Here is an 85,396-nt window from a genome sequence, read left to right as displayed (position 1 = left end):
GCTCGCCAGGTCCTTCATCTCGTTGGAGATGGTGGACAGCGTCTTTTCATCGGCATGGCGGATGATCGGCGTGATCAGGCCGCCGGGGATCGACACGGCGACGCCGACATCGGCGTGCTTGTGCTTGACCATGGCGCTGTCGGTCCACGAAGCGTTCGCATCCGGCACCGCCAAAAGCGCCACGGCAAAGGCCTTGATGACCATGTCGTTGACCGAGAGCTTGTAGGCCGGGGCTTCGCCCTTTTCGGTCTTCTTCATCGGCGCTGCCGCATTCAACTGCGTGCGCAGCGCCAAGAGCGCGTCGAGCTCGCAATCCAGCGTCAGATAGAAATGCGGGATGGTGGACTTCGCCTCGACCAGACGGCGCGCGATGGTCTTGCGCATATTGTCGTGCGGCACGAGCTCGTAGGAGCCTTCGGCGAACAGCCGCAGAACGTCCCCTTCCCCCTTGAGAGGAGGGTGGCCTGCCGAAGGCAGGTCGGGCGGGGTCGCTTCGGCCGGACCCGGCGCCAGATGGGCGGTGCCTTCTGAGACGACCCCCTCCGTCCGCGTCGCGGACACCTCCCCCTCAAGGGGGCGGGAAATCGCGGCTTCGATATCGGCCTTCGTTATACGGCCATATGGCCCGGAGCCTGATACAGCAGAAAGGTTCAAACCAGCCTCGCGTGCCAAACGGCGCGCGAGCGGCGTCGCGCGCGCTTTCCCCTCCCCCTTGAGGGGAGGGTGGCCGACCGCAGGCCGGTCGGGTGGGGTTGGCTCGACCGGGCTCGACGCCAAAGCGCTCGGCGTCGTGGCGGTGCCTTCTGAGGCGACCCGCTCTGTCGACTTCGTCGACATCTCCCCCTCAAGGGGGGAGATTGGCTCGTACACCTCGTCGTCGGCATAGATCCAGGCAACGGGCTCGCCGACGGGAATGTCGACGCGCTCCTTGCCGGTGACGTTGCGCAGCGTGCCGCTGGCAGGCGCATCGATCTCCATCGCCGCCTTATCGGTCTCGATCTCGAAGAGCACGTCGCCCTTCCTGACGTGCGCGCCTTCCTCGGCGAACCAGCGCGAGATCTGGCCGGTCGCCATGTCCATGTCGACCTTGGGAAGAATGACTTCGGTCGGCATCGCTCAGCGGACCCCTTTCACCAAGTCACGCGCTGCGGCGATGATATCGGGGACCTGCGGCACCGTCGCCTTTTCCAGAACCGGATTGTAGGGGATCGGCGTCTCGGCGCCGCCAAGGCGCACGATCGGCGAATCGAGATAGTCGAACGCCTCGCTTTCTGCGACCAGCGCGCTTACTTCCGCGCCGATGCCGAGCGTCTTCACCGCTTCGTAGACGCAGAGCAGGCGCGAAGTCTTCTTCACGCTGTCGATGACGCTCTGCCTGTCGAGCGGCCTGATCGTGCGCAGATCGACCACCTCTATGTCGATGCCCTCGCCTTCCAAAGTGGCCGCGGCGTCGAGCGCCTTCTGCACCATGATCGATGTCGCGACGATGGTGAGATCGCGGCCCTCGCGCCGGATCTCGGCCTTGCCGATCGGCACGGTATAGTGGCCCTCCGGCACATGGCCCTTCATCTTGTAGAGCAGCTTGTGCTCGAAGATCATGACCGGGTCCGGATCGGCGACCGCGGCAAGCAGCATGCCCTTGGCATCGTGCGGCGTCGCCGGCTGAATGACCTTGAGGCCAGGCACATGGCCGAGCCAGGCTTCGAGGCTCTGGCTGTGCTGCGCGGCCGCACCGGTGCCGGAGCCGGCCGGGAAACGCATCACCACCGGCACCGAGACCTCGCCGCCAAGCATGAAGCGCATCTTGGCGGCCTGGTTGACGATCTGCTCCATGCCGAGCGTGGCGAAATCCGAGAACTGGAATTCGAAGATCGGCCGCATGCCGGTAACGGCCGCACCCACCGCGACGCCCGCGCCGCCCAGTTCCGAAATCGGCGTGTCGATCACCCGGTCGGTGCCGTAGCGCTCGACCAGATCGCCGGTCACCTGGAAAGCGCCGCCATAGACGCCGATATCCTCGCCCATCAGGAAGACACGGTCGTCCATGTCCATGGCGATCGCCATGGCTTCCTGGATGGCCTGGGCGTAGCTCAGTTCACGCACGGCGGCATCCATCAAGCATGCTCCGTGTAAACATAGTCCTGAAGGGTCGCGATCTCCGGCGCCGGGCTCGCCTTGGCGAACTCGATGCCGTCGGCGATCTCACGGGTGACCGCGTCGCGGATCGCCTGGATGCCCTGATCGTCGATGAAGCCGAAATCGCTCAGCTCGGTCTCGAAGAGCGTGATCGGATCGCGGTTCGCCATCCAATCCTCGATCTCTTCCTTGCTGCGGTAGCGGTTGCGGTCGCTCTTGGAATGGCCGCGGTGGCGGTAGGTCTTCGATTCGATCAGCGTCGGCCCCTCGCCGGCCCGCGCCCGCTCGACCGCCTTGAAAGACGCCTCTGCCACCTCGGAGAAGATGTTGCCGTTGACGATGACGCCGGGCATCGAATAGGCGGCCGCGCGCTCGGCGATGTTCTTCACAGCGGTCGAGCGCGCCGTCGAGGTGGACATGCCATAGCCGTTGTTCTCGCACACGAAGATCACCGGCAGCTTCCAGATCGCCGCCATGTTCAGCGCCTCGTGAAAGGCGCCTTCATTGTTGGCGCCGTCGCCGAAGAAGGAGACCACGACCTTGCCGGTCTTCATCATCTTGGACGAGAGCGCCGCACCGACCGCAATCGGAATGCCGCCGGCAACGATGCCATTGGCGCCGAGATTGCCCTTGGCGACATCGGCGATATGCATGGAGCCGCCGCGGCCCTTGCAGTAGCCGGTGGTCTTGCCGAAGAACTCCGCGAACATGCGGCTGACTTCGGCGCCCTTGGCAATGCAATGGCCATGACCGCGATGCGTCGAGGTGATCTGGTCATCCTCGGCGAGCGGCAAGCAGATGCCCATGGCGCTCGCTTCCTGGCCGATCGACAAATGCATGGTGCCGTGGATGAGGCCGCGCGTGTAGCACTCTTCCGCGCCCTCTTCGAAGCGGCGGATGAGGTACATCTTGTGGAGCACCTCTCTGAGCTGCTCCGGCCTGTACTGGCGATAGACGAAAGGCAGGTTGGCGCGGCTATCCACGACGGCTTTGCTGGCTTCGGCCATGATCACGCCTCCACGGTACCGTAAACGAGCTTGTCCTGGCGGGCGCGCAATTCGGCGATCTTCGAGCCCGGCGCGGGCGCTGCATTGGCATAGGTGATGAGTTCGCCCTTCTTGATCGGTTGGGTGGCCGAGCCGCCCTGCAGCAGGCCGCAGGGGATGGCCCGCGCCGCATGGGCTTGCGGCGCCGTCATGATCCAGGCGCGATAGCAATACTCACCGATGGCATCGAGCTTGTCGCCGGGCTTCATATCCTTCTTGGCGACGGCGCAGACTTCGGCCACCGGCTTGGCCAGCGGCACCATGTCGGCCTTGCCGTAGAGCACGACGCGCGCGCAGGTGAGCGGCACTTCCAGCGAGGTCAGGTGAAAGGGGCGATGGAAGGTGAAGTACGGGCCCTTGCCCATCTTCAGGTCTTCCATGCGTTCGGAAATGCGCGGATGCGACATGTCGGCGACGACGAAGACGCCGGGCGCCACACCCTTGCCGATCGAATAGTCGACCACGCCGACCTTGGACAGCACGCCGCCGTCCTTCTGAGGCACCAGAACCTTCGACAATTCGCCGAGTGTCGCCGACGGGCCGTGCATGCCGGGCTTGTCGGGCACCAGCCCGGTCGCGTTGGCGATCGCCGCCATCTCGACCATGGTTTTCGAGCCGTCGACGAATTCGACCAGCATGCGCACATTCATGTGCCGGCGTTTCGCCTCCTCCTCATAGTCGGGAGGCGTGGCGTCGATGTTGAGCGGATTGTTCTTGCCCTTGCCGGCGGCGACGATCGGGTGGCCCATGGCGGACACGAACTCGATCAGCTCCATGCAGGAGGACGGCTCGTCGCCGGCGCCCAGCGAATAGGTGACGCCCAACCGGTCGGCTTCGGCCTTGAGGTAGGCGCCGATGGTCACGTCGGCCTCGACATTCATCATCACCAGATGCTTGCCGTGCTCCATAGCGCGCAGACCGATCTCGGCGCCGACGGCCGGAACGCCGGTCGCGTCGATGACGACGTCGATCAGGTCATTGCCGATGACTAGGCTGGAATCATTGGTGACGGCGATCTTGCCCGCCTCCATGGCGGACGTCATCGCCGCGGCATTCGAAACCTCGCGCGCATGGCCGGTTTCCTGGAAGGCGATATCGACGGCCTTGCTGGCCGCCGGCAGGTTGAGTTCGGAAATGGCGCCGATCTCGATGCCGGACATATGGGCGACGCGGGTAACGATGTCGGTTCCCATTTCACCGGAGCCGATCAGGCCGATGCGGATGGGCTTGCCGGACTTGGCGCGCTCCTCGAGGTCACGGGCAAGGCCCGTCAACGAAATATTGGAAGCCATGCCGCTTATTCCTCCCATATCGCATGCTGTTCAATTGCTTGACGGGTATTGAACATCTGTATTTCTGTCAAGACTAATGTCCAAATCTTTGACCATTTGTCGCCGCTTTTCGCGTTGGTCGAGGCGCAACGGCGAAAAGCGCGGGCGGCGGGCGCCTGCGCCAAACAAAATGGAAGCGAGCGCCCGCGACCGAATGCCGGTCAAAGCCGCGCGACGTCCTTTTCGCGAACCACGAAGAGATATCTAGGCGGCAATTGTTACTGGCAAACGTCAACCCATACGGCGCCGACCAGATCGGCCATGCGCTGCGGCGTGATGCGCACCGCGGCATTGGTGGCGCCGGCAGCAGGAACGACTTCGTCGAAGGGCTTGAGCGACAGATCGCAATAGATGGGCAGCGGCGCCGGCAGGCCGAACGGGCAGACGCCGCCTGGCGGATGGCTGGTCGCCGCCAGCACCTCCTCGCCACCAAGCATGCGAGGCTTGCCGCCCATCCTGTCCTTGAACTTGCGGTTGTCGAGCCTGGCGACGCCGCTGGTGACGACCAGCATGGTCTCGTCGCCGACACGCAGGCAGATCGTCTTGGCGATCTGCGCCGGCGTGACGCCATGGGCCTCGGCCGCCAGCGCCACCGTTGCCGAACTTGCTTCGGTGACGATGACTTCGATGTCGGGCGCATGCTCGGCGAAGAAGGCGCGAACCGATTCCAAGCTCATCGTTAACCCCTCGTCAGGTCTGTCGAACAGCAGCGATCGGCGAATCGCATGGCGCAGCCGTTATTGGCAAGAGCCAGCGCCTCTGCCTTGCAGGCACTAAAAAGCCCGCCGGGCAAAACCTCGGCGGGCTCGGATGGACGCTTTGGGCGTCTCTATTGCTGCGTGGGCCGATTCTCGGCGGCCGGCACCCTGATTAATTCCTCTTCCGGCATCTGCAATGCCGAGGCAATGCGCCGGAGCTTGGCGGGATCGGCGTCCTTGCCGTCCTCTATGTCGATGATCTCGCCCACGGCCAGGCCGCAGGTCAAAGAGAGTTCCTCGATCGTGTATCCCCTGGTTTCGCGAGCGGCTTTAAACGGATTGAGGCCGGACGCGGCAATGATGTCATTGGAAACAGCGTTTCGTACGGTGTTGGGCATGGCAACTCCTTGAGATGAAACAGGGTCTGATGAAATGTGGCGTTGCCTGAGATGGGCGGGAGAATGCTCGTTAACGAATGATTTGCCAAGAGCTTCGGCCGTCACGCCATCGTGAAGCGGCATTTTCCGGTCGGATATCGCAGGCCTCGCAGATGTAAGGTCGTACGGCGCTCAATCAAGTCCTTTTGAAGGTCCGCGGTCGGATTGGCATTTTCGACGTCTCGATTCGTTAGCTTGCCGTGGCGGCAGCCGAAAACGGCGCCGGGCATTTTCACGGAAGGATCGGATGCCATGGAAGTCGTGATCTTTCCGGCCGCGCCGAGGGGTACGGGAGAAGGCGACCGCGACTGGGATTTGCAGCCCGACAGCCGCATGACCAACGGCACCGTCGCCGACGTCACCGAGATCGAAAGCCGCACGGTCACGCTCACCTATGACAATGGCCAGAAGAGACAGAACGCGATCCCGCGGACGTACCCGATCGTGACATTCGCCACCGCCACGCCGGCGGATCTTGCGCCGGGTGTCGCGGTGTTCGTCAACGCCGAGCGCGACGGCGGCGGCAAGCTCGTCACAAATCGGGTCGTGGTCGGCAATCACGGCATCGCGCCACCCCTGGGTCGACCGGAAGAGCAAGATCAAGCTCGCTCGCTGATCGCAGCCTCCGGCATGGAAATGGCGGCGGCAACATGCCGCCGCCATTTCTATATCGAATCCGAGAAGATCAGCGCCGGCTGATGAGAAGGCCGGCAAGCAGCCCGACCACGACCAGCCCGACGGCGGCGGCCGTTGCCGGATGGTCGCGCGCGGTCCGCTCGAGCGCCCTGCCCCTGCGCCTTATCGCCGGCAGCGCCTCGTGCAGGCGATCGGCAAGCTGTGAGTAATAATCGGACGCCGCCTCGCGGCTATCTTCGTAGTAGGCGTCACCGCGCTTGGCCAAAACCTTCTTGAGATCGTTCAATTGTCGCGAGAGCGCCGCGACCTGCTTGTCGAGATCAAGGTCGGAGAGGGTCGAAAACGATGCCATGCTTGTTGTCCTTCTCTTCGAGAGAAGGCCTAACGCATGGACGCAGCGCCAGTTCCGGCGGTCGGACGGAGCTGCGGCAGATCGAACGATGACCGTTCAACGAACCTGGTCGAGCAGGCGTTTGCATTCCAGCAGGTCGAACAGCGCCTCCTGCAGCAAGGCACGGTTGTCGCGTGACAATTTCGAAGCGTCAGGTTGAACCGGACCTTCGTCGTCGCCCTTGCCGAGACCAAAGAAACGGCGGCTGGGCTTCACCTTGGGCTGGCCGACAAGCGCATCCTCGTCGCCGCGCGGCTGCGCGGCCGCCGTCAGCGGCACTTGCTCGGCCTGACGACGCTGGGCAATCGCCTCCACGGCTGCCATGTCGCCATTGCCGATGGCGACCAGAAAATGGTTGCCGTTCTCGCGCAACAGCTTCTGGACGCCTTTGATCGTATAGCCCTGATCGTAGAGCATATGCCGGATGCCCTTGATCAGCTCGACGTCCTGCGGCCGGTAGTAGCGGCGGCCGCCGCCGCGCTTCATCGGCTTGATCTGGGTGAAGCGCGTCTCCCAGAAACGCAGCACGTGCTGCGGCAGATCGAGATCTTCCGCGACTTCGCTGATGGTGCGGAAAGCGTCGGGGCTCTTGTCCATGGGCCAATCCTCCACACTGGACCGCGATCCGGTATGATGCCGAATCGTGCCTTATTTCAGCGATTTATGAAACGATATTCAAGCCCAGCGTCAAAACGGCCGGCGGTTTTCAACCGCATTCGCCAGCAAACTACTTGCCGCCCTTGCCCTTGCTGTTCTGGTGCGAGCGCAGGATCCGGCTCTTGAGCACGTTCGACGATTTGAACGTCATCACCCGGCGCGGCAGGATCGGCACTTCCTCGCCGGTCTTGGGATTGCGGCCGATGCGCTCGTTCTTGGAGCGGACATGGAAGGTGGCAAAGGACGACAGCTTGACCGTCTCACCCCGAACGATGGCTTCGCAGATTTCGTCCAGCACGGCCTCGACGAGCTCCGCCGATTCAGTTCGCGACAAGCCAACCTTCCGGTAAACGGCTTCAGCAAGGTCGGCACGCGTAAGTGTCTTTCCCCCCATGCGACCGTCCCATCTGTTCGCAAAAAATGTAAATCGATACAGGCAAAGGCTGAGCGTAAGTAATTGATCCGGCAAGGTCAAGAACCGAACCGGTGCGTTCGGCACTTACCAGCGGAGCAATACCGCGCCCCAGGTGAAACCTCCACCCATCGCCTCGAGAAGCACCAGGTCGCCCTTCTTGATGCGGCCGTCGGCGACGGCCACCGAGAGAGCGAGCGGCACGGAGGCAGCCGAGGTGTTACCGTGTAAATCGACGGTGACCACCACTTTCTGCTCGGCAATCCCGAGCTTCTTGGCGGAAGCGTCAATAATCCGTTTATTGGCCTGATGCGGCACGAACCAGTCGAGGTCTTGCGCACTTATGCCGGCCTCACCGAAGGTCGCCTCAATGACATCGGTGATCATGCCGACGGCATGCTTGAACACTTCACGGCCTTCCATCCTGAGATGGCCTACGGTTCCCGTCGTCGAAGGGCCGCCGTCGACGAAGAGCTTGTCCTTGTGCACGCCGTCGGAGCGCAGGCTCGCCGCCAGCACGCCGCGATCGGCGATCGCACCGGTTCCTTCTTCGGCTTCGAGAACCAGCGCTCCGGCGCCGTCGCCGAACAGCACACAGGTCGAGCGGTCGTTCCAGTCGAGGATGCGCGAGAAGGTTTCCGAACCGATCACCAGGACGCGTCTGGCCAACCCGCCACGGATATAAAGGTCGGCGGTGGCGACGGCATAGACGAAGCCCGAGCAAACGGCCTGCATGTCGAAGGCAAAGCCGTGATGCATGCCGAGCCGGTTCTGGATCTCGACCGCGGTCGCCGGAAAGGTATTGTTTGGCGTCGACGTCGCCAGAATGATGAGGTCGATATCGGCAGGCGTCATAGCGGCGCTGTCGAGCGCGGCGCGCGCGGCCGCCTCGCCCAGCGAGGCCGTCGTCTCTTCATCGGCCGCGACGTGGCGCTGGCGAATGCCGGTGCGCTGGACGATCCACTCGTCGGAGGTCTCGACCATGCCTTCGAAATCGGCATTCTTCATGATGCGGCGGGGCAGCGCGGCACCGTTGCCGCGCACGACTGATCTGATCAAAGCTCTTTCCTATTCCTCGGCGTCGGCGGCGACGCCGGATTTCCTGTTTGCTTGGGCAGTCGGGTTGCGCGCATGGAACAGATCGAGGTCGGCCTCGATCCGGTCAAGCAGATTGTTGCGCACCATGTCGTAGCCGAGCTCGATGGCCGCCGCGAAGCCATCCGAATCGGCGCCGCCATGGCTTTTCACCACAATGCCGTTCAACCCCAGGAAGACGCCGCCATTGGAGCGACCGACATCCATCTTCTCGCGCAGCCTGTCGAAAGCGCCCTTGGCGAAGACGTAGCCGATCTTGGCCATCAGCGTGCGGCTCATGGCGGCGCGCAGATAGCCGGCGATCTGCCTTGCGGTGCCTTCGGCGGTCTTGAGCGCGATGTTGCCGGCAAAGCCCTCCGTGACCACCACGTCGACCGTGCCCTTGCCGATATCGTCGCCTTCGACGAAGCCGCGATAATTCATCGAGGCCATGTTGGCCTCGCGCAGCATGCGGCCGGCCTCCTTGACCTCTTCCTGGCCCTTGATTTCCTCGACGCCGACATTGAGCAGGCCAACGCTCGGCCGCTCGACGCCGAACACCGAACGCGCCATGCCGGTGCCCAGAATGGCGAAATCGATAAGCTGGTGCGCGTCCGCGCCGATGGTGGCGCCGACATCGAGCACCACGCTTTCGCCGCGCGTCGTCGGCCAGAGCGCCGCGATCGCCGGACGGTCGATGGTGGCCATGGTGCGCAGGCAGAATTTCGACATCGCCATCAGCGCGCCGGTGTTGCCGGCCGAGATGCAGGCCTGCGCGCCGCCGTTCTTCACCGCCTCGACGGCCTTCCACATCGACGACTTCCAGCGGCCCTGGCGCAGCGCCTGGCTCGGCTTGTCGTCCATGCGCACGGCGATCTCGCAATGGACGAACTCGCTTACTTCGGCGAGTCTCGGGAACTTGGCGAGTTCGGGGCGCACCACGTCCTCGCGGCCATAGATGACGAAGCGGATATCAGGGCGGCGGATGGCGACCGTCATCAGCGCCGGGATGACCACGCTCGGTCCGTGATCGCCGCCCATGGCATCGATGGAAATCCTGATCACGTAGTGCTTTTCTCACGGTTTGCCTGGCTTGCGGGGGGCGCCTGCCAAGGTAAGGGGGCTCGCGAAGGTTCGGCGAAAATAGCGGTTTTGGGCTGCCGCACAACCAACTTTTCCAAAATCCGGACCACTCTCAGGATTTTCCAAGCAGCGAACGCAGCTTTTTGTGGAATTCGCTTTCCTCGGGCTGGTCGTCACCGGCAACGTCGAGGGAGGCTCCCGGCTTGCGCGGATAGGGGTCGATCGCCAGACCGAAAAACTGTTCGGCCAGCGCGCCGACGTCGATGGTGTCGCCGGAGAATGTCTCCGGACTGTCCGGTCCGTCGGCGTCGAGGATGATCTCGCCGCCGCCCTCGAAGCCCTCGCGCCCAAGCTTCGACTGCTCGGGCAGGAACAACGCTTCGACCGGCTCGTCGATGTGGGCGGTTACCGGCTCCAGGGTGACGATGCAGGCCTGCGTGATGTCGGCTTCGACGCGGCCGGTGACCCTGACGCCGTTGCGCTTCCAGGAGGCTACCAGCAGCTCGGCGCGATAGCTTTCGACCGAAAGCAAGTCATGTTCGGCGGCAAGCGCTTCGCGCTGGCGCTCATCGGCCTCGACCACGACCGGCAGGCCCTTTTGCGGCAGCCGCGCGACATTGGCGATAAAGGATACCAGGCTGCGTGATTCAGCGTCTTTCATCATCGCCTCCTCACGCCGCCCCGGCAGTCGGGAACGCGGCCGTGCCGGCGGCGATCGATTCGGCCGGCTGCGCGGCAAGCTTTTGCGTGGCCTGGCAAACATAGTCCGCCAGCAGCGCTGCCTGCGGCCAGGGGCCGGCGTCCGGCCTGACGTTGCGGGCGAGCGCCGCCGCGAGCGCCGCGCGGTCGTCTTGCTTGAGGGCATCGTCATAAGCGGCCGTGCGACCGTAAAACATCTTTGCCAGCTTCTTCATGCGTTTGGGCACGCCGACATCGCTGATGCCAAGCTCGCGCAGCGAATGCTCGACATCGAGAAAGAACTCGTCGATCAGCACTTGCGCGACCTCGGCCGCGGCACCCTGCTCGCCATGCAGCCGGTGCTGGACGAGGTACATGTGCAGCGACAGCATCTCGAAGCGGCCAAGCGGCGTATCCGGCACATTCCAGTCGGAATAAAGCACCGTTTGCCGCGCCGCCGCCACGATTTGTGCGTAGAGCGCGTCGGTGATAGCGCGGTTGGCGTTGCGTTCGCGGCCAAAAAGGCGCTGGAACATTGAGGGCGGTCTCCCGGGGACCTGTTGTTTGATTTGGCCTTGTTGCATCGGCATGCAAGCTGGTTTACCGGTTTTGCGGCCCAGCGCAAGTTGCGGGGATGTGATGGAGAATTGTTGTTGGGTGCGCTGAAATTCAAGTCGTTCTTTGCGCCCGCCCCGGTGGGCGTGGCTTCGCTGCTGATGGTGGTATCAGCGCTTTCCGCCTGCAATTCATCCAAGATGTTCGGTGATCTCCATCCAAGCGAGACACTGACAAAAGGCTACGTCATCGACCAGCAGGCGATCGATTCGGTGCCGGTCGGATCGAGCCGCGAACAGGTGCTTCTGGCGCTGGGCACGCCGTCGACGACGGCGACCTTCGACAACGAGGCCTTCTACTACATCTCGCAAACGCGCAAGCGCTATGTCGCCTTCGACAATCCTCACATCATCGACCAGCATGTGCTGGCGGTCTATTTCGGTGCCGACGGCCGCGTCACTCAGATCGCCAATTACGGCCTGAAGGACGGCAAGGTCTTCGACTTCATCTCGAGGACAACGCCGACCGGCGGCAAGGACCAGAACTTCCTCAGCCAGGTCATCAACGGCGCCAGCAAGCTGGCGCCCGGCATCCCGGGTGGCGGTGGCGGCACGCCCTGAGTTTGCTCACCCCTGCAGCCTGGATAGACAAGACCCGCCAATGGCGGGTCTTTTGCTGCCGGCCGAAGGCAAGTCGGCTGCGCTTGCTTATGCTCATCTGGCGACGTATGACGTCGCGGCGATTTCCGGGGGCTGGATATGAGCGAAAGCGATCGTATTGTACCACAAGGTTGGATGGCGACGGGCACGCCTGACCGCCAGACCGTGACACCCGACTGGCTTGCCGTCGATGCGCCGGCGATCGACGGCGTCACGTTCAAGGAAGTCCGACCTGTCGCGACTTCGACCGGTTATCTCACCGAAGTCTTTCGCGAGGAATGGGGTCTGGATGGGCTCCCCGTCGGGCAGGTCTTTCAGCGCACTCTCTATCCCGGCGGAGTGAGCGGATGGCATGCTCATGGCGTCACCAGCGACCGGCTTTTTTGCTCGGTAGGCAGCGTTCGGATTTCATTGTTCGACGGTCGCAAGGCCTCGCCGACGTTCGGCGCGGTCTGGCACAAGATTGTCGGAGCGGTCAGGCCCGCCATCATCATCATTCCGCCGGGCATCTGGCACGGCATCGTTTCCCTGGGGCCCGAGACGGCCTTGGTGCTCAATCTCGTCGACAAGGCCTACGCCTATGACGCACCCGATCACTGGCGGCTGCCCCTCGATACCGAACAGATCCCCTACAAGCTTGTGTAGCGTGGAGCGGGCTGGCCAGCGCGCGCCAACTGGACCGATCGAACCGCTGGTCTCGGTCGTCATAGCGACGCACAATCGTCCGGCGGTGCTGCATCAAGCCCTGAAGAGCCTCGTTGGTCAGACTCTGCAGGACTGGGAAGCCATAGTCATCGGCGACGCGTGCCGGTCAGACACCGCGACCACGGTCGCCGCTTTCGGCGACGCCCGCATCTCCTATATCGATCTTCCCGTGAACTTCGGCGAGCAGTCGGGGCCGAACAATATCGGCTTTGCCAGAGCCCGCGGCCGTTTCGTTGCCATATTGAACCATGACGACCTCTGGTTTCCCGACCATCTGACATCCATGAGCGGCTGGATCGACGCCACCGGTGCCGATGTGGTGATCGCCCGAGGTGCGGTCATCGAGTCGGCCGCGAGCAATGGTTCCAGACATATGATACTCGGGATGGGGCTGGACGGCTTCTATGACCCCGTCACCACAGTCGGATTCGGCTCTGCGCAAATGATCCGGCGGACGTCACTGCCAAGGCTTGGGCCATGGCGCCCGGCCAGCCGGTGCATCTGCGAAAGTTCCCAGGACTGGCTGTTCCGTGCCTGGCGCAAGGGCGCGGTGATCGCAACGATGCCACATCTGACCGTGCTCATGCTGCATTCGGGCAAGCGCGAAGGCAGCTATGCGCGAGATACGGCGCAGGAGCAGGAAGAACTGATGGACGCGATGTACGCGCCAGACGCGTTGCGCGCCAGGATTCTTGGCAACGCCGAGGAACCTACTCCCCTCAAGCGCTCCCGCTACCTCAAACGCAGGCTTCTGGCTGCCCTTGGCATATATCCGCGGGCCCGTACCTTCCGCCGCCAACATCGCCGCGGTGCGTTCATTGCCATGCTGCGCCAGAAACGCGGCTTGCCACCAATGCCCGAGCGAGAACCAGACGCCGATGAGTTGCTGGCCCGCTATCGCCATGGCACAGAAAAGCCAGAAGCCAGCTGAGTGCCCACCTAAGCGCGTCGCACTGAAACGGATACAGGCGACGCGCTTTAAGTCCTTGTTTTTATGCATGTCGTTGTCCCAGGACCGCGTACACTTCTGGGCGACATGCATTAGATACGGAACGCATCAAGGATGTCATGCTGACAAACAAAGCCCGCGGGATCGCTCCCGAGGGCCTTGTGCAGGAATGAATAGCCGCCGCAATTAGCCGTGCGCGAGCACGGCGAGCAGAAGCAGAGCGACGATGTTGGTGATCTTGATCGCCGGGTTGACGGCCGGGCCGGCGGTATCCTTGTAGGGATCGCCGACGGTGTCGCCGGTGACCGAGGCCTTGTGCGCCTCCGAGCCCTTCAGGTGCTTGACCCCGTCCTTGTCGGTAAAGCCGTCCTCGAACGACTTCTTGGCGTTGTCCCAGGCGCCGCCACCGGAAGTCATCGAGATGGCGACGAAGAGGCCGTTGACGATGACGCCGAGCAGCGAGGCGCCAAGCGCCGCGAAGGCCGAGGCCTTCGAGCCCGAGATCAGCAGCACGCCGAAGTAAACGACGAGCGGTGCAAGGACCGGCAGCAGCGACGGGATGATCATTTCCCGGATCGCCGCCCTGGTCAGGATGTCGACGGCGCGCGCATAGTTCGGCTTCGAGGTGCCGGCCATGATGCCCTTGTCCTCGCGGAACTGCTTGCGCACTTCCTCGACGATCGAGCCGGCTGCGCGACCGACGGCGGTCATCGCGATGCCGCCGAACAGATAGGGGATCAAGCCGCCGAAGATCAGGCCGGCTACGACATACGGGTTGGAGAGATCGAAGGAGATCTCGCCCATGCCCTGGAAGTAGGGGTATTTGTCGCCGTTGGCGGCAAAGAACCTGAGGTCGTTCGAGTAGGCGGCGAACAGCACCAGGGCGCCGAGACCGGCGGAGCCGATGGCATAGCCCTTGGTCACCGCCTTGGTGGTGTTGCCGACGGCGTCGAGCGCGTCGGTGGAGTGGCGCACTTCCTTGGGCAGGCCGGCCATTTCGGCAATGCCGCCGGCATTGTCGGTAACCGGGCCGAAGGCGTCGAGCGCCACGATCATGCCGGCAAGGCCGAGCATGGTGGTGACGGCGATCGCGGTGCCGAACAGGCCGCCGAGCTGGTAGGTGGCGATGATGCCGCCGACGATGACGATTGCCGGCAGCGCCGTCGATTCCAGCGATACCGCAAGGCCTTGGATGACGTTGGTGCCGTGGCCGGTGACGGATGCCTGGGCGATCGAATTCACCGGGCGCTTGTTGGTGCCGGTATAGTATTCGGTGATGACGACGATGAGCCCGGTCACGACGAGACCGATCAGGCCGCAGATGAACAGGTTCTTGCCGGTGATGGCGATGCCGGCGACGGTGCCGACCTCGCCCCAGCCGACGGTTGCCGAGGTAGCGATGGCGAGACCGACGATCGACAGCAGGCCGGTGACGATCAGGCCCTTGTAAAGCGCGCCCATGATCGAGCCGTTGGAGCCGAGCTTGACGAAGAAGGTGCCGACGATCGAGGTCAGGATGCAGGCGCCGCAGATGGCCAGCGGATAAAGCATGGCCGCGCCGAGAGCCGCAGTGCCACCGAAGAAGATGGCGGCAAGCACCATGGTGGCGACGACCGTCACCGCGTAGGTCTCGAACAGGTCGGCGGCCATGCCGGCGCAGTCGCCGACATTGTCACCGACATTGTCGGCGATGGTGGCCGGGTTGCGCGGATCGTCTTCCGGGATACCGGCTTCGACCTTGCCGACGAGGTCGCCGCCGACGTCGGCGCCTTTGGTGAAGATGCCGCCGCCGAGACGGGCGAAGATCGAGATCAGCGAGGCGCCGAAGCCGAGCGAAACCAGCGAGTCGATAACGACGCGGTCGTTCGGCTGCAGGCCCATCGGGCCGGTCAGGATGGCGTAGTAAATCGAGACGCCGAGCAGCGCCAGGCCCGCCACCAGCATGCCGGTGATGGCGCCCGACTTGAAGGCGATGTCGAGGCCGGCGGCAAGGCTGTTCGAAGCGGCCTGCGCGGTGCGCACATTGGCGCGCACCGAGACATGCATGCCGATGAAGCCGGCGGCGCCCGAGAGCACTGCGCCGATCAGGAAGCCGATAGCGGCGGTGATCGAAAGCAGCCACCAGGCAAGCAGGAGCACGACGATGCCGACGACCGCGATGGTCGTGTACTGGCGCGCCAGGTAGGCCTGGGCGCCTTCGCGGATGGCGGCGGAGATTTCCTGCATGCGCTGATTGCCCTGATCGGACGCAAGGACCGAACGTGTCGCCCAGATGGCGTACAGAACTGACAGCAAGCCGCAGGCGATGACGGCGGTAATGATGGTCATTGCCGGATTTTCCTCGATTGATGGCCCAAAAGAACCCCTCCCTGGGCCGTTGGAACGGGGATGATGCCGCGCGCGGAATCCACCCCTTGGTTGGGGTGTATGCGAAACAGGGCTTAGAACGTCAAGATATTGTTCGGTCTTTGCCCGGCTTTCGCCCAAAAGAAGAAGGCACTAACTGTTGTGCCAGCGCGGGCCTGATTTTAGATCGATTGAAATGAACGTGGCGTCAGACTGGTCCGGACCGGATATTAGCAAGGCAAGCAGCGCCGACGGATCGAGCGTTTTGCAGCCCAACGCCATGCATATCTTGTAGGTGGACAGGAGTTGATCAATGAAGTTCAAAGCTATCGTTCATGAAACGGAAGAAGGTGGCTTCTGGGCCGAGGTTCCAGCCATTCCGGGATGCGCGACTGAAGGAGAAACGCTGGACGAACTCTTGGCAAATCTGCGTGAGGCGATTGAAGGCTGCCTTTCCGTTGAGCTGCCCTCTTCGGTCACTTCAGTACCCGGCAGGGTGGTGGAAATCGCCGTTTGAAATCCATTTCAGGTAAAGATCTGTCGAGCGGCGAGGCTGGCAACTTCTGCGAATAGCGGGCAGCCATCATATTTATGGAAAACAAGGAAGCATTGTACGCCTCTCCATTCCGATATATGGCAACAAGCCGCTCAAAACAGGTCTCGTTCGCCATCTTCTGAAGATGGCGGATATCAGCGAAACTGATGCCTGAACATTTCTACTCCGCCCCCTGCCCCATCCGGCCTGCGGCGTAGCGCTCGATCGCCGACAGGCCGTCATAGATCAGCACCGCAAGCGCAGCGACGATCAGCCCGCCTTGCAGCACGAAGGCAAGATTGTTCGAGATAAGGCCGGCGATGATCACCTCGCCAAGCGTCTTGGCGGCAACCGTCGAGCCGATGGTTGCGGTGGCGAGGCTGATGACCACCGAGAGCCGGATGCCGCCGAGGATCACCGGGGCGCTCAGCGGCAGCTCGACCTTCATCAACCTTTGCCAACCGGTCATGCCGGCGCCGCGCGCCGCTTCCATCACGTTGCCCGGCAGCGTGGTGAGCGCGGTCAGCGCATTCTCGAAGATCGGCAAGAGCCCATAGAGGAAGAGCGCGATCAGCGTCGGCTTCTCGCCGAAACCGACAGCCGGCACCGCAAGTGCCAGCACGGCAACCGGCGGGAAGGTCTGGCCGATATTGACCAGGCTGCGCGACAGCGGCAGGAACTCGGCGCCGGCCGGCCTCGTGACCAGTATGGCCAGCGCCACCGCGACGACCGTCGCCGCGACCGTTGCGATCAGCACCGTTCGCAGATGCTGCAAGGTCAGCGTCAACAGGCTGCCCTGGTTGTAGATTGCCGGCGCGCCATTCTCGGTCAGTGGTTTCAGCAGCGGCTCGAACCAGCTGGGGCTGGTGATGAAGGCCACCAGCAGCACCAGGACAACTAGCCTCAGCAGCGCGGGCAGCCAGGCTTTCATTGCGGCCTCGCCGCGCGCTTCACCAGGCCTTCGACAGTGACGCGGCCGAGCGGCTTGCCGCCGGCGTCCTTCACCGGCAGTGCGGGGCGGCCCGACCACAAGAGCTCGGCCAGCGCGTCGCGCTGCGTGGCGTCGCCCGGCATCGCCTCGCCTTCGGCGCCGCCCGGCTCCACGGCATCGCGCACATGGCCAAGCGACAGCAGCCGGAACGGCCTCTCGCTGGCGCCGACCAGCGTCTCGACGAAGCCGCTCGCCGGTCTGGCCAGAATCTCGGCCGGCTTTGCGTATTGCACCAGCTTGCCGGCGTCCATGACCGCTATCTTGTCACCCATGTGCACCGCCTCTTCCATGTCGTGGGTGACAAGGATGATGGTGGTACCGAAGCGCTTCTGGATCGCCAGCAGGTCCTCCTGCGCCTTGGCGCGGATGATCGGGTCGAGCGCGCCGAAGGGCTCATCCATCAACAGCACATTGGGTTCGGCGGCAAGCGCGCGGGCTACGCCGACGCGCTGCTGCTGGCCGCCGGAAAGCTCGTGCGGATAACGCGGGCCATAGGCCTGGGGGTCGAGTTGGTAGAGCGTCATCAGCTCGTCGACCCGCGCCTTGATGCGATCGCTGTCCCAGCCGAGCAGCAGCGGCACGGTGGCGATGTTTTGCGCCACCGTGCGATGCGGAAACAGGCCGTGGCCCTGGATGGCGTAGCCGATGCTTCGGCGCAGCTGATAACCGGGCACAGAGCGGTTGTCGGCGCCGTCGAGCCTGATCGCGCCCGAGGTCGGCTCGACCAACCGGTTGATCATCCTGAGCAGCGTGGTCTTGCCGGATCCCGATGTGCCGACAATGGTGGCGATGGTGCGCGGCTCGATGACCATCGAGACATTGTCGACCACTGTGATCTCGTCATAGCGCTTGGTGATGCCTTCGATCTCGATCATGCCGTTTCAACCACCCTGCGCTTGGTGGCGGTCATCTCGATGACCGCGTCGAGGATGATGGCCGCCGCAAAGGCCAGCGCCACGGTGGGCAGCGCGCCGAGCAGCACGAGATCCATCGCCGTCTGGCCGACACCCTGGAAAACGAACACGCCGAAGCCGCCGCCGCCGATCAGCGCGGCGATGGTGGCAAGGCCGATATTCTGCACCAGCACGATGCGGATGCCGGTCAGGATCACCGGAAAGGCCAGCGGAAACTCGACATCGAACAGGCGCTGGCGATCGGTCATGCCCATGCCACGCGCGGCGTCGTTGGCGGCGCGCGGCACGCCGGCGAGGCCGACCACGGTGTTGGCCACCACCGGCAGCAGCGAATAGAGAAAAAGCGCGACAAAGGCCGGCGCGGTGCCGATGCCTCTTATGCCGATTGCGGCAGCGCCCGGCACGTGGACTGCGACCCAGCCGAGCGGCGCTATCAGCAGGCCGAAGAGCGCGATCGACGGAATGGTCTGGACGATGTTGAGTACATTGAGGACGCCCGCCCGCAGCTTCTCGACGCGATGGCAAAGGATGCCGAGCGGTATGCCGACAATCACCGCACCGGCCAGCGAGCCAAGCGCCAGCGTAACGTGCTTGGAAGCCTCAGCCCAGAAACTGTCGGCCCGGCCGGCGTACTCCTTGAGGATGGAAAGACTGTCCCAAAGTCCTGACACGAGCAGCGCGGCGATGGCGAGCGCAGCAAGCACCAGCACGCCGACACGCGCCCAGGGCGACAGGTTCAGCCGTGTCAGCACATCGGCCAGGAGCAATGCGAAGGCAAAGATCAGCAGCCAGAAACCGGATGCCGGAGCGACGCGGGCGAAGGTGTTGCCGGCCGGCGTCAGGAAACCGCCGGCGACGCCGATGAGCACCGACAGCGCGACCAGCGCAAAGATGCTGGCCGCCAGCCTGAGCCCAAGCGGCGTCCTAAGCAGGGCAACGATGGCGCCCACGATCACGATCGCCAGCATCAGCATGCCAAGCGTCGCCGGCAACGCATCGAGGATCGAGCGCGCCTGTCCCGGCACGATACGGTTGGCGCGGAACGTGGCAAAGGGTGCCGCCAAGGCGGCGTAGGCGACGATCGAGGCGATCACGACGCCTAGCTTGTCGAGGCGGGGGGTCATCGAAACCCCGCCAAATAGCCAAATGAAAGTCTTGCGACTTTGGCGATTGGCGAAAGCCTACGCGACATCCAATCTCCCCCCTTGCGGGGGAGATGTCCGGCAGGACAGAGGGGGGTGTGAAGGAACGCCAAGCTCCGAATTTGAGCCCGTTCAAAGGCCAACCTGTCGAAGGACCTGCATTTGATTGGTTGACAGGTCGGCGGGACAGCACCCCCCTCTGTCCTGCCGGACATCTCCCCCGCAAGGGGGGAGATCGGCAGCTCCCTCGGTCGCACCTGTCCCACTCGCGCCTGACTGCTACTTCAAGAACCCGTTCTTCTTCAAAAAGTCCTCCGCGACGCCCTTGGCAGGCTCGCCGCCCAGCTGGACACGGCCATTGAGCTCCTGCAGCGTGGCGAGATCGAGCTTGGCGAAGACCGGTTTCAGCAGCGCCTCGATTTCGGGATGCTGCTTCAGGACCTCTTCGCGGATGATTGGCGCGGGCTGGTAAACCGGCTGCACGCCCTTGTCGTCCCCGAGCACGACGAGTCCGGAGGGCTGGATGCCGCCATCGGTGCCATAGACCATGGCGGCGTTGGCGCCGTTGGTCTGGTTGGCGGCGGCGGCGATGGTCGCCGCGGTATCGCCGCCGGAGAGCGTGATGAGCTGGTCGGGCTTCAGCGTGAAGCCATAGGTTGTCTGGAAGGCCGGAAGCGCTGCCGCCGAATTGACGAACTCGGCGGAAGCCGCGAGCACCACCTTGCCGCCGCCCGCGACGTATTTGCCGAAGTCCGTGAGAGTGACGAGCTTGTTCTCGTCGGCCACTTCCTTGCGCAGCGCGATCGCCCAGGTGTTGTTGGCCGGCGACGGCGACAGCCAGACGATCTTGTTGGCGTCGTAGTCGAGCTTCTTGGCGGTTTCATAGGCCTTGGCTGCATCCTTCCAGACCGGATCGTCGGCCTTCTGGAAGAAGAAGGCGGCATTGCCGGTGTATTCGGGATAGATGTCGATCTCGCCGGCGCTGATCGCCTTGCGCACGACCGGCGTCGCGCCGAGCTGGATGCGGTCGGCGGTCTTGATGTTGCTGGCGTTGAGCACGAGCTGGATGATGTTGCCCAGCACGCCGCCTTCCGTGTCGATCTTCGAGGAGACGACCACCTGGGCACTGGCCGAAGCGGCGGTGATGCCGAGCGCGATCGCCGCCAAAGCAATCTTTCCGATTGAAAACATTGTGAAAATCCCTTGCTATGAACCGAGAATCCGGTGGTCGCATATGAGCACGGCTATAACTGCCAGTCGGGGTACACGGTTTCATAACTAGGGGAACACGCGCAATAATTTTGTTCAGCCGGGGCTAAGGCCCTGTTCCCCCGCCATAATATGACGCCGACCTAAGGCCGGCTGGCGGCCTGCCCTGTTCTGGGGAATATTAGGAACGGCGGGGTCGGCGGCCAACACGGGAGTATGTCATGGCCAAGCATAAAGTCGGCTACCTCATCGGCAGCCTTGCCAAGGGGTCCATCAACCGCAAGCTTGCGAAGGCCCTCGTAAAGCTGGCGCCGCCGGAACTTGAACTGACGGAAATCCCCTTCAAGGACCTGCCACTCTACAGCTACGACTATGACGCCAACTTTCCGCCGGTCGCGCTGGAGTTCAAGAAAGCCATCGCGTCCGTCCAGGCGGTGCTTTTCGTCACGCCGGAGTACAACCGCTCGATCCCCGGCGGCCTGAAGAATGCAATCGACTGGGCGAGCCGCCCTTACGGCAAGAACTCCTTTTCCCGCAAACCGTCCGCCGTCATCGGAACGTCGCCCGGCGCGATCGCGACCGCGGTCGCCCAGCAGAGCCTGCGCAGCGTCCTGAGCTTCTGCAACGCACCCCAGATGAACTCCCCCGAAGCCTACATTCAGTTTACCCCGGGATTGATCACCGACGATGGCGAGGTGACGGTGGAGTCCACCGAAACATTCCTGCGCAACTACATGGACGAGTTCCACATGTTCATCGCGCGGGTCCTGCAGGTGCTCCCGCCGGATGCATGACGCTGGCCGTTTCGGGCACGCTGTCCGAGCGGCCGGAAGAACTGGTCCGGCCGCTTCTTCAAAATTTCGGGGCACCCACCATTTTCAAAGTGCCGAGCGCGACAAAACAAAGCAGGACGACCGGGAAGACGATCCAGTTCAGCATGGTCCAGCCCCAGGCATTGTAGATCGCGCCGGACATCAGCGAGGCGAAGGCGACCGAGCCGAACAGGACGAAGTCGTGGAAGCCCTGGACCTTGCTCTTCTCGGAAGGTCGGTAGCTGGACGCGACCATGGCGGTAGCGCCGATGAAGCCGAAGTTCCAGCCGAGCCCGAGCAAGATCAGCGCCGTCCAGAACTGCCACAGCGCCAGGCCGGAAAGCGCCACGGCGGCGCAGCCGATCAGCAGGACGAGGCCGGCGGCGACGATGCGTTCGGCGCCGAAGCGATGGATCAGCGAACCGGTGAAGAAGCTCGGCCCGAACATGGCCATGACGTGCCAGGAAATGCCAAGCGTCGCATTGTCTTCCGACAGGCCACAGCCGACCATGGCGAGCGGCGCGCCGGTCATGACGAAGCTCATCAGCGCGTAGCTGCCGACGGTACAGAACAGCGCGGCGACGAAACGCGGCTGAGCGACGATTTCAGCTAGCGGCCGGGCGTCGCTTGCAATGCTTTCAGCAACGGCGCTCGTCCGGGAGGAAACACGCAGAAACGACAGAATGAGCGCGCCGGCGGCCGCCAGCGGCAGGATCGAGGCGAAGGATCCGGCAAACATCACCGGGGCCAGCAATTCACGTGTGTAGATGACGATCTGCGGCCCGAGGATGGCGGTGATGATGCCGCCGGCCAGCACGAAGGAGATGGCGCGGGCCTTGAACTCGGGCGGCGCATTGTCGGCGGCGGCGAAGCGGAACTGCTGGACGAAAGCGCCGCCGGCGCCGATGACGCAGAGGCCGAAGGCGAACAGCCAGAAGCTTGCCTGGAAAAGCGCAAGCGTCGCTATCAAGCCGCCGACCGCGGTGACGATGGTGCCGGTCATGAAGCCGCCGCGATGGCCGAGCCGGCGGATGATGGCGGCGGCCGGCAAGGCTCCGAGCGCCACGCCGAGATTGAAGCCGGTGACCGGTGCCGTCGCCAGCGACTTGTCCGGACCGAGCAGGTACTGACCGGCAAGCGCGCCCAGCGAAATGGCGATCGGAGCGGCCGACCCGACGATCGCCTGGGCGGCGGCAAGTAGCGCCGCGGTGCGACGCCCTTCCCTGCCGGTCTCGGCGACCGCGGCCGCTGCGGTCGTCACGAAGCGTCCTTGCCCCGACCCTCGCCACGAACCTGGCGCGAGACGCGATCAAGAACGGCGTTCACCAGCTTCGGCTCGTCTTCCTCGTAAAAGGCCTTTGCGATGTCGACATATTCGGAGACGATCACGGCGACCGGCACGTCCTCGCGCTTCATCAATTCATAGACGCCGGCGCGCAGGATGGCGCGCAGCGTCGAATCCAGCCGCGACAGCGGCCAATCCTCGGTCAGCTCCTGGCGGATGACGGGATCGATGGTCTTCTGGTTTTCGACGACGCCGGTCAGGATGGCGCGGAACCATTGCGCGTCGGCCTCGCGATAGAGCGCGCCATCGACTTCCTTGCCGAGGCGGAAGGTTTCGTATTCAGCCGTGATCTCGAAGACGCCGCTGCCGGCCACATCCATCTGATAGAGCGCCTGGACGGCGGCAAGACGGGCGGCACCGCGCTTGTTGGCGTGGCGCACCGCTCCGGTCGAGGCGGGATCGCTCACGATTGGGCTCCGAATTTCTCTTTGAGCGCGATCATGGTCAGCGCCGCGCGCGCCGCGAAGCCGCCCTTGTCGCCTTCGGTTTTGCGCGCACGCGCCCATGCCTGCGCGTCGTTCTCGGTGGTCAGGATACCATTGCCGATCGCGATTGCCTCCTGCACCGATAGATCCATCAGCGCGCGGCTCGATTCATTTGCGACGATGTCGAAATGATAGGTATCGCCGCGGACGATGGTGCCGAGCGCGACGAAGCCGTCATAATGCGTGCCGCCTTCGGCGGCGCCATCGAGCGCGAAGGTGATGACGGCCGGTATTTCCAGCGAACCGGGAACCGTGACGACGTCATAGGTGGCGCCGGCCTCGTCAAGCGCGCCGGTCGCGCCCTCGAGCAGGGCGTCGGCGAGATCGTCGTGAAAGCGCGCTTCGACAATGAGCAGATGCGCCTTCGCCTTCGGGCGAATGAACGCTTTGCCGTGTTGGGATGTGCCAGCCATAAAAGTCTCCGGGGGGTTGCCGGTGACTTAGGCCGAAGCCGGGTTGATCGCAAGCGGAAGATTGCCGAACCGACACCGGCTCTGCACCTCTCGACGGATTCGGGTTCCGCGCAGCGCGATCTTTCGGAACGTTCTTTGGCTAGGCAGGCGAAGCCTCGATGATCGAGATCGATGCTCGGGTGCCGATCACCCGCGAGAGCTTCAGTCCTGCGCCTTCGAACAGCTTGGTGTACTGTGCCTCAGTCCGTTCGAGGCCTCCGGTAACCGCGAGCATGACAACATCGATGGCCTTGATCTGATCCGGCTCGTCGCCAGGAGGCACGAGCGTTTCGGCCACGAGCACCTTGCCATGCGTTGGCATGGCATCCCGGCAACGCCGTAGGATCAGCCCCGCACGTTCATCGTCCCAATCGTGGATCACCTTTTTGATTACATAGACGTCGCCGACGGGGACGCTATCGAAGAAGTCACCGGCGACGAAGTCGGTGCGTGGCAGGTCGCCTCCGGCTCCCGCGCGCGCCGCCGCCACCCCAGAGGCCAGATCGAGAAGAACCCCGTTCAAATGGGGATTGCGAGCAAGGATGGCCGAGAGAAGCTGCCCATGCCCGCCTCCGACATCGACAACCCGCCGGTATGGGCCGAAATCATAGGCAGCCGCGACCGCCTCGTTGCTGCCCTGGCTTAAGGCGACCATGGCTCGTTGAAACAGCGCGGCCTGCCCCGGGTGGGCCGAAAGCCAATCGAATCTCGGGCTTCCGAACACCTTGTCGAAGGCCGGCTTTCCAGTGCGGACGGAATGTATGAGTTGCTCGAAGGCGAGATAGGCCTCGCTGTTGATCATCCGGATGAAGTCGCGCGGTCCAGGCCGGTCGGAACGAAGCACCGCGCCAACGTCCGTCAAGGCAAAATGGCGAGGGCGAATTTCAGTAAACACCCCCTCAGGCGCCAGAAGCCGCATCACGCGATAGAGCGATTCTGCGTCCGTCTTCGTGGCGGCTGCCAAATCTTCAACCGACTGCTCGGCGGAGGACAGAAGATCGGGAATGCCGAGTTCGACAATGACGCGCAGCGCCTGTGACACGGCAAATCCGAAACCCAGCCTCATGACTTGTTGCGACGGGTTGATCATGGCTTTCCCCTCCGGCCAGGTGAAAGCTTACGAGGGGCGCGAGCAGAAGTGAAGCGGGAAGCAGTGCTCAAAGGTGAGCGGGCAGCGTGCTCAAAGGTGAAGTGTGCTGGCAGAGGCCGAAGCCGGATTGATCGCAAGTGGAAGATTGGCGGAGGTGACGCTTGGTCTATCGCATCTTTGCGTTCGGCACTGGGAGTGGACAACCGGTACCCAGGCTTTCGGCCCAGGCAAGTACGACCCCCTGATCCACCACACGGCTGGCGTCCACATCGGCCATTGCTTCGCGGGTCAGCCGCTCTAGTCGCTTGGAATTCTCGCCCTCTGTCGTAGTCTCCGTTCTCATCTGAACAGTTCCTCGATATCGGCCATTGGCCGAAACAGCTTCATCGGCTGATCCGGAAATGGCAAGAAACTTTCTCGTTCGTAGAAGCGGCATGCGCTCTCGTCCTTTGCATCGACAATCACGGCGAACGATGCAATCTCACTACGGAGAGACCGATGCAAGGCATCGGCCAGGAGGTATCGGCCATAGCCCCTGCCCTGTTGTTGTCGATCGACGGCCAGGCGTCCGAGCAGCGTCGCTGGAATGAGCGGATAACGCGGCAGCTTACGCGCGGTCTCGGCAGGCCACTCGCCGACATTCACCGCAGTCGATGAGAGCGTGTAGTAGCCAGCGACAGCTCCATCCGACAAGACCAGCACGAACGGTGCCGCGATGTTCTTGCGGGCATCTTGTCCGGCCTGCATTCGAAGATATCGATCGAGCGGTTCCGCGCCGCTTTCAAATGCGTTTCTGTTGTGCTGCGGACCGAGCACCTCAACTCGTAAAGACGCCTCGGTTGAGCCCGTCACCCTCAGATGCCAGTGGCTTGGCGATACCGACGCACTGTATCGCGCAGGCGATCGTTCACAGGCTTCGGATTGACGAGGGCATCCACGAAGGCCCGGCTGTCGCGGACAGATAGTTCCAGGCGCTCGTGCTCCTCGATTGCACGGCGGGCGGCTTCCTGGACGCTGGTCAGCACAAAATCCGTCACCGTGCGGCCCTGTAGCGCCGCAGCATGCTCGATAAGACTCTTCTGGTCGGCCGTGACACGTGTTTCCAGACGCTCGCCACGAACACGGCCGCGGGGTAGCTGTGCCGTCATTGTCGTTCTCCTGACAACAATGTACGGCCAATGGCCGGTTAGTTCAAGTCGCCGTCACAGCCCCTCTTTCGCCGCGTCCGCCAGGCGCGCGGCATAGCGGGCCATGGTATCGATTTCGAGGTTGACGCGATCGCCGGCATGGCGCTCGCCCCAGGTGGTGACGCTCAGCGAGTGATGGATCAGGAGAACGTCGAAGCGGGTGCCTTCGACCTTGTTGACCGTGAGCGATGTGCCGTCGAGTGCTACCGAACCCTTCGGCGCAATGAATTTCGCCAGATGGCGCGGCGCTTCCAGCGTGAAGCGCACGGCATCGCCCTCCTCCTTGCGCTCGACGATCTCGGCGGTGCCGTCGACATGGCCGGAGACGATGTGGCCGCCGAGCTCGTCGCCGATCTTCAACGCCCGTTCGAGATTGATGCGGGTGCCGGATTCCCAGTTCGATGCGGTGGTCAGCCTCAGCGCTTCCTCCCAGGCCTCGACCTCGAACCAGCGTGCGTTCGAGCCACGCTCGGGGAGCGCCGTGACGGTGAGGCAGACGCCGCCGCAGGAAATCGAAGCACCGATGGCGATGGTCCCGGGATCATAAGCCGTGTCGATGCGCAGGCCGACGCCTTCGCTGAGCGGCTTTACCGAAGCGACGGTGCCCACATCCGTGACAATTCCCGTAAACATCAGAGAGTGTCTTTCGTTTTGACCATGATCTGATTCAAAAACCGGTTCCCATTTTTTGGGATCATGGTCTTACCCACTCGGCATAACTGTCTTCGCCGAAGCGCATCCGGCGCAATTCACGAAACCCAGCCGGGATATGGTCAGCGTCGATGGGCGATGCAATGCCGTCCTCGCCGATCGCTTCCGGCCCCTGGAACAGGACGATGCGGTCGACCAGGTCTTCTTCAAGGAAAGCCTTGGCCACCTTGGCGCCGCCCTCGACCAAAACGCTTGCCATGCCGAGCGCGGCAAGGTCCTCGAGCAATTCCGGCAGGGCGACGACGCCCCCATATGTCTCGGTGCCGATGAACCGGGCGCCCGCGCGTTCGAGCGCCGCCCGCCGATGCGGATCGGCCTCCAAGCAAGCGGCGACATAGAGCGGCACGCGGTCGACGCCGGATACCAGCCTGGACGTCTCCGGCAGCCGGATCTGCCGATCGAGGATGATGCGGGCCGGCGAGCGGTTCTCCAACCCCGGCAGACGCACGGTCAACGCCGGGTCGTCCTCGAGTGCGGTACCGATGCCGACCAGGATGGCGTCGGCCTCGGCGCGCATGAGATAGACATCGCGCCGCGCGATCTCGCCGGTGATGGCGACCTGGCCGGCGCCTTTCCTGCCGATCTTGCCGTCACTCGAAAGTGCAAGCTTCAGAGTTACTTCAGGGCGCTTCTTCAGAGAACGAGTCAGATAGCCGGCCATCTGCTCGGCGGCCTCGGTGGCCAGCACCTTCTCCACCACCTCGACACCGGCGTCACGCAGGATGGCGTAGCCCTTGCCGGAGACGCGCGTATCGGGATCGCTCGCCGCGCCCACGACGCGCGCGATGCCGGCATTGACCAGCGCGTTGGCGCAAGGCGGCGTGCGGCCGTGATGGGCGCAAGGCTCCAATGTGACATAAGCCGTGGCACCATGCGCGGCCTCGCCGGCCTCGGCCAACGCTTCGGTCTCGGCATGCGGCCGCCCGCCGACGGCCGTCACGCCGGTGCCGACGATCATCGGGCCGGCGCCGTCGTCGCGCACGATGATGGTGCCGACGGAGGGGTTGGTCGAGGTGCGGCCGGCATTGCGGCGCGACAGCCTGATGGCCGCAGCCATGAAACGGCGATCAAGGGCCGCCTGCGCGGCCTCGTTCAGTCGCGATCCCGCCATGATCAGCCGGCTTCCTCTTCGGTCTTTTCCTCGTCGCCCTTCAGTTCGCCCAGCAGCTCGTGAAAATCCTTGGCTTCGCGGAAATTGCGATAGACCGAGGCGAAGCGGACATAGGCGACGTCATCCAGCGATTTCAGCGCTTCCATGACCAGCTTGCCGACTTCGCCCGAGGCAATCTCGGTTTCGCCGGAGCTTTCGAGCTGGCGCACGATGCCGGTCACGGCGCGGTCGATGCGCTCGGGGTCGACATTGCGCTTGCGCACCGCGATCTCGACGGAGCGCAGCAGCTTATCGCGATCAAAAGGCACCTTGCGGCCGGACTTCTTGACGACGACGAGATCGCGCAATTGCACGCGCTCGAAGGTCGTGAACCGACCACCGCAATCGGGGCACACCCGCCGCCGGCGGATCGCTGCGCCGTCCTCGGCGGGACGCGAGTCCTTCACCTGCGTATCTTCGGACTGGCAATAGGGACAACGCATAGGAAGCTTTCGGTTTGGCGATTCTCAGGATGCGGAAAGGCTTAGTGCGTTTTGCCGCCATGGCAAAGCGCAGCCTTGGTATCAGAGATAGCGAGGCGCAAGCACAATTGCCAGCGCCCTGCCCCCGACGGCCAGCAGTCTCAGGGCGCCACGTCCTTGGTCGGAAAACCGCAGGACGTGCCCAGATTGCGATAGGCCTTGGTGAAGCCGTCCATCGGGATGCTGGCGACCGCTTGCTTGCCGAAGACCACATCGAGCGAAGTGACCTTACGCATGGCGCGCAGCAGGGCAAGGCTGGTCTTGGCCTGGTTGTCGACCATCCAACTGGGACGGCCACCGGCGGCTGCGCTGGAGGTTACGGTCGCGGCAACTTTCACGCCAGGGTCACCGAAGGTCGCGGCGATCTTGCTGCCGGTCGGCAGGGTTTTGTTATCGACGATGAACATGATGGCAGGGTACGCATCAGGCGGCAACGCGTCGCCGGTCGAGATCGACATCGTCAGAGAGCCTGCATTGCCGAAGCCGTCGACGAAAGCGGTCGAGGCGGCGCAGGTCTTGTGCGCGTCCTGCCCGGTATCGAGCGTATCGATGATGGTTGTCCACCTGCCGAAGGTATTGGTGGCCGGCATGTCGGAGGCAGCCTGCGTCTGCTCCTGCGCAACCACGCCGGACATGGCGAAAGCGATCAGCGAGCCAGACAGTGCCAGGGAGGCAGGACGGAAAGTGCGCATCATCAAGTCTCCGGTATGCCGCGCCGCCCGATCGAGGAGCGGCGCGAAGCGCAGGGATAAAAGATGACGCGTGGCCCCCAGTCAACCGACAGAGGGGCAACCGACAGAGGGGCAACCGACAGACAGGCTCAACCGAGATATGGGTAGAGCGGGAAGCGATCGGTCAGCGCCATGACCTTGGCCTTGACGCCGGCTTCGACCGCGGCATTGCCTTCGTCGGAATTCGCAACCTTCAGCCCGTCCAGCACCTCGGCGATCAACTTGCCGATCTCGCGGAATTCGGCCTGGCCGAAGCCGCGCGTGGTGCCGGCAGGCGTGCCGAGGCGCACGCCCGACGTGACGAACGGCTTTTCCGGATCGAACGGGATGCCGTTCTTGTTGCAGGTGATGTTGGCGCGGCCAAGCGCGGCTTCCGCGCGCTTGCCGGTGGCATTCTTCGGCCGCAGGTCAACCAGCATCAGGTGGTTGTCGGTGCCGCCCGAGACGATATCGAGGCCGGTTTCCTGCAGGCTGGAGGCCAGCGCCTTGGCGTTGGCGACGATGCTTTCGGCATAGGCCTTGAAGCTCGGCTTCAGCGCTTCGCCGAACGCCACCGCCTTGGCGGCGATGACATGCATCAGCGGACCGCCCTGCAGGCCCGGGAACACCGCCGAGTTCATCTTCTTGGCGATCTCCTCGTCATTGCACAGGATCATGCCGCCGCGCGGGCCGCGCAGCGACTTGTGCGTCGTCGTGGTCACGACATGGGCATAGGGCAGCGGCGACGGATGCATGCCGCCGGCGACGAGGCCCGCGATATGCGCCATGTCGACCATCAGATACGCGCCGACCGCATCGGCGATCTCGCGGAAACGCTTCCAGTCCCAGATGCGCGAATAGGCGGTGCCGCCGGCCAGGATCAGCTTCGGCTTGGTCTCATGCGCGGTCTTCTCGATCGCGTCCATGTCGAGCAGGTGGTCTTCCTTGCGCACGCCGTAGGAAACGACCTTGAACCACTTGCCGCTCATGTTGACCGGCGAGCCGTGGGTGAGGTGACCACCCGAATTCAGGTCGAGACCCATGAAGGTGTCGCCGGGCTGCAGCAGCGCCAGGAACACCGCCTGGTTCATCTGGCTGCCCGAATTCGGCTGGACGTTGGCGAAATTGCAGCCGAACAGCTTTTTGGCACGTTCGATGGCCAGTTCCTCGGCCACGTCGACGAACTGGCAGCCGCCATAGTAGCGCTTGCCCGGATAACCCTCGGCATATTTGTTGGTCATGATCGAGCCTTGCGCTTCGAGCACGGCGCGCGACACGATATTTTCGGAAGCGATCAGCTCAATCTCATGGCGCTGGCGGCCGAGCTCGTTGCGGATGGCGCCGAAGATTTCCGGATCGGCATCGGCAAGCGTGGTCTCGAAGAAGGACTCGAATTTGCTGGAGGATGCCGCGGCTGTTGACATGGCTTGCTTTCCCTTGGGGCCGGAGGTCTGCGAGGTCGCCGCGCATTAACACAGTTGTTTTCCGCCCGCCACGTTTGCGGCGCGAAATTTGCTGGCCGGTTTGCGCCAAGACTGGTCGAGCGGACACTAATCCCGTGGTTCGCGACCTTTGAGGATCGCTTCGGAGAAGGTGACCTCGGTGAAGAGCTTGCGCGCCGTATGGTCATTGATGTCGCCGCGGCGGAGCATGGCCTGCAACTCGCCGCGCTCGGCCTCGATGCCGGCAAGCCTGAGCTCCAACTCGATCCGGCCGGACTCGCGGGCCTCGGCGCGCGCCTCGTCGGCGCCGTCTGACAGCGAGATGCGCCGACGGTAGATGGACGCAACGCTCTCGGCGATGGCGAGCTTCATCTCCGCTGCCTCTCCTTCATTGCCGTCGCTGGCGAGGCCTTCGATCCTGGCGATGGCCGCATTGGCGGCGCTGACCCGCGCCTTGCGTTCCTCGGCGGCACCGGGATCCTGGCCAGGTTCGACGAGGCCCCGCGCGACCGTCGGCAGGGCGAGGCTGGCAATCGCCAGCGAGCAGATGATGACGCCGGCGGCGAGGAAGATCACGAGATCGCGGGCCGGAAAGGGGGAGCCGTCCTGCAGGGTGAGCGGCAGCGACAGGATGCCGGCCAGCGTGACGGCGCCGCGCACGCCGGCAATCGAGCCGGCAAGCCTGACACGAAAGCCGAAGGGCTCGGTCTTGCGCTTGCCGAGCCGTGCGGCGACTACGGCGCCCATGTCGCCGATCCAGATCCAGACGAAGCGCAGGCCGATCAGGCAGAGCGTGAGCAGCAGCACGGTCAATGCCGGCTCGAACAGCCAGTGCCGGGTCGTCAGTTCCGGCGGCACCTTGCGGATGATGTCGGGCAGTTGCAGGCCGAGCAGGATGAAGAGCGAGCCGTTGAACATGAAGATCAGCATCGACCAGAGCGAAATCGTCTGGATACGCGCCGAGACCGCCATATGGCGGACGATGCCGGAGTATCCGGTCAGAAGGCCGGCGGTGACCGCCGCCAGAATGCCCGAGGCGCCGAAATGCTCGGCGATCAGGTAGGCGACAAACGGCAACAGGACCATGACCAGCACCTGCGCCTCGGCCGGTGTGCTGGTGATGCGGCCGAGGACCTGCAACGACTTCGCCGCGATAAACAGCGCCGCCACGCCGGCGAGGATGCCGACCGCCACCGCAAAGAGAAAGCTCAGGGATGCCGCGGCAAACGAAAAACTGCCGGTCAGCGCCGCCGCGACGGTGAAACGGAACATCACCAGACCGGAGGCGTCGTTGAGCAGCGACTCGCCCTCCAATATGTGCATCAGCCGCGCTGGAACGACATTGCGGTCGACGATCGAGGATACGGCGACCGCGTCGGTCGGCGACAGCACGGCGGCAAGTGCGAAGGCGACGACCAGCGGGATGCTCGGCACCAGCCAATGCAAGGCGTAGCCGAAACCGACGATGGTGAAGAAGACCAGCCCGATGGCAAGGTCGAGGATCGGACCGCGCAACGCGATCAGCTCGCGCTTTGGCGCCGAAAAGGCATCGCCGAACAGCAGCGGCGGAATGAACACCAGCAGGAAGAGTTCCGGATCGATTTCGACATGCATGCCGCGCGCCGGCCAGGCAAGGGCGGCGCCGATCGCGATCTGCAGCACCGGCAGCGGCACGCGCACCAGCCGCACCAGCGCGCCCGACAGCGTCACGAAGGCGAGCACGACGAGGATGAAGATGGCGACGTCCATGGCGCGATTCCGGCTCTCTGGCGGACCATGCGCAATTGAACGCGCCGCGTCCAGCGCCGACGCCCCTTCTGGCTAACCGGACGGCGTCAGCGCATGGAAGGGGCACCGGGTGGCCGGCCGCCATGCCTATGCCCTGGAACCGGCGTGACAAGTAGAATGGGCCAGCTCCAGACCCGTCCGCAGAGCGGCAAGCCGGCGAAACGTCTTCCTGATACGCGAGCAGAAAACCGCATCAACCTCCCGATACCGCGAGGTTGACAGACGGTGCCGTGAGATTGCGGCCTTGCGGCATGGAACGGCCCGTGCGACCGTGCGTTCCGGGTGGGTTGAAATTGGGGCGACCGATGCTGTCGCGATTGATGACGCATGTCGAAGCGGCGTATGCGGCGCCTACGGCCGAGGATGCCAGCCTGGCCTTCTTCACGGCGATGCAAGATTTCGGCGCCTCCTATCTGCAGACAAGGCTCTACCGGCGGCCGGCGGCAATCCTGACTTCGGCCAGCCATTGGGCGGCCGGCGGCTTCATCACTAGGCTGGCGCCAAGCGGCTGGTCGGGCAGCCCGGCCTTCAACTATGTCTGCTTCGAATGCAACCCGCTGCTCGGCGCCATCCGCGAGAGCCGCACGAGCTACCGCTTCAGCGATTTCGCGCCGCGCGACAGCGCGCAATACGGTTCCTACTGGGAGGCGTTCAGCGAAGCCAACATCGACGACGCGCTCTGCGCCACGTCCTACGGCGCCGATGGCGCCGTTGCTTCGCTGCATCTCGGCTTCCACAAGCGTAACTTTTCGCCGGACGAGCGTTTCGCCATCCATATGGCTGGCCTCGCCCTGACCGAGCGGCTGATGAGCCTGACCTCGCCGCCACCGACACACGCTGTCAAACTCACGGCGCGCGAGCGCGACACCCTGGCGCTGGTCGCCGAGGGCAAGACCGACTGGGAAATCTCGGTCATCCTGGGCATCGCCGAAGCCACGGTGCGCTTCCATGTCGACAATGCCAGGCGCAAGCTCGGCGCCGTGAACCGCGCGCAGGCGGTGGCGCGGCTGGTGAACCAGCGGCTCATCTAAAAGAAAAAGGCCGCTGTGAGAGCGGCCTTTTTCTTTTAAGATCAAATGCTTACTGTGCGGAACTGATCTGCAGCTCCGCGGCGCCGTCGAGGGCATAGATGTCGTCGCGGAACTGCACGACGCCCGGAGCGGTCGACCAGGCCGACAGATAGAGGAAGTGGACCGGCACCGGGTTGACGACCTGGATCGGCGTGTTCTCGCCGGTCTTGATCGCCGCCTCGAAATGCTGGCGGTCCCAGCCGGGCGTGTCGCGCAGGATCCAGGTGACGAGATCGCGCACGTTCTGGACGCGCACGCAGCCCGAGGAATCGAAGCGCATCAGCTTGCCGAACAGGCTCTGCTGCGGCGTGTCGTGCATGTAGACGCCGTCCGGGCTCGGGAAGTTGATCTTGACCGAGGCCATGGCGTTGTTGTTGCCCGGATCCTGACGGAAACGGTATTTGGCGGCATCGTCGGTCGACCAGTCGACGGTCATCGGATCGACTTCGCTGCCATCCGGCGCGAACAGCCGGATGTGGCTTTCCTTGAGGTAGTTCGGGTCCTTCCGCATCAGCGGAATGATGTCCTTGCGAACGATCGAGACCGGCGCGTTCCAGTATGGATTGACGATGACCTCGTTGATCTTCGAGTTCACGATCGGCGTCTGGCGGTCGATCTTGCCGACGATCGCCGTGTGGCGGAGCACGACGCGGTCGTTCTCGACCGCTTCGACCTGGGCGGCGGGAATGTCGACCAGCACGTAACGGCTGCCGAGCGTGTCGGCCTTTTCCTTCAGGCGCTGCAGATTGGTCTGCAGCTGGCCGAGCCGGATCTGCGCCGAGACGTTCATCGCCGTATAGGTGTATTTGCCCATCGAGCCGTCGCCAGGCAGGCCATGGCGGAGCTGGAAGCGCTTGACCGCCGAGTCGACATAGGAATCAAAGGCCGTCGAAATACCGGCGCTCTGCGGCAGGTCACCCGAGACCATCAGGCGCTTGCGCAGCGGCACGACATCCGGATCGTCGACGCCGAGCTGCAATTTCTTGGTGGCCGGAACCTGTTCCCATCCGCCCTGGGAGACGATGTTCTGGTACTGCGCCACGGCCTGCTCGGTGAAGGCCACCGTCTGCTGGCTGAAGATCGGCAGCGTCGAGGCGATCTTGTTGGTGTTGTTGCCGCGGGCGTCGAACTGATCGTCCCAATTGCCGCGGGTCGAGGATTTCAGGATGTCCCCGATCACGTCCTGCGCGCTGGCGTGGCCGGCGGCAAAAGCGGCGGCGAGCGCGGAGGCTCCGGTGAGGAAGAAACGGCGGCTGGTTCTCATGGCAGACATTCTTAGCTATTCGCTCTCGCTCAATTCGCTTGCCCGGCGGCTTGTCCGCACTCTAGGGTTGGCAAACTTAACAATTCGCCAACCATGACCGCATCGCCGGCTGCCAGAAACGCGTTGCCGCCATGCAGGTTCCAAGGAGCGCAGGGCATAGGCCCGCAGCATCACCCACCACCCGCATCCACTGCGATTATGGCGGCAACGTGGCCTTGGCCCGCGATTTGCTTGTGGCAACGGGATGGAAAACGCAACCGATGCTTTTTGGCACCGCTTCCTTCCACGCCCTGCCTGATCAGTCGCCGGCCGCCTCTGTCCGACCCCCCTACTTCACTCGGTTCGGGCAGAGCAGCTTGAACTCATCGATCGTATAGCCGTAGCCAGAGGCGCCCGAGCCATCGAGCACCACATTCTCGTCCGTAGCGGTGATCTTGTATTCGGTCGAACTTCCCTCGGGGCTGCGCCCCTGGAAGAGCATGTTGGCACCGTAGAAATTGATGAATTTACCGCTCTTGCAATCAGCGGCGATCTCCAGGTGCAAGGGCGTATTCTTCTCCGAGACGATGCGATCCTCGGTCACCTTGCCCCCATAGTCGCGGCAGAATTCGATGGCGTTTTGCCTGGTGTGCCTGGTGAGCACAACTGCATGCGAGGTGCCGATGCCTGATTTCTTGACGATCGTGACCTTCATTCCCACCCTGGCACCGTAAAAGACAGTCTTGGCGTTGGCTGGGGAGGCAAGGATCAGAGCGGATATGGCAAGCAGGATGTAGCGCATGAAAGGCCTCCTTCTTTCACGAGAGAGCTTTCACGCACGCAGGCGCTCGGTCAACTCCCCCGTAGCAGCCTGCCCTGGCCAAAAGAAAAGGACCGGTGCGTCCGGCACCGGCCCCATATTCTTTCCCCGGCCCGCGCTTCGTCGACGTGGCTTCGATGTTCCAGGCTTCGGATACTTACATCCGGTAAGCAATCGTATCGTTCCAGAAGCGGTCCAAGCGCTGCAGCGCGCGGTTCATCTGCTTGAACTCGTCGGTGTTGATGCCGCCGACCGCCTCGATCGAGCCGACATGGCGCTCATAGAGGCCGGCGACGACGTCAGCCACCTCATTGCCCTTCGGCGTCAGCGAGACGCGGACCGAGCGGCGGTCGATGCGCGAGCGCTGGTGGTTGATGAAGCCGAGGTCGACCAGCTTCTTCAGGTTGTAGGACACGTTCGAGCCGAGATAGTAGCCACGCGAACGCAGCTCGCCGGCGGTCAGCTCCGAATTGCCGATGTTGAAGAGCAGCAGCGCCTGGATGGCGTTGATGTCGGAACGGCCATTGCGGTCGAACTCGTCCTTGATCACGTCAAGCAGGCGGCGGTGCAGACGCTCCACCAGCTGCAGCGATTCCATGTACAGCGAGCGGATAGCCTCGCGGCGATCGTCGGATACGTTTGCGGTCTTCGCCGCCGGACGCGAATTGATCATTGTCTTTGCCTCTCGTTTGTCGCCTTGGTGATTTTTTGTTTTTCACCTTGATCGCGACACTATCGAATACTCATAAAATTCGACTTAAACGCCAGGGCTAACAAGAGCTTACCGGTAAGAGGTTTCGGAAGACGCTTAACGATCGGTCACCCGAGCAAGAACAATTAACCTAAAGATTTAGCCAATGGATCTTGGGGCAGAATGGGGCGCGAAACCGGCCCGGGAAACGATTCAGCCCTATTGGCGAAGCTGGCGCTTCTGCAGCCAGATGGTGACGCGAAAGACGATGTAGAGCAAGGCCACGCAGGCATGCGAGACGACGATCAGCAGCCGATGGCCGAAGAGATCGGGAAAGCCGGCATACATCACCGTCTCGGTCACCGCGCAGATAAACCAGATCACCGGCCCCCAGGACGCCAGCATCCAAAGCCCTGCGGCGGCGAAGGGGAAGAAGACGGCAAGCGTTGCCGCCGCCACCTGCCAATGCACCGGCATCAGGTCGAAGCGCCACAGCGCGCCGGGATAAATGCCGATCAGCCGGATCCAATAGAGGATGCCGAACAAAAGGCAGTAGCCGGCGATCACGCGCTGGAACCAGGCGAAGATGATTTCGGTGGTCGAGGGCTGCAGCACCACGCGCCTGGAGGTGACCTCGCTCACAGGAGGAGCTCCCGGGGCCCAAGCGGCGCGAAATAGGCGTCGATGTCGGCAGCATTGACCGCATCCAGGTCCGCCGGCCGCCACAGAGGCTTCGAGCCCTTGTCGATAATAGCGGCGCGGATGCCTTCATAGAAATCATGGCCGGCAAGCATGCGGTTCAGGATGCGGAACTCCATCTTCATGCATTCGTCCATCGACAGCGTCTGCCCGGCGCTGATCTGTCGCCAGGCGACGTTGAGGCTGGTCGGCGAGCGGGTCTCTATCGTCGCCAGCGTCTTTGCGGCAAAAGCGTCTTCCGCCCCGGCCCGTTCCAGGCTGGCGACCATGTCGGCGAGCGAAGGCTGCGAAAAATGGCGCGCGATCGACTCCAGGTCCTGCCGCTCGGTCTCGCGTTTCGCGGGCACGAAGAAATCGCGCAATTCCGCATTGGCGTCGCCGCTCGTCGCCAGTTCGTCGAGCAGGCCGGCCTGGTCCTCGGCCTTGATGGTGTGGGTGGCCAGCCCCGACCACAGCGCATCGCCATAGCGGATGCGATTTCCCGTCAGCCCCAGATACATGCCGAAACAGCCGCCCAGGTCCGGCAGCAAGTGGCTGGCGCCGACATCGGGGAAGAAGCCGATGCCAACCTCGGGCATGGCGAACTGCGCGTTCTCGGTCAGCACGCGATGCGAGCCGTGGAAGGAGATGCCGACGCCACCGCCCATGACGATGCCGTCGATCAGCGCGACATAGGGTTTTTTGAAGCGCGCGATGCGGGCATTGAGCCGGTACTCGTCGGCGAAGAAGTCGACGGGCGGCCTGCCGGCGCGGCCGGCCTCATAGATGTGCAGGATATCGCCGCCGGCGGAAAACGCCCTGCCCTCGGCCTTGACGACGACGACGCCGACGCCGGGGTCCTGCTCCCAGGCATCGAGCGCCTTGCCGAGAGCCGTGACCATGTCGTGCGTGACGGCGTTGAGCGCCTTCGGCCGGGTCAACGTGACCACGCCCGCCTTGCCCAGCCGCTCGAAGCGGATCTCGTCGCCTCCGCCAAAATCCATCACCAGAAAATCCCTCTCTCCGCCCGCCGGGGGAGAGAAGTGCTAAAGGCGGCATGGGGACGCGTCAATGGTGGCGGTCCTTGCGCTGGCGGGCGGCCGCGCCAGATGTTAGGTAACCGGCAAAACACTGTGCCTGCGCCCCGACAGGTTTCGAGCTGATCGACATGCCTGGAATTTCTCGCTTCCTGGTCGGATTGGTCGGTCTCCTCTTTCTGGGAGCACCCGTCCGTGCCGCGACAATCGCCGAGCTCTATCAGGCGCAGACCATCGTCACCGGAACGGGCGACGTGAACCGGCAGATCGGCTTTCGCGATTGCCTGGACAAGGTGCTGGTCAAGGTTTCGGGCGACCAGCGGCTGACGCAGAAGACGGAGATGCTGGCGCTGCGCGACAAGGCGGCCGACTTCGTCCAATCCTTCCGCTACCACGACCGGCTCGAGGGCATCCCGATTCATGACGAGCAAGGCACCCATGACCGGCCGCATGATCTGACCTGCCTCTATAAGCCGGCTGTCGTCGACAAGCTTTTGGCGCAGCTCGGCAGCAGGCCGTGGCTTGGCGAACGGCCGACACTGGCGATTGTTCTGGCCGTGAAAAGCGCCCAGCGGCGTTTCGTCCTCTCCAGCGACGGAGACGAAAGCCCATATATGGCGGACTCCTTTCGGGCAGCGGCCGAACCACTAGGGGTGTCAATTGTCATTCCTAATCGAGCCACCCTCGATAAGGCTGGCCTCATTTTCGAAGAGGTAGACGCAATCTCGCCCGAACTGCTGGGCAAAATTGACGGCCACCAGGAGTTTGCCGGCAGCATCGTTTGGAGCGACAAAGATTTGGGCTGGATCGCCGACTGGCGGTTGAAAGCCGGCAACAAGATCTACACCTGGCGGGTGCGCGGCGTCAGCTTCGACGAGGCTTTTCGAGTGGCGATGAGGGGTGCCGCGCAGATCCTGTCGGGGAATGGGCAGCCCTGAGAGGGATTTCCTCGCCCCCATGAAATGGGGAGAGGTGGCTCGGCGAAGCCGAGACGGCGCCCCGGCTGGCACAATCGTGTCGCATTGGTCAGCGGCAAGGGCGCGTGGTAAAAGCCGGGTCAAAACGAGAGTTTCGGCGATGAACAAATTCACTCCCGCAAAACCCGCCGGTGCGCGCGGCGTCGACGAGATCACCGGCAGCCGGCGGCTGCGGCGCATGCGCAAGGCCGACTGGTCGCGCCGAATGGTGCAGGAGAACCAACTGTCGGTGAACGACCTGATCTGGCCGATCTTCGTGATCGACGGCAAGAATACGCGCGAGCCGATCGCCGCCATGCCGGACGTCTATCGCCTGACCATCGATCTCGCGGTCAAGGAAGCGGAGCGCGCCGCCAAGCTCGGTATTCCGGCCATCGCCACCTTCCCCAATGTCGAGCTTGCGCTGCGCGATCAGACAGGCTCGCACATCCTCGACCCGGACAACGTCATCAACCGCGCCACACGCGCCATCAAGGACGCGGTGCCGGAGATCGGCATCATCACCGATGCCGCGCTCGACCCCTTCACCAGCCATGGCCATGACGGCATTTTGCGCGACGGCATCATCGTCAATGACGAGACGGTGGAGCAGGTCGCCGCCGCCGCCGTCATCCAGGCTGCGGCCGGCGCCGACATCATCGCGCCGTCCGACATGATGGACGGCCGCATCGGCGCCATCCGCGACGCGCTCGACGCCAACGGTTTTCAGGACGTGGCCATCATGTCCTATGCGACGAAGTTCGCCTCGGCCTTTTACGGGCCCTATCGTGAGGCAGTGGGCACCGCGGGCCTGCTCAAGGGCGACAAGAAGACCTATTACATCGACCACGCCAATTCGGACGAGGCGGTGCGCGAGGCCGAGCAGGACCTCGCCGAAGGTGCCGACATGCTGATGGTGAAGCCGGGGCTGCCCTATCTCGACATCATCCGCCGGCTGAAGGACGAGCTGCGGATGCCGACCTTCGCCTACCAGGTGTCAGGCGAATATTCGATGATCAAGGCAGCCAGCGCCAATGGCTGGATCGACGGCGAGAAAGCGATGCTGGAGTCACTGCTTGCGCTGAAGCGCGCCGGCTGCGACGGCGTGCTGACCTATTTCGCGCCGGTGGTCGCGGAGATGCTGAAGGGCTAGGCCGTACCGCGATTTTGGAATTCTGACGGGATCCGTTAGAATAGTTTCATGAGCCGCAATGAAGTGATCGAACGGTTGCAGAAGAACGCAGATGCCATCAGAGGCATGGGCGCGACTTCGCTTTATCTGTTTGGGTCGGCCTCGCGCGGCGACGTACGGTCGGACAGCGATCTTGATCTCTTCATAGACTACGATCCGGCGCGGCGTTTTTCCCTGATCGACCTCGTCGGCATCAAACAATTTCTCGAAGAGAAAATGTCGGCCGAAATCGACATCACCACGCGGGACAGCCTTCATCCGATGTTGAAGGCTGATATCGGTGGGGCGACAACCCGCCCTATCACGTGCCGGTGTTCGTTCTGACGCACCACAAGCGCGCGCCGATCGAGATGGACGGCGGCACGACGTTTTACTTTGTCACCGACGGCATCCAATCGGCGCTCGAACAGGCAAAGGCAGCGGCCAGCGGAAAGGACGTGCGGGTCGGCGGCGGCGTTTCGACCATTCGCCAATATCTCGAGCAGCGGCTGATCGACGAGATGCATCTGGCGATCTCGCCGATCCTGCTCGGCTCGGGCGAGCACCTCTTCGCCGGCCTCGACATGCTGAAGCTCGGCTATCGCTGTATCGAGCAAGTGGCAACGGCGAACGCTTTGCATGTGACGATCGGGCGGGCTTAGGCGATTTAGCTCTTTCTCCCCGTTCACGGGGAGAAATGCCCGGCAGGGCAATGAGGGGCAGCGCTGCCGGTTGAGATTGGTCACAGCATCTGTGGCGCCTGGCCCGCGCGGCGAATTGGAAGCCAGCCGCAAACGCCGGCGCCGCCCCTCATCCGCCCTTCGGGCACCTTCTCCCCGTGAAACGGGGAGAAGGGAGAGGTGCTCAATACTTCTCCGGCACGTAGAGGTCGCGCGGCAGGACCTGGCGCTCGTACTCAGGGTTGAAGACGCGCTCCGGCAGCGAGATCTCCTCGTGCGGAACTTCCTCGTAGGGCAATTGCTGCAACAGATGGTCGATGCAGTTCAGCCGCGCCCGCTTCTTGTCGTTGCCCTCGACGATGAACCAGGGCGCTTCCGGAATGTTGGTGCGGGCGAAGGTCTGTTCCTTGGCCTTGGTGTACTGCTCCCAGCGCACGCGCGACTGCAGGTCCATGGGCGAGAGCTTCCACTGCTTCATCGGATCGTGGATGCGCATCAGGAAGCGCATCTGCTGTTCTTCGTCGGTGATCGAGAACCAGTATTTGACCAGGGTAATGCCGGAACGGACCAGCATGCGCTCGAATTCTGGCACGTCGCGGAAAAACTCCTCGACCTGATCCCCATTGGCAAAGCCCATCACCCGCTCGACGCCGGAGCGGTTGTACCAAGAGCGATCGAACAGCACGATCTCGCCGCCGGCCGGCAGATGCGGCACGTAGCGCTGGAAATACCATTGCGACTTTTCGCGCTCGGTCGGCGCCGGCAATGCCACGACACGGGCGATGCGGGGGTTCAGCCGCTGGGTGATACGCTTGATGACGCCGCCCTTGCCGGCGGAATCGCGGCCCTCGAAAATCACCACCAGCTTCTTCTTGTGGTAGGCCACCCATGACTGCAGTTTGATCAGCTCGGACTGCAGCCTGAGCAGCTCGCGGAAATAGGTCATCCGCTCGATCGAAGGCGGATGCGACTTCTTGTAGATCTTGGCGATCTCGAGCGAGAGCGCCGGCTCGGAAAGCTCCAGCTCATAGTCCTCGTCGAGCGTATCCTCGAGTTCGGCTTCGAGCCAGTCCCTCGCCCCGGAATTCGGTTTCACTTCGTTCATCGCGCAACTCCGTCTGCCTGTCAGCCATCATCGCTTCGGAATGAGCTCCGGCTTCGCCCGAACACTCCGTAAGCCGACTGAGATACAGAGGCGCAATGACGGTTTTATTGCAAGCGCGCAAAGCAGCAGGATATAGCCGATATGCGATCGACGCGTATCGATAGCGAGGCGACAAGTCGCCGGATTTGTCCTACAAATCCCTTCGCCAATTCCCGGCGCTGGTGCTTTACCCCTACTGGCACCAGCGGTTCACGGCCAGGGACCGTTTCGGGCCGGCCGATCGGGTGCTCGACCGCTCCAGCGCCTAAAGCGCGTCGCGCTGAAACGGATTCAGGCGACGCGCTTTAAGTCCTTGTTTTTATGCATGTCGTTTCCCAGAACCGCTGCACACTTCTGGGCGACATGCATGAGAGCAGTTCAGCGTTGGGTGAATCGCCGCCCTGCTCCAGCTTCCTGGAATTGATCTAGCCGGCGATGAATCGCCAGATTTCGGGATCGGGCTGGATCTGCCCGCTCAGCACGAAATATTTATAGAGGACGAGCAGCGAGATCGCCTGCTCGTCCTGCTCATTGCCGAATTTGCGGCAATAGGCGTTGGCGGCGGCGGTAATCCGTCCCGCCTCGGCGGGGTGTTTTTCGAAATAGGCCACCTTGTCGACCAGGTCGGAGAAGTCCTGCTGCAGCGGCACGTAGTGGACATTGGACTCGACCTGGGCTTCCGCAAACCAGGTTTCGTAAGTCGGTTCCGACATCAGGCAGAGCGAATTGGAGCTCATGATCCAATTCAGGTTCGTCGCGACATCATTGCCTCGAGCGAGACGATGTAGCGATAGCGCCGCTGCTCCTCGATGTTCAGGAAAGGCTTGCGGCTTCCCTCCGGCGCATCGGCCCTGTGGGAACCCGCATCGCAAATCGGCAGGTTGGTGGCCTTATCCACGAAACGGGTGCGAATCGGGTTGTTGAGATGACCGCGCCAGACCACCATCGGGCGCTTGGCAGCGAAAGACAGGCCGTCGGGCGGCATGTAGAAGTGGCGGAACTTGTTCAGCTTCATCAGCACGCCATTCGCGTTGTCGTCGCCGATGGGCCGGTCCTTGACGATCCTCGGGACTTCCGGAACGCCGACGACGTCGCCGTATTCGAAATCGATCAGCAGACCGGGATCGAAATAGCGGGCGAATTCCTTGAGGTCGTAATAGTACATGCTGGAAGAGGACGGCAGCTTGCCGACGGGTATGGCGTCCAGACTGGGGACGAACGGGTGTTCCAGCTTGTTGTAGTAGTTCAGTCGCTCGCGAACCGTCTTGCCTGAAAGCCTGGCCTGCTCGAGCCGACTGGCAAGGCGGTCGCGGAACAGGGACTGCGGTGCGCGGTCACGCGCGAAATTGCGCGCGTAGTAGAACAGCTTTGCGGCGGTTCGTGCGAGTGTGGCCATGCGTCCGCGAATTGAGCAAGATGGTCAGTCGTAGTCGGCCTTCATCCCCCTCGTCTCCTACAGCATTCTCCCGGCCATGTTGCAAGCCTGCCAATGCGATTGGCCACACGAGAACTTACGCCGCGACGACGGCGAACCCCCTGGCGCGCAAACCCCGCTGGTCATCATGCAGCGAGGTGACCAACCGGTCGCGACTGCCGGCGATGTGATCGGAAAGCAGCCGCGCCGCCTCATCGGCATGGCCGGCCCTGACGGCGGCGAGGATGGCATGATGTTCGGCCCAGGCGCGGCCGAGCGCCTTTTCATCACGCACTTCCAGCCAGCGCGCCCGCGACAGCCTGGTCATCGCGTCGCGAACGGCCCTCAACAGAAACTCGTTGCCGGAAAGCCTTGCCAGTTCGATGTGGAAATCCATGCCGACACGGTGCCATTCCTCGCGCGGCGTCTCGATATCGCAGGAATCGAGCATCGCCGCGATCACATCGATCCCGCTGCGGTCTTCGAGCGCCGCCGTCAGGCGGACCGCCGCGACCTCGACCGCCTCGCGGTAGACGGCGATCTGCCCGAGTTCGGCAAGGTTGATCGGCGCCACCGTCCAGCCGCGGCCGTCGCGGCCGACCAGCCCTTCCGTTTCCAGGCGCAGCAGCGCCGCCCGCACCGGCGTGCGAGACGCGCCGAACCGGCTCTCGATCCAGCGCTCGGTCAGCCGCTCGCCCGGGCCGATCTCCAGGCCGAGGATCATCTCGCGAAGCTGCCTTTCGACATTTTGCATTTGCGACATTGTCGTCCCGCTTTCCAAAGCCGCATTGACAGCGGCAAGTCCCAGGTCCATGACGGATACCGATTTGGTATCCCAGATTGGTATCCGCAACAACCCCAGCATTGGCACGCCGTGACATGATGCCGAACGAATCCGAACAGAGCGGCTTCAACATCCATTGGCGGCGTAACCTTGCCGTCTGCTTCGCCGGCTCGTTCAGCACGCTTATCGCCATGACGCTGCTGTTGCCGTTCCTGCCGCTTTACGTTGAGCAGCTCGGCGCCGAGGGCCACGCGGCGATCGTGCAGTGGTCGGGCATCGCCTATGGCGCGACCTTCCTTGCGGCAGCGCTGGTCGCGCCCTTGTGGGGGCGGCTGGGCGACCGTTACGGCCGCAAGCTGATGCTGGTGCGCGCGTCGTTCGGCATGGCCATCTGCATGTCGCTGACCGGCATGGTTCAGAGCGTCTGGCAGCTGGTGCTGCTTCGGCTGCTGATCGGCTTTGCCGGCGGTTATTCGTCGGGTTCCACGATCCTGGTGGCGATGCAGACGCCGAAGGAGCGTTCGGGCTGGGCGCTTGGCGTGCTGGCAGCGGGCATCACCGCGGGCTCGCTGGTCGGACCGCTGCTCGGCGGTCTGCTGCCACCGCTGATCGGCATCCGCGCCACCTTCCTGCTTTCCGGCGCCGTGATCTTCCTGGCGTTCCTGGCGACGACTTTCCTGATCAAGGAAAATCCGCCGCCGCCCAGGCCTGGCTCCGCGAAGAAGCCTAAAAGCGGCTGGTCGCAGATCCCCGACAAGCGGCCGGTCGTCGCCATGCTGACCACCGGCATGCTGCTCGCCTTCGCCACCATGTCGATCGAGCCGATCATCACCGTCTATGTGCAGCAGCTCGTCGAGGACCAGAGCAAGGTGACCATGGTCGCCGGTGTCGTCATGTCGGCAGCGGCGCTCGGCACGATCCTGTCCTCGTCATGGCTCGGCAAGCTCGCCGACCGCGTCGGGCACTGGAACGTCGTGGTCGGCGCGCTTGCCGTCTCGGCGCTGCTGCTTATCCCGCAGGCCTTCGTCACCAATGGCTGGCAGCTGATCGGCCTGCGCTTCCTGATGGGCCTGGCGCTGGGCGGCCTGCTGCCCTGCATCACCAGCGTCATCCGCCATAACATCCCGGACGGGATCGGCGGCAATGTGCTTGGGCTGGCGATCTCGGCGCAATATGCCGGCCAGGTCGCGGGGCCGCTGTCGGGCGGCTTCGTCGGCGGGCATTTCGGCATGCGCTCGGTGTTTTTGGGCACGTCGGTGCTGATGGCGCTCGGCGCGGTCTACAACTGGATTGTCCAGTCGCGCCGGGCACGGCATATGCTGCTGGAAGCCGGCGAGTCCTGATCGACGGCGCCGGCCAGCCAACAGGGAGCATCCAAATGAGCTTTGCCGCGCAGCCGTCGAACGGCGGCAGCCGTATCCTGGTCTTGGTCGCCGGGCTGCTCGGTGCGGCGGGCGTGGCGCTGTCGGCGGCGGCTGCGCATCGCGGCGGCGCCTTTACCGGCACGGCGGCCAACTTCCTCCTGATGCATGCGCCGGTATTCCTCGCCGTCGGCCTTGCCGGCGGTGGCCGCTGCCTCAGAATCGCCAGCCTGGTGCTGCTTGTCGGCCTGCTGCTGTTTTGCGGCGACTTGCTTGCGCGCGACTTCCTCGGCTCGCGGCTGTTTCCAATGTCGGCGCCGATCGGCGGCACCTTGCTGATCGCCGGCTGGGTGGCGATCGCCGTCTCGGCGCTGTGGCGTCCTCGCCCTTAAAGCGCGTCGCGCTGAAACGGATTCAACGGATTCAGGCGACGCGCTTTAAGTCCTTGTTTTTATGCATGTCGTTGTCCCAGAACCGCGTACACTTCTGGGCGACATGCATTAGACTATTTTCGGCTGGTACGCCGCTTGCGCGCGGGCGGTTCGCCGGAGCGGCGCCGCTCGGGCTGCTCGGTTCCGGGCGTGATGCCCCAATAGTTGCGGTAGATGTCCTGAAACAGATGACCAATCGGATGCATGACTGCTTCTCCTTCTATTTGAATCGATCCAATCTATCGGCGCAAAAAAGCTGCGGCTCAGCCGCGCTTGCGCTCCACGAAGAAGCGCGGCGTGCGCCTCCAAGGACCCAATCTGCCGCGGCGCTTCTCGCTGATGGCGACCGAGGCGATGCCCCAGTCGTTGCGGTAGATGTCCTCGAACAAATAGCTCACCGGATGCATGGCACCCTCCTACCGAAACCCGCTCCACCATGAAGCGGGCAACTTGGATCGATTCAAAACATAGTCCCATGTTACCTGAAGTCAAGCAAAAATTTGAATCGATCCAACAAAAATGCTAGATGACCGGCAGCAATTCAGCGGTCATGTTCGTCCCGTGACCGGATTCGGAGGAACGACATGGCATCACTCCTCGAAGGCCAGGCAAGACCCATCCGGCTGGCAGACATCGCCAAGGCCGCCGGCGTCTCGCATGGTACGGCCTCGAATGTCTTCAGCCGCCCCGAGATCGTGCGCGCCGAAGTGCGCGAGCGGGTCAAGGCGGTGGCGGAGCAGATGGGCTATGCCGGCCCGGATCCGAAGGGTCGGCTGCTGCGCGCCGGCAAGGTCAACGCCATCGGCGTCGGCACGACCGAGCCGCTCTCCTATTTCTTCGAGGATCCCTTCGCCCGCGTCATGATGGCCGGCATCTCCGAAGCCTGCGACGCTACCGGGGCGGGCATCGCGCTGGTCTCGGCCGCCAACCAGGAAAAACTTGCCTGGAACATCCAGAGCGCGCTTGTCGACGGCTTCATCCTGTTCTGCATCGAAGGCGGCTCGCGCCTCGTCGACCTGACGCGCGAGCGCAGGCTGCCATTCGTTGCACTGGAGCTCGGCTTTCACGATGAGACCATTTCGGCCATCGGCGTCGACAATATCGCCGGCGGGCGGCTCGCAGCGCGCCATCTCGCCGAACTCGGCCACCGCCGCTTCGCTGTTCTGTCGCTGACCCTCCGTGAGGAACGCACAGGTTTCGTCACGCCGGAAATGGTCCGCTCGGCGATCTATACGGGAACGCGCGATCGTCTCGCCGGCTATTTCGAGGAATTGTCCCGCTTCGGCGTCGACACGACGAAGGTCCCGATCTATGAGACCGAGAACGAGGAAAAAAGCACCAGGGCCGGCCTTGAGGCGATCTTCGCCGGCGGCGAAGCGCCGAGCGCCATTCTGGCGATGTCGGACCGCATGGCCATGATCGCCATCGACTGGCTGAAAGCGCGCGGCCTCGACGTTCCCGGCGATGTCTCAATCGTAGGCTTCGACGGCGTGCCGGACGGTGCGCTGTGCACGCCGCCGCTGACCACGATCGCCCAGCCGATCACCGAGATCGGCCGCCGCGCCGCGCGCATGATCCTCGACCATGATGGCGCGGTGCGGCGCGAGACGATGGGCGTCGAGCTCATCGTCAGAGCGTCGACCGGTCCGGCCCGCAAAGGCTAAAGCGAAACTCAGTAGCCGCCCACCCTCGCCGGCAGCGGCTGCGCTCCGAACGGCACGCGCGCAGGCTCCTCGCGCGCCGGCTTGGCGCGGGACGGGCCGAGGCCGGCAAGCCATTCGAGATAGAGCGCGAGCGCGAGTTGCATGGCGATGCCGGCCGCGATCAGCAGCGTATCATAGGCCGGGCCGCCCGGGTTGATCAGCTTTAGCACCTGCGCCGCCATGGCAAGCAACGTGCCGGCGATGAACACCGGCAGCGAGCGCTTGCCAAGAATCGCAAGCGGATTGTCGGGCCGGACGCGGAAGAGGTTCGAGACCGCCGGCAGCGCGACTATCAGATAGCTGACCGATAGGATGTGCAGCAGCCGCGGCAGCGACAGGAAGGTCTTGTCGAAGCCGCCGATCACCACCGGCAGGTTGAACCAGGTGATCTGGCCCCAGAGCGGGCTGTGCACCCAGATCGCCGCGCCGACCACATAGATGCCAGCAGCACCAAGCAGCCACGGATTGAGCGGAATCCGCCCGCCCCGCTTGACATGCAGCATGGCAGCAAGGCCGATGTTGAACAGGAACTGCCAGGACAGCGGATTGAGGAACCAGAAGCCAGGCTCAGGATAGTTCGACGGCGCGATCTGCCAGATGCCGGCAACGAGCCAGAGCAGGCCTGACACGATCAGCGCCGGCACCGGCCGATAGCTGACGAACAGCACGAAAGCGGGTGCCGCCAGAAGCAGCGCCGCATACACCGGCAGGATGTTGTTGTAGCCAAGCTGATGACCGAGCGTGACGATGCCGAGCAGCACTTGCGGCGTGTTGCGCATCAAGGGTTCGATGTTGATCATCGTCAGCATTTCGGGCCGATGCACGAACACCGCGGCGGCGCAAAACAGCGCGATCACCACCATCGTGATGACGAGGTGAGAGATGTAGAGCACGCCGGCACGCCGCCACATCTTCAGGGTCGCCAGCAACCGGCCGCCCGGCTTGAACTTCGTGCCGTAGGCCAGCGCCACCGAGATGCCGGAAATCAGCACGAACGCTTCGGCCGCATCGGAAAAGCCGAAGTTCTTGTAGGTCCAGTTCTCGAAGACCGTGCCGGGCACATGGTCGACGAAAATGGTGAGCAGCGCGAGCGCGCGCAGCACGTCGATACGCGTATCGCGATCTTTGATACGCGTATCGCGATCCTTGATACGCATGTCGCGATCCTTGATACGCATGTCGCGATCGTAGATCTCGCGCTCTGCAGAGACAGGGGTGGTCATCGACAAAAGGCCTCAAAGCTGGTTGTCCATACCCAGCAATGCGACCCCCGGGGCGCACCGCTTCGATTCCTCCCACGGGGGGGAGTGTATCGGCGCAGAAACGGACTGAAATGCGCCTGGTTCAATCAACTTTCGCGGAGCGCGAAAATATTCCGTTTTGAAGCCGGCAAATCAACAAATCTCTCATGGAATCAAATGGATATGAGCGCTCCCGAATATAGTGACAAAAACAGCGTCCTGCGCGAGGATCTCACATTTTCCTACCGCCTGCTGAAGCCGGCAAACGCAAGCGGTGAGTGCCTGTTCGTGCTGCACGGGTCGGGCGTCGACGAGACAACGATGCTGCCGCTGGCGAGACAGATCGCGCCCCATTCGTTGATCGTCGCGGCGCGCGGCCGCATTCCACAGGAGGACGGATTTCGCTGGTTCGAGCGAATCACGCCGACCAGCTTCGAACAAACCTCCATCCGTGCCGAGACGGCCGCCTTTGCGCAATTCGCAAGGGAAGCCGCGCGCCGACACGGCCTCGACCTGCAGCGTGCGACCTTTCTTGGCTATTCGAACGGCGCCAACGTCGTCTCCAGCCTGATGCTGCTCCATCCCGGCTTGATCAGGCGGGCTGCGCTTTTGAGGGCGATGCCGGTGCTCGACACTTGGCCGACGACCGACCTCCAGGGCAGCCGAGTGCTGATCGTCGCCGGGGCCGCCGACCAGACCTACGGCCCGTTCGCGCCGGCTCTGGTGACGCTGTTCAGCCAGCGCGGCGCCGAGATCGACGCGCGCATCGTTGCCGCGGGCCATGAATTCGGCGATGCCGACGCCGCGATCGTGCGGCAATGGCTGGCAGCGCCTATCGCGGCCGCCTGACCACGCCCGCCAAACGGGCCTCAGTGCCCTTTTCGCAAGGCCGACGCCCTCAGCGGAGCAGGACGATGCCGCACAACCCGGCTGAGTCGTTGAAAAGTAACCTTTTTCACGGTTGTGGGCACTGAATCCTTCCATTGTCCACAGCGGCGACATATCTCTGTTACAGACTGTCTATCGAGATACTGTTCAATGAGGGGAGGTCTGAATGGCCGGTGAGAACAGCATTACTCTGCTCGACGACACTTCGAAATTGCCTGTCATTGCCGCCAGTCCGGGTGAAGTCGCCAAGATTGAAGGCGGCATCGATATTCGCGACCGCGCGGCGATTTCGATCTTCGGCGACCGCGCCCAGCAATCGGTCAGCGACTTTGCCGACAAGATCCTGTCGCAGATCCGCAACCGCGATCTCGGCGATACCGGCACGTTGCTCACCGACATCATCATGAAGGCCAAGAACCTCGATCCGGCTTCGCTGAAAGAGGAAGGGTTCCTCAGCAACCTGTTTTCTTCTTTCAAGGCCAGGCTCGAACGCTTCAAGGAGAAATACGAGGATGTCGCCGGGCAGATCGACCGCATCGGTCTGGAGCTCGACCGTCACAAGGATACGCTGCGGCGCGACATCGCCGTGCTCGACGACCTGCATGAGCAGACGAAGGACTCCATCCTCAACCTCGACGCCTATGTGCAGGCCGGCAAGAAATTCGTCGATGAATACCGTGCAAACGAGCTGCCGAGGCTTAAGGCGGCGGCCGACGCCAAGGCGAGCGATTCTGCCGGGGCGCTGGAGGCGCAGACCTATCAGGACGCCGTGCAGGCACTCGACCGGCTGGAAAAGCGCATCTTCTATCTGGTGCAGGCGCGCCAGCTCGGCATCCAGCAATTGCCGCAGATCCGCATCGTGCAGTCGGGCGACGAGACGCTGATCGAGAACCTGCAGGCGACCTCTGCGCTGACCGTGCCGGCCTGGAAGCAGAAGATGGTCATCCTGCTTGGGTTGACCAACCAGAAGTCGGCGCTGGAGCTGCAAAAGACGGTGACCGACGCGACCAACGAGATGATCCGCCAGACATCGAAGATGATGAAGGACCAGGCCATCTCCATCGAGGAGCAAGCGCAGCGCGGCATCGTCGATGTCGAGACGCTGGCGCAGGCCAACCGCGACCTGATCGACACCGTGCAGGGCGTGCTCAAGGTCCAGGAACAAGGCCGGCAGAAACGGGCCGACGCCGAAAAACAGATGGACCAGATGACCGCCGATCTCAAGAAAGCGCTCACCCAGGGCTGACGGGGCCTCGATGCCGATGAAGCTTTCGACCGTTCTCGCGCTGGCGGCCGCGCTGCTGCTCGCCGCCTGCAACTCGAGCAATGTCAAATTCTCGATCGTCTCCGGTTCCGAAAACACGGTGCTGGAGCCGATCGTGCAGGAGTTCTGCGCCAAGCAGGGCGCGACCTGCACCATCTCCTACCAGGGCTCGCTCGACATCGGTCTCGGCCTGCAGAGAGCCAGCGGGCTCGATCAAGACGCGGTGTGGCCGGCATCGAGCGTCTGGGTCGACCTATTCGATTCCGGCCGCAAGGTGCGCAACCTCACCTCGATCGCGCAGATGCCGGTCATCCTCGGCGTGCGCAAATCCAAGGCCGCCGAGCTCGGCTGGATCGGCAAGCAAGTCTACATGAAGGATATCCTCGCCGCGGTGAAGGACGGCAAGCTCAAATTCCTGATGACTTCGGCGACGCAGTCCAACTCCGGCGCCAGCGCCTATCTGGCGATGCTCTCCAGCGCGCTCGGCGGCAAGCAGGTGATCGAGCCCGGCGATCTCGACAATCCGTCCGTGCACGACACGGTCGGCGCCCTGCTGCAAGGCGTCGAGCGCTCGTCCGGCTCGTCGGGATGGCTGGCCGACCTCTATGTGGACTCCGCGCGCAAGGGCACACTCTATGACGCGATGTGGAACTACGAGGCGACGCTGAAGGAGACCAACGACAAGCTCAAACAGATGGGCGACGAGCCGCTCTACGCGGTCTATCCGGCCGATGGCGTGGCGGTCGGCGATTCCCCGCTCGGCTTCATCGATCACGGGCGCGGCGCCGATGTCGAAAAGTTCTTCACCGACCTGCTCGCCTATCTGCAATCGGATGCGGTGCGCAAGCGCATCGCCGACACCGGCCGGCGATTGCCGCTTGGCGGCGCCGCTGTCCAGGCGACGGCGGAGCCCGACTGGAATTTCGATCCCGGCAAGCTTGTGACGGCGATCCGCATGCCGGAACCGGCGGTGATCCGCAAGGCGCTCGACCTTTACCAGCAGGCCCTGCGCAAACCGTCATTGACGGCGCTCTGCTTCGACTTCTCGGGTTCGATGGAGAACGAGGGCGAGACGCAGTTGCAGCAGGCCGCCCAGTTCCTGTTCACGCCGGAGAAGTCGAGCGAGGTGCTGGTGCAGTGGACGCCTTCCGATCACATCTTCGTGCTGCCCTTCGACAGCACGGTGCGTGACGTCTTCGACGCGACCGGTGATCCGGCGGGCCAGAACCAGCTGCTCGGCGACGTGGCGCAGCAGCGCGCCGGCGGCGGCACCGATATGTATGCGTGCGCCGACCAGGCGCTGCAGAAGATCCTGGCCACGCCTGATCTTTCGAAATACCTGCCGGCTATCGTCATCATGACCGACGGCCGCACAGACGGCAGCGCCGATTTCTTCCTTTCTCACTGGCAAGGCGCACCGGTGCGCGTGCCGGTGTTCGGCATCACTTTTGGTGACGCGGACAAAAGCCAGCTCGACAGCCTCGCCAAAGCGACCTCGGCGCGCGTCTTCGACGGCAGCGGCGATCTGGCCGGTGCCTTCCGCGCCGCGCGCGGCTATAACTAAGGCCAACGATGCGCGGCTTGTTCGGCAATGACTGGAACTGGATCGTGGCGGGGCTGGTGTCGGCCGCGCTGCTGGTTGGTCTCAGCACACTCACCCACTTCCCGTTCCTGGTCTCGGTGGTGATCTCGGCGCTGGTATTCGCCGGGCTGATCTTCGTGCTGGCGCCACGTCAGCTTTTCGAAGGCCTCGACCTCCGCTCCATCGGCGGCGGCCAGGTGGCGTTCGCGCGCGAATTGCTGGCGCAAGCGCAGCCGGCGGCCGACCGGCTGGCGGCGGCGGCTGGCTCGATCGCCGACAAGGATATCAAGGCCAAGGTGAAGAATCTTTCCGACATCGCCTCCGACGTGATTTCCAAGGTCGAGGCGAAGCCGGCAAGCGCGGCTTCGGTACGCCGCTTCCTGACCTATTACGTGCCGCAGGCGGCGGAAGTCGCGGAAGGCTATGCCACACTGGCCGATCGCCGCGCGCCAAGCCAGCAGCGGCTTGCCACTATCGGAGCGGTGATCACCAAGCTGCAGGACGCCTTCGTCCACTATGCCGACAGCCAGGCGGACTCCGAGCTTGGCACGCTCGACGTTGACCTTCGACTCATTCAGGAGTCGCTGAAAGAGGATATCGGTCGCTGATGGCCCTTTCTCGCCGCGCTTTCGGACTGGGACTGCTTGCCGCCGCCGCGGCCGGGACGGGCGGCTATCTTACGCTCAAGGACCGGCCGGAGTTCCGCGGCTATCTCGGCAACCGTGCGCATCTGTTTGGCTTCATCGGCGGCGAGAAGCAGGCCTTCCTGACCGACCCCGATGTGGTCGGCGCGCTCGGCGGCTACGGGCTGGAGCTCGACGCGCGCGTCGCCGGCTCGGTCGAGATGGTACGCGAGCCGGCGCTCTTGACGCAGAAACCGCAATTCCTGTGGCCGTCCTCGTCGATCATGGTCGACCTTGCGCGCAAGAGCGGCGTTTCCATCCGCAACGACCAGGTCGTGCTCAATTCGCCGATCGTGGCTTACACTTGGGGGCCGGTGGTCGAGGGCCTGAAGAAAAGCGGACTGGTCACCGTCGCTGCCAAGGGCGGCTACAACCAGCTCGACCTCAAGGCGCTGCTCGATGCCATCCTTGCCGGCAAGAACTGGTCGGATCTCGGCATTTCGGAGCTTTACGGCCGCACCCGCATCGTCTCCACCGACCCCAACCGCTCCAATTCAGGCTTCATGTTCGCGGGCCTGGTGCTCAGCCTGATGAGCGGCGACGTGGCGACGCAGGAATTGCTTGCCCGGCATGGTGAAGAGGCGAAGTCGATCTTCCGCAGCATGGGCTTGAAGTCGTCCTCGTCCGGAAAGCTGTTCGACCAGTATATCGCCGGCGGCCTCGGCGCCGAGCCGATGGTGGTGGGCTACGAGAACCAGCTGGTCGAGTGGGCGCTCGCCGATCCGGCGCGCTGGCAGCGCGTGCAGGCCGGCGCCGGCGCCAAGCCGGAAATCCTCTACCCGCGCCCCACCGTCTATTCGTCGCATCCGCTGATCGTCATCGATCCGGCGGTCGATTCGCTGCTCGAAGCGCTGACCAGCCCCAAGCTGCAGCAACTTGCCTGGTCGAAGCACGGGTTCCGCGGGCCGCTCGGCACCGTGGCTGGCGATGCCGACGCCGTCGCCGGCGTGCGGCCGGCGGAAATCGAGGCGGTGCTGCCGATGCCGTCGGCCGACGTCATGCTTTCGCTGCTGTCGCAGATGGAAATCTAGCCGGCCAGCCTGGACAGATTCCGCAGCGCCGAAACCCTCACCCCTGCCCCATCCGGTTCCAGGCATCCAAGCCCGCAATCTTGTAGGCTTCGGCCAGCGTCGGGTAGTTGAAGGTGTTGTTGACGAAAAAGTCGACCGTGCCGCCGAGGTTGATCACCGCCTGACCGATATGGATGAGCTCGGTGGCGCCCTCGCCGACAATATGGGCGCCGAGCAGCCGGCGCGTCTCGACCGAGAACAATAGTTTCAGGAAGCCGCTGTTGACGCCCATGATGTGACCGCGCGAAGTTTCGCGGAACCGGGCAAGGCCGACCTCATAAGCGGCGCCGCTCTCGCGCACCTGCTCCTCCGACAGGCCGACCGTCGAGATCTCAGGCACCGCGTAGATGCCGTAGGGAAAGCTTTCCGGCGGCGGCGGCAGGTTGACGCCGAAGGCGTGGCAGGCCGCCACCCGTCCTTGTTCCATCGAAGTTGAGGCTAGGCTTGGGAAGCCGATGACGTCGCCGGAGGCGTAGATGTTTGGAACGCTGGTCTGGAACGTGTGCGGATCGACCTTGACGCGGCCCCGGGCGTCGGCCTCGATGCCGACCAAATCGAGGCCGAGGCTGGCGACATTGCCGGTGCGGCCGGCGGCGTAGAGCACCATCTCCGAGCGGATGGTGCGGCCGTCGGCGAGCGTCACCTCGGCATGGTCGGGTTTCGAGGCAATCTCCTTGACCGCGCTGCCGAGGCGAATGGTCATGCCGCGGTCGCGCATCTGGTGGATGAAGTCGTCCACGATCTCGCGGTCGATGAAATCGAGGATGGTGTTGCGCGGCTCGACCAATGTCACCGGCACGTCAAGCGCCGAAAAGATGGTGGCATATTCGACGCCGATGACGCCGGCGCCTATCACCGTCAGCGTGCGCGGCAGATGGTGGAGTTCCAGCATCTCGTCGCTGTCGAAGACGCGCTTCCTGTCGAAGGGCACGTCGGCCGGCCGGTGCGGTCGGGTGCCGACGGCGATCAGCGCGTTGGCAAAGCCGACCTCGCTGCAATCGCCATTGTCGGCGGTCAGGCTGACCTTGTTGGCCGTAAGGAATTTTACCGCGGCGCGCGCGCTCCTCACCGTGTTGCGCATGAACTGGTGCTGCAGCACCTCGACCTCATGGTCGAGTGTCTTGTGCAGCCGGTCGACCAGATCGCTGATCGAAATATCCTGCTTGACCCGGTAGCCGCGCCCGTAGAAGCCGCGCTCGCGCCAGCCCGAGAGGTTCAGCACCGTCTCGCGCAGCGTCTTCGACGGGATGGTGCCGGTATGCACCGAGACGCCGCCCAGGCGCCGGCCCCTGTCGACCACCAGCACCGACTTGCCGAGCTTGGCCGATTGCACCGCGGCGCGGCGCCCCGAAGGGCCGCTGCCGATGACCAGCATGTCGTAGTCCATGTCCCCGTCCTCTTTGTGCGCCGCAGCAAGCTAAACCGGGAAGAATGTCATGTTCAACTGGCAACGCACCATTCCCGCGGCAGACGAATCCGCCAGTGCAACCAAATGCAAGCGAAACCTTAACCGGACGGCAAGGCTTACGTGCAATGGTTCATGTCGAGGGAACCATCGGGGTAGCAGAGTTGGCGATTTCCAAAAGTGACACGCTGCCTGGCGCAGAATCGGGTTTTTGGTCGGGGCTGCGAAGCAGCGAAACCATCACCGACCTGCGCGAGGGCCTGTTCCGTTTCATCGCGCTGGCAGTCGCCGCGATCTTCGTCTATCGCGGCGTGTACCATCTGGTCATCGATCCAGGCCGTCTCAACGTTCTTTTACTCATGATCTCCGATGTGCTGACTTTTACCTGGCTGCTTCTGGCTCGGCGACCGATTGTCCGCGACTGGAGCCCTTTCACGGTATTCATCTCGCTGACGGCCGGTTTCGGTTCGGGCTTCATATCGCTGCAGAACGGCATCGCCGTCATCCCGCTCTATATCGCGGCACCGCTGCAGTTCCTGGCGCTATGGTTGGTGATCTGGGGGAAGATGTCGCTTGGCCGCTCCTTCGCCATCCTGCCTGCCAATCGCGGCGTCGTCACCGGCGGCGCCTACCGGTTCGTGCGGCACCCGATCTATGCCGGCTACCTGGCGGGGCATATCCTGTTCCTGCTATCGAGCTTCTCGCTCTACAATTTCGCCGTCTACGCGACCATCACCCTGTTCCAGGTCCATCGCATCCTGCGCGAGGAGCGCATCCTGGCGCTGACAGAGGAGTATCGCGACTATCTCGGACGGGTCCGCTACAGGCTCTGCCCCGGCATTTTTTGACATCGCGCCGGTCCGCCGGCGCGCACGTTCCTTGAATTCCAGGCCGCCCTCACCATCTGACAAGGCGGCAGGCATCCTCATGGGGATGGCGCGATCGAGGAACGAACATGAACGCACGCATATTGGACGGCGAGATCATCACGACCAGGTTCGAGGATACCCGCGCTTATCGCGGGGTGCGGACAAGGCGCGTCTTTGCCTTCCTGCTCGACTATTTCTTCGTTGCGCTGCTGACCATTCCTTTCGCAATCCTGGTCGCCATTCTCGGGCTTTTGACCTTCGGCCTCGGCTGGGCGCTGTTTTCGGTGCTGGTGCCGATGGTCGCCATCCTCTACATCTGGAACACGCTGGGCAGCCGCGACCAGGCGACGACCGGCATGAAGATCATGGGCATCCGCCTGGAGAAGCTCGACGGCAGCCGCATCGACGGCATGACGGCGGTGGTGCACTCGGTGTTGTTTTGGGCCGGCAACGTCATCCTGACGCCGCTGGTGCTGCTGGTCACGCTGTTCTCCGACCGCAAGCGCACGCTGCACGACCTGCTGCTCGGCACCGTGGTCACCCGCACCGACATCTGACGGTGTCCACGGCCGCGTTCATCGAACCGCTGCGCCGCCTGTGCTCAAATATGAACAGGCCGAGGCCGTCGCGGCAGCATAATCCTGTTGAATTTTTCGCCGACCGGGCCAAAGGTAGGGCGATTCGCAGGAGCGTTTCCAAGATTAGATGACGCAGCATCCGACCCAGTCGCCGCAGTTCTTCCTGACAGCGCCGTCACCGTGCCCCTATCTGGAGGGGCAGTTCGAGCGCAAGGTGTTCACGCACCTTGTCGGCGACAAGGCGCCGGAGATGAACGACCTGCTGACGCAAGGCGGATTCCGGCGCTCGCAGAACATCGCCTACCGCCCGGCTTGCGAATCGTGCCGCGCCTGTGTGTCGGTGCGCATCCTGGCGCAGGAATTCGACCCCAGCCGCAACATGCGCCGCGTCATCCAGCACAATGCCGATCTGGTCGGCGCCATGCATGACGCGCAGCCATCGACCGAGCAATACTCGCTCTTCCGCAGCTATCTCGACGCCCGCCATCGCCGTGGCGGCATGTCGGACATGACCGTGCTCGACTATGCGATGATGGTGGAAGACACGCATGTCGACACCAAGATCATCGAATACCGGCGTCGCGGCCCGGACACCTTCATCACCGGCAGGGGCCAGGGCGAGCTGATCGCGGTGGCACTGACCGACAAGATGGCCGACGGCCTGTCGATGGTCTATTCCTACTTCAATCCCGACTTCGAGGACCGCTCGCTCGGCACTTTCATGATCCTCGACCACATCGCCCGCGCCAAGGCGATGGGCCTGCCCCACGTCTATCTCGGTTACTGGGTCAACGGCTCGCGCAAGATGAGCTATAAGATGCGCTTCATGCCGCAGGAGCATCTTGGTCCGAAAGGCTGGGAACGCTACGACCACGAAGCGGTCAGTCGCTGATCCGCCCACGCTTCATCCTTAAACTGTTTCAAGGAGGAAGGACGCTGGTCTTCCGGCGATCGGGCTGGAAGGACCGCGGCATGGCTGCTTTGCGCCTCCTCGAGATTGTTTGCGAGACTGCCGAGTGTCCACCCATACCGATCATCAAAAAGGTCTTCTGATCACCGCCATTGGCGGGCTGACGCTGACCGTCGATATACCGCTGATCCGGCTCGCCGACGGCACCCCCTGGACGATCATGATGTTGCGGACCGGCACCACCTTGCTGGCCGGGCTGGTGATATGGGCCATCTGGCGGTCGTTGGACAGAAATGCGCCCCAGCTCATTCCGGGCTGGTCGGGACTTGCCGTGGCTTTCTGCTACGGCATGACCGGGACAAGCTTCGTCACGGCCGTCTATCACACCTCGACCGCCGACCTTGTCTTCATCCTGGCCTTCAACACCGTATTCGCGGCGCTGCTATCGTGGCTCTTCCTCAGGGAAAGACCCCGGCCTGCAACCGTGATCGCCATGCTGGCGATGATCTTCGGCGTGCTGATCATCGTCGGCGGCTCGGTCGGCACCGGGCATCTGTTCGGCGATTTCATGGCGCTTTGCTCGGCCTTCTTCATCGCCTTGGCCATCACCATCTCGCGCGCCAGCGGCAAGGACATGGGCTTCACCGCGCTCGTCGGCGTCATCATACCGCTGGCGCTCGCCGTCTTCATGGTTCCAGGCGAAGGCTTTCACGTCAGCGCGCCGTGGTGGATCATCTTCAACGGGGCCGTGATCATGCCGATCTCGTTCTTCTGCCTTGCCAACGGACCGAAATACATTTCGGGCCCGGAGGTAGCGATGTTCTATATTTTGGAAACCGTGCTCGCTCCGGTCTGGGTCTGGCTGATCTTCGCCGAGGCGCCTTCGCGCAACAGCCTGATCGGCGGCACGATCCTGATCGTGACGCTCGTGGCGCATTCGCTGTGGCAATTGCATGAGGGCCGCAAGCGCCGGGCCGCGCTTGCCGTGGTTCACCCGGCCTGAACTTTCCCAAAGCATGTCTCCCGAAAGTGGGAACCGGTTTCGGGAGACAGGACATGCTTGAATCGAAAATCTAAAGCGTGCGAAGCGTATCTGAAAGATCGCGGCGCGCTTTAGGCTCGGCGGCCGCCTCGATCCGGGGCGGCCCGCCGGCCTCGTCGGCAGCTGGCGGAATCTCGTCCATCAATTCCACCTCGCGCAGCCATTCGCGCCAGATGGCGACGAGCAGCGCCATCAATACCGGGCCGATGAACAGACCAAGAAAACCCATCGTCTTGACGCCGCCGATCAGGCCGAAAAAAGTCGGCAGGAAAGGCAGTTTGATCGGCCCGCCGACAAGCTTGGGGCGCAAGGTCTTGTCGACGACGAAGAGCTCGACCGCGCCCCAGACGAACAGCACCACGCCGGCGATCAGCTTGCCGCTGGCGGCAAGGTAGATCGACACCAGGGTGAAGGAAAGCGGCGCGCCTCCCGGGATCAGCGCCATGATGCCAGTGAGCGCGCCGAGCGTGACCGGCGACGGCACGCCGGCCAGCCAGTAGGCGACGCCCAGCACAAGCCCCTCGCCGATGGCGATGATGGTCATGCCGGTCACGGTGGACGAGATGGTCGCCGGCACGACACGCGAGAACCGCTCCCAGCGCATCGGCAGGATGCGCTCGCCGACTCGATCGACCTGCGCGGCGAAAGCCTCGCCGTCGCGATAGGCGAAGAACAGCGCGATCATCATGAACAAAAGTGTCAGCAACAGGCCGAAGGCGCTGCCGCCAGCGACCAAAGCGCCGCGATAGATGTTGCCGATGTTGGAGCCGCTGATCAGCTGGATCAATTCGCCGATGCCGCCGGGGTGGCCGAGATAGGCGATCCACTGCTCGTTCAGCCACTCGCCGACGACCGGCATGGTGACGATCCATTGCGGCGTCACCGAACCGTGTCGGTTGGTCTCGATCGCCCAGGTCACCCACTCACGCAGTTCGTTGATGGCATAGGTGCCGGCAAGCGCGATCGGCACCACCAGGAAGGTGAGGATGAAGAGGATTGCCAGCGTCGCGCCGACGGTGCGATTGCCGCCGACCGCGGTAAGCAGCCGGCGATAGAGCGGCCAGCTGGCGAAGGCGATGACGAGCGCCGCCAGCACCGGGAACAGGAAGCCGTGGAAGAAATAGACGCCGGCGGCGGCGATCAGCACCAGAAGCCAGCGCGCCGCCGACAACGGCGGGATGACGGCCGCCCTGAGCGGGCTCGACAGGCCGAACAGGCGCTGCCCCGGCTTCTGGATCTCAGTCCGCTTCAACCCGGCGTTTCTCCCCTGCCCGATGGTTCAATGGATGCTTATGCACCATCATAGTGCAGCAATCGTGACGACAGTCCAAATGTTTGCGCTCTTCCTTCTCCCCTTGTGGGAGAAGGTGGATCGGCGCGTAGCGCCGAGACGGATGAGGGGTGTTGGACGGAGTGAGGCGAAGGCAATTTCAAACGCATCGCCAAGCTGGAACACCCCTCATCCGGCCGAGCTTCGCTCGTCCACCTTCTCCCACAAGGGGAGAAGGAAAGGCGCACTTCACCCAAATTTCCCCGTCCTCGGGAAACCCTTCGGCACCATGCGGCCGGCCGCCGCCCGCGCCCCTATCCATTCGGCCAGTTCCTCACGCGACTTGACGAAGGTGCGGTCGGCCGAATCCTGCCAGGAGAGCCCGGCTGCAATCGTGAATGTTTTCAGGTCCAGCACGCCGCCATCCTTGTATTTCTGCAGGCGCACCCCCTTGCCGCGCGCCATTTCCGGGATTTCGGCCAGCGGGAAGACCAGCAACTTGCGGTTCTCGCCGACAATGGCGAGATGGTCGCCCGAAACCGGGATGCAGCGCTTGGCCTCGTCCGGCGCCTTGACGTTCATCACTTGCTTGCCCTTGCGGGTGTTGGCGACGACCTCTTCCTCCGAAATGACGAAACCGTTGGCGTCATAGGAGACGAGCAGCAGCTTGCGCTTGGGATCGTGGACAAAGGCGGTGACGATGTCCTGATCGTTCTCCATGTCCACGATGATGCGGATCGGCTCGCCATGGCCGCGCCCGCCCGGCAGCCGGTCGGCGCCGATGGTGTAGAACTTGCCGCCGGTGGTGAAGACCAGTATCTTGTCGGTGGTCTGGGCGTGGAAGGCAAGCTTCAGGCTGTCGCCCTCCTTGAAGGCAAGCTGCGAATGGTCGGTCAAGTGACCCTTCATGGCGCGCAGCCAGCCCTTTTCCGACACGACGACGGTGACCGGCTCGCGCTCGATCATGGCATGCGCGATGTCGGTCAAATCATGCTCGGGCGCATCGGCAAACTGGGTGCGGCGCTTGCCGAGATCGGTCTCCGGACCGAACTGGTCGCGGACCTTGGTGACTTCCCATTTTATCGTCGACCATTGCTTGGCGTCGGATGCCAGCAGGGCCTCGATCTGCTTCTTCTCCTCGGTGAGGCCCTCGAATTCCTTGCGGATCTCGATCTCTTCGAGCTTGCGCAAAGCGCGCAGGCGCATGTTGAGGATGGCTTCGGCCTGGTTGTCGGTGAGCGACCAGCGGGCCATCATCACCTGCTTGGGCTCATCCTCCTCGCGGATGATCCTGATGACCTCGTCGATGTTGAGATAGGCGATCAGGTAGCCGGCGAGGATTTCCAACCGCTTCTCGATCTCGCCGAGCCGGTATTTCGAGCGGCGGATCAGAACCTCGCGGCGGTGGTCGAGCCACTCCTTCAGCACGCCCTTCAGCGAGAGGACGTTCGGCACCTTGCCGCGCGACAGCACGTTCATGTTGAGCGGGAAGCGGCTTTCGAGCTCGGTGAGCTTGAACAGCGATTCCATCAGCAGGCCGGGATCGACGGCGCGGCTCTTGGGCACCAGGACGACCCGGATGTCTTCCGCACTCTCGTCGCGGATGTCTTCGAGCAACGGCAGCTTGCGCGCCATCAAAAGCTCGGCGATCTTTTCGATCAGCCTGGCCTTCTGCACGCCGTAAGGGATCTCGGTGACGACGATGCTCCAGGTACCCCTGCCCTGGTCCTCCTGGCCCCATTTGGAGCGCACGCGGAAACCGCCGCGGCCCGTCTCATAGGCTTCGAGGATCGAGGCGCGGCTGTCGACGATGATGCCGCCGGTCGGGAAATCCGGCCCCTGGACGAAATCCATCAGCTTCACCACCGGCGCTTCCGGATGCTCGATCAGATGGAGCGCGGCGTCGCAAAGCTCAGCGGCGTTGTGCGGCGGAATGGATGTGGCCATGCCGACTGCGATGCCGGAAGAGCCATTGGCGAGCAGGTTCGGAAAGGCGCCGGGGAGAACGGACGGCTCCTCGTCCTCCTCATTGTAGGTCGGCCGAAAGTCGACCGCGTCCTCGGTGATGCCGGCAAGCAGCTCGCTTGCCACCTCGGTCATGCGCGCTTCGGTGTAGCGCATGGCGGCGGCGTTATCGCCGTCGATGTTGCCGAAATTGCCCTGCCCGTCGACCAGCGGGTAGCGCATCGAGAAGTCCTGCGCGAGGCGCACCAAGGCGTCGTAGATCGACTGGTCGCCATGCGGGTGGAACTTGCCCATCACGTCGCCGACGATGCGGGCGCATTTGGCGAAGCCCTGATCGGGGTTGAGCCGCAACAGCCGCATGGCATGCATGATGCGGCGATGGACCGGCTTCAGCCCGTCGCGCACATCCGGCAGTGCCCGGTGCATGATGGTCGACAGCGCGTAAGCGAGATAGCGCCGCTCGAGCGCTTCCTTCAGATCGACCGGTTCGATTTTGTCGCCGCCGCCATTGTCATCAGGCGGCAAAAGCCTTTTTCCCATGGATTTGGACTAGCCGAGCGGGTGATTCGCGGCAAGCGCCGCGTGAACGTCGGCGCATTCGTCGCGGCCGCAAAAGCCCGATCAGCGGTGTGAAGGATTTCACGGAAGCGGCGCGGCGGCGGCTGCAATTTGCCGCCGATCTGCAACAGGCACCGGCGGCATCACGACGACGGCCAACATCAATCCGTTACATGCGGCCTCTATCTGGCATGCAACGCGCTGGCGGAGGGAAGCCGCGGTCTTCATGACAAATTCACCGCATCGGGCAATGGCTGCCGACGGCGTTTGCTTTTCATCGCCATTTTCGACAAATGTGCCGGGAAATGCCTTTTTCCCGTCCCGTTCGTCACGGAATGGTGATGGAGCAGGTTTCAAAACAATTTCATCACAGCAAATCAGGACAGGGAACTCGCCATGAAAACTCAACGCTCAACGCTCAAGAAACTGGCCTTTTCGACCTTTCTGCTGACGCTGCCGCTCAACGCGGCCTTCGCCGCCGATCCGGCGGTGGCCGAGCGTATCAAGGCCGCCCTTGCCGCCCAGGGCGTCGACATTTCCTGGACCGGCGTCTCCGGCGATGATTCGAACGCTGTGCTGCAGGGTGTTTCCATCAAGCCGGCGGCCGAGAAGGAAGCGCTGCCGATCGGCGACGTGAAGCTGGAAGGGGTCACCGGGGCCAATGGCGGCTATGAGATCGCCACCGTCTCGACCTCGCCTTTCGAGCACAGCAAGGACGGCGTGACGCTCAATCTCAGCCCGGTGGTCATCCATGACATGAAGGTTCCGGCCGAAGGCGGCACGGACCCGCTCGGCTCGCTGATGATGTACAAATCGGCCGAGCTGTCCAACATGACGGTCAAGGTCGGCGACAAGACGGCGTTCGCAATGGACGGGCTTGCCGTCCAGATCACCCCGCCGGCCGATGGCAAGGCGATGGACTTCACCGCCAACACCGAAAAATTCACCGCCGACCTGTCGCTGGTCGACGACCCGAAATCGAAGGAAGCGATCGAGGCGCTTGGCTACCAGAACATCTCGGGCACCATTGCCATGGCCGGCACCTGGCAGCCCAGCGACGGCAAGATGGAGCTGTCGAAGTATGACATCTCGGTCGAGAATGCCGGCACGCTCGGCATGACCTTCAACCTTGGTGGCTACACGGTCGACTTCATCAAGTCGATGCAGGCCATGCAGAAGCAGCTCGCCTCGCAGCCGGAAGGCGCCGACAAATCGGCGCAGGGGATGGCCATGCTCGGCCTGATGCAGCAGCTTTCCTTCAACGGCGCCTCGATCCGCTACCAGGACGATTCTCTGACCGGCAAGGTGCTGGACTATGTCGGCAAGCAGCAGGGTATGTCGGGCAAGGACGTCGCCAACCAAGCCAAGGCGATCGTGCCGTTCGGCATGGCGCAGCTCAACAATCCCGAGCTGACGGCGGAAGTCTCGGCAGCGGTGAACACCTTCCTCGACGATCCGAAGAGCCTGGAAATCTCGGCCGAACCGCCGTCGTCGGTGCCCTTCGCGCTGATCATGGCCGGCGCCATGTCCAATCCGCTCGACCTGCCCAAGACGCTCGGCGTCAAGGTCAAGGCGAACCAGGACTGAGCGAATTAGCTGCCTTCTCCCCGTCACTATACGGGGAGAAGGTGCCGGCAGGCGGACGAGGGGCAGCGCCGACGCTTGCGAATATGAAATTCGATGCTGAACCGATTGCCTGTCAGAAGGCCTCGGCTGCTACGGCCGCTCGCAAGTCGCCAGCACCCGCGCTGCCCCTCATTGTCCTGCCTGACATTTCTCCCCGTATAGAGACGGGGAGAAAGGGCAGTTGCAACGCTGCCGTCAGTCCTTCTTCGCCACCGCGACGCGCAGCGACAGCTCACGCAGCTGCTGCGCGGTCGCTTCCGAAGGCGCGTTCATCAACAGGTCGTAGGCCTGCTGGTTCATCGGGAACATGGTGATCTCGCGCAGGTTCTTGGCGCCCACGAGCAGCATGACGATGCGGTCGACGCCCGCCGCCATGCCGCCATGCGGCGGCGCGCCATACTGGAAGGCGCGATAGAGGCCGCCAAAGCGCTCTTCCACCGTCGCGCGGTCCAGGCCGACCATTTCGAACGCCTTGACCATGGTCTCCGGCAGATGGTTGCGGATGCCGCCCGACGCGATCTCAAATCCGTTGCAGACCATGTCGTACTGGAACGCCTTGATGCCGAGCGGCTGCTCGCCGTTCAGCGCATCGATGCCGCCCTGCGGCATGGAGAACGGATTGTGGGCGAAGTCGATCTTCTTCTCGTCCTCGTTCCATTCGAAGAACGGGAAGTCGACGATCCAGCAGAGCTCGAACCGCTCGCGGTCGACAAGGTTCAGTTCCTCGCCGGCGCGCGTGCGCGCCGCACCCGCGAAGGTGACGAACTTCTTCGGGTCGCCGGCGACGAAGAAGGCGGCATCGCCATCGGCGAGGCCGAGGTGCTGGCGGATCGCCTCGGTGCGCTCCTCGCCGATGTTCTTGGCGATCGGGCCGGCGCCTTCGAGCTTGTCGCCCTCCTTGCGCCAGAAGATGTAGCCCAGTCCCGGCTGGCCCTCGCCTTGCGCCCAGGAATTCATGCGGTCGCAGAAGGCGCGGCTGCCGCCGGTCTTGGCCGGAATGGCCCATACCTCGGCCTTCTGATCGTTGGCCAGGATGTTGGCGAACACCTTGAAGCCGGAATCGCGGAAATGATCCGAGACCGCCTGCATCTCGATCGGGTTGCGCAGGTCCGGCTTGTCGGTGCCGTAGGTGCGCATCGCCTCGTCATAGGGAATGCGGCGGAATTTCTGGGTCACCGGCTTGCCGGCGGCAAAAGTCTCAAAGACGCCGCGAAGCACCGGCTCCATGGTGGAGAGCACGTCGTCCTGCTCGACGAAGCTCATCTCGAGGTCGAGCTGGTAGAATTCGCCGGGCAGCCGGTCGGCGCGCGGATCCTCGTCGCGGAAGCAGGGGGCGATCTGGAAATAGCGGTCGAAGCCGGAGACCATGATCAATTGCTTGTACTGCTGCGGCGCCTGCGGCAGCGCGTAGAAGGTGCCGGGGTGGATGCGCGACGGCACCAGGAAGTCGCGCGCGCCTTCCGGCGACGAGGCGGTCAGGATCGGCGTCGAGAACTCGGTGAAGCCGATCTCCCCCATGCGCTTGCGCATCTCGGCGATGATCTTGGTGCGCGCCACGATGTTCTTGTGCAGCGTTTCGCGGCGCAGGTCGAGGAAGCGGTATTTCAGGCGGATGTCTTCCGGATAATCCGGCTCGCCGAAAACCGGGAGCGGCAGTTCCTTGGCGGCCGACAGCACCTCGATCTCGCGCGCGAAAATCTCGATCTCGCCAGTCGGCAGGTTGGCGTTTGTGGTCTCCGGCAGCCGCGCCTTGACCTCGCCGTCGACGCGGATCACCCATTCGCCGCGCAGTGTCTCGGCAACCTTGAAAGCCGGCGAATCCGGATCGGCGACGATCTGGGTCAGGCCGTAGTGGTCGCGCAGGTCGATGAAGAGCAGTCCGCCATGATCGCGCACGCGATGCACCCAGCCCGACAGGCGGACGGAATTGCCGACGTCGCTCTTTCTCAACTGGGCACAGGTATGGCTGCGGTAGCGATGGGTGGTCATGGGGTAAAGTCCGGAAATTGCGGGCATCGGCCCGGCTCGAAAATTGGCGCGAAAAGCGCATGAGAGGCAGGCTTTGTCAAGGCAAGCGGTCACACAGCCGCGCCGCTTCCGCCGATCAGGCAAAGTGGACTTGCGCACCCTGGCTTTGGAAATCCGCGAGGATGGCGGCGGGCGCCGTCTTTTCCACCACCAGGTGGCGGATCGCCTCCGCCCCCGCCACGCGATACGGCGCCGCGGTGGCGAGCTTGTCGTTGGTGACGGCGATAACGATGCCAGCACTGTTCCTGGCCATGGCGCGTTTCACTTCGGCTTCGGCCGAATCGAAGGCGGTGACGCCGCGCGCGACATCCAGCCCGCAGGAGCCGAGAAAGAACAGATCGGCGCCGAGCTGCGCCACGGCAGCGAGCGTGTCGGCGCCGACGCAGGTGCCGAGATCGGGCACATAGCGGCCGCCGAGCACGATCAGTTCGACCAGGGGAAGGGCCGTGAGAGCCGACGCGACGCCCAGTGAATTGGTGGCGACGGTCAGTTGGACGTCACGCGGGATCGCCCTGGCAATCGCCTCGTTGGTCGTGCCGCCGTCGATGAACAGCGACTGCCCCGCGCTGAGCAGCCTCACCGCCGACTTGGCCAGACGTGTCTTTTCCTCGACCGCATGACGGCTGCGCTGGCTGAGCGTCGCCCCGGCAAAGGGCGCCGATGCGACCGCCCCGCCATAGACGCGGCGCAACTGGCCGGCCTTGGCGAGTTCCCTGAGATCGCGTCGCACCGTGTCTTCCGAGACGCCGAAGCGGGTGGCGAGCTCGCCAGCCAGCACCTTTCCGTCCGCCGCAAGCTGGTCGCGAATGAATTGGTGCCGTTCCTCGGTGAGCATGCACGATCCTGTTCATTTGTGCACATTCTTGCATGTTTTGCCTGTTCATGCAAGAAGCAGAGTCGTGAGCGGAGCTGAAAGTGTGCCCGCCAAAATCTCCTTGTTGGATTGCTCGTGATGACCCTTGGCCTGAAACTCGCCCCCCAGCACCGCGTCTATGCGGGCTTCGCGATCTACTCCTTTGCAATGGGCAACATCTTTCCGCGCCTGCCCGACATCAAGCGTGCCATGGAGATCAAGGACGGCACGCTCGGTCTCGCCCTGATAGGGACGCCGATCGGCACCCTGATCGCGCTGACGCTGGCGACGCCGATCCTGGAGCGCGTGGGCTTTCGTCGCGCGCTGCTCTGGCTTGTGCCGCTGCTTGCCCTCGTCTATGCCGTCGCGGTGCACGCACCAGGCCCGGCCGCTCTTTTCCTGATGCTGCTCCCCGTCGGATTGATGATCGGCAGCATCGAAATCATCCTGAATGTCGAGGCCGACAGGACCGAGTTTCTGCTCCGGCGCCGCATCATGAACCGCGCGCATTCGTTCTGGAGCATCGGCTTCTTCGGCGCCGGGCTGTTCGGCGGCGTGCTGGCCCATCTCGGCCTGTCGCCGCAATGGCATCTGGCGCTGGTCGCGCCGATGGTGGCGGTTGCGACGGCGCTGTTCCTCGGCGGCTTCGAACCGGCGCCTGCCCGTTTCGCCGCGACCGGCGAAAAGCCGCCGATGTTTGCCCGGCCGACGCTGCCGATCCTCATCCTCGTCGCGGTGACGCTGTCGGCCATGCTGATGGAAGGCGCCAGCATGGACTGGTCGGCGATCTATATGCGCACCGTGTTCGAATCGGGCCCGTTCGTTGCCGGGATCACGGTGGCGCTGTTCGCCTTCTCGCAGGCGACGACACGCTTCTTCGCCGATAGCTTTGTCGATCGCCACTCGCCGAGCGGCGTGGCGCGCGTGCTGTTGGCAACAATGGCGGTCGGCGTGTTCATCGTGTTCTTCTCGCCCCTGCCCTTCATCTCGATGCTGGGCTTTGCGCTTCTGGGCATCGGCAGCAGCACCATCTTCCCGCTGGCGATCTCGGCGGCGGCGCAGCGCACCGACCGTCCCGCGGCGATCAATGTCGCGGCGTTGTCGCAGATCTCCTTCGTCGCCTTTCTGCTTGGTCCGCCGCTGCTCGGCTTCGTGTCGGACCACTGGGGTATCCGCTCGGCCTATGGCATCGGCATCCCCTTCATCCTGCTCAGCCTGGCCACCGCCGGCGCGCTTGGGCGACGGCCATCGGCCGAAGTCACCGATATCGCAAGGCAACCGGCGGAGGCGCCGGTCGGCGAGGCCTGAATCACCCTGCCGGGCCATCGGATATCGCCCTCCCGCGAAAGTAGCGGTGCGTGATGACGTTGCGGCGCTTGACGAAAGCGCGCGCGGCTGAAATTGAAGGAGGCCTGATATTGTGCCAAAAGCGATTTGATGCGCGTCATCACCACACAAGAAGAACTCGAGAGCGTTGTCGCGGCGTTCGAAAAGTCGGAATTCGTTACCGTCGATACCGAATTCATCCGCGAGACGACCTTCTGGCCGATCCTCTGCCTGATCCAGATCGCCGCGCCTGGGATTGAGGCGCTTATCGATCCGTTGTCGCCCGACATCGACCTGAAACCGTTTTTCCGGCTCATGGCCAATGAAGCGGTGCTGAAGGTCTTCCACGCGGCGCGCCAGGACATCGAAATCATCGTCCATCTCGGCAATCTGGTGCCGCATCCAGTGTTCGACACGCAGGTGGCGGCGATGGTCTGCGGCTTCGGCGACAGCGTTTCCTATGACCAGCTCGTCCAGAAGGTCACCGGCGCCCGGCTGGACAAGTCCTCGCGCTTCACCGATTGGCGGCACCGGCCGCTTTCGGACAAGCAGCTCGAATACGCGCTTGCCGACGTCACCCACCTGATCAAGGTCTATCAGCATCTCAGCGCCGAGCTGACACGCGAGGACCGCGCCCATTGGCTGAACGAGGAGATGGACGTCCTCACCTCGCGCGAGACCTACGATCCGCATCCCGAGGACGCCTGGAAGCGGCTGAAGATGCGGCTGCGCAAGCCACAGGAGCTTGCGATCGTGCAAGCCGTGGCGGCCTGGCGCGAGCGCGAGGCGCGCGAGCGCGACGTGCCGCGCGGCCGCGTGCTCAAGGACGACGCGATCTACGAGATCGCGCAGCAGGCGCCGCGCGACACGGCGGCGCTCGGCAAGCTGCGCACCACGCCGAAGGGCTGGGAACGCTCCGCGACGGCAACGGCGCTGCTTGGCGCGGTCAACGCCGCCCTTGCCCTGCCCAAGGACGCGATGCCGAAACTGCCTAAAAGCGTGCAGCCGCCTGAAGGATCGAACGCGGCGGCGGAGCTGCTCAAAGTGCTGCTCAGGATCGTCGCCGAGAAGGAAGGCGTCGCCACCAAGGTGCTTGCCTCCAGCGACGATATCGACCGCATCGCGGCCGAGGGCGACGAGGCCGACGTGCAGGCGCTGCAAGGCTGGCGCCGCGCCGTTTTCGGCGAGCAGGCGCTAAGGCTGGTGCGCGGCGAGATCGGCATCAAATTCGACAAGCGCAGGATCGCGGTGTTCGATCTTTAGGATCTCTCCCTTCTCCCCTTGTGGGAGAAGGTGGATCGGCGCGCAGCGCCGAGACGGATGAGGGGTGTTCCAGCGAAGTGAGACGCTGGCTTTCCCTGGAGCACCCCTCATCCGTCGCCTTTGGCGACACCTTCTCCCACAAGGGGAGAAGGGGAAAGGCGAGCATCACACCGCCCCGAGCAGGTGGAGCGCGAACCAGATCCAGGCGATGAGAAGTATGCCCGCGCCGAGGAAGAAGGCGCGGCTGCGGTGTAGCACATAGTTTCTGTCGAGATGCACCCAGGCGTGAATATAGCGCGTGACTATGAACACCCACATCAGCACCAGCGTGAGATAATTCACGCCGTTGGTGACGAACAGCGCCAGGCACAGCACATGGAAGAGAGCCGGCAGCTCGAACTGGTTGATCAGATTGTTGGCGACGGTGACGCTCGATGCCGGTTCGGTCGAGCGGACCCTGTACTGGCTGACCCTGGCCTCGCCCGACTTCACGGCCCAATAGCGCCGCTTCAGCATCACCATATAGACGATGTAGACCAGGAGCACGTGCGCCAGCATCGGCCAGAAGATGGCGGTCTGGTGCATATGTGCGCCCCTCCTTCCGTCAGCGCCGCCGCTGTGCGGCCAGCGCGAAGACCGCGATGACGAAGAATGGGATCGCCAGCAACGCGAATTTGGTGACGGTCAGCAAGGAGGCGAATGCCAGAGAATCGGGATTGGCCGACTGAAAATCGGACAACAGCCGCGCGACGGCGAGGTTCTGGGCATAGTCGGCGACCGCATAGGGTAGCACCAGCACAAGCGAGAACAGGACCTGCACTTGCGCCGGCATGGCGCGGAAAGTGCTGAGCCGCCGGCCGAAGGCAAGAATGAGGCTGACCAGAGTGAGTGACAACAGCGCCGGAAACAGGAGGTCGAAGGTCAGGTAGTGCCAGACGATGATGATCTCGCCGCCGCGCCGGCCGAGCGCGGTGAGCCACGCCATGCCTTCGTCGGGCGTGAAGCCGGCGACGCGCATGTCGAGTGACGCCAGGCCGCCGCTCAGGCGCTGGAAATAGAAGAACTCCAGCGCCGTCATGACAAGGAAAAGCGCAATCGAGGCAACAGACAGCGCCGCCGCATGCCGCGACAGTCGCAGCACCGCCACACTCAAGCCACGCCACAGCCCCTGGCTGCCGGGCCGATCGGCTTGCCGATCAAAGTCCGCCCGGATAGTTGGGGCTTTCGCGGGTGATCGTGACGTCATGGGCGTGGCTTTCACGAAGTCCGGCGTTGGATATGCGCACAAAGGTGGCGCGCTCGCGGAAATCAGCAAGGTCACGTCCACCCACATAACCCATAGCGGCTTTCAGGCCGCCTGCAAGCTGGTGCAGCACGCCAGCCACAGGTCCTTTGTAGGGAACCTGCCCTTCAATGCCCTCCGGGACCAGTTTCAGCGTGTCGCGGACCTCGGCCTGAAAGTAGCGATCGGCCGAGCCGCGCGCCATGGCGCCGACCGAGCCCATGCCACGGTAAGCCTTGAAGGAGCGGCCCTGGTGCAGATAGACCTCGCCAGGGCTCTCGTCGGTGCCGGCGAGCAGCGAGCCGATCATGGCGGCACTTGCGCCTGCGGCGAGCGCCTTGGCGAGATCGCCCGAATATTTGATGCCGCCATCGGCAATGACGCTCACGCCGGCCTTGCTGGCCGTCTCGACCGCCGACATGATCGCCGACAATTGCGGGACGCCGACGCCGGCGACGATTCTGGTGGTGCAGATCGAGCCCGGGCCGATGCCGACCTTGACGGCGTCGGCGCCGGCGTCGATCAGCGCCCGCGTGCCGTCGGCGGTGGCGACATTGCCCGCCAGGATGCGCACGGAGTTGGACAATTTCTTTGCCCTCGCCACTGCGTCCAGCACGCGCTGCGAATGGCCGTGCGCGGTGTCGATGACCAAAAGGTCGACGCCGGCGTCGATCAGTCGCTCGGCGCGCTCGAAGCCGTCATCGCCGACACTGGTGGCCGCGGCGGCGCGCAGCCGCCCTTGCGCGTCCTTGGTGGCATGCGGGTTGAGCTGCGATTTCTCGATGTCCTTGACGGTGATCAGGCCGACGCAATTGCCCTTCCTGTCGACCACCACCAGCTTCTCGATGCGGTGCTTGTGCAGCAGGCGCTTGGCCTCGTCCTGGTCGACATTCTCCTTGACCGTGATCAGGTTCTCACGGGTCATCAGTTCATAGACCTTCTGCGCCGGATCGGAGGCAAAGCGCACGTCACGGTTGGTGAGGATGCCGACGAGCCGGCCGACCGTATGGCCGCCGGTGCCGCCATTCTCGACCACCGGAATGCCGGAAATGCCGTTGCCGCGCATCAGCGCCAGCGCGTCGGCGAGTGTGGCGTCCGGACCGATGGTGACCGGGTTCACCACCATGCCGGATTCGAATTTCTTGACCTGCCGGACCTGCTCGGCCTGCTCGGCCGGCGTCAGATTGCGATGGATGACGCCGATGCCGCCGGCCTGTGCCATGGCGATCGCCAGCCGCGCCTCGGTGACGGTGTCCATGGCGGCCGAAAGGATCGGCACGTTGAGGTCGATATCGCCGGCAATGCGGGTGCGGATATCGGTCTCGCCCGGCATGAACTCGGAATGGCCGGGCTGCAAGAGCACGTCGTCGAAGGTCAGCGCCAGAGCGCCGGTGGACGTTTCGATGATTTTAGCCATGGCCAGTCCTTTTGAATGCGGAAAAGGCGCTGGGCCAAGATGGCCAGCGCCGACTCTGATCTTCCCTTTCAGGATTGGCGCTGGCTGGTAACACGTCCGGCGGGCGATGAAAAGCCGGTCGTTGCGCGGTATGTCAGATGCTAGTCGGCGCCCAGGAAGGCATCGAGCAAAGCATGACGCGGCGACGCAAAAGGATTGACCACGGTTACGCCTCCCCAGGTAAAGCCATCTTGTAGGTCCTCGGACAAGAGGAGCCGGCAACCCGTTTGCGAGGCCGTGGAAAGGATGACCGCGTCCCAGATGCCAAAATGGTGATCCGCAGCCAAGTCGGCTGCCATCAGCATCACCTCGGGCGTCGTTCCGGCAACCGGAAATGCGTCCTGCCAACCCAGCAGCGTATCGCGAGCGACTTCCCGCGATCGCCCGGCCTTGCGGACAAGCACATTGTACAGTTCGCCCAACACTTGGATCGGAACGATGGCCGCCTCTTGCGGAACGTTGCTCAACAATTCGAGGACGGTATCGCGTTTTTCAGCGCTATCGACCCCTTCTGCATACACAAGAATGTTGGTGTCGAGCGCCACCTTCACCGATCGTCCTCATAGAGATCATCGCGTGTCCAGCCTTCGACTTTGACGATCGGCTGCTGTTTGAGTCGCGACAACAATGCCGCGCGCGAGCGGGCGGCCACGCCTTCGTCCTTTTCAGCAGGTACGATCCGGGCCACAGGCCGCCCGTGGCTGGTCACCACGTAGCTCCGGCCATCACGTACTTCGCGCAAGATATGAGAGAACCTACGATTGGCATCGGCTGCTGAAACGGCTTCATCCACAATTACACCCATTGTAGTTATTTTCACTACAATAGCGATGGAGCCCTCATTTATCAAGCACCGCTGTCGGTTGCGTCCACCAGCGGTTGCGGTCGCACAAAAGTGACAGCAATTTAATGCGACACCCGGACCAATGCGTGATAACCGCCCGGGCGTGCCGGCTCGCCCCCAAGCCAGGCTCCAGATTCGCGAAGACAAATCAGGGCGTTTCCCTTGAACCGCATCATCCCGCTCATCCTGGCGGTCGCTCTTTTCATGGAAAACATGGATTCGACCGTGATCGCCACATCGCTGCCGGCGATCGCGATCGACATCCACACCAGCCCGATCGCGCTGAAGCTGGCGCTGACGGCCTATCTGGTGTCGCTGGCGATCTTCATTCCGATCAGCGGCTGGATGGCGGACCGGTTTGGGGCCAAGAACGTGTTTCGCGCCGCGATCGGCGTCTTCATTGCCGGCTCGGTCGCCTGCGCCTTCGCCAATTCGCTGCCGGCCTTCGTGGTGTCGCGCTTCCTGCAAGGCATCGGCGGCGCCATGATGACGCCGGTCGGACGCCTGGTGCTGGTGCGCGCCACGCCGAAGAACGAGTTGGTCGCAGCAATGTCCTGGCTGACCGTGCCGGCGCTGGTCGGGCCCCTGGTCGGCCCGCCGATCGGCGGCTTCATCACCACCTATTTCACCTGGCACTGGATTTTTCTGATCAACGTGCCGATCGGCCTCATCGGCATGTGGCTTGCCACGCGCTATTTGCCGGAAACCGAGCCGGCCGAGACGCCGCCGCTCGATTTCCCCGGTTTCGTGCTCTCGGGGCTCGCCGCTTCCGGCGTCGTCTTCGGCCTTTCCGTCGTCAGCCTGCCGGCGCTGCCGCCGATGGCCGGCTTCATCACCGTCGCCGTCGGCGCGGTCTCTGGCGTGCTTTATCTCATCCACGCCCGCCGCGCCACGAACCCGCTGCTGGCGCTGGAACTGTTCCGCAACCAGGTCTTCCGATCCTCCGTGCTCGGCGGTTCGCTGTTTCGCATCGGCATCGGCGCGGTGCCGTTCCTTTTGCCGCTGATGTTCCAGATCGGTTTCGGGCTGACGCCCTTCCAGTCCGGCATGATCACCTTCGTTTCGGCGATCGGCGCCATCGGCATGAAGTTCGTTACCGCGCTGCTCTTCCGCCTTGCCGGCTTCCGGCGCGTGCTGATCTGGGGCTCGCTGGTCGCGGCCGCCTCGATCGCCATTTACGGCCTGTTCACGCCGCAGACGCCCTATGCGCTGATGCTGGCGATCCTTTTGGTCGGAGGCTTCATCCGTTCGATGTTCTTCACCGGCGTCAATGCGCTCTCCTATGCCGAGATCACGCCCGCCGACACCAGCAAGGCGACGCCGATCACCGCGGTCTTCCAGCAATTGTCGATCGCGCTCGGCGTGGCGCTGGCCGGCGGCATTCTCGAAGTATCGACCTCGATCCATGGCGGGCCGCTGACCTTGAGCGACTTCCACATCGCCTTCTTCATCGTGGCGGCGGTCTCGGCAGCGGCGTCGATCACCTTCATGCGGCTTGCGCCGGAAGCGGGCAATGCCGTCTCGGGGCACGGCCGGCTGACCACGCCGAAGACGCTGGAGGCGGTGGGGACCGCGGGGAAGTGAGCGCCTGTCCCTTCTCCCCTTGTTTGTGGGAGAAGGTGGATCGGCGCGACAGCGCCGAGACGGATGAGGGGTGTTCCAGCGGAGTGAGACGTCGGCGCTCCCTGGAACACCCCTCATCCGGCCGCTTCGCGGCCACCTTCTCCCACAAGGGGAGAAGGAGAAGCGCTAACCCTTAAACTCCTTCGCCAGCAGGTAAAGCTCCACCGACTCATCGCGCGAGGCCGGCGGCTTGACGTGGTGGACCGAGCGGAAGTTCTGCTTCAGCCGCGACAGGAGCTCGTTCTCGGCGCCGCCCTGAAATGTCTTGGCGAGGAAATGCCCGCCGGGCTTCAGGACGTGCAGCGCGAAATCGGCCGCGACTTCGCACAGATGCATGGTGCGCAGATGATCGGTGCGGCGGTGCCCTGTCGTGGGTGCGGCCATATCGGACAGCACCACATCCGGCTGGCCGCCGAGCGCCTCGGCAAGCTTCCGCGGTGCGTCGGGATCGAGAAAATCCATCTGCAGGATGACGGCGCCCGGGACTGCGTCCATTTCGAGATAGTCGATGCCGACGACGTGTGGATTCTCGGCACTCGACTTCGTGCGCGCGGCCGCCACCTGGCACCAGCCGCCGGGGGCAGCACCCAGGTCGATCACCTTCATGCCCAGCTTCAGCAGATGGTGCTTGTCGTCGATCTCGATCAGCTTGTAGGCCGCGCGGGAGCGGTAGCCGTCGGCCTTGGAGCGCTGCACATAGGGATCGTTCATATGGCGCTCGAGCCAGCGGCGCGAAGATTCCTTCAAGCCGCTCTTCTTCTTGATCCTGGTCTTGAGAACGCGAATGCTCCCTGAACCCGGCTTTCCCGGTTTATTACCCATTACCGGCCACGCCCATCATTACGCCAGATGCCGTCATCGGCCATCAGTTCGCTCAGGATACCTTCGCGCAAGCCGCGGTCGGCGACGCGCAGCCGCTCGGACGGCCAGACACCGCGGATCGCTTCCAGGATGGCGCAGCCGGCGAGCACGAGGTCGGCACGGTCTGCGCCGATGCAGGGGTTGGCGCAACGCTGCTGGAAATCCCAGCCGATCAGCCTCTCGATCATGCGATCGACGCTGTCACGGTTCATCCACAGCCCGTCGACGCGGCGGCGGTCGTAGCGATCGAGATCGAGATGCACGCCGGCCAGCGTGGTCACCGTGCCCGACGTGCCGAGCAGGTGGAAATTGGGGCTGGCCAGCACATGCGCAAGCCTGTCGCGGCCATCGAAGACCTTCAGCCGCGCGGCCACGTCGTCGACCATGGCGGCAAAGGTCTCGCGCGTCACCGTGCGGCCGCCGAAGCGCTCGGCGAGCGACACGACGCCAACGGGAAGCGAGGTCCACGATACAATGTGGTTGGCAAGCCGCGACGAGCGGCGTCCCGTCAGGTCGATCAAAGCGATTTCGGACGAGCCGCCGCCAATGTCGAACAGCACCACGCCTTGCGTGTCGCGCTCGACCAGCGAGCCGCAGCCGGAAACGGCAAGGCGGGCCTCGGTCTGGCGGTCGATGATCTCGAGCTTCAGCCCGGCCTCGCGTTCGACCCGTTCGAGGAATTCGACACCGTTGGCGGCCGAACGGCAGGCTTCGGTGGCGATCAGCCGGGCTTTCCTGATCTTGCGATTGCGCAGCTTGTCGCCGCAGATCTTCAGCGCCTCGACCGCACGGTCCATCGCGGCCTGGCTGAGCCGGCCGCTGGCCGTCAGCCCCTCGCCCAGCCTGACGATGCGCGAGAAAGCGTCGATGACGCGGAACTGGCCGTGACGGCCAGGCACCGCGACCAGCAGCCGGCAATTGTTGGTGCCGAGATCGAGCGCGGCGAACACCGGCAATTCCTGCTGCGGCGGGCGTGGCGGGAACGGCTTCGGCTGGGGTGTGGCCGGCGCGGGCTCTGGCGCGCGGGCAGCAGAGATAGCGGGGGCCGATGACGGTATGGCGCCATTCTCGTCGCGAGCGAAGACCTTGCGGCCGCGCCGGCGCTTGCGTCGCTTGCGCGTCTTGCCCTTCTGGTTCTCGCCTTGATTATCGGCATGTCTTTGGTCGGCATGTCTTTGGTCGGCATGTCTGGCATGCGCGCCCGCATGGCGGCTGAAACGCCCTGCGGACGGGGCCGCCGACTCCGCCGACGAGGCCCCGGACACACCCACTGCCGACGCGCCCGCGCCGGTGTCGTGGTCTTCCACTTCAGTTCCTTCCGGCGCCGCGCGAACCAAAGACGGACGCAGCAGGCACCTCGATTTGTTTCAAGTTGGCAACAGAGTAGCAGCGCCGCTCGCAATCACCAAGAGCGCATGGCCGAATTTCGCCAACGTCACATTTTGCCGACATCACGTCCGGGCAATGTCTTGCCGGTTGAATAGCCGGCTTCAATCGGGCATGTCTGAAATGACGATAATGCGGGCGAAGTGGGGCCAATCCGGACGAATGAGCTGCAACGCATGATGACGACGCCATGAATTGGAGGCGCTACTTCTGGCCGGTCATAGGCATTGCGGCCGTAGCGTTCTCGCTGTGGCTGCTCATTCATGAACTGCGCGGCATTTCGCTCAACGATGTCTGGGCCGGCATCGCCGCTATCCCGCCGCGCGACTGGGTGCTCGCGGCGCTGAGCTCGGTCGTCGCCTATGCCTCGCTCGCCGGCTACGACCACATCGCGCTGCTGCATATCGGCAAGAAGGTATCGTGGTTGTTCGTCACGCTGTGCTCCTTCACCACTTACGCGGTGTCGCACAATATCGGCGGCTCGGTGTTTTCGGGCGCGGTGATCCGCTACCGCGCCTACGCCACGAGGGGGCTGACCGGCCAGGAGGTCGGCGTGCTGGTGGCGATCTGCTGGTTCACCTTCATCCTGTCCAGCGTTCTTCTCGGCGGCCTCGTGCTGTTGCTGGAACCCCAGATCATCGATCGTTTCACGGGCGCGCCGCATCATGGCGCGGCATTCGCCGCGGGGCTTGCCATGCTCATCCTCGTCGGCGCCTATGCCTTCGGCAGCTGGCTGCGGCTCCGGCCGCTGAAGATCGGCTCCTTCCAGCTGCACTATCCGGCGTTGCCGATCGTCGCGCGGCAATTGCTGGTCGGCCCAGTCGAACTGCTGGCGGCCGCCGCGATCATCTACTTTGCCCTGCCGGAAGCTGGCAATCCCGGCTATTTCGTCGTGCTCGGCGTGTTCATGGTGTCGTTCTCGATCGGGCTCTTGTCGCATGCGCCGGGCGCGCTTGGCGTGTTCGAGGTCGTCTTCCTCGCCGGCCTTTCGGATATGGACCCCGTGGGCGTGCTCGCGGCGCTTCTGGTGTTCCGCCTGTTCTATCTCATCATTCCGCTTCTGATCGGCCTTTGCGTGGTGCTCTATTTCGAGCACTCCCAATACAGCCGCGGCAAGAGCTGAAGCCTTCCGCCCGCCCGGCGGAAACGACCTCGGCAAAAAGGCCGCGGTTGAACTCAGCTGCGGGCTTGACTATTTTTTGATGGCGGCTACAAGGCAGCGCTCGCGGCGCATGAGCCGCCCGCTTCGCGCGATGCCAGTCGCGCCTGCTGGGGAATAGGTTAACGGTAGACCCACGGACTCTGACTCCGTTAGTCCTGGTTCGAATCCAGGTTCCCCAGCCAAACTGGATGCCCTGTGGATACCTTGGCTCCATGAGCCTCTTCGATAGCCGCAGCGGCTGTCGTTTCTACAAGTAAATCAAACGGTTGCCTAAAGGCACCGCGAACTTCGCCTTGGCTCCACTCGCAGTTCGACAGCACCAGATTCAGAAGCCGCTTTTTCTCGTGCGGAGGCTGCTGGACGAATAGTTGACCCGCTTTACGTGCCAGCTCCAGGAGCTGAACGCCATCTTCCATATATGATTCTTCAGCCTGACCGTGGCGCTCGATCTCACGCAGGAGCCGCGTCTGCTCAACCCGCCACTGCGCCGACATGCGGTCATAGAAGGCGTTGTCGATGCGGCCATCGAGCTTGTCCAGGTACATGGCCTGCAGGCGATCTCCGAGACGTTTGTACTCTGCCTGGCACCGCTGTATGGCCTGTTCATGCTCGCGCCGCTCATCGGCCTGGCTTGACTTGAGCGCTTCGCGCACCCAGTCCAGCACCTCCTCATCGAAATGCAGCTTGTCGAGGAGCGCCCCGAACGTCTTATCAAGCACTTCTTCCCGAACATATTTGCGGCGGCAATCGGCGTATCCACCCCGACCTTTGTCGGCATGTCCGGTGCAGTGATAGTAGACGTATTTGCCCTTCTTGATTTCCGCCACGACAGCACAGCCGCATTCGGCGCAGGTCATCAGGCCCGTGAAAGCAAATTCATGGCCATAGGAATGGGTTGGGGTCGCGTGCCGGCCTGTCAAGACGCCTTGCACCCGTTCCCAAAGCTCGATCGATATAAGCGGCGCGTGTTTGCCCTGATGAAGCTTGCCGCTCCATTGAAATAGCCCTGTGTAGAGCCGGTTACGCAGAATCGTGTGTACGGTGCTCACTGGCGCCGGATTGCCGCTCTTTGGATAGATGAGCCCATCAGCGTGGGCTGCCTTCGTGAGAGCCTTAAGCGAATATCGGCCGGTCGCGTAGCGTTCGAACATTTTCGTAACGATGGGCGCCAGGATCGGATCTGGCTCGATGACCTTCTTGCCATCGCTGGCCGTGACGTTGACGTAGCCGAGCGGTGCCTTGCTCGGCCAAATGCCCTGCTCCGCCTTCTCCATCTGTCCCTTGCGGGCTTCCTCGGAAAGGTTATCGATATAGTTCTTGGCCATCAGCACCTTGATGCCGTGCATGAACTTTTCCGAGGAGCGCGAGTCGCGCGATAACATCACGCCTTCCTTCGCGAGGTGAATTTCGACGTCGAGTTCGTCGAGCGTCACCCAGTCCTTAAGATTGCGGTAGAGCCGATCGGTCTTCTCAACCAGTATTATGCGCACGCCAGGATGCTTGCGCAGATATTTGACCATCTCGTTGAAGTTGGTCCGTCCGCTGCTCTTGGCGGTCTCGACGTCGATATATTCCTGCACGATGCCGAACTGATTCTTGAGGGCATAATCCCTCAGAAGCTTGCATTGTGCCGGAATCGAGAAGCCCTCTTTCTCCTGTTCTTTCGAGGACACGCGCGCATAGAGAAGCGCTTTCACCAAGGTGTCGGGCTTCGCGATCTGTGCGGTTCGCCTGTCCATCCACTCCGCCTCCCCTCATTCATCAGCACTGCAACACCCAGGTGGGTCAAGCGTTGGCAGGCCAGCGCCGACAGAGTTCGCCGAAAACACCCTCGTCGGCAATCCTTCGAGAGGGTCCTTCCGCGTCATTTCGTTACGGCCAACTTGCTACTGAGCACGCTCGTGGTCGCGGTTGCACATCTCAAGATAACGGAGTTATCGGAATTCCACTCGATTGATAAAGGTTGAGCCAACGCCGATCGACAAGTCGGCACTCGAGGCCGATTACCATCTCCCTCATTCCGCAATTGCTTGGCAGGACGTCCAAAGCGCAGCGCCGGCCGCTTCACTCAATCCATCTTGTGCCACTCGGCAAGGATGCGAAAGAACCCGGTCACGTTCTCCACGATTTGGCGAGCATCCTCCTTGGACAGGCAACGACCGGTGCGTGCTTCGAAGAGCCGAACCGTTCTTTCCAACAATGCGTCGTCGACGGCGCGCGAGCGAGAAAATAGGTTGGTCTCGGCTTGCTGATCACGCCGCTTTGTTGTCATCGCTCTTGCCCAATTTCGAAGGTGCGTTGCAGCACCAGGGCAAGAATCGTCGAAGTCTCTCCAATCTCACATAGCCGTTATCTACGCTTCAGTTTCCTTTTTTACTCGTCCCCGAGAAGCGCTTGCTGCCTTGACGAGTTGCAACTGGTCCGGGTCGCCACCGCGAGCACTGCGCATTATGGCGCTCAATTGAAGGAACGCCGACGAGCCCATGGCATCACGCCTTCCAGTCGGAATCGGATGAGCCAGCATGAAGGTGCGCAAACACTTCAAACCAGAACCCGTATTCCGGCATATTGCCTTCACAATGCGCTGCCAGGGCGGACCAAGCGATGACAGTTGAAGCTTCGTTGCCCCAGAATGCCTTTGCCAACTCGACAGCGTCAGTGACAGACCACTCGCCAGGTGGCACACTTGGCTGGGTTCCGGTCGAACCGAGGGATGTCGAGCGGGCGGTGATTGGATCAGCCTTCTTGCCATTGAACGCGACACTTTCGACCATGATGGGCGATCCGCCAGCGAGTTTTTTCATGCTGCGCCCCCATTCGCCTCATCCCCGACGCGGAAGCAGCACCCTCCCCGATTTCGGAGAGGCTTTGGTTGGCGCATCCCGTTTGGAAATGCCTGGCTCGGCTCCCTCTGCCGACCAATCCGACCAATGTCCTCGAAGGCCGAGCGGATCTGTGGCCAGGGAAACTCGTCACTGTCTTCCGATACTTCGCCTTCTCGAAGCACTGCATCGAGCTTGGCTGCCACGCCGGCAAGGGATGTCGCGGGAGTTTCGGACAGTGCCTCAAGCAGGTCCTCCGCTCGGTCGGCAACTTCGCGTTCGGCCCGCAACGCCGTTGAATAGCCAATCCCCTTATCGGCAGCATCCCAGCGCGCCTGATGAGCAGCAAAATCGGCTTCAGCCTTCGCACGCATTGCCACGCCTTCCGGACCAAGATCGAGCACTTCGCGAAGCGCCTCAAGCGAATGCAGCGTCACGCTCTCGCCGCCGCTCAGCCGGATGGTCACGGAAGGAAATCCGACAGTTTCGGCGAGTTTCCGCTCTAGGCGCTGCTGTTGACGGCACAGCCGTTCAGTCTGCTCGTGTGCATCATGCCATTTGCGCCACAGCGCCACCGCAGGATCGGCGGATAGGTCCTTTTCCAAATTGTTGCTGGCAAACGCCCTTCGCTGCCATCCCGCAATTGCAAATGCGGTTCCCGCAAGTACCCTCCTGCGGGTGACGAAAGACAAAGGCGTGGTATTGTCGGAATCAGCCATGATCCGAGCTCCCTGAAGCTTAGGTTGTGGTCAGGTCGGAATTGGTGTTCCAGCACCTTTTCCGGCCGTTTTTTGTGCGGTTGAAGACTACAGGTCGAGACGTGAGCAGGCAACAAAAATCATCACCTCGTGATGAAATATACGCAATCCAATGCAGGATGGCTCGGGCAGCTCTTGGCTGGGGCATACGTGAACTAGCCGAAGTGGCGCGCGTCGCAACGCAGACCATTACGCGTCTGGAACAGGGCGATCATCTCAAACCCAAAACGCTTCAGGCTATTCGTGCCGCCTTCGAGGCAGCAGGGATCGAATTCATTTCACAGAATGGAGGGGGACCAGGCGTCCGCCTTGCCCGTCGGCTGGACGACAACTGACAACCAACAGCCGTTCTGCGATAGAGTTCCTCCGAAGCGACCGTTGTCGGGATCGGAAGAACCTGACTTTCAGACAGGGTATACATCTAATCAAACAGGGTATAATCAAAATGCTACCTTCAACTCTTTGAGCAGCCCTGCCACAGCCAAGGCGCGACTCTCATTGCCGACCAATCCCATTGAACGTCTTTCAACCGTTAGTAAGTAGTCTCGAATCACATCAACCGATGCTTTTCGTTCAATCAGGCCGAGGAGCGGTCCTACATAAGCGTCATACTCGTCCTGCGCCACCGAAACGTTTCCGACTAGTAGCGGGTCCCAATCCGATAATAGGATCGTTCGGATTGCCGCTCCCGTTGATTTAATACCCGTCATCGTTTCCTCGTAGACTCGTCATTTCGGCCAGAGGGTAACAACTTGGCCAAGAGGGTTCAGGACCACGACTGCGCCGGCTCCAGTAAATCTTGTAGTACCATTTGCCATCGGCGTCACCGAAATTGGGTTCGCTACGGCGTCCATAATTGCTGCTGGGCCTACCGTTCGATTTATTGCTTGGTTTATGCCATGCCTTGTAAACCCAGTAATATCGGCGACCGGCTGATAGTATGGGTCGGCCGGATCCGGCGCTCCCGGCCCGCATATGGGCAAAAGACCACTTGGATCCGAAAAGGTAACCGGGTTCCCGCCGACATAGGCGTAGAGGTTTCCTGCGGGATCTGTCGTCTCCCCGATTGGATCCCTTGACGACCACCGCCCGGCCACCGGATCATAGGCTCGAAAGAGCGCTAGATCGAGCCCGCTGTCAGTGTCATGGAATGTTCCGGCGTAGTTGATGTCCGTGAGCAGCGTCGTGCCTTGCAACGGAACACCGTAAGGATCGTAGCCGTAGGCAGTAGCGTTGGTTGAGTTGGCAAACACGCGTCGTGCCGAGCCAATCTGATCAGGGCCGTAATAGTAAGCAACAGCAGAGGCACCAGGCACGAATTCGCCCTCAGCCAAATATTGCCGTGTCGTACGATTACCACCGTCTCGCGCCTGGCAGATCAAACTACCACACCAAATGTAAGAGGTGATGACAGCACTGCCAACGGCCGGCGTGCTGGTAGTTATAGCTCGACGTCCCACGCCATCATAAGCAAAACTGGTCGCCTTACCGGGCGTTCCAGGATAAGTTATACTAATCAGACGGTTCTCAGCGTCCCAACTGTAGTTGCGCTGGACATCGGACAGCAGATTTCCATTGGTATCATAGCTCAAAGCCAGCCCTGATAAGCTGGTGAGTTGATTGAGGTTGTTGTAGCTGGCCGTCTGCGTGCTGGATGTAGGATAGGAGGCTGGGCTGTCGCTGGTCTCGGTAATAGAGGTGATCAAATTCTCAGGCGTAGTTGTATACTGGTAGGTCGAAAACTGGCCTGCTGACAAACCGACATTGCTGATTTGCGCGAGCCGCCGATCGCCGGAGTTGGGAAGATAACTCCAACTCGTGGCAAGGGTAGAATTGGCAAGCTGACGACCTGTGACTTGGTCGGTCTGGCCCAGATAACCAAGGACAAACGCTCCGAGGTCGCTCGTGTGACCTGTCAAGCGGCCGATCGCATCGTAGCCAAAAGTCTCGGCACCGGCTCCAGCAGCGGTACGTGAGCTCGGCCTTCCTAGCTCATCATAGGCATAGGTGATGGCGCTGTTTGCCAGCGGGCCGCTCTCTTGCTGGAGTTTGAGAGCACCTTGGGCGAAAGGCGGGAAATAGCTATACTGCGTCGTTCCGGTGCCATCCGTCATAGAGGCGGGGCGCGGGAAATACGGATCATAGGCGAAACTAACGTTCGGCGTCGGATTCACGCTGTTGAGATAGGTAATCCCGCTCAACCTGTCGTCCTTAGCGTGGCTGAACTGCTTGGTCTGCCCCAGAGCGTCGAGGACAGACTTCAGCCTGCTGGTCGTGTTCTCGTAAGAATAGGTGACCGTGCTGCTGTCTGCGTAGGTCTTGAGCGATAGCCGCCCCTGTAAGTCATAAGTCCATGCCGTGGTGTTGTTCTTGGGGTCAGTCAGGCTGGCGAGTTGGTCAAGGCCATCGTAACCGAACAGCGTTTGAGCCCCGAGTGGGTCGGTGGCCTTCGTGCGGCGGCGGTTCGCATCGTAGATATAGCTCCATGTCCTGCCTAACCGGTCCGTATAAGCGGCCCGGTCAAGCTTGTCGTATGTGTAGAGATCCGCCGTGCCGTCCGGATAAGCGACCTTTGTCAGCCGGTCGGCAGCATCATAATTATAGGTGGCAGTCCACCCTTCGGAATCGGTATAGGTGCGCACGCGATCGAACCCGTCATAGGTGTAGGTTGCCGCAGTGGCGTTGTTGGCATTGGTGACGGAGGTTAGATTTGCCGACGCGTCGTAATGATAGGTTGTCGTGTGGCCTAACGGGTCTACTGACGAGGTCATCTGGCCGGCGGCGTTGTAGGTGTAGCGCCAGGTCTGACCTGCGGCATCCGTGTAAAACACCGGACGATGGTGGCCGTTGTAGATATACTGCGCAACCGTCGTTTGGACGCCGTGCTGCGTGGTCTGACTGATCGCGGCAGGATCAATCTGATTGGCATAGGCATATGACGTGGTGCGACCGACCGGGTCCACAGCCTGGGTAGGGTTAAAGTAGCCACCGGTATCATAGGAAAATTTTGTAAGCTGCGTCGTACCATCGTCTAGCACACGGCCGATCGCGATTGGTTGGTCGTTAGTTCCGCCATATACGCTGCTCGTCTGACCCGGGTACTCGTACCAGATTCGATTTTCGAGTGGGTATTTGACGCTCTCAATAGCGGTACCCTTGATCGACGAATTCGGCATGTGAACAAAATGCGTGATGCGGGCCTTGGTGTAGTCGCACCCCCCGGTTGGCGAGCAGCCCGCTGCTACATATGCGTCTTTGTCCCAATGGAAGCTATTCCTGTAGAGTAAGCGTCGAGCTGAGGCCGTTCGGGGGATAGCGATCGTTTGCCCCACGGCGAGTAAATGACGTGGATATCGATGG

Annotated in this window: 90 protein-coding genes, 1 tRNA gene and 2 pseudogenes; 32 read left to right on the top strand and 61 right to left on the bottom strand. The window is 63.0% G+C overall.

Annotated features, from left to right (window positions below; translation table 11 throughout):
• From ACWGS9_RS24475 to ACWGS9_RS24450, 6 genes are all read right to left on the bottom strand, one after another.
• On the bottom strand, positions 1-1,113 hold a 1,113-nt coding region (locus ACWGS9_RS24475), incomplete at its 3' end, for a dihydrolipoamide acetyltransferase family protein (RefSeq protein WP_454507666.1).
• A 3-nt stretch (positions 1,114-1,116) separates the two neighbouring features.
• Positions 1,117-2,115, bottom strand: coding sequence for an alpha-ketoacid dehydrogenase subunit beta (locus ACWGS9_RS24470; protein ID WP_454507665.1), 999 nt, complete (start codon positions 2,113-2,115; stop codon positions 1,117-1,119).
• A complete protein-coding gene (locus ACWGS9_RS24465; protein ID WP_454507664.1) occupies positions 2,115-3,143 on the bottom strand; it encodes a thiamine pyrophosphate-dependent dehydrogenase E1 component subunit alpha in 1,029 nt (342 codons plus the stop codon). The genes ACWGS9_RS24470 and ACWGS9_RS24465 overlap by 1 nt, the downstream gene beginning before the upstream one ends.
• Before the next feature lie 2 nt (positions 3,144-3,145).
• Positions 3,146-4,474, bottom strand: a complete 1,329-nt coding sequence (locus ACWGS9_RS24460) for an NAD(P)H-dependent oxidoreductase (protein ID WP_454507663.1) — start codon at positions 4,472-4,474, stop codon at positions 3,146-3,148.
• Positions 4,475-4,731: 257 nt separating this feature from the next.
• Complete coding sequence (locus tag ACWGS9_RS24455; protein WP_454507662.1) at positions 4,732-5,190, bottom strand: YbaK/EbsC family protein; 459 nt, start codon at positions 5,188-5,190, stop codon at positions 4,732-4,734.
• 152 nt (positions 5,191-5,342) lie between these two features.
• A complete protein-coding gene (locus tag ACWGS9_RS24450) occupies positions 5,343-5,609 on the bottom strand; it encodes a helix-turn-helix domain-containing protein (protein WP_454507661.1) in 267 nt (88 codons plus the stop codon).
• Positions 5,610-5,900: 291 nt separating this feature from the next.
• On the opposite strand from ACWGS9_RS24450, the gene ACWGS9_RS24445 reads away from it, so the two are divergent.
• Complete coding sequence (locus ACWGS9_RS24445) at positions 5,901-6,347, top strand: hypothetical protein (protein ID WP_454507660.1); 447 nt, start codon at positions 5,901-5,903, stop codon at positions 6,345-6,347.
• Here ACWGS9_RS24445 and ACWGS9_RS24440 read toward each other — a convergent pair.
• From ACWGS9_RS24440 to ACWGS9_RS24410, 7 genes are all read right to left on the bottom strand, one after another.
• Positions 6,334-6,636 carry an ElaB/YgaM/YqjD family protein gene (locus ACWGS9_RS24440; protein WP_454507659.1) on the bottom strand — a complete coding sequence of 101 codons (303 nt, stop codon included), beginning with the start codon at positions 6,634-6,636 and terminating at the stop codon, positions 6,334-6,336. The genes ACWGS9_RS24445 and ACWGS9_RS24440 overlap by 14 nt on opposite strands.
• Positions 6,637-6,732: 96 nt before the next feature.
• Positions 6,733-7,272, bottom strand: a complete 540-nt coding sequence (locus ACWGS9_RS24435) for a MerR family transcriptional regulator (RefSeq protein WP_140682553.1) — start codon at positions 7,270-7,272, stop codon at positions 6,733-6,735.
• A 130-nt stretch (positions 7,273-7,402) separates the two neighbouring features.
• Positions 7,403-7,726 (bottom strand): integration host factor subunit alpha, encoded by a 324-nt coding sequence (locus ACWGS9_RS24430; RefSeq protein ID WP_023815657.1) that lies wholly within the window; start codon positions 7,724-7,726, stop codon positions 7,403-7,405.
• Between the two features lie 105 nt (positions 7,727-7,831).
• The gene (locus ACWGS9_RS24425) at positions 7,832-8,803 is read right to left on the bottom strand and encodes a beta-ketoacyl-ACP synthase III (RefSeq protein ID WP_454507658.1); all 972 of its coding nucleotides are present in this window, start codon (positions 8,801-8,803) and stop codon (positions 7,832-7,834) included.
• 9 nt (positions 8,804-8,812) lie between these two features.
• Complete coding sequence (gene plsX / locus ACWGS9_RS24420) at positions 8,813-9,883, bottom strand: phosphate acyltransferase PlsX (protein ID WP_454507657.1); 1,071 nt, start codon at positions 9,881-9,883, stop codon at positions 8,813-8,815.
• A gap of 130 nt (positions 9,884-10,013) precedes the next feature.
• Positions 10,014-10,562, bottom strand: coding sequence for a YceD family protein (locus tag ACWGS9_RS24415; RefSeq protein ID WP_454507656.1), 549 nt, complete (start codon positions 10,560-10,562; stop codon positions 10,014-10,016).
• Between the two features lie 10 nt (positions 10,563-10,572).
• Positions 10,573-11,115 (bottom strand): ubiquinol-cytochrome C chaperone family protein, encoded by a 543-nt coding sequence (locus ACWGS9_RS24410; protein WP_454507655.1) that lies wholly within the window; start codon positions 11,113-11,115, stop codon positions 10,573-10,575.
• Between the two features lie 117 nt (positions 11,116-11,232).
• On the opposite strand from ACWGS9_RS24410, the gene ACWGS9_RS24405 reads away from it, so the two are divergent.
• The 3 genes from ACWGS9_RS24405 to ACWGS9_RS24395 all read left to right on the top strand — a co-directional run bounded on the left by ACWGS9_RS24405 (position 11,233) and on the right by ACWGS9_RS24395 (position 13,429).
• Positions 11,233-11,754, top strand: coding sequence for an outer membrane protein assembly factor BamE (locus ACWGS9_RS24405; RefSeq protein ID WP_454507654.1), 522 nt, complete (start codon positions 11,233-11,235; stop codon positions 11,752-11,754).
• A 138-nt stretch (positions 11,755-11,892) separates the two neighbouring features.
• A complete protein-coding gene (locus ACWGS9_RS24400; RefSeq protein ID WP_454507653.1) occupies positions 11,893-12,438 on the top strand; it encodes a dTDP-4-dehydrorhamnose 3,5-epimerase family protein in 546 nt (181 codons plus the stop codon).
• Between the two features lies 1 nt (position 12,439).
• Positions 12,440-13,429, top strand: a complete 990-nt coding sequence (locus ACWGS9_RS24395) for a glycosyltransferase family 2 protein (protein WP_454507652.1) — start codon at positions 12,440-12,442, stop codon at positions 13,427-13,429.
• A gap of 204 nt (positions 13,430-13,633) precedes the next feature.
• On the opposite strand, the gene ACWGS9_RS24390 is transcribed toward ACWGS9_RS24395, so the two are convergent.
• Positions 13,634-15,775 (bottom strand): sodium-translocating pyrophosphatase, encoded by a 2,142-nt coding sequence (locus ACWGS9_RS24390; RefSeq protein WP_320217499.1) that lies wholly within the window; start codon positions 15,773-15,775, stop codon positions 13,634-13,636.
• A gap of 331 nt (positions 15,776-16,106) precedes the next feature.
• Here ACWGS9_RS24390 and ACWGS9_RS24385 point away from each other — a divergent pair, with 331 nt between their 5' ends.
• Both ACWGS9_RS24385 and ACWGS9_RS24380 read left to right on the top strand, forming a co-directional pair.
• Complete coding sequence (locus ACWGS9_RS24385; protein ID WP_454507651.1) at positions 16,107-16,310, top strand: type II toxin-antitoxin system HicB family antitoxin; 204 nt, start codon at positions 16,107-16,109, stop codon at positions 16,308-16,310.
• 37 nt (positions 16,311-16,347) lie between these two features.
• Positions 16,348-16,503: pseudogene (locus ACWGS9_RS24380) on the top strand (type II toxin-antitoxin system HicA family toxin); the annotation flags it as partial.
• Between the two features lie 6 nt (positions 16,504-16,509).
• Here the strand turns inward: ACWGS9_RS24380 and ACWGS9_RS24375 are convergent.
• The 4 genes from ACWGS9_RS24375 to osmF form a co-directional block, all read right to left on the bottom strand.
• Entirely contained in the window at positions 16,510-17,259 is a 750-nt protein-coding gene (locus ACWGS9_RS24375) for an ABC transporter permease (RefSeq protein WP_454507650.1), read from the bottom strand.
• Positions 17,256-18,194, bottom strand: coding sequence for an ABC transporter ATP-binding protein (locus ACWGS9_RS24370; RefSeq protein WP_454507649.1), 939 nt, complete (start codon positions 18,192-18,194; stop codon positions 17,256-17,258). Before ACWGS9_RS24370 ends, ACWGS9_RS24375 begins: the two co-directional genes overlap by 4 nt.
• Entirely contained in the window at positions 18,191-19,357 is a 1,167-nt protein-coding gene (locus ACWGS9_RS24365; RefSeq protein ID WP_454507648.1) for an ABC transporter permease, read from the bottom strand. Before ACWGS9_RS24365 ends, ACWGS9_RS24370 begins: the two co-directional genes overlap by 4 nt.
• Before the next feature lie 297 nt (positions 19,358-19,654).
• On the bottom strand, positions 19,655-20,566 hold the full coding sequence (osmF, locus tag ACWGS9_RS24360) for a glycine betaine ABC transporter substrate-binding protein OsmF (RefSeq protein WP_454507647.1): 912 nt from the start codon (positions 20,564-20,566) through the stop codon (positions 19,655-19,657).
• Between the two features lie 239 nt (positions 20,567-20,805).
• On the opposite strand from osmF, the gene ACWGS9_RS24355 reads away from it, so the two are divergent.
• The gene (locus ACWGS9_RS24355) at positions 20,806-21,378 is read left to right on the top strand and encodes an NADPH-dependent FMN reductase (protein ID WP_454507646.1); all 573 of its coding nucleotides are present in this window, start codon (positions 20,806-20,808) and stop codon (positions 21,376-21,378) included.
• A gap of 58 nt (positions 21,379-21,436) precedes the next feature.
• On the opposite strand, the gene ACWGS9_RS24350 is transcribed toward ACWGS9_RS24355, so the two are convergent.
• The 12 genes from ACWGS9_RS24350 to ACWGS9_RS24295 all read right to left on the bottom strand — a co-directional run bounded on the left by ACWGS9_RS24350 (position 21,437) and on the right by ACWGS9_RS24295 (position 32,199).
• Positions 21,437-22,657 (bottom strand): MFS transporter, encoded by a 1,221-nt coding sequence (locus ACWGS9_RS24350; RefSeq protein WP_454507645.1) that lies wholly within the window; start codon positions 22,655-22,657, stop codon positions 21,437-21,439.
• Positions 22,654-23,148: a transcription antitermination factor NusB gene (gene nusB, locus ACWGS9_RS24345; protein ID WP_454507644.1), complete on the bottom strand. Its 495-nt coding sequence runs from the start codon at positions 23,146-23,148 to the stop codon at positions 22,654-22,656. Before nusB ends, ACWGS9_RS24350 begins: the two co-directional genes overlap by 4 nt.
• Entirely contained in the window at positions 23,145-23,639 is a 495-nt protein-coding gene (gene ribH / locus ACWGS9_RS24340; RefSeq protein ID WP_454507643.1) for a 6,7-dimethyl-8-ribityllumazine synthase, read from the bottom strand. Before ribH ends, nusB begins: the two co-directional genes overlap by 4 nt.
• Positions 23,640-23,778: 139 nt before the next feature.
• Complete coding sequence (locus ACWGS9_RS24335; protein ID WP_454507642.1) at positions 23,779-24,768, bottom strand: methyltransferase; 990 nt, start codon at positions 24,766-24,768, stop codon at positions 23,779-23,781.
• A gap of 339 nt (positions 24,769-25,107) precedes the next feature.
• Positions 25,108-25,620, bottom strand: coding sequence for a GNAT family N-acetyltransferase (locus tag ACWGS9_RS24330; protein WP_454507641.1), 513 nt, complete (start codon positions 25,618-25,620; stop codon positions 25,108-25,110).
• Positions 25,621-25,622: 2 nt separating this feature from the next.
• Positions 25,623-25,916, bottom strand: a complete 294-nt coding sequence (locus tag ACWGS9_RS24325) for a type II toxin-antitoxin system TacA family antitoxin (RefSeq protein WP_320308251.1) — start codon at positions 25,914-25,916, stop codon at positions 25,623-25,625.
• A 54-nt stretch (positions 25,917-25,970) separates the two neighbouring features.
• Complete coding sequence (locus ACWGS9_RS24320) at positions 25,971-26,588, bottom strand: riboflavin synthase (protein WP_454507640.1); 618 nt, start codon at positions 26,586-26,588, stop codon at positions 25,971-25,973.
• Positions 26,589-26,649: 61 nt separating this feature from the next.
• On the bottom strand, positions 26,650-27,777 hold the full coding sequence (gene ribD, locus ACWGS9_RS24315) for a bifunctional diaminohydroxyphosphoribosylaminopyrimidine deaminase/5-amino-6-(5-phosphoribosylamino)uracil reductase RibD (RefSeq protein ID WP_454507639.1): 1,128 nt from the start codon (positions 27,775-27,777) through the stop codon (positions 26,650-26,652).
• Positions 27,778-27,779: 2 nt separating this feature from the next.
• Positions 27,780-28,259: a transcriptional regulator NrdR gene (gene nrdR, locus ACWGS9_RS24310; protein ID WP_320212264.1), complete on the bottom strand. Its 480-nt coding sequence runs from the start codon at positions 28,257-28,259 to the stop codon at positions 27,780-27,782.
• 140 nt (positions 28,260-28,399) lie between these two features.
• Complete coding sequence (locus ACWGS9_RS24305) at positions 28,400-28,990, bottom strand: invasion associated locus B family protein (protein WP_454507670.1); 591 nt, start codon at positions 28,988-28,990, stop codon at positions 28,400-28,402.
• A 128-nt stretch (positions 28,991-29,118) separates the two neighbouring features.
• Complete coding sequence (gene glyA, locus ACWGS9_RS24300) at positions 29,119-30,432, bottom strand: serine hydroxymethyltransferase (RefSeq protein ID WP_454507638.1); 1,314 nt, start codon at positions 30,430-30,432, stop codon at positions 29,119-29,121.
• Positions 30,433-30,558: 126 nt separating this feature from the next.
• Positions 30,559-32,199 carry a Na+/H+ antiporter gene (locus tag ACWGS9_RS24295; protein WP_454507637.1) on the bottom strand — a complete coding sequence of 547 codons (1,641 nt, stop codon included), beginning with the start codon at positions 32,197-32,199 and terminating at the stop codon, positions 30,559-30,561.
• Positions 32,200-32,543: 344 nt separating this feature from the next.
• Here ACWGS9_RS24295 and ACWGS9_RS24290 point away from each other — a divergent pair, with 344 nt between their 5' ends.
• Positions 32,544-33,269, top strand: a complete 726-nt coding sequence (locus ACWGS9_RS24290; RefSeq protein WP_454507636.1) for a response regulator transcription factor — start codon at positions 32,544-32,546, stop codon at positions 33,267-33,269.
• Between the two features lie 49 nt (positions 33,270-33,318).
• Here ACWGS9_RS24290 and ACWGS9_RS24285 read toward each other — a convergent pair whose 3' ends face one another.
• The 5 genes from ACWGS9_RS24285 to ACWGS9_RS24265 all read right to left on the bottom strand — a co-directional run bounded on the left by ACWGS9_RS24285 (position 33,319) and on the right by ACWGS9_RS24265 (position 37,744).
• Entirely contained in the window at positions 33,319-34,572 is a 1,254-nt protein-coding gene (locus ACWGS9_RS24285; protein ID WP_454507635.1) for a L,D-transpeptidase family protein, read from the bottom strand.
• A gap of 328 nt (positions 34,573-34,900) precedes the next feature.
• Positions 34,901-35,353, bottom strand: coding sequence for a hypothetical protein (locus ACWGS9_RS24280; RefSeq protein WP_454507634.1), 453 nt, complete (start codon positions 35,351-35,353; stop codon positions 34,901-34,903).
• 175 nt (positions 35,354-35,528) lie between these two features.
• The gene (gene ldtR, locus ACWGS9_RS24275; RefSeq protein WP_040983294.1) at positions 35,529-36,044 is read right to left on the bottom strand and encodes a transcriptional regulator LdtR; all 516 of its coding nucleotides are present in this window, start codon (positions 36,042-36,044) and stop codon (positions 35,529-35,531) included.
• Between the two features lie 237 nt (positions 36,045-36,281).
• Entirely contained in the window at positions 36,282-36,704 is a 423-nt protein-coding gene (locus tag ACWGS9_RS24270; RefSeq protein ID WP_454507633.1) for a DUF6163 family protein, read from the bottom strand.
• Positions 36,701-37,744, bottom strand: a complete 1,044-nt coding sequence (locus ACWGS9_RS24265) for an enoyl-CoA hydratase/isomerase family protein (RefSeq protein ID WP_454507632.1) — start codon at positions 37,742-37,744, stop codon at positions 36,701-36,703. The genes ACWGS9_RS24270 and ACWGS9_RS24265 overlap by 4 nt, the downstream gene beginning before the upstream one ends.
• Before the next feature lie 164 nt (positions 37,745-37,908).
• Between ACWGS9_RS24265 and ACWGS9_RS24260 the strand changes: the two genes are divergently transcribed.
• The 4 genes and pseudogenes from ACWGS9_RS24260 to ACWGS9_RS24245 all read left to right on the top strand — a co-directional run.
• Complete coding sequence (locus tag ACWGS9_RS24260) at positions 37,909-38,715, top strand: DUF2066 domain-containing protein (RefSeq protein WP_454507631.1); 807 nt, start codon at positions 37,909-37,911, stop codon at positions 38,713-38,715.
• A 139-nt stretch (positions 38,716-38,854) separates the two neighbouring features.
• A complete protein-coding gene (gene hemB / locus ACWGS9_RS24255) occupies positions 38,855-39,886 on the top strand; it encodes a porphobilinogen synthase (RefSeq protein WP_454507630.1) in 1,032 nt (343 codons plus the stop codon).
• 48 nt (positions 39,887-39,934) lie between these two features.
• Entirely contained in the window at positions 39,935-40,249 is a 315-nt protein-coding gene (locus ACWGS9_RS24250; protein WP_454507629.1) for a nucleotidyltransferase family protein, read from the top strand.
• Positions 40,207-40,566, top strand: a pseudogene (locus ACWGS9_RS24245) (dihydrofolate reductase family protein); the annotation flags it as partial. The gene ACWGS9_RS24250 and the pseudogene ACWGS9_RS24245, both read left to right, overlap by 43 nt.
• Before the next feature lie 202 nt (positions 40,567-40,768).
• Here ACWGS9_RS24245 and ppk2 read toward each other — a convergent pair.
• Positions 40,769-41,689: a polyphosphate kinase 2 gene (ppk2, locus tag ACWGS9_RS24240; protein WP_454507628.1), complete on the bottom strand. Its 921-nt coding sequence runs from the start codon at positions 41,687-41,689 to the stop codon at positions 40,769-40,771.
• 185 nt (positions 41,690-41,874) lie between these two features.
• Here ppk2 and ACWGS9_RS24235 point away from each other — a divergent pair, with 185 nt between their 5' ends.
• Positions 41,875-41,997, top strand: coding sequence for a hypothetical protein (locus tag ACWGS9_RS24235; RefSeq protein WP_454507627.1), 123 nt, complete (start codon positions 41,875-41,877; stop codon positions 41,995-41,997).
• A 156-nt stretch (positions 41,998-42,153) separates the two neighbouring features.
• Here ACWGS9_RS24235 and ACWGS9_RS24230 read toward each other — a convergent pair whose 3' ends face one another.
• The 3 genes from ACWGS9_RS24230 to ACWGS9_RS24220 all read right to left on the bottom strand — a co-directional run bounded on the left by ACWGS9_RS24230 (position 42,154) and on the right by ACWGS9_RS24220 (position 43,905).
• Complete coding sequence (locus ACWGS9_RS24230; RefSeq protein ID WP_454507626.1) at positions 42,154-42,465, bottom strand: glycosyl transferase family 90; 312 nt, start codon at positions 42,463-42,465, stop codon at positions 42,154-42,156.
• Positions 42,466-42,473: 8 nt separating this feature from the next.
• Entirely contained in the window at positions 42,474-43,124 is a 651-nt protein-coding gene (locus ACWGS9_RS24225; RefSeq protein ID WP_454507625.1) for a hypothetical protein, read from the bottom strand.
• Positions 43,125-43,239: 115 nt separating this feature from the next.
• Positions 43,240-43,905, bottom strand: coding sequence for a GntR family transcriptional regulator (locus ACWGS9_RS24220; RefSeq protein ID WP_454507624.1), 666 nt, complete (start codon positions 43,903-43,905; stop codon positions 43,240-43,242).
• A 116-nt stretch (positions 43,906-44,021) separates the two neighbouring features.
• Here ACWGS9_RS24220 and ACWGS9_RS24215 point away from each other — a divergent pair, with 116 nt between their 5' ends.
• Together ACWGS9_RS24215 and ACWGS9_RS24210 are read left to right on the top strand one after the other, a co-directional pair.
• Positions 44,022-45,269 carry an MFS transporter gene (locus tag ACWGS9_RS24215; RefSeq protein ID WP_454507623.1) on the top strand — a complete coding sequence of 416 codons (1,248 nt, stop codon included), beginning with the start codon at positions 44,022-44,024 and terminating at the stop codon, positions 45,267-45,269.
• A 35-nt stretch (positions 45,270-45,304) separates the two neighbouring features.
• Complete coding sequence (locus ACWGS9_RS24210; protein ID WP_454507622.1) at positions 45,305-45,679, top strand: DUF423 domain-containing protein; 375 nt, start codon at positions 45,305-45,307, stop codon at positions 45,677-45,679.
• A gap of 113 nt (positions 45,680-45,792) precedes the next feature.
• Here ACWGS9_RS24210 and ACWGS9_RS24205 read toward each other — a convergent pair whose 3' ends face one another.
• Both ACWGS9_RS24205 and ACWGS9_RS24200 read right to left on the bottom strand, forming a co-directional pair.
• The gene (locus ACWGS9_RS24205; RefSeq protein WP_454507621.1) at positions 45,793-45,924 is read right to left on the bottom strand and encodes a hypothetical protein; all 132 of its coding nucleotides are present in this window, start codon (positions 45,922-45,924) and stop codon (positions 45,793-45,795) included.
• Between the two features lie 57 nt (positions 45,925-45,981).
• Positions 45,982-46,125, bottom strand: a complete 144-nt coding sequence (locus tag ACWGS9_RS24200; protein WP_454507620.1) for a hypothetical protein — start codon at positions 46,123-46,125, stop codon at positions 45,982-45,984.
• A gap of 177 nt (positions 46,126-46,302) precedes the next feature.
• On the opposite strand from ACWGS9_RS24200, the gene ACWGS9_RS24195 reads away from it, so the two are divergent.
• Positions 46,303-47,382 (top strand): LacI family DNA-binding transcriptional regulator, encoded by a 1,080-nt coding sequence (locus ACWGS9_RS24195; RefSeq protein WP_454507619.1) that lies wholly within the window; start codon positions 46,303-46,305, stop codon positions 47,380-47,382.
• A gap of 8 nt (positions 47,383-47,390) precedes the next feature.
• Here ACWGS9_RS24195 and ACWGS9_RS24190 read toward each other — a convergent pair whose 3' ends face one another.
• Positions 47,391-48,599: an OpgC family protein gene (locus tag ACWGS9_RS24190; protein ID WP_454507669.1), complete on the bottom strand. Its 1,209-nt coding sequence runs from the start codon at positions 48,597-48,599 to the stop codon at positions 47,391-47,393.
• A gap of 246 nt (positions 48,600-48,845) precedes the next feature.
• Between ACWGS9_RS24190 and ACWGS9_RS24185 the strand changes: the two genes are divergently transcribed.
• The 5 genes from ACWGS9_RS24185 (at position 48,846) to ACWGS9_RS24165 (ending at position 54,110) form a co-directional block, all read left to right on the top strand.
• Complete coding sequence (locus ACWGS9_RS24185) at positions 48,846-49,511, top strand: alpha/beta hydrolase (protein ID WP_454507618.1); 666 nt, start codon at positions 48,846-48,848, stop codon at positions 49,509-49,511.
• Positions 49,512-49,716: 205 nt separating this feature from the next.
• Positions 49,717-50,796, top strand: a complete 1,080-nt coding sequence (locus tag ACWGS9_RS24180; protein ID WP_454507617.1) for a toxic anion resistance protein — start codon at positions 49,717-49,719, stop codon at positions 50,794-50,796.
• A gap of 10 nt (positions 50,797-50,806) precedes the next feature.
• Positions 50,807-52,378, top strand: coding sequence for a substrate-binding domain-containing protein (locus ACWGS9_RS24175; RefSeq protein ID WP_454507616.1), 1,572 nt, complete (start codon positions 50,807-50,809; stop codon positions 52,376-52,378).
• Positions 52,379-52,386: 8 nt separating this feature from the next.
• A complete protein-coding gene (locus ACWGS9_RS24170) occupies positions 52,387-53,004 on the top strand; it encodes a 5-bromo-4-chloroindolyl phosphate hydrolysis family protein (RefSeq protein WP_454507615.1) in 618 nt (205 codons plus the stop codon).
• Positions 53,004-54,110 (top strand): hypothetical protein, encoded by a 1,107-nt coding sequence (locus ACWGS9_RS24165; RefSeq protein WP_454507614.1) that lies wholly within the window; start codon positions 53,004-53,006, stop codon positions 54,108-54,110. Before ACWGS9_RS24170 ends, ACWGS9_RS24165 begins: the two co-directional genes overlap by 1 nt.
• A gap of 37 nt (positions 54,111-54,147) precedes the next feature.
• Here the strand turns inward: ACWGS9_RS24165 and sthA are convergent, their stop codons facing one another.
• Positions 54,148-55,536 (bottom strand): Si-specific NAD(P)(+) transhydrogenase, encoded by a 1,389-nt coding sequence (sthA, locus tag ACWGS9_RS24160; RefSeq protein ID WP_454507613.1) that lies wholly within the window; start codon positions 55,534-55,536, stop codon positions 54,148-54,150.
• Positions 55,537-55,682: 146 nt separating this feature from the next.
• Between sthA and ACWGS9_RS24155 the strand changes: the two genes are divergently transcribed.
• The 4 genes from ACWGS9_RS24155 (at position 55,683) to ACWGS9_RS24140 (ending at position 58,914) form a co-directional block, all read left to right on the top strand.
• On the top strand, positions 55,683-56,402 hold the full coding sequence (locus ACWGS9_RS24155) for a methyltransferase family protein (protein WP_454507612.1): 720 nt from the start codon (positions 55,683-55,685) through the stop codon (positions 56,400-56,402).
• Positions 56,403-56,509: 107 nt separating this feature from the next.
• On the top strand, positions 56,510-56,980 hold the full coding sequence (locus ACWGS9_RS24150) for an RDD family protein (RefSeq protein WP_454507611.1): 471 nt from the start codon (positions 56,510-56,512) through the stop codon (positions 56,978-56,980).
• A gap of 148 nt (positions 56,981-57,128) precedes the next feature.
• Positions 57,129-57,893 carry an arginyltransferase gene (locus ACWGS9_RS24145; RefSeq protein WP_454507610.1) on the top strand — a complete coding sequence of 255 codons (765 nt, stop codon included), beginning with the start codon at positions 57,129-57,131 and terminating at the stop codon, positions 57,891-57,893.
• A 124-nt stretch (positions 57,894-58,017) separates the two neighbouring features.
• The gene (locus tag ACWGS9_RS24140; RefSeq protein ID WP_454507609.1) at positions 58,018-58,914 is read left to right on the top strand and encodes a DMT family transporter; all 897 of its coding nucleotides are present in this window, start codon (positions 58,018-58,020) and stop codon (positions 58,912-58,914) included.
• A gap of 70 nt (positions 58,915-58,984) precedes the next feature.
• Here ACWGS9_RS24140 and ACWGS9_RS24135 read toward each other — a convergent pair whose 3' ends face one another.
• From ACWGS9_RS24135 to ACWGS9_RS24125, 3 genes are all read right to left on the bottom strand, one after another.
• Positions 58,985-60,205, bottom strand: coding sequence for an AI-2E family transporter (locus ACWGS9_RS24135; protein WP_454507608.1), 1,221 nt, complete (start codon positions 60,203-60,205; stop codon positions 58,985-58,987).
• A 267-nt stretch (positions 60,206-60,472) separates the two neighbouring features.
• Complete coding sequence (parC, locus tag ACWGS9_RS24130) at positions 60,473-62,728, bottom strand: DNA topoisomerase IV subunit A (protein WP_454507607.1); 2,256 nt, start codon at positions 62,726-62,728, stop codon at positions 60,473-60,475.
• A gap of 99 nt (positions 62,729-62,827) precedes the next feature.
• Entirely contained in the window at positions 62,828-63,154 is a 327-nt protein-coding gene (locus ACWGS9_RS24125; RefSeq protein WP_454507606.1) for a hypothetical protein, read from the bottom strand.
• Here ACWGS9_RS24125 and ACWGS9_RS24120 point away from each other — a divergent pair.
• Positions 63,143-64,333, top strand: a complete 1,191-nt coding sequence (locus ACWGS9_RS24120) for a hypothetical protein (RefSeq protein ID WP_454507605.1) — start codon at positions 63,143-63,145, stop codon at positions 64,331-64,333. The genes ACWGS9_RS24125 and ACWGS9_RS24120 overlap by 12 nt on opposite strands.
• A gap of 234 nt (positions 64,334-64,567) precedes the next feature.
• Here the strand turns inward: ACWGS9_RS24120 and aspS are convergent, their stop codons facing one another.
• Entirely contained in the window at positions 64,568-66,361 is a 1,794-nt protein-coding gene (gene aspS, locus ACWGS9_RS24115) for an aspartate--tRNA ligase (RefSeq protein ID WP_454507604.1), read from the bottom strand.
• Positions 66,362-66,476: 115 nt separating this feature from the next.
• Positions 66,477-67,235, bottom strand: a complete 759-nt coding sequence (locus tag ACWGS9_RS24110; RefSeq protein WP_454507603.1) for a DeoR/GlpR family DNA-binding transcription regulator — start codon at positions 67,233-67,235, stop codon at positions 66,477-66,479.
• 117 nt (positions 67,236-67,352) lie between these two features.
• Between ACWGS9_RS24110 and ACWGS9_RS24105 the strand changes: the two genes are divergently transcribed.
• Both ACWGS9_RS24105 and rnd read left to right on the top strand, forming a co-directional pair.
• Positions 67,353-68,561: an MFS transporter gene (locus tag ACWGS9_RS24105; protein ID WP_454507602.1), complete on the top strand. Its 1,209-nt coding sequence runs from the start codon at positions 67,353-67,355 to the stop codon at positions 68,559-68,561.
• A gap of 129 nt (positions 68,562-68,690) precedes the next feature.
• Complete coding sequence (gene rnd, locus ACWGS9_RS24100; protein ID WP_454507601.1) at positions 68,691-69,842, top strand: ribonuclease D; 1,152 nt, start codon at positions 68,691-68,693, stop codon at positions 69,840-69,842.
• A 165-nt stretch (positions 69,843-70,007) separates the two neighbouring features.
• Here the strand turns inward: rnd and ACWGS9_RS24095 are convergent, their stop codons facing one another.
• From ACWGS9_RS24095 to ACWGS9_RS24075, 5 genes are all read right to left on the bottom strand, one after another.
• On the bottom strand, positions 70,008-70,427 hold the full coding sequence (locus ACWGS9_RS24095; protein ID WP_454507600.1) for an MAPEG family protein: 420 nt from the start codon (positions 70,425-70,427) through the stop codon (positions 70,008-70,010).
• A gap of 19 nt (positions 70,428-70,446) precedes the next feature.
• The gene (locus tag ACWGS9_RS24090; protein WP_454507668.1) at positions 70,447-70,974 is read right to left on the bottom strand and encodes a hypothetical protein; all 528 of its coding nucleotides are present in this window, start codon (positions 70,972-70,974) and stop codon (positions 70,447-70,449) included.
• A gap of 64 nt (positions 70,975-71,038) precedes the next feature.
• Positions 71,039-72,541, bottom strand: a complete 1,503-nt coding sequence (gene guaB, locus ACWGS9_RS24085) for an IMP dehydrogenase (protein ID WP_320212222.1) — start codon at positions 72,539-72,541, stop codon at positions 71,039-71,041.
• 140 nt (positions 72,542-72,681) lie between these two features.
• Positions 72,682-73,131: a PIN domain-containing protein gene (locus ACWGS9_RS24080; protein ID WP_454507599.1), complete on the bottom strand. Its 450-nt coding sequence runs from the start codon at positions 73,129-73,131 to the stop codon at positions 72,682-72,684.
• Positions 73,128-73,373, bottom strand: coding sequence for a type II toxin-antitoxin system Phd/YefM family antitoxin (locus tag ACWGS9_RS24075; RefSeq protein WP_320308577.1), 246 nt, complete (start codon positions 73,371-73,373; stop codon positions 73,128-73,130). Before ACWGS9_RS24075 ends, ACWGS9_RS24080 begins: the two co-directional genes overlap by 4 nt.
• A gap of 213 nt (positions 73,374-73,586) precedes the next feature.
• Between ACWGS9_RS24075 and ACWGS9_RS24070 the strand changes: the two genes are divergently transcribed.
• Positions 73,587-75,008, top strand: a complete 1,422-nt coding sequence (locus tag ACWGS9_RS24070; protein ID WP_454507598.1) for an MFS transporter — start codon at positions 73,587-73,589, stop codon at positions 75,006-75,008.
• 165 nt (positions 75,009-75,173) lie between these two features.
• Here ACWGS9_RS24070 and ACWGS9_RS24065 read toward each other — a convergent pair whose 3' ends face one another.
• On the bottom strand, positions 75,174-75,869 hold the full coding sequence (locus tag ACWGS9_RS24065) for an RlmE family RNA methyltransferase (protein ID WP_454507597.1): 696 nt from the start codon (positions 75,867-75,869) through the stop codon (positions 75,174-75,176).
• A complete protein-coding gene (locus ACWGS9_RS24060; RefSeq protein ID WP_454507596.1) occupies positions 75,869-77,215 on the bottom strand; it encodes a Ppx/GppA phosphatase family protein in 1,347 nt (448 codons plus the stop codon). Before ACWGS9_RS24060 ends, ACWGS9_RS24065 begins: the two co-directional genes overlap by 1 nt.
• A gap of 269 nt (positions 77,216-77,484) precedes the next feature.
• Between ACWGS9_RS24060 and ACWGS9_RS24055 the strand changes: the two genes are divergently transcribed.
• On the top strand, positions 77,485-78,417 hold the full coding sequence (locus ACWGS9_RS24055; RefSeq protein WP_454507595.1) for a lysylphosphatidylglycerol synthase transmembrane domain-containing protein: 933 nt from the start codon (positions 77,485-77,487) through the stop codon (positions 78,415-78,417).
• Positions 78,418-78,564: 147 nt separating this feature from the next.
• A tRNA-Gln gene (locus ACWGS9_RS24050) sits at positions 78,565-78,638 on the top strand.
• On the opposite strand, the gene ACWGS9_RS24045 is transcribed toward ACWGS9_RS24050, so the two are convergent.
• The 4 genes from ACWGS9_RS24045 to ACWGS9_RS24030 form a co-directional block, all read right to left on the bottom strand.
• The gene (locus ACWGS9_RS24045; protein WP_454507594.1) at positions 78,606-80,195 is read right to left on the bottom strand and encodes a recombinase family protein; all 1,590 of its coding nucleotides are present in this window, start codon (positions 80,193-80,195) and stop codon (positions 78,606-78,608) included. The two genes, ACWGS9_RS24050 and ACWGS9_RS24045, sit on opposite strands and share 33 nt — an antisense overlap.
• A gap of 329 nt (positions 80,196-80,524) precedes the next feature.
• Complete coding sequence (locus tag ACWGS9_RS24040; protein ID WP_454507593.1) at positions 80,525-80,728, bottom strand: hypothetical protein; 204 nt, start codon at positions 80,726-80,728, stop codon at positions 80,525-80,527.
• A 217-nt stretch (positions 80,729-80,945) separates the two neighbouring features.
• A complete protein-coding gene (locus tag ACWGS9_RS24035; RefSeq protein ID WP_454507592.1) occupies positions 80,946-81,260 on the bottom strand; it encodes a hypothetical protein in 315 nt (104 codons plus the stop codon).
• Positions 81,257-81,997 (bottom strand): hypothetical protein, encoded by a 741-nt coding sequence (locus tag ACWGS9_RS24030; protein ID WP_454507591.1) that lies wholly within the window; start codon positions 81,995-81,997, stop codon positions 81,257-81,259. The genes ACWGS9_RS24035 and ACWGS9_RS24030 overlap by 4 nt, the downstream gene beginning before the upstream one ends.
• 158 nt (positions 81,998-82,155) lie before the next feature.
• On the opposite strand from ACWGS9_RS24030, the gene ACWGS9_RS24025 reads away from it, so the two are divergent.
• Positions 82,156-82,371, top strand: coding sequence for a helix-turn-helix domain-containing protein (locus ACWGS9_RS24025; RefSeq protein WP_454507667.1), 216 nt, complete (start codon positions 82,156-82,158; stop codon positions 82,369-82,371).
• A 105-nt stretch (positions 82,372-82,476) separates the two neighbouring features.
• On the opposite strand, the gene ACWGS9_RS24020 is transcribed toward ACWGS9_RS24025, so the two are convergent.
• Positions 82,477-82,746: a hypothetical protein gene (locus ACWGS9_RS24020; protein ID WP_454507590.1), complete on the bottom strand. Its 270-nt coding sequence runs from the start codon at positions 82,744-82,746 to the stop codon at positions 82,477-82,479.
• An 18-nt stretch (positions 82,747-82,764) separates the two neighbouring features.
• Positions 82,765-85,212 (bottom strand): RHS repeat-associated core domain-containing protein, encoded by a 2,448-nt coding sequence (locus ACWGS9_RS24015; RefSeq protein ID WP_454507589.1) that lies wholly within the window; start codon positions 85,210-85,212, stop codon positions 82,765-82,767.
• Positions 85,213-85,396: the final 184 nt, after the last annotated feature.

This window comes from Mesorhizobium sp. Arg314, from assembly GCF_053714275.1.
This window is presented reverse-complemented; position numbering and strand designations above follow the sequence as displayed.

What these genes read in the sequence shown, in the direction of transcription:
- ACWGS9_RS24470 (WP_454507665.1), bottom strand. Translation starts at nt 2,115, where the DNA reads ATGGATGCCGCCGTGCGTGAACTGAGCTACGCCCAGGCCATCCAGGAA.
- ACWGS9_RS24465 (WP_454507664.1), bottom strand. Translation starts at nt 3,143, where the DNA reads ATGGCCGAAGCCAGCAAAGCCGTCGTGGATAGCCGCGCCAACCTGCCT.
- ACWGS9_RS24460 (WP_454507663.1), bottom strand. Translation starts at nt 4,474, where the DNA reads ATGGCTTCCAATATTTCGTTGACGGGCCTTGCCCGTGACCTCGAGGAG.
- ACWGS9_RS24455 (WP_454507662.1), bottom strand. Translation starts at nt 5,190, where the DNA reads ATGAGCTTGGAATCGGTTCGCGCCTTCTTCGCCGAGCATGCGCCCGAC.
- ACWGS9_RS24450 (WP_454507661.1), bottom strand. Translation starts at nt 5,609, where the DNA reads ATGCCCAACACCGTACGAAACGCTGTTTCCAATGACATCATTGCCGCG.
- ACWGS9_RS24445 (WP_454507660.1), top strand. Translation starts at nt 5,901, where the DNA reads ATGGAAGTCGTGATCTTTCCGGCCGCGCCGAGGGGTACGGGAGAAGGC.
- ACWGS9_RS24440 (WP_454507659.1), bottom strand. Translation starts at nt 6,636, where the DNA reads ATGGCATCGTTTTCGACCCTCTCCGACCTTGATCTCGACAAGCAGGTC.
- ACWGS9_RS24435 (WP_140682553.1), bottom strand. Translation starts at nt 7,272, where the DNA reads ATGGACAAGAGCCCCGACGCTTTCCGCACCATCAGCGAAGTCGCGGAA.
- ACWGS9_RS24430 (WP_023815657.1), bottom strand. Translation starts at nt 7,726, where the DNA reads ATGGGGGGAAAGACACTTACGCGTGCCGACCTTGCTGAAGCCGTTTAC.
- ACWGS9_RS24415 (WP_454507656.1), bottom strand. Translation starts at nt 10,562, where the DNA reads ATGAAAGACGCTGAATCACGCAGCCTGGTATCCTTTATCGCCAATGTC.
- ACWGS9_RS24410 (WP_454507655.1), bottom strand. Translation starts at nt 11,115, where the DNA reads ATGTTCCAGCGCCTTTTTGGCCGCGAACGCAACGCCAACCGCGCTATC.
- ACWGS9_RS24400 (WP_454507653.1), top strand. Translation starts at nt 11,893, where the DNA reads ATGAGCGAAAGCGATCGTATTGTACCACAAGGTTGGATGGCGACGGGC.
- ACWGS9_RS24390 (WP_320217499.1), bottom strand. Translation starts at nt 15,775, where the DNA reads ATGACCATCATTACCGCCGTCATCGCCTGCGGCTTGCTGTCAGTTCTG.
- ACWGS9_RS24385 (WP_454507651.1), top strand. Translation starts at nt 16,107, where the DNA reads ATGAAGTTCAAAGCTATCGTTCATGAAACGGAAGAAGGTGGCTTCTGG.
- ACWGS9_RS24375 (WP_454507650.1), bottom strand. Translation starts at nt 17,259, where the DNA reads ATGAAAGCCTGGCTGCCCGCGCTGCTGAGGCTAGTTGTCCTGGTGCTG.
- ACWGS9_RS24370 (WP_454507649.1), bottom strand. Translation starts at nt 18,194, where the DNA reads ATGATCGAGATCGAAGGCATCACCAAGCGCTATGACGAGATCACAGTG.
- ACWGS9_RS24365 (WP_454507648.1), bottom strand. Translation starts at nt 19,357, where the DNA reads ATGACCCCCCGCCTCGACAAGCTAGGCGTCGTGATCGCCTCGATCGTC.
- osmF (WP_454507647.1), bottom strand. Translation starts at nt 20,566, where the DNA reads ATGTTTTCAATCGGAAAGATTGCTTTGGCGGCGATCGCGCTCGGCATC.
- ACWGS9_RS24355 (WP_454507646.1), top strand. Translation starts at nt 20,806, where the DNA reads ATGGCCAAGCATAAAGTCGGCTACCTCATCGGCAGCCTTGCCAAGGGG.
- ribH (WP_454507643.1), bottom strand. Translation starts at nt 23,639, where the DNA reads ATGGCTGGCACATCCCAACACGGCAAAGCGTTCATTCGCCCGAAGGCG.
- ACWGS9_RS24335 (WP_454507642.1), bottom strand. Translation starts at nt 24,768, where the DNA reads ATGATCAACCCGTCGCAACAAGTCATGAGGCTGGGTTTCGGATTTGCC.
- ACWGS9_RS24325 (WP_320308251.1), bottom strand. Translation starts at nt 25,916, where the DNA reads ATGACGGCACAGCTACCCCGCGGCCGTGTTCGTGGCGAGCGTCTGGAA.
- ACWGS9_RS24320 (WP_454507640.1), bottom strand. Translation starts at nt 26,588, where the DNA reads ATGTTTACGGGAATTGTCACGGATGTGGGCACCGTCGCTTCGGTAAAG.
- ribD (WP_454507639.1), bottom strand. Translation starts at nt 27,777, where the DNA reads ATGGCGGGATCGCGACTGAACGAGGCCGCGCAGGCGGCCCTTGATCGC.
- nrdR (WP_320212264.1), bottom strand. Translation starts at nt 28,259, where the DNA reads ATGCGTTGTCCCTATTGCCAGTCCGAAGATACGCAGGTGAAGGACTCG.
- ACWGS9_RS24305 (WP_454507670.1), bottom strand. Translation starts at nt 28,990, where the DNA reads ATGCGCACTTTCCGTCCTGCCTCCCTGGCACTGTCTGGCTCGCTGATC.
- glyA (WP_454507638.1), bottom strand. Translation starts at nt 30,432, where the DNA reads ATGTCAACAGCCGCGGCATCCTCCAGCAAATTCGAGTCCTTCTTCGAG.
- ACWGS9_RS24295 (WP_454507637.1), bottom strand. Translation starts at nt 32,199, where the DNA reads ATGGACGTCGCCATCTTCATCCTCGTCGTGCTCGCCTTCGTGACGCTG.
- ACWGS9_RS24290 (WP_454507636.1), top strand. Translation starts at nt 32,544, where the DNA reads ATGCTGTCGCGATTGATGACGCATGTCGAAGCGGCGTATGCGGCGCCT.
- ACWGS9_RS24285 (WP_454507635.1), bottom strand. Translation starts at nt 34,572, where the DNA reads ATGAGAACCAGCCGCCGTTTCTTCCTCACCGGAGCCTCCGCGCTCGCC.
- ACWGS9_RS24280 (WP_454507634.1), bottom strand. Translation starts at nt 35,353, where the DNA reads ATGCGCTACATCCTGCTTGCCATATCCGCTCTGATCCTTGCCTCCCCA.
- ldtR (WP_040983294.1), bottom strand. Translation starts at nt 36,044, where the DNA reads ATGATCAATTCGCGTCCGGCGGCGAAGACCGCAAACGTATCCGACGAT.
- ACWGS9_RS24265 (WP_454507632.1), bottom strand. Translation starts at nt 37,744, where the DNA reads ATGGATTTTGGCGGAGGCGACGAGATCCGCTTCGAGCGGCTGGGCAAG.
- ACWGS9_RS24260 (WP_454507631.1), top strand. Translation starts at nt 37,909, where the DNA reads ATGCCTGGAATTTCTCGCTTCCTGGTCGGATTGGTCGGTCTCCTCTTT.
- hemB (WP_454507630.1), top strand. Translation starts at nt 38,855, where the DNA reads ATGAACAAATTCACTCCCGCAAAACCCGCCGGTGCGCGCGGCGTCGAC.
- ACWGS9_RS24250 (WP_454507629.1), top strand. Translation starts at nt 39,935, where the DNA reads ATGAGCCGCAATGAAGTGATCGAACGGTTGCAGAAGAACGCAGATGCC.
- ppk2 (WP_454507628.1), bottom strand. Translation starts at nt 41,689, where the DNA reads ATGAACGAAGTGAAACCGAATTCCGGGGCGAGGGACTGGCTCGAAGCC.
- ACWGS9_RS24230 (WP_454507626.1), bottom strand. Translation starts at nt 42,465, where the DNA reads ATGAGCTCCAATTCGCTCTGCCTGATGTCGGAACCGACTTACGAAACC.
- ACWGS9_RS24225 (WP_454507625.1), bottom strand. Translation starts at nt 43,124, where the DNA reads ATGGCCACACTCGCACGAACCGCCGCAAAGCTGTTCTACTACGCGCGC.
- ACWGS9_RS24220 (WP_454507624.1), bottom strand. Translation starts at nt 43,905, where the DNA reads ATGTCGCAAATGCAAAATGTCGAAAGGCAGCTTCGCGAGATGATCCTC.
- ACWGS9_RS24215 (WP_454507623.1), top strand. Translation starts at nt 44,022, where the DNA reads ATGATGCCGAACGAATCCGAACAGAGCGGCTTCAACATCCATTGGCGG.
- ACWGS9_RS24210 (WP_454507622.1), top strand. Translation starts at nt 45,305, where the DNA reads ATGAGCTTTGCCGCGCAGCCGTCGAACGGCGGCAGCCGTATCCTGGTC.
- ACWGS9_RS24205 (WP_454507621.1), bottom strand. Translation starts at nt 45,924, where the DNA reads ATGCATCCGATTGGTCATCTGTTTCAGGACATCTACCGCAACTATTGG.
- ACWGS9_RS24200 (WP_454507620.1), bottom strand. Translation starts at nt 46,125, where the DNA reads ATGCATCCGGTGAGCTATTTGTTCGAGGACATCTACCGCAACGACTGG.
- ACWGS9_RS24195 (WP_454507619.1), top strand. Translation starts at nt 46,303, where the DNA reads ATGGCATCACTCCTCGAAGGCCAGGCAAGACCCATCCGGCTGGCAGAC.
- ACWGS9_RS24190 (WP_454507669.1), bottom strand. Translation starts at nt 48,599, where the DNA reads ATGCGTATCAAGGATCGCGACATGCGTATCAAGGATCGCGATACGCGT.
- ACWGS9_RS24185 (WP_454507618.1), top strand. Translation starts at nt 48,846, where the DNA reads ATGAGCGCTCCCGAATATAGTGACAAAAACAGCGTCCTGCGCGAGGAT.
- ACWGS9_RS24180 (WP_454507617.1), top strand. Translation starts at nt 49,717, where the DNA reads ATGGCCGGTGAGAACAGCATTACTCTGCTCGACGACACTTCGAAATTG.
- ACWGS9_RS24175 (WP_454507616.1), top strand. Translation starts at nt 50,807, where the DNA reads ATGCCGATGAAGCTTTCGACCGTTCTCGCGCTGGCGGCCGCGCTGCTG.
- ACWGS9_RS24170 (WP_454507615.1), top strand. Translation starts at nt 52,387, where the DNA reads ATGCGCGGCTTGTTCGGCAATGACTGGAACTGGATCGTGGCGGGGCTG.
- ACWGS9_RS24165 (WP_454507614.1), top strand. Translation starts at nt 53,004, where the DNA reads ATGGCCCTTTCTCGCCGCGCTTTCGGACTGGGACTGCTTGCCGCCGCC.
- sthA (WP_454507613.1), bottom strand. Translation starts at nt 55,536, where the DNA reads ATGGACTACGACATGCTGGTCATCGGCAGCGGCCCTTCGGGGCGCCGC.
- ACWGS9_RS24155 (WP_454507612.1), top strand. Translation starts at nt 55,683, where the DNA reads ATGGTTCATGTCGAGGGAACCATCGGGGTAGCAGAGTTGGCGATTTCC.
- ACWGS9_RS24150 (WP_454507611.1), top strand. Translation starts at nt 56,510, where the DNA reads ATGAACGCACGCATATTGGACGGCGAGATCATCACGACCAGGTTCGAG.
- ACWGS9_RS24145 (WP_454507610.1), top strand. Translation starts at nt 57,129, where the DNA reads ATGACGCAGCATCCGACCCAGTCGCCGCAGTTCTTCCTGACAGCGCCG.
- parC (WP_454507607.1), bottom strand. Translation starts at nt 62,728, where the DNA reads ATGGGAAAAAGGCTTTTGCCGCCTGATGACAATGGCGGCGGCGACAAA.
- ACWGS9_RS24120 (WP_454507605.1), top strand. Translation starts at nt 63,143, where the DNA reads ATGAAAACTCAACGCTCAACGCTCAAGAAACTGGCCTTTTCGACCTTT.
- aspS (WP_454507604.1), bottom strand. Translation starts at nt 66,361, where the DNA reads ATGACCACCCATCGCTACCGCAGCCATACCTGTGCCCAGTTGAGAAAG.
- ACWGS9_RS24110 (WP_454507603.1), bottom strand. Translation starts at nt 67,235, where the DNA reads ATGCTCACCGAGGAACGGCACCAATTCATTCGCGACCAGCTTGCGGCG.
- ACWGS9_RS24105 (WP_454507602.1), top strand. Translation starts at nt 67,353, where the DNA reads ATGACCCTTGGCCTGAAACTCGCCCCCCAGCACCGCGTCTATGCGGGC.
- rnd (WP_454507601.1), top strand. Translation starts at nt 68,691, where the DNA reads ATGCGCGTCATCACCACACAAGAAGAACTCGAGAGCGTTGTCGCGGCG.
- ACWGS9_RS24095 (WP_454507600.1), bottom strand. Translation starts at nt 70,427, where the DNA reads ATGCACCAGACCGCCATCTTCTGGCCGATGCTGGCGCACGTGCTCCTG.
- guaB (WP_320212222.1), bottom strand. Translation starts at nt 72,541, where the DNA reads ATGGCTAAAATCATCGAAACGTCCACCGGCGCTCTGGCGCTGACCTTC.
- ACWGS9_RS24065 (WP_454507597.1), bottom strand. Translation starts at nt 75,869, where the DNA reads ATGGGTAATAAACCGGGAAAGCCGGGTTCAGGGAGCATTCGCGTTCTC.
- ACWGS9_RS24055 (WP_454507595.1), top strand. Translation starts at nt 77,485, where the DNA reads ATGAATTGGAGGCGCTACTTCTGGCCGGTCATAGGCATTGCGGCCGTA.
- ACWGS9_RS24045 (WP_454507594.1), bottom strand. Translation starts at nt 80,195, where the DNA reads ATGGACAGGCGAACCGCACAGATCGCGAAGCCCGACACCTTGGTGAAA.
- ACWGS9_RS24040 (WP_454507593.1), bottom strand. Translation starts at nt 80,728, where the DNA reads ATGACAACAAAGCGGCGTGATCAGCAAGCCGAGACCAACCTATTTTCT.
- ACWGS9_RS24035 (WP_454507592.1), bottom strand. Translation starts at nt 81,260, where the DNA reads ATGAAAAAACTCGCTGGCGGATCGCCCATCATGGTCGAAAGTGTCGCG.
- ACWGS9_RS24030 (WP_454507591.1), bottom strand. Translation starts at nt 81,997, where the DNA reads ATGGCTGATTCCGACAATACCACGCCTTTGTCTTTCGTCACCCGCAGG.
- ACWGS9_RS24025 (WP_454507667.1), top strand. Translation starts at nt 82,156, where the DNA reads ATGGCTCGGGCAGCTCTTGGCTGGGGCATACGTGAACTAGCCGAAGTG.
- ACWGS9_RS24020 (WP_454507590.1), bottom strand. Translation starts at nt 82,746, where the DNA reads ATGACGGGTATTAAATCAACGGGAGCGGCAATCCGAACGATCCTATTA.
- ACWGS9_RS24015 (WP_454507589.1), bottom strand. Translation starts at nt 85,212, where the DNA reads ATGCCGAATTCGTCGATCAAGGGTACCGCTATTGAGAGCGTCAAATAC.